Here is an 85,641-nt window from a genome sequence, read left to right as displayed (position 1 = left end):
GCTGCGGCGCGGCGCGCACGCTCCGCCGCTCTCCGCGGCCGCCGCTGCGACGGCCGGCCGCGCCGCGGCCGCCGCGCCGCGGCGGACTGTCCGGCTTGCGTCAAATTAAAAATGTATAACTAAGAATTCGCGTATTGCCGCGCGAATGTCGAGGTTTTGCGCAACAGCGCAGCGCGCATGTGGCGCCGCCGCGCGCTGCGCGGAGATGGACTTTCAGACGTGCAGACGTCCATCGGCGACCTCCGCGCGCGTGCTCCGCACGGCTGTCGCGAGCACGCTTTCGCGCGACGAAATCATCGCGGCTTCGTGCATGTGTTTGTCGCGCATCGAAAACTTGTTGACAGTGCTTGACGACAGGAATAATTTTCGCGCCGTTGAAACGCATGCGTCATGGAGATATGTCGGAAGGTACGTACATCGACCCGTATGTCGAACACGGGAGCAAGTCGGAAGCGGTACGCAAGATCACCGTCTCCATCCCGATGCACATACTCAGACTGCTCTCCGACGAACGCACGCGGCGGCAGGTCGCCAACCTCCGCCATGCCACCAACAGCGATCTGCTGTGCGAGGCGTTTCTGCACGCTTTTACTGGGCAACCACTGCCAACTGACGAGGAGCTAAAACGTATGGCCATGAAGAAAGCAACCGCGAAGAAACCCGCCGCGAAGAAGGCGACCAAGAAAGTAGCCGCCAAGAAGGCCCCGGCGAAGAAGGTCGCCAAGGCCAAGGCAGCGCCGGCCAAGAAGGTCGCCGCCAAGAAGCCGGCCACCAAGAAGGTCGCTGCGAAGAAGGTCGCCAAGAAGGCTGCCGCCAAGAAGGCTCCGGCCAAGAAGGCTGCTGCGAAGAAGGCGGCTCCTGCCAAGGCCGCCCGCGCTACCAAGGCTGCCAAGCCGGCTGCCGACAAGTAATACCGCTTCAGGCTTTACCGCAACAACAACAGCAGTACGCAACACACGTTACCGGCTTGCCCTCCCTGCGGTGCCCAGCGCAGGGGGCGGATTTCCGGCAACGGCGAAAGCGCCGCGCAAGCGGCGTTTTTCGTTTGCGCGCCGCACACGCCGCCCCAGGCGACACCGGCCGTCCGTGGGGCTAGCATCGGCGTCCTCGACAAGAATTCCGCCGGAGTCCTCCCATGCGCATGCTGCTGCGCCTGATCGGTCTGTTCGTGCTGCTGGCCGTGCTGCTCGTCGGCCTGGCCTTCGCGCTGCCGGACCGCGCCCATGTCGAACGCTCGATCACCATTGCGCGGCCGCAGGCGCAGGTCTGGCTGCTGCTGTCCAACCTGCGCCGCTTCAACGAATGGTCGCCGTGGCACGCGCGCGATCCGGCGGCGCGCTACACCTACAGTGGTCCCGAGGCGGCGGTGGGCTCGAAGCTGGCCTGGGACAGCGAGCGCAGCGACGTGGGTTCCGGCAGCCAGACCATCGTCGCGCTCAAGCCGTACGAATCGGTCGCGCTGGAACTGGATTTCGGCAACCTCGGCAAATCGCAGGTGCGCTACGAGCTGCGCACCGAGAGCAACGAAACCCGCGTCACCTGGCGCATGGACAGCGAACTGCCGCTGCACCTCGACCAGCGTTTCGGCTGGAACGTGCTCGGCCGCTATATCGGCCTGTTCATGGACCGCCTCACCGGGCCGGATTTCGAGCGCGGCCTGCTCAACCTGCGCGCACTGGCCGATACCTTTCCGAATGTCGACATCGCCGACATCGCGCCGCAGCAACTCGATATGCCGGCGCGCAAGCTGATCTATGTGGAAGTCGACAGCACCGGCGACGATGCCGCGCTCAAGCGCGCCTGGGATGCCGGCCTGCTGCAGCTGCATCGCTTCGTGGTGCAGCACGGCCTCAAGGCCGGCAGCGCGCCGCTGGCGCTGACGCAGCAGCGCGATGTGGGCCGCTGGCGTTTCGAGCTCGCCCTGCCGGCCGAATACGATCTCATGCCCGAGGACACCGCCGTGCGCGGCCGCGTCCTGCCCGCCGGCAGCGTGGTGCAGATCAGCCACAGCGGCAGCCTGATGGAGCGCCAGCGCGAGATCGACAAGCTGCAGGCCTGGATCGCGGTGAAAGGGCTGCGCGCCGGCACACCGCTGATCGAGGAATTCGCCGACGAAGCCGCCGTGCTGCAGGGGCAGGTGCGCATCGCGTTGCCATTACAGCCCGTTGCGCAGAACTGAGCACGGGTACGCGCCGCCGCTGTGACGGCGGCCACGTCCGCGGTACAGGCAGCCGCTAAGCTGGCATTCCTTACCCAGAGGTACGCTCATGCGCCGGTACTCGCGTTGCTTGTGCGGATGGATGGCGGCGCTGCTGGCGCCGGCCGCGGGCGCACAGGCGCTGGAACTGTATGACGATGTGCTGCATGCATCCTTCCAGGACTGGAGCTGGGCCGCGGCCGCCGACTATTCGCTGGCCAATACCACGCCGGTGCAGGCCGGCCAGCGCTCTATCCGCTTCCTGCCGCGCGCCTGGGGCGGCCTGCTCTTCGCCGACCCCAACGGCAGCCACGATCTTGCCGACTACACCGCGCTGACGTTCTGGATCCACGGCGGCAGCAGCGGCGGACAGAACCTGCGCCTGAGCCTGCTCGACGGCACTGCCGCGCTGGCCGAGCTCAATGTCGCCAGCTACACCGCCGGCGGCATCGTCGCGGCGACCTGGCATCAGGCGACGATTCCGCTGGATGCCTCCACCGGCCTGGCCAGCGGCAGCTTCAGCCGCGTGCAGCTGATGGACAACACCGGCGGTGTGCAAGGCCAGGTGTATCTGGATGCGCTGCGCTTCACTCCGCGCACGCAGAGCGGCAGTCAGGTCGTCAGCGTCGATCTGGGCCAGGACCGCCGCCCGGTAAGTCCGCTGATCTTCGGCGTGAGCTATGGCGAAAACGCCGGCCTCGCCGCCGTGCACTACCCGCTGCGGCGCTGGGGCGGCAATTCGACCACGCGCTACAACTGGCAGGCCGACGTGCACAGCACCGCCGGCGACTGGTACTGGCAGAACATCCCGGACAGCCCCGGCGGCACGGGCACGCCGCCGGCCGGCAACTCCGCCGACACCTTCATCGATGCGGCGCGCACTCACGGCGGCGAGGCACTGATCTCGATTCCCAGCATCGGCCTGGCGCCTATCGCCGACCGCACCAACAAGCGCTGGGGTTTCTCCCAGGCCAAGTACGGCCCGCAGCTGCGCGACGAATGCGACGAACCCGGTTCGGCCGGCTGGTGCACCGCCGACGCGGGCAACGGCGAATGCGATCCGGCGCAGAACACGGCGACCGATCCGCAAGGCGGCCGCTACTGCCGCTACGCCTATACCGACGGCAACGGCCAGCAACACTTTCGCATCGTGAACAATGCGCGCAGTGATACGTCCATCGACGTCACGCCGGATTTCTGGGCGCCCTGGATCGCCCATCTGCAATCGCGCTACGGCACGGCCGCGGCTGGCGGCGTGCGCCTGTACGCGCTGGACAACGAACCCATGCTGTGGAACTCCACCCACCGCGACGTGCATCCGCAGGCGCCGGACTATGCCGAGGTATGGACGCGCGGCCGCGATCTGGCCGTGCGCATCAAGCAGCAGGAACCCGGCGCGCTGGTGTTCGGGCCGGTGACCTGGGGCTATCCGGACCTGTTCACCTCGGCCGCCGACGCGGAGGACTGCAACTGCCTGTCCGGTCCCGACCGCCAGGCCCACGGCGGCAAACCCTTCGTGAAGTGGTATCTGGAACAGGTCTGCGCCTACCAGCAGCAGACCGGCGTGCGCCTGGTCGATTATCTGGACCTGCACTACTACCCGCAGGGCGAGGGCATCGTCGATTTCAACAGCGACAACCTGGGCTATTCCGAAAGCGCCGGCGTGTCCGCCAAGCGCCTGCGTTCGCTCAAGGAACTGTACGATCCCAATTACGTGTCGGAATCGTGGATCGCCGATCTCGGCGACGACGCGACCTATCACTACAGCAAGCCCGGCCTGATCCCGCGCGTGAAGGCGTGGATCGCGGAAGCCTGTCCCGGCACGCGCCTGGCCATCAGCGAATACAACTGGGGGCCGGACCGCGGCGTCAGCGGCGCGCTGGCCCAGGCCGAGGCCCTGGCCATCTTCGCCCGCGAAGGCGTGGACGCTGCCATGCGCTGGGTCGCGCCCGAGCCCGGCAGCTTCGCCGAGGACGCATTCAAGCTGTACCTCAACTACGACGGCGCCTTCAGCCGCGTCGGCGGCGATTCGGTGCGCACCACGGCGAGCAATCCGGATACGGTCTCGGCCTATGCCATCCACCGCAGCGGCGACAAGCTCTACCTGCTGCTGTTCAACAAGAGCACCAGCGCGCGCGACGTCAGCGTGAACATATCCGCGCCGCTGAGCGGCAGCTGGACGGCCTGGCGCTTCGGCGACAACCAGCATCTGGCCGCCGCCGGCAGCGGCCCGGCCGGCGCGAGCATGCAGTTCGCCGCGCTGCCGCCGCGTTCGGCCACCCTGGTCGTGCTGCCCGCGCCAGGCCCGGTCGACATGATCTTCGCCGACGGCTTCGGCGGCTGAGCCCGGTGCCGGCGGGGCTGCGCCCGCCGTCGAGTGCCGCCATCGCAGGCGAGGCCGCCGGAACTCCGCGGCGCAGCGAAAAGGCCGCCGCGCGCGGGCCGGACTGCGAATTGCGCCCGGCCGCGACGTAATATGACTGCCATGGTCACATTGCGCGGCTAGCAGTCCCACGCCGTGGCAACTGCGACACCGTTGGCACGAGGCTTGCGACACTCGTCGCAAAATGCGCTACATTCGGTGTCGTCCGCGTTGCGGCCATGGGGGATAGCACGGCGAAAGCCGCATGGCTGCGCAGGGGAGATGCGTAGGAGGGAGCGCGGATTCCCGGTAAACCTCTGTTGCGAAGAGAAGCCATGGCTGCCCGACTCGATTTCCGTTCCTTGCGTCCCGCCCGCGGCAGTGCCGCTCCCAAGATCATCATTGCCGTAGTAGTACTGGCCGCGCTTGCCGGCGGCGGCTGGTACTTCTTCCTGCGCCAGCCCCCGACCGTGATTCCCGAAGTGGCGCCCGCGCCGACGCCGGCCGATCCGGCCGCCGGCACCGAAGCCGCCGCAGTCACGCCGGATCCGGCCGCGCTGAACAAGCTCAACCAGCTCACCGTCGATCAGCTGTTCAAGGAAGCGCGCACCGCGCTCAACGAGCAGCGCCTGGTATCGCCGCCCGGCAACAACGCACTGGAGTTCTACCTCAAGATCCTGGAGAAGGAACCCGGCAACAGCGGCGCCCAGGATGCGCTGCGCGAGCTGTTCACCTTCGCTGCCAGCGCTGCCGAGCAGGACATCAACGCGCGCAACATCGACAACGCCAACCGCGTGATCGAACTGCTGACCAAGGCGGACCCGAACAACTACACGCTGACCATCCTGCGTTCCAAGCTGGATGCCCAGCGCAAGATCGCCGAACGCGAGGCCGCCCAGGCCCTGGCCGCCGAGGAAGCCGCCAAACGCCGCGCCGCGGAACCGGCCGCGCCTGCCGCTTCCGCTCCGGCCGCCGCCTCCAGCGCCGCCGCCGACACCGCCAGCGCCGCGCCGGCCGCATCCAGCGGTGCCGCTGCGCCGCGCACTGCGGCGCCGGCACCGGAACCCGCCGCCGCACCGCCGCCGGTCGCCGCCGCGCCGGCCGCTCCCTCCGGCGACACCCGCGATGCCGTGCTGGTGAAGTCGGTGCCGCCGCAGTATCCGAACGCGGCCCTGCGCCGGCGCCAGGAAGGCTGGGTGCAGGTCGAATTCACCGTCGCCGCCGACGGCAGCGTGGCCAACGCCCGCGTGCTCGACGCCGACCCGCCGCGCACCTTCGATCGCGCCGCCCTGGACGCAGTACAGCGCTGGACCTTCAACCCCGCCCTGCGCAACGGCGCCGCGGTCGAGGCCACGGTGCGGCGCCGCATCGAGTTCAAGATGTAAGAGTTGCCCGCGTGGTTGCTTGAGAAAAAGCCGGCTTTCGCCGGCTTTTTCTTTGGGCGCTCGTCGTGGAATCGCAACTGGGCGCGTGTTCGCCAGACTCTGTCTTATGCACCTCATAGCCCGCGATTGCGCGGTTGGTGAATTACCGAATTGGGTCTGACGAAGCCTGAAGTCCGAATCCGAATCCCGCCCCTCAGTCCAACAACGCCCGCCGCAACAAAGCCAGCGCCGCCCGCCCTTCATCCGCTTCGTCCGCCTGGTTCAGTCCCAGCAGGATCCGGGTGGCCTGTTCATGCTGGTCCGCTCCCAGGTGCGCGGCCAGCACGCCGCTCACATCGGCCAGCAGCAGCAATCCCAGCCCGGCCAGATCCTGCGGCGCGCGGCTGGCCTGCTGCAGCGTGGCCACGGCGTCGTTGCGTGCCTGCAGCGAGCGCAGCGGATAGCGCAGGCTGTCGCGGCGCCAGAAGCGCCAATCGCGCTGGCGGTGCAGGAAATCGCGGTCGTACAGGCTTTCCAGCACGCGCCGGGTCAGTCCGCCCAGGCGGCTGCGCACCTGGCGCAGCGCTTCCGCGGCGCTGGCGCCGGGCAGGTCGGCCAGGGACTGGGCTGCGGCGTTGAGCAGGGCGTTGCTGACCGGCAGGCTGGCGTCCACATGCAGCCGCCCGCCGGCGTCTAGGCCCAGGCGGTGTTGCACGATCAGGTCGAACAGCAGGCCGGCGGCGCACAGCATGTCGGCATCGGTATCCGGCCGGGACAGGCTCACGCGGCCGCTGTCCGGTTCCAGTACCAGCAATACGAAGCGTTCGGCGATCAGCACCGTCGCCATCCCCTGGAATGCATGCTGCGCCAAGCATAGCCAGCGCGGAGCGGCGCCGGCGCCTGTCGCTTATGACTTTGGCGCCGCCGTGCCCGTGGCCGGCCGCCGCTGTGGTTTGGCGGCGTTGCCGCCGTCGTGGTCAGCGGCCGCCGCTGTGGCTTGCGACGTTGCCGCTGCCGTGCTCAGCGGCTGGCCGCCATGATGGCCTGCGGCTTTTGCCGCCCGCCGCTCAGCGGCTACCGCCGCTCAGCGGCTACCGCCGCCAGCGGCGATGTTGGCCCGCTCCAGCGATTCCACCCCGGCCCAGTCCACCGAGGGCAGGCCCAGATAGCGGTCCAGCGCCATCGGCAGCATGCCGGTGGGCAGGGCGGTCTCGCAGTTCCACAGCATGACCAGGCCGAAGCGCCGCTGCGGCAGGAAGGCGATCACGCCGCGGTAGCCCTGCACTGCGCCGGCATGGAATACCAGCGGCTCGCCGGCGTAGTCGAACACGCGCCAACCCAGGGCGTAGTGCGCATCGCGCAGGCGGCCGCGGCGCCAGGGCGCCGAGGTCATCTCGGTCGGCGTGGCCACCACCGGGCGGTGCAGGGTGTCCAGCAGGTCCTGCGGCAGCACGTCCGGCCGGCCGCCCATGTGGGCGATCAGGTACTGGCTCATGTCCTTGATGCTGGCGTTGACGCCGGCGGCCGGAGCGACGTGGTAGTAGTTTTCGCGCGGCTGGAACGGGATCCAGCGCCGGCCATTGCGCGAATGCGGCCGGGCCCATTCGCGGCTGGCTTCCAGCGCGTCGCGGCCGTAGGTGGCCGTGGTCATGCCCAGTGGATGGAAGATGCGCTTCTCGACCTGGTGGTAGAAGAAATCCCCGGTGACGGCGTAGGTCACGTCGCCCATCAGGCTGAACGCGACGTTCTGATAGCTGTAGCAGTCGCCGACGCCGCAGATCGGGTCGATCTCGCGCAGGCGGTCCACCAGCAGCGGATAGGGTTCGTCCTGTTCCAGCAGATGGTCGTAGGAATTGTGCGGCAGGCCGACGCGGTGGCTGAGGATGTCGCGCACGCTGAGCTTTTCCGCCGCGCTGGCGTCCTTGAGCGCGAAGGTGGGCAGGATGCCGCCGATGCGGCTGTCCCAGGAAATGAAGCCGTCGTCAACCAGCTGCGCCGCCAGCGTGGTGGCGAAGGACTTGGACAGGGAAGCCAGGCGGAACACCGTATCCGGCGTCACTGGCGTGCCGGCGGCCGCATCGGCATAGCCGACGCCGCGCTGCAGCAGCACCTGATCGCCCTGGACCACGGCCACGGCCAGGCCGGCGACCTGGCCCGAGGCCTCGATCGAGTCCAGCCAGAAATTCATCTCCGTCGCCACGGCCAGGCCGGCCTTGGGCGCGACCGTGCCGCCGAACACCGGGATCAGTGCCGCGGCGGCCGGGGCGCGCCGCGCCGGCGCGGGCTTGGCTTTCGGCTTGGGCCGGGCCTTGGCCGCGCTCTGCGCGCGGGCGGCGCTGCCGCGCTTGGCGGCAGGGCGGGCTTGTGCGGTGCCGGCCAGCAGCAGCGCGAGCAGGGCGACGGTGACCAGCTGCAGGAAACGCCGCGCCTTCATCGACGGACGCCGGGGCCGGGAACGGTGGAAAGGGACACAGCGCGGCGCGCGGTCGACACGAAGGAACGTACAGAAAGCATGGGCATGGTCTGGTGCTGGTCGTGCGGGCTGGATTGTGGTGCAGATGCGGACGGCTAACAACGTCTGACGACAGGGCCGGCCGCCGCTGCTGTGCGCCTGGAAGGCCGCAGCCGGCCGAAGGCCGGCATGCAGCATGCCGCAGTGTGGCTGTCCCGGCGTTAGCGGGAAGTAAGCGCGGCGCTGCGGACCGGCAGCAATGGCGAACCCAGCCCGCAGCGGCGGCAACCTTGTGCGCCGCATCATTGCGCAGACTGTGGCCGTCGCGCACTCCAACGTCGCGGCGATCGGGTTGTTCATGCGCCGCTGCACGGGACTGCAGCGGCGCATTTTTGTGTGCGCCTGACGGCCGGCGGGCATGCCTGGCGCAGGCGTTCTGTTGCTGCGCTTGCGCGCCGCTTGTGCGAAAGCCACGCAGTTGTGGCATGCTCGCCGCCAATCTACGAAAACTTTCGTGGTTGGATCCGATGCTACCGGGACTGATGGCCGAGCTGAGTTTGCGCCGCACGTTGCTGATCGCCGGCCGCCGCGTCGACGTAGGCGCGCTGCGGGTGCATGGCGCCGGCGAAACTCAGCGTATCACGCCCAAGGCATTGGGCGTCCTGCTGGAACTGGCGCGCGAACCCGGCCTCACCCGTACCCGCGAAGAATTGCTGCTGAAGGTCTGGGCCGGCCGCGCCGGCGACGGCGACGTGCTGACCCAGGCCGTGAAAGAACTGCGCCGCCTGTTCGGCGACGATCCCGCCGCCCCGCATTTCATAGAGACCGTGCCGCGTCTGGGCTACCGCCTGCTGGTGCGCGTGGACTGGGACGATCCGGCGCCGGCCGCGGCAGAAACAGCACCTGCCGAACTCAGCCTCGACGCCGCCACGCCTACTACCGCCGCCGTCCTGCCCGCCGTCGCCGCCAACGAGGCATCGCCCGCGCCGCGCCTGCCGCGCTGGGTCCTGCTGCTGTCGCTGGCCGCGTTCGTACTGGCCGGCTTCAGCCTGCTGCTGAGCTGGCGCAGCAGCAACCGCAGCGCGCCGCCGGCCTATACGCCGCTGATGCTCACCGCCGATCCCGGCCCCGAGGCGCTGCCGCGCATCTCGCCCGACGGCGCGCGCGTGGCCTATACCGCGCCGGACGCGGACAGCGGCCGCATGCGCGTGCAGGTGCGCGGCGTCAACGCTTCCGACGTATTGCAGCCAAGCACGGGGCAGGGCGCGGAATCCTGGCCGGTCTGGTCGCCTGACGGCGCCCTGCTTGCCTTCAAGCGCGATCAGGCGGGACGCTGCGATCTGGTCACGGTAGATGCCCTGGGCGGCGCCGAGCGCGTGCGCTCGCCCTGCGTCCCGGGCATGTTCGACGGTTTCGACTGGTCGCCCGACGGCAAGGCCTTCGCCATCGCCCGCTTCGGCCACGACGGCAGCGCGCGCCTGATCCGCCGCGCCGCCGACGGCAGCGGCGACCTGCCGTTCGACTACGCCCACAGCGCCGGCGAGCATGACCTGTCGCCGCACTATTCGCCCGATGGCCGCAGCATCGCCTTCCGCCGCGGCCTGTCGCCGTATTCCGATCTCTATCTGGTCGGCGCCGAAGGCGGCGCGGTGCGCCGGCTCACCCACATCGCGGCGCGCATCCGCGGCTTCGACTGGCTTGCCGACGGCAGCGGGCTGGTATTCGCCTCCGATCACGAAGGCGCCGAAGCCCTGTACAAGGTGGTCCTGGACGGCGGCGGCATCAGCGCGCTGGGCGTGGCGCCGGCGCGCATGCCCGACATCGCCACCCGCGCCGACGCGCTGGTGTTCGAGGTGCCGCGCACGCGCACGGTGATGACGGCTTATGCGCTCAACGAAACCACCGCCGGCAGCGACGTGGTGCCGTCTACCGGAAGCGACGCCTATGCCGTGCTGTCGCCGGAGGGACGCCGCGTGGCCTTCGTCTCCGACCGCAGCGGCAGCCAGCAGCTGTGGCTGTTCGACGCCGACTCGCGCCAGAGTTTCGCCCTGACCCGGGAAGGCGGGGCGGTTTTTCTTTATCCACAATGGAGCAAGGACGGTTCGCGCCTCTTGGTCACGCGGCGCCAGGGCGGCCGCGGCCAGCTGCTGGAAATCGATCTCGGCAGCCAGATGCAGCAGCTGGTTTCGGCGGACTCCAGCGACGTGCGCTTCGGCACCTTTGCGCCGGGCGAGGGCTACCTCCTGCTGGAGAACGCAGAAGGCGGCGCAAAACTGTCACGCCTCGGCGCAGCGCGCGCGAACGCGCAGGTATTGCGCCATCAGGTCGCAGCGGTGGAAACCGATCTGACCTACGGCCGCATCTACTATTCGCGCATCGGCGGCGGCGTGCGCGAGCTGCGCGCCAGCGAAGCGGAGGAACAGGATATCGCCGTGGTGCCCGACCGCTTCGCCTGGCATGTGCGCGCCGGCGCGCTGTGGCACTTCGACAATGGCGATGACGATGAAATCGTGCTGCGCCGGCGCGACTCTGCCCAGAGCGGCGACAGCATCGTATGGCGCAGCCGCGGCATGGTCGATCACCGCCATTTCGACCTTTCCGCCGACGCGCAGCGGCTGCTGCTGATCCGCATGGAGCGCAACGACACCGACATCGGCCTGTTGCGGAACTTGCGCGCCGCGCACTGAAAACCGCGTCTCGCGCGCAGTACGGCAAAATCCCGTCGATTTTTCACCGCGAATTAAGCGCAATCTCGGCGCCTTTTCACCCCGCCTCGGGACGCGCCCTAGCCGAATCCGTATTGATGGCATCCATATCAGGCAGTGGAGGCATCATGAAGATCATCGGCGAAACCCTGCGCTACGGCGCCCGTCTGGAACTGGCTGCCGACGCCCTGCGTCAGCGCTGCGGCGACAACATAATGGTCGTGATCGGCGGCGGCCGCGGCGCAACGTTGGCAACACAGGGCGATGGCGGCGGCATCTGGCTGCCGCTGCGCGGCAAGCTGCGGCTGAGCTGCGGCGAGAGCAGCTTCAACCTGGAACCGGGCCAGCTGTTCGTGGCCGAACCGGAACAGCGCATCCAGGCCGGCGGCCGCGGCGCCGCGCTGTGGCTGGCGCTGATCGCCCAGCGCAGCGGCTGGCGCCGCGCGCTGCTGCGCGTCGGCGGCGTGGGCACGCCCGAGCCCGGCCTGGTGCCGGCCTGGCACGCGGCTGCGCCGGGGCTGCGCCGCCTCGCCATGCGCCTGGTGCGCGCGACCGTGGAACATGCGAACGAATTCACCCTGCAGAGCGCGGCCGAGGACGTGCTGGGCGCGGTGATGGAGCTGCAGTCCGATTTTGGCCAGATGATAGAGCGCTGCCCCGGCCGCACCCTGGCCCAGCGCCAGAACGTGTTCCTGCGCATGCAGCGCGTGCGCAATCACATGGCCACGCGCTGCGAGCAGGAGCTGGACATACCCGAACTCGCGCGCATGGCCAGCTACTCGCCCTGGCACTTCATCCGCGCCTTCCACGCGGTCTACGGCGAAACGCCGCACGCCTACCTGGTAAACCGGCGCCTGGAGCGCGCGCGCCGGCTGGTGCGCTCCAGCCCGCTGGCGATCAGCGAGATCGCCACCGCCAGCGGCTTTGAAAACCGCTGCGCGTTTTCGCGCCTGTTCAAGCAGCGCTTCGGGATCAGCGCCGCGGCGCTGCGCCGCGAGCACGGCGTAGGCCAGCGTTCCGCGCGCAATCGACGTTGCGAGGCCGACGATTTGCAACGCCGCGCAGTTTCCGCAACGCGGCCTGCCAACTTGGGCCAACTCAGCGCGGCCACAGATTTTTAACGTTGCCCCTGCCGGGCCAGACCCGGCGAGTCGGCCAGATCTGCGCTCTCCACGATCGCGCTGGCGCCGTTCAGCGCTTCGACCACCGGCCTGCGGCGGTGCGGTCGATTTGTGAATAATTACAGGAGAAATACATGTTCAACCCTTCGCTCCCCCGAGCCGTGCGCCTGGCATTGTCTGGTCAGACCGTCGGCGTCGGCGCCGTGCTGCTGAGCAGCATCGCTGCTCCGGCGCTGGCGCAACAGCCCGCTCCCGCTGAAACCGACAAGCTGGAAACCATCGTCGTCACCGGCTCGCGCATCCGCCGCGTCGACCTGGAGACCGCCAGCCCGGTGTTCGTCATCGACAAGGGCCAGATCGAGAAGACCGGCAAGCTCACCGTCGGCGACTTGCTGCAGAGCACGCCGGCCATCGCCGGCGGCGCGACCGCGACCAACGGCGCGGTGAACAACGGCGGCGGCACCGGCGCGGCCACCATCGACCTGCGCGGCCTGGGCACGGCGCGCACCCTGATCCTGGTCAACGGCCGCCGTCTCGCCGGCCCGGCGCCGGACGTCAACGCCATTCCGATCAACCTGATCGAGCGCGTGGAAGTGCTCAAGGACGGCGCCTCGGCCATCTACGGTTCCGACGCCATCGGCGGCGTGGTGAACTTCATCCTGCGCAAGGATTACCAGGGCATCGAATTCGCCGTCGATTACGGCATCGCCGACAAGGATGACGGCCAGCGCACCGGTGTGACCATGACCATGGGCCACACCAGCGACAAGGGCAGCATCATGATCGGCCTGAACTATCACGATCAGGAGCTGGTCGCTGCCCGCAACCGCGATTTCTCCAAGGATGCGCTGTACCTGTCCGGCGGCGAGATCGCCGCCAGCGGTTCCAGCCGCACGCCGCGCGGACGCATCTACCTGCCCGACGACCTGCTCGCCCAGGTGGGCTGCGCACCGGGCACCTCGGTCACGCGCAAGCCCGGCGCCGGCGGCGGCGCGCTGTCGGACTACAAGTGCTATGACGGCACGGTCGACTCGTACAATTTCCAGGCCGTGGGCAACCTGGAACTCACGCCGCAGGAGCGCGGCAGCATGTTCGTCGTGGGCAACTACCGCCTCAGCGACAGCGTGGAAGCCTATGTGGAAGCGTTCCACAACAAGACCCGCGCCGCCTATGCGATCGCGCCGCTGCCGTTCGATGCGCGCTCGGACAATGTGCTGATTTCGCGCGACAGCGTGTACAACCCGTTCGGCATCGACTTCGGCCGCAGCGGCGATAATGATTCCGGCAATTCGTTCTTCCTGCGCCTGGAAGCGGTCGGCAACCGCCGCGCCAGCACGGCCGTCAGCACCGACCAGATCAATGTCGGCCTGCGCGGCGGCTTCGGCGCCACCAGCTGGCAGTGGGACGCGAACTTCACCTACGGCCATTTCTCGCAGAACCGCCTGTTCAACGGCTACATCTTCCAGCCCACGCTGACCAACGCGGTAGGTCCGTCCTTCATCGACGCCAACGGCGTGGCCCGCTGCGGCACGCCCGATGCGCCGATCACCGGCTGCATCCCGGTCAACGTGTTCAATCCGTCGGAAACGCCGGAAGGATTCCGCGCGCTGGAAGCGCCGTACCGCACCAGCCTGTCGTACATCCAGCGCGAGGGCGAGGTAAACGCCAACGGCGAACTGTTTGAACTGCCGGCCGGCGCCGTCAGCCTCGCGGTGGGCGCGTCCTACCGCAAGGAATACCAGAACTTCTCGCCGGACTTCCTCGCCACCGCGCTGCCGCCGGACTACACCAACTGCCTGCTGGCGCAGGATGCGTGTACCTCGGCCGTGGTCGGCAGCTTCGACGTCAAGGAGTTCTACGGCGAAGCCTTCATCCCCATCCTGCGCGATGTCGCTTTCGCCAAGACGCTGAACGTCACCATCGGCTCGCGCTATTCGGACTACTCCACCTTCGGCGACGCGACCAATTCCAAGTTCGGCCTGGAATGGCGCCCGATCGACGACGTGCTGGTCCGCGGCACCATCGCCGAAGTGTTCCGCGCGCCGACCATCTCCAACCTGTTCTCGGCGCCGGCCTCCAATTCGCCGACCTTCCGCGATCCCTGCGAAGGACTCACCACGCCGGTCGGCGTGAATGCGAACATCGACCGCGCCTGCCAGTTCGTGCCGCGCGACGGCAGCTTCGGCGGTCCGCCGAACGGCCAGACCACCGGCCTGGTGCAGGGCAATCCCAACCTCAAGCCGGAAGAGGGCAAGGCCTTCACCTGGGGCGTGGTGTATGACCCGAGCTGGCTGGAAGGTTTGTCCACCAGCGTCGACGTGTGGCGTTTCGCGCTGAACGACAACATCAGCGCGCTGGACGTCAACACCGTCGCGCTGCAGTGCTACACCTCGGGCAACCTGTGCGAGTACATCCACCGCTTCGAGTCCGACGGCCAGGTCTTCTACATCGACCAGCCGACGCTGAACCTGGGCCGCCTCGACGCCAAGGGCATGGACTTCAGCATCAAGTACCGCACGCCGGAAACGGCGATCGGTACCTTCCGCATCGGCCTGGACGCGACCTATACCGCGCAGTTCAACCAGCTCATCTACGACAACGAGGGCAACCCCAGCGGCACCATCTACGCTGCCGGCCAGTTCAACCGTCAGCTCGGCAACTACGCCCGCTGGCGCGCCCTGGGTACCTTGAACTGGGAACTGGGCAATATCGACGCGAGCTGGACCACGCGCTATATCCACGGCTTCGACCTGGGTTCGCTGCGTCCGGATGGCGACTCCGCCGACGGCGAGCTGCCCAATGTCGTAGTGCCCTACGGTGCGACCACGTACCACAACCTGCAGGTCGGCTACACCGTCGAACCGATCAACGCCCGCGTGGAACTGGGCGTGGACAACGTGTTCGACAAGCAGCCCGCCATCCTGTTCCAGAACAACGTGACCAACGGCAACACCGATCCGGTCACCTTCGACACCGTCGGCCGCTACTACTGGGCGCGCTTCAGTGTGAAGTTCTGATCGGGCAGGGAGTGCTGTGAGGACGGGGCCGCGCGAGCAATCGCGCGGCCTTTTGTTTGGGATCCGGGGCGGGGCGGGGATTCGGGGTTCGGTGCCTGAAGCCCGTGGATCACGGTTTCGGGGGCTGGTGCTCGCAGGCGGATTCGTGCCGAGCTACAAACGCGACGCGGCAGCCGCTAGTGTTGCGTACTCCCGCCGCACGCTTTCCCGTCCATGCCGCTCAACTTCGACAAACTCCTGGCCGCTATCGCCCGCCATGCCCAGACGCTGACCGACGCCGGCGCCGTGGCCGACTACATACCGGCGCTGGCGCGGGTAGACCCGTCCCAGTTCGGCATCGCCGTGGCCGGGCTGGACGGCAGCCTGTACTGCGCCGGCGTGGCGCAGCGGGCCTTCTCCATCCAGAGCATCTCCAAACTGTTCGCCCTCACCCTGGCGCTGCAGCGTGAAGGCGATGCGCTGTGGCAGCGCGTAGGTCGCGAGCCCTCGGGCACGCCGTTCAATTCCCTGGTGCTGCTGGAACGCGAACGCGGCATCCCGCGCAACCCCTTCGTCAACGCTGGCGCGCTGGTAATCACGGATGTGCTGTGCCAGCGCTACCTGCAGCCCGAGCGCGCGGTGCTGGAATTCATCCACCGCCTGCTGGGCCGCAGCACTGTCGCCGTCGATGCCGAAGTGGCGCGTTCCGAACGCGCCCACAGCGACCGCAATTCCGCCATCGCCCACTTCATGCGCAGCTTCGGCAATCTGCGCGGCCAGGTCGGCGCGGTACTGGATGCCTACTGCGCCCAATGCGCCATCGCCATGTCCTGCGCCGAACTGGCCCAGGCCAGCCTGTTCCTGGCCGGCGACGGCTGCCAGCCCCGCGGCGCGCGCGTGCTCGACCCGCAAGCCACACGCCGCATCAACGCGCTGATGCTCACTTGCGGCGCCTACGATGCCGCGGGCGATTTCGCCTTCCGCATGGGCCTGCCCACCAAGACCGGTGTCGGCGGCGGCATCCTCGCCGTGGTGCCGGGGCGCATGACCATCTGCGCCTGGTCGCCGCGGCTCGACGCGACCGGGAATTCCATCGCCGCGGCGGCTGCGATCGAGCGGTTTGCCGCGGAAACCGGGGTTTCCATTTTTGGCGGGGAAGCTCGCATGCCGGACGGCGGCCGGACGGGGTAGCGAAGGAAATCAGAGGGCTTCGCGGACCGGTGTTCGGTAGTGCAGGAAGGATTCGTTTGATACGGGTCGAACGGCCGGCTGACCTGCGTATCGCCCCCGGTGTCGCGGCCGCGCGGTCTTTTGGGCGGTGGGTATTCCGCTGGCGCGGCTGGAGCGAATCACGACGGTGGTCCGTCTGATCGATGCGATTCGATATGGCTGATCGGGAGGGAAATTGAACTATTCCGATGTAGTGGAAGTAATCAGGAAACTTACCGCAACGGCCTCGGTTCTGGTCATTCCGACAGCGGTCCTGTTGCTTGGCGAATTCGGCATCTTCAGAGGACGGGCGGCGCAAAGCCTGCTGACGCCTTGCCTGTGTGCCGGAATTTTCCTGTCGACGGTGGGCGGTCTGTACCTGCTCATTGCGACAAAGAGACTTGTCTGGATCCTGGCAATGCTGCCAGGGATTGCCTCGGCAGCGCTGTGGATTCTGATGGTCATGGGAACGAGCGCGTACAGGCGTTGAAGAAAATGCGCAAGCAGCGCGTCCTGCCTGAGGCGCAGTGGACGCCGCTTTTGTCTGCTGTCCGGCGGATGCGCAGTGTCTGCCGATCCGGGGAGGCATGAGGAAGAAGCTCCAGACGCCGAGAATCGTGAGGATTTCCCTGTTCCCGGGGCGTGACCGGTTTTCTCTTGGTACTGGCGTCCGCTGCAACGGCCCTGCTGTGCACTTCACTTTCGCGTGCGGCTGATCCGCGCCGCTGCGGTTTCGCGTAAGTTGGAGCGGCGGCGTGTTGCGCTTTCGGCGCAGCGGGCGCTTTGGCGCGCGTGAATCAAGCTTCGCCCGGCCGCCGCTGTGCGCCGCTCGGCATCAGACCATGCAGGAAGTCATGCCGGAACTTCCGGCGGGGCCGGAATAGCGTGGCACGTGTTCGGAGCGCCATCGCCGCCGCGTTCCTTCCCCCACGCCCGGAACCCGATTCGTGATGCACATGTCCCCGCCCAAACCGCTCGATACCACCCAGCGCCAGCAGGTGCTGCGCCAGCTGCCAGCGCCGACGGAAGGCGCGGTACTGATGGTGGTGCACGGCGAGCGATTCAGCCAGCGCATTGCGCTGGATCAGCGGCCGCTGTCCATAGGCCGCGGCGACGATTGCGGTTTCCGCATCGACGATCCGGCGGCTTCGCGCCGGCACTGCGTGGTCTGGCTGGAAGACGGGCGCTTCTGGGTGCGTGATCTAGGCTCGACCAACCAGACCTGCGTCAACGACCGCGGCGTAACCCTGGCGGAGCTCTCCGCCGGCGACTATCTCACCGTCGGCGACACCGTATTCCGCCTGATCCGCAACGGCACCCTGGAAGCGCGCTACCACTCCGGCCTGCACCGCCTGAGCACCCTGGACATGCTCACCCAGGTCTACAACCGCCGCCATTTCCGCGACCTGCTCGACGCCGCCTGCGCCGAAGCCCGCGCCGCACACATGCCGTTGTCGCTGATCTTCCTCGATCTCGACCACTTCAAGCGCATCAACGACAGCCACGGCCACTGCGCCGGCGATGCCGTGCTGCAGGACGTGGGCCGCCTGCTCAAGGCCGAACTGCAGGTGCCGGAACTCGCCGGCCGCCTCGGCGGCGAGGAATTCGCCGTACTGCTGCCGCATACCCGCCTGCCCACCGCGCGCAACCGTGCGCAAACCCTGCGTCGCATCATCGCAGCACATACCACCGACGCGAACGGCGAAGCGCTGAAAGTCACCGCCAGTCTGGGACTGGTCGAATGGAATGAGCAGATGAGCAGCGTGGCTGAACTGATGCACGAGGCGGACCGGCAGCTCTATCGCGCCAAGGCGCTGGGGCGGAACCGGGTGTGTACGCCGGTGGAGCAGGTTGAATGTGGGGCGGGTTGAGCCTGACTGACAGCGTGGTCTGCCGCCGGCTGAAATGTGGCAGCGTCAGTGTTGGCCGCTCCTATGAGAACTGCTTTGTCATGCCGCCGCCGAGCGGAGTCGACAGCTGGTGTGTCGATCCGGTCCTGCGTCGGCGCGGGCAGCGGTTTGGCGAGTTCGCTCAGCCATCTACGGGAGTCTCGGCACTGCCGACGGGCCTGATCTGGACTCAGTGCCACTGTCGGCCGTGGGTTCGCCACTCATTCGGGACGGTGGCGAGATTCGTTTCAACGACGCCGGCGCGTTGCAGAACTCTCCGACGCAACTGTCGTTGAGCCCTGCGGAAATCGAGGCAATTGATGCGCGGGAAGCGCTGGAGTATCGGGTGAAGAAATTGGGCGCTGCGGGACCAGACGGCCTGTTGTGAACCAGATTGACTGGCCAGACGGCCTGGTCGAGTGACTATTGAGTTCGCCGCCGGGAATCACCGGTATCCGGCCTGTCTCGGCAGACCGGTCGTGACGCCGCAATACCGACAGTTCAAACCGCCCCGCACATCACAAAATCATGCTTGCGATCCTCGCCCACCATGAAGATCGCCGTGCCGACTTTTTCGAAACCCTGCTTCTCGTAGAACCGTATCGCCTGCGGCTGTTCCTGCCATACCAGCAGCCATAGCCAGCGCCGTCCGCGGGCGCGTGCCTCGGCGCGTATCGACTGCATCATCTGTCCCGCACCGCCGCGGCCGTGCTGGGCCGGGGCGAAGTAGAAGCGGCCGAGTTCGGCGGCGTCGGGCCCGGTGACGCAGGCGGGTGGAGGTGTGGCCAGGCGCAGCTGGGCGTAGCCGGCCCAGTCGGCGCCGTCCTGGGCGATCAGGGTGACGATCTGCGGATCGGCCAGCTCGCGCGCCTGTTTTTGCGGATCGAAATTGCTGCGCACGAAGGCGGCGGTATTGGCCGCGTCGCTGGCGTGGGCATAGGCGGCGAGGAACCAGTCGGCCATGCAGCGCGACAGCGTTTCGGCATCGGCGACGCTGCCGCGGCGGATCTGCAGGGAAGTTGCCGGGTTCATGGTGCGGCCTCTGTTCAATGGGCGGGGCTGGCGGTGGCCTTGTCCAGCACGCTGCCGGTCATGGCGTCTGCCAGGGTTTCCTCGCCCAGGAAGACCTGGCCGACCTGTTCCTGCTGCAGCAGCTGGGCTTCTTCCTCGCTGTGGCTGCGTACGACGACCTGCACGGACGGATTCAGCGCACGCGCGATTTCCACCATGCGGCGTACGTGGAACGTATCCGGAATCGCGATCACCAGCACCTTGGCGCGGGCGATATGCGCCTGGATCAGCACGGCCGCTTCGGAGGCGTCGCCGGCGACCGCGGCGAAGCCGGCTTCGCGCAGGGCTTCCACACGTTCGCGGTTCTGGTCGGCCACGACCAGGCGCAGGCCGCGCTCGCGTACCGCCGTGGCGATGCGCCGGCCGACGCGGCCGTAGCCGACCAGCAGCACGTGGCCGGTGACGCTTTCGGAACTCACGCTGGTCGGCAGTTCGGCCAGAGGATCGGCCGGGCGTTCCAGCTTGCGCGCGAAGCGCGAGCGCTTGCGTATCCAGGCCACGGCCGGTTCTATCGCCTGGAACACCAGCGGGTTCAGCGCGATGGAGATGATGGCGCCGGCCAGGATCAGGCTCTGGCCTTCCACCGGCAGTATCTTCAGCGATACGCCCAGCGCGGCGATGATGAAGGAGAATTCGCCGATCTGGGCCAGGCCGGCGGAGACGGTGAGCGCGGTGTTGAGCGGATAGCGCAGCAGCAGTACCAGGACCGAGGCGGCGACGCCCTTGCCGACGACGATGATGCCGACCACGGCCAGCACCGCCAGCGGCTGCTCGACCAGGATGCGCGGGTCGAACAGCATGCCGACCGAGACGAAGAACAGCACCGAGAATGCGTCGCGCAGCGGCAGCGATTCCTCGGCCGCGCGGTAGCTCAGTTCGGATTCGCGCAGCACCATGCCGGCGAGGAAGGCGCCCAGGGCGAAGGACACGTCGAACAGGATGCCGGCGAGATACGCGATGCCCACCGCGGCGGCGATCACGCACAGGGTGAACAGCTCGCGCGAGCCGGTGCGGGCGACCTGCCACAGCAGCCAGGGGAACAGCTTGCGGCCGCCGACCAGCATCAGCACGACGAAGGCGGCGACCTTGCCCAGGGTCAGCGTGATGGCCAGCCACAGCGGCTGCGCGGCGGCGCCGTGGGCGGCGTCGGCGGCACCGGACACTTCCGGTCCGGCCAGGGCCGGCAGCAGCACCAGGGCCAGCACCATGACCAGGTCTTCCACCACCAGCCAGCCCACGGCGATGCGGCCGTTGACCGATTCCACCAGACCGCGGCTTTCCAGGGCGCGCAGCAGCACCACGGTGCTGGCGACCGACAGCGCCAGGCCGAACACCAGGCCGGCAGCGAGCGACCAGCCCCACCACCAGGCCACGGCCGCACCCATGGTGGTGGCCGCGGCGATCTGCACCAGCGCGCCGGGCAGGGCGATGCGTTTGACCGAGAGCAGGTCATCCAGTGAGAAGTGCAGGCCCACGCCGAACATCAGCAGCATCACGCCGATCTCGGCCAGTTGGCCGGCCAGGTGTACGTCGGCGACGATGCCCGGCGTGGCCGGGCCGATCAGAATGCCGGCAATCAGGTAGCCGACCAGCGCAGGCAGCTTGAGCCGTACCGCGATGAAACCGACGATCAGGGCCAGGCCCAGGGCGGCGGCGATGGTGGTAATCAGCTCTACGCTATGCGGCATCGGTCGGTCACCGTTTCGTTGTCAGCTAGGGATGGGACGGACCTTGCGGCCCGCTATCACCAGTTCCATCCGGAGCCCCTCCGCTGGAGGAAAGCCTCGTTACCGAGTCCCGACGCGAATCGCCACGTGCTGACTGTCTGCGTATGCCTCGACACGCCCTGCGGCCCGCTGCACTGTCATGCCGAGCGGAGGGTCTGGGGTGGAGATGGTGATGCGCGGCGCCACAGAAGGACGCCGCAGGAGACGGAACATACACCGAAATGCGTTACGGCGTCGCCACGCCGTAACGCTTTATTGCCGGAAAATCGCCAAATGTTAGAACGTCGTTAGGGCGCCGCGACGCCGCGCACGTGGGTCTCGAACAGTTTCAGGATGCGCGCGTACTCGTCGCGCCAGGCCGCGGCGTGCACGAAGCCGTGGCGTTCCAGCGGATAGGGCGCAAGTTCCACATTGTCCTTCTTCAGCTCGATCAGGCGCTGGAACAGGCGCACCGAATCCTGGAAGAACACGTTGTCGTCGATCATGCCGTGGGCGATCAGCAGCGCCCCCTTGAGGCCGTCGGCGAACTCGATGGGCGAGCTGCGCCGGTAGGCGATGTCGTCGATCTGCGGCGTGTTGAGGATGTTGGACGTGTATTCGTGGTTGTACTGGGTCCAGTCGGTGACCGGGCGCAGGGCAGCGCCGGCCTTGAATACCTCGGGCGCCTGGAACATTGCGATCAGGGTCATGAAGCCGCCGTAGGAGCCGCCGTAAACGCCGACGCGGGAAGCGTCGCCGTTATGTTCCTTGACCAGCCAGTTGACGCCGTCGATCAGGTCTTCCAGCTCGGGCTTGCCCATGTGGCGGTAGATGGCCGTGCGCCAGTCGCGGCCGTAGCCCTCGGAGGCGCGGTAGTCCAGGTCCAGCACCAGATAACCGCGTTCGGTGAGCAGGTTGTGGAACATCTGCTCGCGGAAGTAGTACGGATAGCTCAGGTGCGTGTTCTGGGTATAGCCGGCGCCGTGCACGAACAGCACGATGGGACGCTTGCCCGCGGCCGCGCCGGCCGGCGTGTACAGCTTGCCCCAGATCGGATCCTTGGTATGGCTGGAGGGCACGCCGACGATTTGCGGCGCCTGCCAGCTCATGGCCTTGAACGCGGCGCTGCGCGTGTCGGTGAGCTGGCGCGGGCTGCCGCCATCGGCGGGCAGCACGCTGATCTGCTGCGGCACGTAGCTGGCGGAGTGCGCGGCCAGCAGCTGCTTGCCATCGGGCGACAGGGCGAAGCTTTCCAGGCCCTTGAACTGGGTCAGGCGCTGGAATTCGCCGCCGGCGGTGGGCACGCGGTAGGCATCGTAGGCATACGGCGCCTCGGCGTTGCTGCGCAGGTAGAACCAGTTGCCGTCGGGCGAGACCACCGGCGAGGACACCTCGAAGCGGCCCTGCACCACGGCCTTGGGCTTGTCGCCGTCGCGGCGGGTATACAAGGCTGCATAGCCGCTTTCCTCGGACACGTACCACAGCGTGCGGTTGTCCGGCAGCCAGCCGAATTCGTTGAAGTTCCAGTTGATCCAGGCCGGGTCGGTGAGGCGGTGGCGGGTGGTCAGCGCCGGCTTTTCGCTGTTGCTGACGCTGACGATCCAGCGGTCCTTGTTGTCGATGGCGCGCAGCACCACGGCGCCCTGGCTGCCGTCGCGGGTGAACTGCATGGCAGCGACGGTGAGCGGGCGCTGCACCTTTTCGGGCTTGTCGGATTTCCTGGCGTCCTTCTTGTCCTTGCCGCTCTTGCCCTTGTCGTCGGCCTTGGCGTCCTTGGCGGAGTCCTTGGCCTTTTCGTTCTCGGCGCGCACGGCGGCGAGCGGATCGTCCTCGATGCCGGGCAGGCCGGAATAATCCAGCCTGGTCACGGCCTGGCTGGCCAGGTCCACGCGCCAGAGCGTGTCGGGGGCGGGATCGCCGCGACCGACGCGGGTGCGCACGTCCTCGATTTCCTCGTAGCCGGATTCGGTCACGTACATCGGCATCTTGCCGGCGCGGCCGCCGTCATGGCCCTTGGGCGTGGTCGCGACCAGCAGCCAGCGGCCATCCGGCGAGAGCAGGCTGGCGCTGACCTGCACATCGTCGCCGAGGTAGACCGGCTCGGCGGCGCGGCTGGGATCGGCCTTGCGCAGTTCGTCGGCGCGGTCCTTGAGGGCCTGCTTGTTGTCGTAGTCCTGCTTGAGCGTGCCGATCAGGCGCAGCTGCAGCTGCTCGAAATCGCCCGGCTTCTTGTCCCTGGGATTCTTTTCCGTCTTGAGCACGGCCACCGGCGCGTTCACGCCGCTGGCGAAGTCGTAGCTGTACCAGTCGTTGCCCAGGCGGTACTGCAGGCTGGACTGGTCGGCGGAGAACTGCGGATTGCGCTCGTCAGCCGTGCTGCGCGTGACCTGGATCAGGCGGTTGCCGGCCAGGTCGCGCACGAAGATGTCGCCGTTGCGCACGAAGGCGGCGCGGCGGCGGGCCTGGTCGTAGACGGCGTCGCTGCCGTCGGCGCCGGCCAGTTCGGCCGGGCTCAGCACGCTGTCGCGGTTGTCGCTCAGGGCGATGCGGTGGATGTCGCGCACGCCGTTGCCCGGGCGCTTGAGGGCGTAGTAGACCGCGCTGCCGTCGGCCGACCAGTAGGGCGATTCCACCGGCGCGCCTATCCAGTCCGGCTCGGCCATGATCTGGTCCAGCGTGAGCGCGGCTTGCGCCGGCAGGGCGATGACGGTGACTAGGGCGGCGGCGAGGGCGCTTGACCTCAATGACATGGCGGACTCCTGAGCAGGACCGGCCGAGCATAGCGGAGGCTTTTGCGGATTAGCCGTGGCAATGGTCATTGCCGGCGGCCGTACGGGGCGCGGCTGCGGCCGGCGCCCGGGGCCGCCTGCGCCGCGGCAATGGCCATCGCCCCGGGCCTCAGGCACCATCGCGTTCTTTGCCGGAGCACCCCATGGTACTGCCTGCCGTCGAGATCGAAACCAAGCCCCGCCCCAGCCACAGCGTGATCTGGCTGCACGGTCTGGGCGCCGACGGGCACGATTTCGCCCCCATCATTCCCGACCTGGTCGCGCGCGACTGGCCGGGGCTGCGCTTCGTTTTTCCGCATGCGCCGGTGCGCCCGGTCACCCTCAACGGCGGCGCGCCCATGCGCGCCTGGTACGACGTCCACTCGCTGGACGCGGATATCGCGCGGCGCCAGGACGAGGCCGGCGTGCGCGAATCCATAGGCCACCTGGGGCCCTTGATCGCGCGTGAAAGCGACCGCGGCGTGCCGGCCTCGCGGGTGTTCCTGGCCGGTTTCTCCCAGGGCGGCGCCATCGTGCTGGCCGGCGGCGTGCGCTATCCCAAGCGCCTGGCCGGCGTGATCGCCCTGTCCACCTACCTGCCCATAGGCGAGACCACCGCCGCCGAACGCAGCGAGGCCAATGCCGGCCTGCCCATCTTCATGGCCCACGGCACCTACGATCCGGTGATCCAGTTCAAGCTCGCCAGCCAGTCGCGCGACGCGCTCAAGGGCCTGGGCTATGCGGTGGAATGGCACAGCTATCCCATACAGCATCATGTCGGTGCGGAGGAAATCGCCGACCTGCGGCAGTGGCTGGGCCAGCGCCTCGCGGCATAATCGCCCGATCATCGCGGCGCCGGGGAGGGCGCAGCTTGGCGATACCCGAACGCGCCCCGGCACCGGCGGCCGAGCCGGCCCACTGGCTGCCGAATTTCTGCAGCTGGCCGGTGCTGTTCGCCCTGATCGTGATTGGCGAACTGGTTGCCCTGATCGTGGTACTGGCCGCCAGCGACGTCAGCGTGCCCAGCTGGCAGAGCCTGGGCGTGGCCAGCCTGTTCGTGCAGTGGCTGGCGGCGCTGTGGGCGGTGTCGCTGTGCAAGCTGCGCCCGCTGCTGCTGCGGCTGCAGCCGTGGATGGGCGAATTCGTCGCCGTCACCCTGGCGCTGGTCGCCACCACCGGCCTGAGCTGGCTGGTGTTCGTACTGGATCAGAACCTGCGCTTCGGCCTGGTCGACGCTTCCGCCGACGTGGTGCGCTTCGTGTTGCGCAACGGGGTGATCTGCGCGCTGGTGGTGGGCGCGGTGCTGCGCTACTTCTATGTGCAGGAGCAGTGGCGGGCCAATGTCCAGGCCGAGGAGCGCGCGCGCTTCGATGCGTTGCAGGCGCGCATACGCCCGCACTTCCTGTTCAACAGCATGAACGTCATCGCCAGCCTGATCCGCGCCCGCCCGGCCCAGGCCGAAGCTGCAGTGGAGGATCTGGCCGACCTGTTCCGCGCCGCGCTCGGCCGTGCCGATGCGCAGACCACACTGGGCGAGGAGCTGGACTTGGCCCGCGGCTACCTGCGCATCGAGGAACTGCGCCTGGGATCGCGCCTGGGGCTGGAGTGGGATGTGGCCGCGCTGCCGCGCGACGTGGAACTGCCGCCGCTGCTGCTGCAGCCGCTGGTAGAGAACGCGGTCTACCACGGCATACAGCCGCTGCCCCAGGGCGGCACGGTCAGCGTGCTCGGCCGGGTCGAGCCCGCGGCGCTGGTGATCGAGGTGCGCAATCCCTGTCCGCCGCCGGCGGCACGCCGCGGCGGCGGCAACGGCATCGCCCTGGCCAATATCCGCAGCCGCCTGGCCCTGCACTACGCCGGCCGCGCCGCGCTGCTGGTGGAGGACCAGGCCGAATCCTTCGTCTGTACCCTGCGCCTGCCGCTGCCCGGCTGATGCGCGGGAAACTGCAAATTGCCTTTTGTGGAGTCTGCCATGCGTGTACTGATTGCCGATGACGAACCGCTGGCGCGCGAGCGCCTGGCCGTGCTGGTCGCCGACGTGGGCAGCGAAGTCATCGCCAGCGTGGAGAACGGCGAGCAGGCCGTGCAGCAGGCCGACCAGCTGCGGCCGGATGTCTGCCTGCTCGACATCCGCATGCCTGGCCTTGACGGCCTGGACGCCGCGCGCCTGATCGGTGCGATGGCCGATCCGCCGGCCGTGGTGTTCTGCACCGCCTACGACGAATACGCGCTCAAGGCCTTCGAGGCGCACGCGGTGGATTACCTGCTCAAGCCGGTGCGGCGCGAGCGCCTGGAACAGGCCCTGGCCCGCGCCGGCCGCCTGGGCGCCGGCAAGGTCGACAAGCTCGCCGGCAGCCTGGGCGCGCAGCGCCAGCGCAGCCACATCTGCGCCCGCGTGCGCGGCAATCTGGTGCTGGTGCCGGTACAGGACATCCTTTACCTGCAGGCCGAGGACAAATACGTCGTCGTCCACCACACCAAGGGCCAGGTGCTGATCGAGGATGCGCTGAAGGGCCTGGAGGACGAATTCGGCGACCTGTTCGTGCGCATCCACCGCAACTGCCTGGTCGCGCGCGAGCGCATGTCCGGCCTGACCCGCAGCGCCGACGGCCGTGCTTTCGTGCGCATCGAAGGCGCGGCTGACGCGCTGGAAGTGAGCCGCCGCAACCTGCCGGCGTTGCGCAAGCTGGTGAGGAGTTTGTGATTCCGGATTAGGGACCAGGGGCGCCGGCAAGGCACCGGCCTCTGCCCACCAATCCCGAATCCCGGCCCTTCTGCCAGACCGCCGCAGCCGTTACGATGCGGCGTCTTTTGCCCGCCGAACGTCCAAACCCATGAAACTGCTGCGAATCGCCACCCGCCAGAGCGCGCTGGCCCTGTGGCAGGCCGAGCATGTCGCCGCGCGCCTGCGCGCCGTGCATGCCGACCTGCAGGTGGAACTGGTGCCCATGACCACGCGCGGCGACCAGATCCTGGACCGGCCGCTGGCCGAGATCGGCGGCAAGGGGCTGTTCCTCAAGGAACTGGAAGTGGCCATGCTGGAAGGCCGCGCCGATATCGCCGTGCATTCGCTCAAGGACGTACCCATGGAGCTGGAGCCCGGCTTTGCCCTGGGCGCCGTGCTGGAGCGCGCCGACGCCGCCGACGCCTTCATCAGCAACCGTTACCGCGGCATCGCCGACCTGCCGCCGGGCGCGCGGGTTGGTACGTCCTCGCTGCGCCGCCAGGCCCAGCTGCGCGCGCTGCGGCCGGATCTGGAACTGCTGGACCTGCGCGGCAACGTGGGCACGCGCCTGGCGCGGCTGGATGCCGGCAACTACGACGCCATCATCCTGGCCTGCGCCGGCCTGGAGCGCCTGGGCCTGGCCGGGCGCATCGCCGGCCGCCTGCAGCCGCCGGACTGGATCCCGGCCGTGGCCCAGGGGGCGATCGCGATTGAATACCGCGCCGGCGACCGCGCCACCCAGCAGCGCCTGGCGCCGCTCAACGACGCCGACAGCGCCCGCTGCACCGGCGCGGAGCGCGCCATGAACCTGCGCCTGCACGGCAGCTGCAGCGTGCCTATCGCCGGCTATTGCCGCGAGATCGAGGGCGGCCTGGAACTCACCGGCCTGGTCGGCGACGTGAGCGGCGGCCGCCTGTTGCGCGCCGAGGCGGTGGGCAGCCTGGACCAGCCCGAGGCGCTGGGCAACGTCGTCGCCGAAATGCTGCTGCAGCAGGGCGCGGGGCAGTTCCTGCGCGGGCCGGGCGGAGGCAGTCCGGCGCCGTAGCACGGCGGCCGGCGTTTGCCGCATATGCATCAATAGACCTAAGTGTACTTTTTGTTGACGCGGTGGCCGTTTCGCGCGAGAGTCGCCCGGCCCCGCGGCCGCCTGCCGCTGCGGGCCTCACACAGGCAGCGGAGGGGCTCATGAGCAGCAATGCAGCGGACGAGCGCATCGTCTACGCCAAGATCCATCCATCCATAGGCATCGCCCGCGTCGGCAATTCGCAAAAGGACGACGGCTACTACATCGGTCCCCAGGTGACCGATCCGGCGCCGCAGCCGCCGGGCTTCTACCGCGACGGCAGCGGGGCGCTCAAGCGCGAAGTCGCCCAGTTCCGCATCTACGGCTACAACGCCGCCGGCCGCGCGGTGCGGGAGCTGCGCATGGACGAAGGCGCCGAGATCGAATGGTCGGTGCAGCTGGCCAACCACAAGGCCGCCTGGTACAACTTTGAACTCGCGCTGGACATCCCCGAAGCCGCCGCCGCCACGCCGTCCACGCGCCGCAACGCCAGCGTCAAGGACCGGCGCAAACTCTCCATCACCCCGTCGCCGCGCAACATCAGCACGCCGTCCACCCAGGGCGCGCAATACCATTTCGACGACGGCAATTTCATGGGCATCAGCGTGGCGCTGGGCGAACTGCGCACCGATGCGCAAGGCCGCCTGCTGGTGTTCGGCGGCCACGGCAAGTCCGCTTCCATCGACGGCAAGCCGCCGGTCACCTTCGCCAACAACGACGGCTGGTACGACGACACCAGCGACGGCCCGGTCACCGCGCGCGTGCGGGTGGACGGGCGCCCGCTGGACGTCGCGCCGGCCTGGGTGGTCGTGGCGCCGCCGAACTACGGTCCGCAGCAGAAATCCGTGCGCACGCTGTACGCGCTGATGACCGACCTGGCGATACAGGCCGGCCAGCTGCCGGCGCCGACGCGCCCCTCGTTCCGCCACGATCTGCTGCCCATCTTCCAGGCCCTGTGCGATCTGCAATGGATGAATGCCGGCTTCGCCGCGGGCTTCGGCTACGGCATGCCGCAACACCTGCTGGCGCCGGATTATCTGCGCAAGCTGGCCCAGCCCGGCGACACCTACAAGGAACTGCGCCGCACCGTCGCCAACGCCTTCCGCAATCCGCTGGACAACGACATTTCGCAGAAACCCTGGCCGTGGGTCTACGGCGATGCGATGGACGTGCCCATGCCGCCGATCCCGCGCGCCATGACCGCACTGACAACGACCCAGCTCGCCCTGCTGGACCGCTGGGCCGAAGGCGATTTCATCGCCGACCTCGAACCGGCCCCGCCTGTACCCCGGTCCATCGACGAAGTGCCGCTGGCGCTGCAGCCGGCCATGCTGGACCGCGCCGCGCTGGAATTCTGCCTGGCCGATGCCTTCCATCCGGGCTGCGAGATGACCTGGCCGGTGCGCCACGCCACTATGTATCTGGAGCCGTACCGCTGGCGTCATCGCGCCGCGGACAATCCCGAGCCGGACTACGGCAGCACGCTGACGCCAGGCGAGGCGACCTCGTACAACGGGCCGCTCTACGCCCAGTTCCCCGGTTCCATCACGCGCTGGATGGCGATTCCCTGGCAGACCGACACGGCCAGCTGCCGCTCCGGCTACCAGCCCAACTACGACCCCTACCTGCCCACGTTCTGGCCGGCGCGCGTGCCCAACCAGGTGCTGGATGTGGAGAACTACAAAAAGGTGATGGATGCCGCGCTGCCGCGCGAGCAACGCCTGGCCGCGTTCAACACGCGCTCGGACTGGGACCGCACGCTGGGCGTCGGCTACGACAACCAGCTGCTCAACATGGTCAATCACTTCGACCGGCAGGGCATCGTCGAAGTCCGCCCCGGCATCGCCGACGATCCGGACTTCCCGCCGCTGATGCAGGTGGAAGACCGCGGCGGCAAGGACATGAGCGAGGCCGAGCGCGAGGCGACCGATGCGCGCATGCGCCAGCTCGCGCGGCTGGGAACGCCGACCACGACGCCCTGACCGCCCGTGGCGGCGACCGCCTGGGACGCGATCATCGTCGGTGCCGGGCCTGCGGGCTCGGCGCTGGCCTGCCGCCTGCGGCCGTGGCGCAGGGTGCTGCTGCTGGAGCGGACGGCGCTGCCCGCGGCGGGTGCGGTTTCCTTCGCGCAACGGCTGGCGGCTGCGGAGGCGGCAGCCTTGCCCGCGGCAGCGGCCGTGCCTGGGGCGCCAGCGGCGGCGCCCGTTGCGCACGCCGTGCCGGGCACGGCGGCCGCGCCGCGCATCGGTGAATCCCTCCCCGGCGCCGCGCGCGTGCTGTTGCAGCGCTGCGGCGCGTTCGAGCGTTTTCTTGCCGCCGGCCATGCGGAACGCGGCGCCACCGTGGCGCAGTGGGATGGCGAGACGCCGGTCTGGTTCGACCAGCTACGCGATCCCAACGGCGCCGGCTGGCACCTGGATCGCGTGCGCTTCGATGCCGACCTGCGCGCCAGCGCGGCCGAAGCCGGCGCCGTACTGGTGGACGACTGCGGACCGCTGCGCGTGCGCCGCGACGGCGGGCGCTGGCTGGTCGCCGACGAAGCCTCCGGGGAAATCCATCAGGCGCCGGTGCTGGCCGACGCCACCGGCCGCACGGCCGCCATCGCGCGCCAGCTCGGCCTGAAGCGCCGGGTCGAGGACGCGCTGATCTGCCTGCATGTACACCTTGCGGCGCTGCCGGGCGACGAGGATCACTGCACCCGCGTCTGCGCCGACAGCAACGGCTGGTGGTACAGCGTGCGTGTGCCCGGCAGCCGGCGCGTGCTGGCCTTTCATCTGGATGCGGCGGATCCCGAACTGCGCCGGCTGAAATCGCTGCCCGCGCTGTTGGCGAAAGCGCGCCGCCATGGATTGCTCGCCGAAGTGCTGCCCGCCGCGGCCGACGCTTCCGTGCACGCGCGTCCCGCCGGCAGCGCCGTGCTCGACGATGCCGGGCTGGCGGCGGCAGCAGGGTTCTTCGCCATCGGCGATGCGGGACTGTCCTTCGATCCCATCGCCTCGCAGGGCCTGTTCCATGCGCTGGCCTCGGCCGAGAGCGCGGCGAATGCGATCGAACACGGCGCGGAAGGCGCCATTGCCGCGCGCGCTGCCTTCCTGGCCGAAATGGATGCCGTACACGCGCACTACCGCCGCCGCTTCCACGACACCTATGCCGCGCCGCTGCGCTTTGGCCAGTCGCCGTTCTGGGCCCGGCGCCGCCGGCCGCCGGCCGCGGCAGATCACGCCGGCTGAGCGCGCAAAAAACAACGGGCCCCAGCGGGGCCCGTTGAAGAAACGGCGGAAACTTAAACGATCAGAAGTTGTAGACCAGGTTGGTCGTCATCAGCTGGTCGGTCTTCTTGATGCCCGGGGCCACGTCGGTGTTGTGACGCACCTGGTAGCCGAGCTTCAGCGCCAGCGTCTTGTTCATGTTGACGACCAGGCCGGCGTCGTTCTGATAGAAGGTGTTGTCGGAACCGGCTTCCACCAGGAAGGTGTTCTCGAACGCGGTGTTTTCGTTGAAGCGGTGCTTGAAGCCGATCAGGCCGCGGCCGACGACGTCGGATTCGGCCTCGCCGGTGAGGATGGGTTCGAAGCGCTTGTAGCCGGGGCCGACTTCGAACGACAGCTCGGTGCGTTCGTTCTTGATCGCGGTATAGCCGTAGCCCAGCGACAGTACGGCCTGGTATTCGAACGGCGAGAAGTCATCGTTCTCGTAGCGCAGCGCGCCGACCAGGTAACTGCGTTCGTCGAACTTGTAGCCGACCGAGGCGCCGGCCTCATAGCGGTTGGCGGTGTAGTCGTAGCGGGTCACCGCGGTGGGCACGCCGTCGATGGTCTCGATCGAGGTGCTGTTGCCCTTGGAACGCAGGGCGCTGAGGTAGAAATTGTCCTTCCAGGTATCGTCTTCCATGCTGAAATTCAGCTTGGCGTTGAGGTTTTCGGACTTGGCATTGCCGCGCGAAGCGGCGAAGCCGAGTTCACCCGAACCCTTCCAGCCGTCTTCGGCGAAAGCGGACAACGGCAGTGCGAAAAGAACGCTGGCGATCAGGAGTTTCTTCATGGGGTTCACCCTTCTTCGATGAAATCGGGAGCGCATGTCCGTGTCGTGGGGCACGGACACAAGGAGCGCCGGATACTACGGCGAAGGATTGAATCTGATCTGAACCGGGACCAGGCCGGAACCGACGCGGTTGCAGTTTATCCCGCATTTGCGCGGAAAACTGCTTATACGCGGCGTGCGCCGTAATAAAGGTTTACAACATGGCGTGCTTCGGCGAAGAACAGCCAGCGCTCGACGAAGATGCCCAGGCTGCCGCTGAGCAGGGCCAGCGCGGCGAAGGAGGGCGAATAATCCGGCAGACGGATCGCGGCGAGTACGCCCAGCAGCGGCAGTCCCAGGCCGCAGACCAGGGCGAAGGCGCGCAGCCGCGCCGCGTGCTTGCGTGCCAGCACAAATCCCATTTCGCGATTGATGTAATTGTATTCGGTGTGGGGTTTTTCAAAGGCGCTGACCGTGCCGTAGCGGCCCAGCCCCGTCGCGCTGCCTATGTCGGCGACGGCGGCGGGACCGTCAATGCGGCGCCAGTAGGCCAGTTTCAGCGCGGTCACCAGCAGCGCCGCGCCGACCAGGCCCATGAGCGGGCCGGGCGCCAGGCCCAGGCGGTCCCACGGCAGCGGCGCGCCGACCTGGTGCAGCGCGGCCAGCAGCCATAGCCACAGGCCGCCGGAATAGGCGGCGAACAGCAGGTAGCCCGGCGCGACCCAGGCGTTGTGCCAGGCGGGAATGGTGCGCAGGCTGGAATAGATGCGCGCGGTGCAGAACACGGTGAGCAGGGCCGCGGCTAGCAGTGCGGCGCCGGCCAGGCGCGCTGCGGCCGGCCAGGGCAGCTGCGCATCCTGGCGCAGCGCCAGCAACGCGATCGCGGCCATGGGCAGGTAGCTGGTGACGGCGCAGACGCCTTCGCGCGACAGCCAGGAACTGCGCCATTGGCTGAAGGCGCGCCAGGCGCGCAGCGGCTGGCCCAGATGGGCCATGGAAGCGAGCAGGCCGGTGCTGGTCAGCAGCGCGCCCAGGCCCAGCGGCCAGAGTAGCGACGCGGTTTCGCGCGGCCACAGGTCCAGGGCCAGGCCGGCGCCGAGCAGGGCGAGCAGGCCGTAGCCCGCGCCGGAGAGCGTAGTGAAGAAGATGACCGACAGCGCCGGATGCATGGTGCGCGCGTGCTCCGGCCTAGCCGGTGACTACGGCGGTGCCGGTGACGGTGACCATCAGCATGTCGCCGCCTTCCTTGATCTGCACGGTCTCGTAGTCGAAGTCGATGCCGACGACGGCGTTGGCGCCGAGGTCCTTGGCCGCTTCGACCATGTCCTCGATCGCGGCTTCCTTGGCCTTGCGCAGCACCTTCTCGTAGCTGCCGGAGCGGCCGCCGAGGATGTCGCGGATGCCGGCGAAGAAATCGCGGAACACATTGGCGCCGAGTATGGCTTCGCCGCTGACCAGGCCGAGGTATTGCCGTACCGGATGGCCTTCGAGCTGGTGCGTGGTGCTGAGCAGCATGGGTATACCTGTTGGCAGAAGTGAAAGATCAGCGCGACAGCAGCTTGTCCACCCAGCGCAGCAGCGGCGGCAGCTGGTCGCGGTCGAGGGTTTCGGTGTGGTCGGCGGCGGCGGCCTTGTCGCCGCAGCCGTTGCGGCGCGGCCGCGGCGGCAGGTAGCGGTTGACCGGCGCATAGCCCAGTTCCGGCATCAGCGCATAGCCTTCGCGTTCGGCCACCAGTTTCGACACGGCGGAGTCCGCATCGCCCAGGTCGCCGAAATGCCGCGCGCGGGTCGGGCAGGCCATGACGCAGGCGGGCTGGCGCTCGGCCGGGGCGAAGCTTTCGTTGTAGATGCGGTCAACGCACAAGGTGCATTTCTGCATTACGCCGCGTTTTTCGCTGTATTCGCGCGCGCCGTAGGGGCAGGCCCAGGAGCACAGCTTGCAGCCTATGCATTTTTCCTCGTCCACCAGCACGATGCCGTCCTCGGCGCGCTTGTAGCTGGCGCCGGTCGGGCAGACGGTGACGCAGTCGGGCTTCTCGCAGTGCAGGCAGGAGCGCGGGAAATGTACCGTCATGGCCGGCGCGTTCTCGACGAAGCCGGTCTTGTACAGTTGCTGCAGCGGTCCGTTGCCCTGGCTGTCGGGCGTGACTTCCGGCTGCACCTCGTAGCTGTGGATGCGGTTGAACCAAACGCCCAGCGGCTCGGCGCCGTAGGCGTCCTCGTCGGGCAGCGGACCGAACTGGCCGCCGTCGTTCCATTCCTTGCAGGCCACCGCGCAGGCATGGCAGCCCACGCAGGTGTCCAGATCGATGACCAGGCCCAGCTTTCTGCGGGCCGGCGCGGGCAGCATCGTCATGCGCGGGCGACCTCGACGCGGTGCGGCTGGGTTTCCGGTTCGTCGGCGGCTTTCTCTATGCGCACGCGCAGATCGAACCAGGCCGCCTGGCCGGTGACGGGATCGGCATTGGCGTAGCGGTAGCCGCCGGCGCGCGGCGGCAGCAGCTCGGTGATGACATGGTTGAGCAGGAAGCCCTGCTGCGATTCGGGTGCATCCGGCGCCAGCTTCCAGGCGCCGCGCTTCTTGCCGATGGCATTCCAGCTCCATACCGTGCCCGGCTCGGTGCCGTTGTGGCAGCGCACCGGCACGCGGATGCGGCCGTGCGGCGATTCCACCCAGACCCAGTCGTCGTCGCGCAGGTCCAGCGCCTGTGCTGTCTGCGGGTGGATGTAGAGGAAATTGCGCGCGGTGATCTGGCGCAGCCAGGCGTTCTGCGATCCCCAGGCGTGGTACATGAACATGGGGCGCTGGGTGATCGCGGCGATGGGATAGCGCGCCAGGTCGACATGGCTCCATTCAAACGGCGCGTACCAGAACGGCAGCGGATCGAAATAGCGCGCCACGCGCTCGCGCTCGCGCGCCGGCGGCTGCACTGCGCCATGGCCCTGAGCGGCCAGGCGGAAGCGCTGCAAACGTTCCGAATACAGCTCCATCACCTGCGCATGGGTGGAGCCGACGAAGCCCAGGCCGCGCGCCCAGTCCAGGTAATCGCGGTTGGCCATCTTGTAGTAGCGGCCGGCGGCGGGCACTTCCGCATGCCAGAACGCGCCGTGTTCCTTGTAGCGCTCCAGCTGCTGCGGATTCGGTTCGCCGGTGCCTTCGCGGCTGCCGTCGCGGCCGCGCCAGCCGGCCAGCAGGCCCACGCTGGGCGCGCGTTCGTGTTCCACCATGTACTGCGGGAAGCCGCCGGGATAACGCGGCGAGCCGTCCTCGCGCAGGCAGCCGGGCAGGCCCAGGCGCGTGCCCAGGTCCAGCAGCACGTCCTGGAATGGGCGCACGTCGCGGTCGGGCTGCACCACCGGATGGCGTATCGCATCGCTGGCGCCGTCGGCATCGGAGATGGGCCGGTCCAGCAGCGAAATGCAGTCGTGGCGCTCCAGGTACGTGGTATCGGGCAGCACCAGGTCGGCGAATTCCACCATCTCCGAAGCGTAGGCGTCGACGTAGATGATGCGCGGGATCTTGTATTCGCCGCCGTCATCTTTCTCCACCAGCATGCGCCGCGTGCCGGTGGTGTTCATGGCCGAATTCCAGCTCATGTTGGCCATGAACAGGAACAAGGTGTCTATGCGGCAGGGATCGCCGGCGACGGCGTTGGCGATCACGCTCTGCAGCATGCCGTGCACGGCCAGGGGATGCTGCCAGGAGAACGCCTTGTCCAGGCGTCGCGGATTGCCCTCGGCATCGACCAGCAGGTCTTCTGGCGCGTGCACGTAGCCCAGCGGGCCCGCGTCCAGCGTGCCGTCGGGCTTGCGCGACTTGCCCGGCCGGTTCGCCGGCGGCACGCCCTTGGGATAGGGCGGCTGGTAGCGGAAGCCGCCCGGAGTGTCGATCGCGCCCAGCAGCATCTGCAGCGTATGCAGCAGACGGCAGGTGTGGAAACCGTTGCTGTGCGCGGATATGCCGCGCATCGCATGCAGCGACACCGGCCGGCCGATCATTTCGCTGTGCTGGCGGCCCCAGACATCGGTCCAGGCCACGGGCAGGCGGATTTCCTGGCGGAAGGCCGCATCGGCGATCTCCGCGGCGATGCGGCGAATGGCGGCCGCGTCGATGCCGCACTGCGGCGCGACGGCGTCGGCGGAATATTCCGCGGCGAGGAAGCGTTCGGCCAGCAGCTGGAAGGCCGGCACCGCGCGGCGGCCATCGTCCAGGGTGTATTCGCCGACCACGACGGGTGCGATGCCAACGGCATCGGCGCGTGCCGCACCCGCGTCGCGCGTCCAGCACAGCGGCGTGCCGGCGGCATCGCGCGCGATCAGGCCGTCGTCGGCGCCGCCGGGGTCGCGCACGACCAGATGGTGCGCGTTGGTATAGCGCACCAGATAGTCGAAATCGACCCAGTCGTGGTTGAGCAGTTCCTGGATCAGCGCGCCGACGAACAGGCCGTCGGTGCCCGGGCGTATACCCAGCCATTCGTCGGCAATGGCGGCATAGCCGGTGCGCACGGGATTGATCGCGAGCAGCTTGGCGCCGCGCTGCTTGAGCTTGCCCAGGCCCAGCTTGATCGGGTTGGAGTCATGATCCTCGGCCACGCCGAACATCATGAGATAGCGCGTGTGCTCCCAGTCCGGCTCGCCGAATTCCCAGAACGAGCCGCCGAAGGTGTACATGCCGGCGGCGGCCATGTTGACCGAGCAGAAGCCGCCGTGGGCGGCGTAATTGATGGTGCCGAACTGCTGCGCCCACCAGCCGGTCAGCGCCTGGGACTGGTCGCGGCCGGTGAAGAACGCCAGTTCGTCCGGATTGCGCCGGCGTATGTCGCCCAGCCATTGCGTGGCCAGGGCCAGGGCCTCGTCCCATTCGATTTCACGGAACTCGCCCTTGCCGCGCTCGCCCACGCGCAGCAGCGGCTTGCGCAGCCGCGCCGGCGAGTAGTGCTGCATGATGCCGGCCGAGCCTTTGGCGCAGATCACGCCGCGGTTCACCGGATGATCCGGATTGCCCTGGATATAGCGGACCTTGCCGTCCTTGAGATGGACTTTGATGCCGCACCGGCAGGCGCACATGTAGCAGGTGGTCGTTTTCACCTCGTCGCCGACCGGCTCGTGCAGCTTCAGATTGGCATGGGTCATTCGCGGCGGTGCTCGGGACGGAACGTGCGGGCTGGCGCGCCGCCGGGCGGGCGCTTGGCCCGCGCATGGTACCGGAGCTGATGCCAGATTTGGCATAAGCGGCCGGCCGAGGCCGGTTGGGTGCTGCTGTCCGGATGGTTGCGCGGGTGTCCCGGTTTGTGGCCGCGCGTCCAGCGTCGCGCCGGCGCGGGGCCGGCCATTGCCGTGTGCTGCGCCGGATCCGGCGCACCACACGGCAGGATTTACTCGAAGCCGCCCTGGAAGATGCAGGTCGGCGACTGGTTCAGCACCACGTTGTCGATCCAGGCCGCATCCAGGCCGGCGCTGCCCGAAGCGTTCTTGCTGTAGAGCCAGCGCAGCTCGTGCACGCCGGAAGTCACGGCGAAGCTGTGCGTGGCCCAGGGCTGTTCGCCGTCCAGGGTCAGCTTGACCACGCCGTCGATCAGGAACTGGAACTGGTCCCCGGGAGCGCTGCTGACGCGGGCGTCGAAGGAAAGTTCGTCGGTGATGCAGGTACGCGCCTTCACGCCGCTGGTCTCGTTGTGGCCGAGCTGGCGGCTGGTCAGCGCGTAGCCTTTGAGCGGGCCATCCGCGGTGCTGTCGCTGGCGGCGGTCCAGGTGTGGTCCCAGTCGTAGATGGCGTCGAAGCCGTGCGGCAGGGGCTTGCGGAAGGTGGTCGTATCGCCGACATGGAAGCCGGTGAAAGTGGCCTTGGGCTCGTCCGGATTGCCTGGCAGTGGATCGCTGGCGTTGGCCAGGCCGTCGTTGTCGCGATCCGGGTCGGCATTGTCGCCGATGCCGTCGTTGTCGCTGTCGACGCTTTCACTGGCATCCAGCGGAAAGCGATCGTCGTACACGTAGTTGATCCCGTCGTAGAGCACACCGTCGTTGTCGGCGTCCGTGTCGGCGTTGTCGCCGGTGCCGTCGTTGTCGAAGTCGTATTTGTCCAGGGCGATGCTGGGAAAGCGGTCGCCGTTGTCGCCCTTGCCATCGTTGTCGCTGTCCAGGTGTTCCGCCGGGTCGAACGGGAAGCGGTCGTTCGCGTCGGCGAAGGTGTCGTTGTCGTCGTCGGTGTCGGCGTTGTCACCGATTGCGTCGCCGTCGTGGTTCTCCCACTCGGCCGCATTGGCCGGGGCGAAATCGCTGGCGTCGGGCACGCCGTCGCCGTCGCTGTCGGTCAGGCCGCTGAAGCTGATGCGCGCCAGGGCCACGTCATAGTCGCCGGCCGCGGCTGGCTGCAAGGCATCGCCGGTGACCGGGAAGCCGGCCTGGGCGTTCGTGGCCAGCCATACACCGCCGCCCGGGGCGGGCGTTATCGCACCGGAGGCGTTGGCTGCGGTGTCCGCATTGGGGCCGCCAATATAAGTGGAAAAGTTCAGGCGGCCCTGCGGCGAAAAGCGCGCCAGCAGCACATCCGACGTGCCGCCGAAACTGGCCTGCAGCGGCTGGCGCAGCGGCAGGTCGCTGGAAAGGGTGCCGCCCAGCAGGTGGATATAGCCGGCGCTGTCCACCGCGAGCGCCGCCAGATTGGGTTCGCTGGCATGGCCGCCGAAATAGGTGGAGAAGACGACGCTGGAGGTGTTCGGATCTATGCTGGCGAGGTAGTAGTCGAAGTCGGCGCAGGCATAGTTGTAGTCGGCGCAACTGCCGTAGCCGTCGTTGAGATAGCTGTCTGGCGGCATGGCCAGGTTGGGCTGGAATGCGTTCACGGCCTGCAGCCGCGACGACCAAGTGGTGCCGGCGATGACGACGCGCCCACCGGGCGCCAACACCATGTCGGACGCATATGAACTGCCGTCGTTGTTGCCGAAGCGGCTGCTGAATTCGATGGCCCGGGTAGTGCCGTCGATGCGTACCAGCGCCAGCGAATAGCCGCCGCCGGTCGGCGCGCCGGGCAATGGATTGACCGCCGGGAAGTTGCTGGAAGCGGTGCGGCCGAACAGGTAGATGTCATTGCTGGCATCCACGGCGACGGCGCGGACGTTGTCGCTGCTGGTGCCGCCCAGGCAGCCGGCGAAGTCCACCGCGCCCGCGGCACCCAGGCGCACCACGCCCATGTTCTGACCGCTGGGACAGGTCTGGCCGGGTATCTGATTGACGGTCGGGAACGTGCTGTTGATGGTAGAGGCACCGACCACCAGCCGGTCGCTGCCGTCCACGGCGACACTGCGCTCGAAGTTGTAGGGATAGTAGCTGGCGTAGACGAAGCCGTTGCCGGCGGCATTGAGGCGCGCGGCCCAGCCCGGCCCCGTGGTCGCCTGGGGATTGACCAGCGGCAGTGTCGGCGTGGGGTTGTACAGGGAGAACGCGAGGAACAGTTCGCCGCTGGGGGATACGGCGGCTTCCTTGCCGGCGAGAATCAGCTGCTCCGCGCCGTTGATGTAAGTCGCGTAGATAATCGAGCGGCCGTCGGGCGCGAACTTGGTCACCAGCAGGGTCTGGCTGCGCGTGTACTCCGTGCGCGCGACCTGCGACCAGCCCGGCGGACCGTCGGCACAGCCGAAGCAGCCATTCCATGAGACGTAGGCGTAGCGTTCGCTGCGATAGTCCGGTGTGTGGCCGTTAGCGCTGCCCAGGCCTGACGAATAGGTGGACGCGAGCAGGTACAGGTTGCCGGCGGGATCGGTCCGCAGCGCATAAGCGGTATCGGTGAACGCGCCGCCGAAGTAGCTCGCATAAGTGATCACCGGATCGATCGCCAGTTCACGACGGCGGTCATATTCGCCTAGTGCCAGCCGCACCTGTTTTTCACCGTCGAGTACGTAGCGCGCCTCGCGCCGCTCGCGGCTGCCGTCGCGGCCCAACTGATAGGCAACCGGCGCATGCTGGATCACCTCCTGGCCGGCCAGGCTCAGGCGCAGGTCGCCGTTGTCGTCCAGGCGCACTGAATCGGCGCCTTCGATGGCCAGGCGGATATGGCCGGGATCAGCCTTCGGAGCGACGCGGAAATCGAATTCCAGGCGGCCTTCGCTGCCGTAGTAGACCAGGTCTATGCCGGGATAGACGCGGGAATAACTGACCTCGGCGTAGTTGGTCACATCGCGATGCCAGGCGGATTTCCCGCCGGACAGGTAATTCGTGCGGCTGGCGTAAGGCCGCGCGGCTTTGGCCCTGGCCGTGGCGCGGGCTCCCTCGGCGCGGATCACCAGCGGCCGCGTCGCGCGGGCCGGCCCGGGCGCGGCCAGCAGCAGGGTGGCCGCGGCACCGTCCAGGGCCACTTCGTAGTGCGGGCCGCGTGCGAGGAAATCGACGCTGCCGGCGAACTGGCCCTGATTGGCTTCAAAGCGCAGGTCGGCGCCGGTGGCATAGGCGGGCGGTGCGGGCGCGCCCTGGGCGCTGGTGCAGGCGGCCAGACAGGCAGCCAGGAACAGGCGGATCAGGCAAGAGTCGGACATCGCGAATCCCCTGGAAGGTTTGAGCGGACGTTTGGCGGGTCGTTCCTGCTAGTGCCACGAGTATCCTCAGTCTCTCACGGCCAGTGGCGGCATGAGGAAAAAGCATGAGCACGGCAGCGCGCTCCTGCGCGTCCTGGCGGGTGCTTTACGCGGCGTTGTTCCGGCCGGGGATGCTGTGGCGCGATGTACCCGGTCTGCCTGCGCCGCGGCAACGGCCGGCGGTGCGGTCCGCGGCAACAGGCCGGCGCCGGCGGCCGGCCGGATCAGTCGCGTCCGGAGCTGCTGCCGCGCGATCCGCGGCAGCGCACGGTTTCAGTCTGCCTCGCGCCCCGGCGGCGGTGTGCGGTCGGACTTGATGCTGACGAAGTAGGGGTCCTCCGCATCCAGCCGCAGCGCAGTCAGCGCGCCGCCCCAGACGCAGCCGGTGTCGATGGCGTAGATGCCAAGCCCGCTGAACCGGCCCAGGGTGGACCAGTGGCCGCAGACCACGCGCGTGTCGCGCTTGAGCACGCCGGGCACTTCGTACCAGGGGTACAGGCCGGCCTGCTGCGTGCCCGGCGCGCCTTTCTCGCCGAAGGCGATGCGGCCGCGCACGTCGCAGTAGCGCAGGCGGGTCAGCACGTTGATGCTGGCGCGCATGCGCTCCACGCCCTTGAGCCGGCCCGACCACACCGCCGGCTTGTTGCCGAACATGGAGCGCAGCAGGCGCGCATGGTGCGGGCCGCGCAGCTCGCGCTCCACCTCGCGCGCGGCGCGCTGGGCCTGGGCCAGGGTCCAGCGCGGCGCCAGGCCGGCGTGGACCATGGTGAAGCGCAGGTTCTCGTCGTGGTGCAGCAGGCTGCGGTGGCGCAGCCAGTGCAGCAATTCCTCGCGGTCCGGCGCGAACAGCACCGCGGCCAGCTCCGGATTGACCTTGGCCTGCTCGGCCTCGTTGCGCTGGGCGATGGCGAGCAGGCTGAGATCGTGGTTGCCCAGCGTGACCACGGTCTGCGCGCCCAGCGTGCGCAGCAGGCGCAGTACTTCCAGCGACTGGCCGCCGCGGTTGACCAGGTCTCCACAAAACCACAAGGTGTCGCTGGCGGAGTCGTACTTGATCTTGTCGAGCAGGCGTTGGAGTTCGTCTAGGCAGCCCTGCAGGTCGCCGATGGCCCAGGTCGCCATCAATGCAGCGTCCGCGGGATGGACAGGGTGAACTGCGGGATGCTGGCCTCGAAGATGGTGCCGTCCTCGGCCACCAGGCGGTAGCTGCCGCGCATGATGCCGACGCTGGTTTCCAGCACCGCGCCGGAGGTGTACTGGAATTCCTCGCCCGGGCGCATGTGCGGCTGCTCGCCGACGACGCCGTCGCCGGTCACTTCCTGCACCTTGCCGTTGCCGTCGGTGATGATCCAGTGGCGCGACAGCAGCTGCGCGGCGACTTCGCCGGTGTTCTGGATGGTGATGGTGTAGGCGAAGACGTAGCGGTTGTCCGACGGGCGCGATTGCTCGTCGACGAACCGGGTGGCGACCGAGATCGCGATGTCGTAAGGGTTCTGGTCGCTCATGGCGCGATTTTCGGCCAGCGGGCTTGCTGCGCGCAACCGCAGGGACTAGCGCGGCGCGGCGGCGATCAGCGCCGGCAGCGCCGCGCCGAGGTGGCGCACCAGCTCGGACTGACGATTCACGCCCAGACGCTCCATCGCCAGTTTGATATGTGAACGCACCGTGTTGACCGCCACGCCCAGGTCCGCGGCGATGGTCTCGGCCGCTTCGCCGCGCACCAGCGCGGCGCAGACGCGCGCCTGTGCCTGGGTCAGCTGGAACAGCTCGCACAATGCGCTGTCGGGCAGGTGCTGCGGCCAGCGCGGATCGCGCAGGAACAGCAGCAGGCAGCCGGCGCCCGCGTCCGCCGCCGGCACGATCACCACGCACAGCGGCGGCAGCGGCTTGGCGCGCAGCAGGCGCAGCGAATCGCCGCCGCCGGCCGCGCGCACGCGCGCCAGCGCCTCGTGCAGGCGCTGCTGCTCCGCGGCGCCGGCCAGGCGCAGGCTGCGCACGCTGAAGCGCGCATCGCCGGCATGGCCGTCCAGCAAGGCCGCGGCGCGCGCATTGCGCTGCACGATGCGGTCGGCGGCATCCAGCGCGAGCACGGCGTCGAGCAGGTTGTCCTGCACCGCGGCCTGGTAGCGCGCCTCCAGCTGCAGGTCGTCCAGGCGCCGGGCCAGGCCGGCGGCACGCTGCGCATGGCGCACGATCTCGTCCATGCTGCTGCGGTCGGCTTCGTCGAACTGGCCCAGGGCCTTGTCGCGCAGCACGCCGATCTGCAGGCGCAGGCCGGCGCCGAGCACGTAGTTGCCGCCGCAGCCCCAGAACAGGTTGCCGCGCGGGCGCAGGAATTCGTTGTAGAACACGCTGCCGCGCAGCTCGCGTTCGTCAATGAGCTGCTGCGACAGCCAGGCCCGCGGCTGGCGGCTCATCTGCTCCACCAGAGCCGGTTCCAGGAACGGGTCCAGCGCCTGGTAATGCGCCAGATAACTGCCGTCCTGCGGCCGCGCCCAGGCGGCGACATCGGCGGCCGGATTGCCCTGCCGGCGCAGCAGTACCACGGCCTGGCCGGCGTCGTAGCGCCGCGCCAGCGCGGCGGCCAGCAGCTGCCAGCAGCGCGTGTCCTCGATTGCCGCATAGGCCAGTTCGATCAGTTCGGAGCCGCCTTTCCCCTGCATGGCGTCCATCCCTTGCTCCGCGGCCGGGCCTGTCCCCGCAGGCCTGTTCGCGCACGTGGGTAGCGATAAACAAGCGCTACGTCAATGCCCAAATAGGTGATGCGTTCCACATTCCGGGTTGGTTAGCCTCGTTCCCAGCTGTACTGCGGCTCTGGGAGAGCCGCAGCGCAGTCAGCTTGCGGCGCATCACCCAGCGCCGTACAGGGGGGCGAGATGAACCGGATCGATCGGGGAATTCCCGTGCGCAGGGACGCGCGCTCGTCCGCGGCTGACGCCGCGGACGCCTGGGCCCGGCCACGCCGGGCCGCAGCGGCCTCGCCCTGCCTGCCTTCCCGCGCCGCACCGCGGCAAGTCCGTCATCTCGCAGTCCGCATCGGGAGTTCTCGATGATTTCCTTTCTGCACCATCGCGGGCGCCTGGCGGCGCTCGCCGCGTTTGCCTGCCTGAGCGCCGGCACGGCGCAGGCCGAACTGTTCAATGCCACGCCGGCGCGCACGGTCGGTCCGTTCACGGCGGGGCAGAGCAATCCCCAGCCCGGCGGCGGCTGGACCGCGGCGGACGACCGCCCGCTGGGTGCCTCGCTGCACGGCCAGGGCGGCTGGAGCATCAACTGCGGCGCGGCCAATTACGATCAGGAAATCACGCCGGCGCTGGCGCATACGGGACGCCAGTCCTGGCGCGTGTCGAACTGGTTCCACGAGGGCTGCGTCAACAGCGTGCTGAGCCCGGCCTTCGCCTCGGTGCAGGAAGGAGCGGGGCCCAGCAGCCAGGTCCAGGCCGGATTCTGGTTCCGCGTACCGGCCGGCAACGACGGCCTGGTGGTCTCCAGCTCGCTCAGCGACGCGCCCGGCGCGCGCCTGACCTACGCGGCGATCCGCGACAGCGGCGGCGTGCTCGCGGTGCAGGTAGTCGGCATCAGCCAGGGCAGCGGCTGGACCAATACCGACCCGCCGCCGTTCGACGATGCCGGCGTGCGCTACGACATCCGCCAGTCCGGCGCCCTGGCCCACGACACCTGGTACCGCCTGCAGGTCTCCGCCCAGCTGGTGCCCGGCGCACGCAACGATCTGATCACCTACACCGTGTTCGACGGCGCCGGCGCCACGGTGTGGACTTCCGGCAGCATGGACAGCTGGGAAGACGCCTACCTGGCCGGTCCGTTCGCGGCGCCGGGCACCAAGGTCACCCTGACCCGGCTGGGCTTCCGCCTGGTCGAGAATCCGGATCATCTGAACGACCGCAATCCTGGCAGCACCTTCGCGCTGAACCGGCCGGCAGGCGTGTTCATCGACGATCTCAGCGTGACGCCGGGCAGCGGCAGCGCCATAGGCGCAGGCTTCGAGGGCGAACGCTTCGCTGCCAACGGCGGCAGCGACAGCGGCGACTGCAGCAATCCGTCCGCGCCCTGCGCGACGATCAATTACGCCGTGGCCCAGGCCACGCCGTGGAACACCATCCGCATCGCCGACGGCACGTACAACGAGAACGTGGTCGTCGCCAAGCGCGGCCTGCGCCTGCTCGGCGAAGGCGCTAACCGGCCGGTGCTCACGCGCCAGAGCGGCGGCACCAACCAGGCCCTGCTCTACGTCAACGACGTGCGCGACGTGGCCGTGGAAAACCTGCACTTCGCCGCCGACAAGACCTACGTCGCCGAAGGCGTGGTCGCCGCCGGCGACATCGAGGGCCTGCTGGTGCGCGGCAACCGCTTCGTCTCCAGCCAGTCCGGCGCGGCGGCGTCGACTTTCCGCTTCACCAATGCGATCTCGATCAACCACGTCAACAACACCGTCGGCGCCACCATCCGCGACGGCCGCAGCGTGCGCATCGAGGACAACCTGGTCGAAGCCAGCGGCGGCGCCGCCTTCCGCGCCGGCATACAGATGGACCGCGGCCTGGGCGTACTGCGCGGCAATACCATCGTCTCGGGCACGCAGGATCTGATCGTGCGCTTCCCCACCGTGGTGCCCGGCGTTTCCACCGCCACCAGCGTGACCATCGCCGACAACCACCTGCGCGGCCGCGGCGCGCAGATTTCCTCGCCCAATGCCGGCGTCAGCGCCATCCTGTTCGACAACAACGAAGTGCGCGCGGTCCCCAATGCCGATGCCTACGCCGCCGCGGCGCCCTCGCCGAACCCGGCGGATTTCTCGCTGCTGCGCCTGGTGCACAACGACGCCGGCGTGCCGCTGACCGTCAGCAACAACCAGTTCCTGGACCATGCCGGCGGCTACCGCGGCGTGCTGATCCAGAACTGGCCCGGCGTGCAGCTGCGCGACAACGTGTTCCTGCCGCTGGCTGCGGCGGCCGACTTCGTCAGCCTGGTGGTCAGCAACAAGGAAATCACCACCGATGCGCCGCCCAGCCCGCCGCAGCCGTTCGCGCTGACTGCGCAGGGCAATGATTTCTACGCCGCCACTGCGGCCAATGCCGGCCGCGCCGTCGAATTCATCAACGACAACGAGGCGGGCGGCGCCGCCGTCTACGCCAGCCTGATCTTCGGCGGCAATACGCCAGGCCAGGAAAACACCTTCGACGGCAAGCACCAGCGCTATTTCCGCCTGGACGATCACAGTTGCGACACTGCCGGCAGCACGAGCTGCGGCCTGCTGAACTATCCCGGCGTGGGCGCGATTCCGGATACGCGCGTGCGGCCCTTCGCGGGCAATGTCAGCGCTGCCGGCAATCTGTACGACGGCGCCTTCCCCGCCGGTATGAGCGCGGCCCAGCGCCTGGCGCTGCAGGCGCACACCTACGACGACGCGGCGAACGCGGCCCTGGGCCTGGTCGACTACGGCTTCAGCGGCAGCGAAAGCGCGACTTATGTCGACGACGCCTACACCGGCCAGCCCCACGGCGCCGCGCTGAGCTTCAGCCACGGCGCGGTCGCGCCGGGAACGGTGTACTACGGCATCAACGCCTTCGCCACGATCAACGACGCCGTCGCGCATACCGCGGCCGGCGGCGTGGTCTATATCGCCAAGGGTAGTTACGGCGCCGGTCTGGTCGATCGCGAGGTCAGCCTGATCGGCGACGGTGCCGGCGCGGCCGACACCGTCATCGGCGCGACGCTGACGCTGGCCGCCGGCGGCAGCTCCGCCAGCCAGCGCCTGACCGTGCGCGACCTGCGCGTATCCAATCCGGCCGGCGACGGCATCGTGCTCACGGGCAGCCAGAGCTACCTCACGCTGGAGCGCGTGTCGGCTTCGGACAACGCGCGCAGCGGCATGATCGCCTACGCCGCGCCGGGTTCCACCGTGACCCGCGACCTGCGCATCGTCGACAGCCATTTCGACGGCAATGGCAACACGCCGCCGGTGAACGACCCGGGCGGCTATGTCCAGGCCGGCCTGCTGTTCGCCGAGAATGCCAGCCTGGACGGCCTTGTCATCAGCGGCTCCAGCTTCGACGGCAATTCCGGCGCCGGCTTCTCGGTCAACCATATCGGCGCGCCGGCCAGCAACAGCGCGATCCGCAACGTGCTGATCCAGACCAGCAGCTTCAGCGGCAATGCGCCCATAGGCGCGGCGCCCGGCGGCGATGAACTCAATTACACGGGCGGCGGCGGCATCTGGCTCAAGACTTCCGCCGCGGGCAGCCTGATCGACAATGTGGAAATCCGCCAGTCGGTGTTCGCCGACAACGGCAGCGGCCGGGTCAATCCGGCGCCGGTCAATCGCCGCATCAATGCCAACGGCATCACCCTGCGTGCGCGGACCGGCACCACGCTGAGCAACGTGCGCATCTGCGACAACACCTTCAGCGAAACTCCGGCCGCGGGCGTGCAGGAATACGGCGTCTACGCCTTCGACCAGACCGGCGGCTGGGCCGTGGACGCGGTGGAACTCTGCGGCACCAATACCTTCAACGGCCTGCTCGAAGGCGTCAGCGGCTTCGAGCAGTTCGCCGCCACCGGCACCCAGCCCGTGATCGAAGTCAGCGGCACGCTGGTCGCCAACGGCGGCGTGGCGCGCGCCTTCGTCAACGATGCGATACGGCGCTACGCCGACGCCAGCGAAAGCGGTACGCCGGCGCTGCATTCCAGCATTGCCGCCGCGATCGCCGCGGCCGGGCCGGGCAACGCCATCGTGCTGGGCCAGGGCCGCTTCCGCGAATCGGTGGTGATTCCGGCCACCTTGCCCGGCCTGGTGCTGCGCGGCAGCCTGCAGGGCGGCGCCATCGTGTCGGAGATCGACGGCGCCGACGTCAACGGCGTGCGCCTGGCCGGCAACGGCATCAGCGTGGTCGGCGCGCAGGACGTCACCATCAAGCAACTGCGCGTGACCCGCTTCGACGGCAGCTGCATCTTCGCCACGCCCGGCTCCGGCAGCGAGCCCGACGGCCTGCGCATCGGCGACGCCAGCCTGGCCGACGTCGATCCCGACGCGCCGTTCCAGGCGGCCAACTACACCACGGAGCTGAGTTGGTGCGGCACCGCCGGCGGCATCGGCGGCGGCGTGCTGCTGGACGTGGGCAGCCTGCTCGACGATGTGCGCATCTCGCATGTGAGCACGCACGACAACCAGCGCCGCGGCATCGCGGTGTGGGATGCGCGCAAGACCAATTTCGTGCTGGACAACAACCATGTGGCCAACAACAGCCTGGCCGGCATGGAACTGCTCGACGGCGCCGCCAGCGGCGTGGTCATGCGCAACAACCTGGTGATCGACAACGGCGACGCCGGCATGGGCGTGCTCGGCGCCGAAGGCCCGGGCGTGACGCATATCCACCACAACCGCGTACAGGACAACGGCCGCTTCGGCATCACCCTGAACAATCCTTCCGGCAGCGGCCTGGCCACGCCGGCGGCGGCGGGTTCGGGCGCCATCGTGGTCGAGGACAACCATGTGTTGCGCACGGTGGCGCCGGTAGACAGCCGCGATCTTTCCGGCATCGCCGTGATCCGCCGCGCGCGCGATGCGGCGCTCAACGGGGATGTGCCCCAAGGCGTGGTCGTGCGCAACAACACGGTCAGCGGCATCAGCCAGCCGGCGGCGGATTTCGACGGCTACGGCATCGTGATCGAAGGCCTGCAGTCGCGCGTCGAAGGCAATACGGTGTCCGCCAGCGACATCGCCATCCAGCGCCAGGCCGGCAATACGCCGCTGCCGCCGGCCGACGGCGACCAGGCCGCGGCCAATGCCTATTTCGGCCGCGGCAACAGCCAGTTCACCTGCGCCATCATCGGCAGCAACACGATCGACGGCAGCAGCGTCAGCGGTACCAACGGCAGCAGCGTGCGCGACATCGACCTGCGTCCGAACGCGGCGCCGATGAACGTCGTCGTCACCAATGCCGACACCGGCCGCACCTTCTGCTCGCTGCAGGCGGCCATCGACGATGCCACCACGCTCAACGGCCATGTGCTGCGCATCAGCGACGGCGTGGTGCTGGCGGCGCAGACCGACGTGACCAAGCGCGTGCGCATCACCCGCAGCGGCGCGGCCGGCGCGCCGGATGCGCCGGTGCTGAGCGCGCCGGCCAGCGTCAGCGGCGCACCCGCCGTGCTGCGCGTGCTGGCGCGCGACGTGACCGTGGACAATCTCGAATTCCGCATCGACCTGGACAGGCTGGGCACGGCCATCGCCGCGCTGCCCGGCGGCGAGACGCCCAGCGGCCTGGTGATCGAAGGCAATACGATCCGCGCGGTCGATTCCAACCTGGCCGATCCGCCGCTGGCGCCGTTCGCCCAGCGTCATGCGCTCAGCCTCAACGGCCGCGGCTACGCCCAGGGCAGTGCCGCCCTGTCCGGTCTGGTCGTGCGCAACAACACCATCGAAGGCTCCGGCAGCGGAGCGGACCTGCGCCTGTTCGGCTCCGGCGTCGAATTCGACGATGCGCCGGCCACGCCGCCGGTGCAGGGGCCGCCCAGTCTCGCCACCGACGGCATCGCGCCGGTGCTGTGGCTGGACAACAACCGCATCACCGCCGGCTCCCAGGACGCCAACCTGCGCTACAACAACGGCCGCGTGCTGGTCAGCGGCAACACCTTCTCCGGCGCCGGCCTGGAGGCGGGCGAGGCCCAGGGCCTGTTCGAGGTCGACGGCAACGATTTCGCGCCGGCCATTCCCGCGCTGCGTTCGCTCGGCATCAAGAGCGTGCAGCACAGCAATGCCTATGTGCACATCGGCAATAACCATTTCAGCGGCCATGCCATCGGCGTGGCAGTGCAGAACAGCCAGAGCTGGCATCTGCAGGACAATCAGTTCGATGCGCCGGCGGCAGGCGACTTTGTCCACCTGTGGATCAATACCAAGGTGTTCGGCGGCCTGCCGCTGGCCTTCGCCCGCATCGAAGCCGACGTGCGCGGCAACCAATTCAACGGCGCGGCCGGCCCGGCCGCGCGCGGCGTGGCGGTCTATTTCGCCGATCACGATTACCGCGCCAGCCGCCCGGCGCCCGGCGTGGTCCGCCTGGGCGGGGCCACGGCCGGCTCGGCGGATGCCAACCGCTTCGCCGGCGCCTTCGCCCATTACCTCTACCTCGATCCCAGCGACTGCCCCAGTTCGGCCACCAGCGCCGGCTGCGTCAGCGGCGCGGCGCCGGCGGTGTTCGCCGGCTATGCCGCCAGTGCGCTCAAGCCGTTCCCCGCCGATGTGATCGCGCTGGACAACGGCTTCGTCGCCACGCCGGCCGGCACGCCGGTACTGCCGCGCGACATGAGCGCGGCGCAGATCGCCGATCTGCAGGTGCGCACCTACCACGACGATCCGCTGGCGCCGGAAGCGCCGCCGGGCGCACCGGCGGCGCTGGGCCGGGTCGAGTTCGGCTTCGCCGCGGCCAGCGTCGCGCTCAGCGTCACGCCGCAGCCGGGCAACGACGGCCTCACCTACAACCTGCAGGGCTATGCCGTGCGCGTGCAGAACAGCGGCGGCGCGGTGCCCGAGCCGGTCAAACTGCGCTACGCGATCACCCGTGCCACCTCCAGCCTGCCCAGCGCCGGCCAGCCCATGGGCGGCAACGTGCTGCAGGACGAACCCGCCGCCGACAGCGTGCGCAACGAATTCGCCGATCCGGGCTGTCTGGCCGCCAACGGTCACGTGCAGGACGGCTGGTGTCTGTCGCGGCTGAACCCGGCCGGCGGCGGCCTTGTGCTCAGCGGCGAGTTCCCGCAGATCAGCAACGGCTTCCCGGTCGATGCCGGCGCCGATTTCAGCGGCGCCAGCCGCAGCCTGTTCCGCCTGCCCGGCACCTATGCCACCACGCTGCAGGCGGTGGGCCAGTACAGCGGCACCGTGTACGCGAGCACGAATTTCTCCGTCGTGCTCAAGCAGCCGCTGGCCGTGAGCTATGCGGGCGCTGGCGCCGTCTATGCCGACGGCGCCAGCCTGCCGCTGGCCTTCAGCGTGATGCCGGCAAACGACCTGACCGGCCTTGCGCTGGCCGGCAAGGTGGAGCTGAGCTACAGCGCCGGCGACGGTCCCAACGACGGCAGCAGCTTCGCCGCCGGTGCCGCGGCGCCGACCCTGGCCGGCGGCTACAACGCCAGCGCCGCGGTCAACGACAGCGACTACACCATCGCCAGCGGCGCGGGCACGCCCTACAGCGTGGAACGCAAGCCGATCACACTGGCCGTGTCCGGCGCGCTCAGCGCGGTCTACAGCGGCCAGCCGCAGGGACTGAGCGTGACGCCCAGCCAGGCGCTGTCCGGTGCACCGCAGCCCGGTTCCATCGCCATCGACTACAGCCCCGCGCCGAGTCCGCCGGCAAACGCCGGCAGCTACCCCTGGAACGCCAGCCTGAGCGATCCCAACCTCAGTGCCGTGCTGAGTTCGGCCAGCGCCGGCCAGTGGCAGATCACGCGCGCGGCGCCGGCCATCGTCTTCGCCAATCTTGAGCAGACCTACAACGGCACGCCGCGGCCGGCCGCGGCCAGCAGCAGCTGCGCAGCGGCGATCAGCGCCACCGCGCCGGCCTGCGACGGTGCGCCCGCGGTCGCGCTGCGCTACGGCGCGGCCGGGGGCAGCGGCGACGCCTGCGCCGGCAGCACGCTGGCGCCGGTCAATGCCGGCGACTACGAAGTCTGCGGTACGGTCGACAGTGCGAATTACTCCGCCCAGGCTACCGCCCGGCTGCGCATCACCGGTTCCACCCTGGTCACGGATCTGGACGGCCCCGCCGCGGGTGTCGAAGTCGGCCGCGCCGCGCATTACCTCGCGCGGCTGGACAACACTGCCGCGCAGGCGCTGCCGGCGAATGCGCGCTTCCTGCTGGAAATCACCCGCAGCGGCGGCGCCATCAGTGCGGCCGACCTGTTCGCGGTGCAGGCCGACGAAGGCAGCGGCGGCAGCTTCGTCGCGGCGGAGAACTTCGGCACCGGCCCCAACGGCGGCCTGCTGTTCAAGCTCGACGGACCGCTGCCCGACGGCGGCTACGCCGTGGCCGGCAACAGCGCGCTGCTGCGCAACCTGCGTGTGCATTTCGCCACCGCCGACAGCTATACGCTGCGCCTGCGCGCCGAAAGCAACACCGGCGCCGACCTGTACGGCAGCGACAGCGTGGTCACCGGCGTGGCCGCGGTGGTGCCGGGCACGGATACGCAGCTCAGCCTCAACGGGCCCGGCAGCGGCGTCGAAGTCGGTGTCGATACGGCCTATACCGCACGCCTGCGCAACCAGGGCACGGCACTGGGCGAGAACGTCAGCGTGGCGTACTGCGTCACCCGCAACGGCGTGCCGGCGACGGCGGCCGACCTGAGCCTGGGCTACGGCGCCGGCAGCAGCGGGCCGTTCGCGCCGCTGTCGCTGGACGGCAACGGCTGTGCCGTGTTCGGTCCGGGCGGCGGCTTCGCCCTGCCGGCCGGCTATGACGCGACCACTTACTTCAACGCCAACTTCAGCGCCGCCGGCAGCTACGCGGTGACCGCCGAAGTGAAGGGCAGCACCAGCGGACTGCTGTATGCCGCGGCGAACCTGCTCAGCCAGGTCGCGTCCAGCACGGCCGGCCGCTCGGTCGACCTCGCCGCCGCCGCCGGCGGCCTGCGCGTGGGCGAGCCCGCGGCCTTCTTCGCCAGCCTGCACAACAACGCCGGCGCCATCGCCGGCCTGGAACAGCAGCGCCTGTGCGTGAGCACCGGCCCGGCCCAGCCGGCCACGGCGGCGGACCTGAGCATCGAATACAACTTCGACGGCTCATCCACCTATCCGTATGCGCTGAGCCTGGATGCGGCCGGCTGCGACCTGGTCGATGGCGACAACGGCGGCGATGCGGGCTTCGATTTCAGCCCGGGCTATGCCGGCGAAGTGAGCTTCCGTGTGGTATTCCACAAAGCTGCAACGTATACCGCCGCCCTGGGCGTGCGCGGCGCGGCTGCGCCCAACACGCTCTACGCCAGCGATACGCTGACCCGCGTGGTCGGCCGCGGCCAGGCCCAGGTCACTCTCGGCAATCTGCAGCAGCCGTATACCGGCCTGCATGTCGATGCCAGCGTCAGCACGGTGCCGGCGCTGCCGTACAGCCTGGACTACACCCCGGCCAACAGCGGCCCGACCGCCGCCGGCAGCTACGGCGTGACCGCGACCGTGGACACACCGGACTGGCAGGGCTCGGCCAGCGGCACGCTGGTGGTCAGCGACGCCTCGGGCCTGAGCCTGGGCCTGAGCGGGCCGGCGCGCACCTTGTTCGGCGATTACGTCACCGGCTTCGCCGCGACCCTGGCCAATAGCGGCCAGCCCACCGCCCAGCCCGTGCATACGCGCTTCGCCATCGTGCGCATCGACGACGGCAATGCCGATCCGATCAGCGCCGGCGATGTCGACGCCTGTGTGCAGTTCGGCGACGGCAACGCGGCGGATTGCCCGTCCGGCTACTTCAGCCTGGCTTTTGCCAAGACCACCGGCACCGCCGGCGGCCGCGCGGCGGTATTCCTGCGCTATCCCAACCTGCCGGCCAACGATCAGCCCGCGCCCAGCCTGGGCACGCCGCTGAACGTGCCGCTGGCGCTGCGCCTGGAACCGGGCGAATACCGCATCCAGGCCGAAGTGCGCGGCAGCGTGGACGATCACCTGTTCGCCCGCAGCGAACTGGTCACCACGGTGCCGGCGCTGAGCATCGGCCACGCCGGCCCCGACGTGGCCGCGGCGGAAACGCCGCTGTTCGGCGCGGTGGTGCTAAGCAACAGCGGCGGCCGCCTGCCCCCGCCGGCCAAGGTGCGCCTGCGCCTGCACGACAACGGCGGCGCCGTGCTGGCGCCGGCCGATGTCGACTTCGCGCGCCAGGACGGCAGCGGCTACGTGCCGCTGGTGTGGAGCCAGAGCGGCAGCGACCTCGTCGCCAGCTACCTGCCGGCCAACGGCGGCCAGATCGGCGACGGCTACGCGGCGACCATGGCCGACCGCAGCGTCTACCACCGCCTGGGCCAGTACACCCTGAGCACCGCGCTGGTCGACGCGGCGACCGAGACCACGCTGTTCTCGCTGGGCAACCAGATCATCGAGATCAGCGCCCGCGGCGTCGCCATCACTCTGAGCGACCTGACCCAGACCTACAACGGCAGCCCGCGCGCGGCCGCGCTCAACACCGATCCGCCCGGCGTTGCGGTGGCATTGAGCTACAGCGGCATCGCGCCGACCGTCTACGGCCCCAGCGCCACGGCGCCGACCGACGCGGGCAGCTACAGCGTCAGCGCGCAGGCCTTCAGCGCGCTGTACTCCGGTTCGGCCAGCGGCACGCTGGTCGTGAACGCCGCCAATGCCACGCTGAGCCTGGGCAATCTGAGCCAGGGCTACGACGGCACGCCGCGCTGCGCCAGCGTGGTCACCCATCCGGCCGGGCTTGCGACGACGCTGAGCTACGACGGCGCCGCCGCCTGTCCGACCGCGGCCGGCAGCTATGTCGTCGTCGCCGGCATCAGCGATCCGAACTACCAGGGCAGCGGCAGCGCGGTGCTGACCATCGCGCCGGCCGCCGGCACGGCCATCGCACTCACCGACGACGACGGTACGGCCGACGGCAGCATCCACCGCAGCTACAGCGGCGCCAGCGTGGCCGCGGTCAGCGCGACCACCACGCCGGCCGGGCTGAGCTACGCCGTCACCTACGAAGGCGTCGCGCCCACGGTGTATGCGCAGAGCACCACGCCGCCGGCTGCAGTGGGTAATTACCTGGTGCGTGCGGCGACGACCAGCACCGACCATGTTGTTGCCCAGGCCACGGCCAGCCTTGTCGTCGATGCGGCCGCGAGCGCGGCCATCAGCATCGACGGCGCCGTCGGCGGCGCGCTGATCCGCGGCTATAACGGCGCGCCGCAGGCGGTGACCGCGACCACGGCCGCCCCGGCAGGGCTGAGCTACACGGTCAGCTATGCCGGCATCGCGCCCACGGTCTATCCGGCCAGCGCGACGCCGCCGGTGGATGCCGGCCAGTACAGCGTCACGGCGACGATCAGCGATCCCAACTACGCCGGCAGCGCGCCGGCCACGGCGACGCTGACCATCAGCCGCGCGCCGTCCGGCGTCACCTTCGGCCCGCTGGACTTCGTCTACGACGGCACCGCCCACGGCAGCAGCGCAAGCCTGGCGATGGATACGGCCGCGGTGTGCAGCCTCGACTACAACGGCGCCGGCAGCGGCAACGGCACGCCGCCGGTGGACGCGGGCCAGTACCTGGTCAGCGCGAGCTGCGAAGGCAGCAACTTCAGCGGCTCCAGCAGCGCCACGCTGCGCATCGCGCCCAAGCCCGTCAGCCTGGGCCTGAGCCTGCCGCCGACTGCGCCCTACGATGGTCTGGACCGCGCGGGCACGGCGTCGGTGGACGGCGATGTGCCGGCCGATCCGGCCAGTCTGGTCGTGCTGTACAACGGCGCCGCCACGCCGCTGCCGCGCAATGCGGGCAGCTATCTGGTGCAGGTGTCGCTGGATCCGGCCGAAGGCAACTACACCGCGCCGCCGGTGAGCGCGACCCTGGTCATCACCAAGGCCGGCACGGTGGTCACCCTGGGCAACCTGAGCCAGACCTTCGGCGCAGTGACCGCGGTCACCGCCGCCAGCACGGCCACGCTCAGCGGCAGCATCGCCGTCAGCTACAACGGCAGCGCCGTGCTGCCGCAGGCCGTGGGCAGCTATGCGGTCGCCGCTACGGTGAACGATCCCAACTACGAAGGCTCGGCCAGCGGCACGCTGGTGATCGCGCCGGCGTCGGCCAACAGCATCGCCGCCAACGGCAGCATCGCCGCCAGCGCGGTGGCCGGCGCGGCCCTGCCCGGTACGCAGCCCTCGGTGCGCATCACCGACGGCACCAACCCGGTTGCCGGCGTCGCGGTCAGCTTCAGCCTGCTCGGCGGCGGCGGCAGTCTCAGCGGCGCCAGCGTGAACACCGATGCCAACGGCGTCGCCACGCTGGGCGGCTGGACGCTGGGCGCCAACCCAGGCACGCAAAGCGTGCGCGCGGCGGCGGCGGGAATCAGCGGCACCGTGGACTTCAGCGTGAATGCCACGGCCGAGGTCGGCCTCAGCCTGAGCATCAGCGACGGCCGCAGTTACGCCGCCGCCGGCCAGGTGCTGAACTACCTGATCGTGGCCGCCAACGCCGGTCCGTCCAACGCCACCGCGGCCAGCCTGGGCAGCAGCCTGCCGCCGCAGTTCGCCGGCGCCAGCGTGACCTGGCTGTGCGCCGCCAGCAGCGGCAGTTCCTGCGGCGCGGCCAGCAGCGGCAGCGGCAATCTGCCGGCGAGCATCACCATCGCCGCGGGCGGCTCGGTCAGCTTCCTGCTCTCGGCCACTTTGCAGCAGACCGCGGACGAGGCCGTGATCTACGCGGTGACCCTGACGCCGCCGGCCGGCGCCGCGGGCAGCCCGGCCGGCGCCAGCGACCAGACCGACATGGTCCTGTTCCGCGACGGCTTCGAGGAAGGCGGCGACGGCGTCAACGCCGCCGGCCCCGGCCTGGCCATGCACAGCCGTGACGGCCAGCACGTCGCCGGCCTGCGCGTGGCCGCGGTGCGCGGCCTGCGTCCGCAGCTGTGGCTGAGCGGCCTGGCCGAGCAGGGCTGCCGCTTCGCCATTGAGTTCGCCCGCGCCGGCGACGCGCTCTATGTGCGCCAGCGCGTGGCCGGACGCGACGGCTACGACATCGCCGGCGCGTGGTCGTCCTGGCCGCAGGACAGCGACGTGCTCGCGCTGAGCACTTCCGGCGGCCGCCTGCAGCTCAGCGGCGACGCCGCCGCTGCGGTCGGCGCCGACTGGCAGTGCGCGGCGGGCAGCCTGCTGCTGTGGGCGGGGGATCTACTGGAATAAGCCTGTGCGGCGGCCGCGCCTGCGGCTGTCGCAACGCGTGCGGAGGGCGCAAGGATGCGCCATCAAGGGAGCCTCGTCAGAGGATGCCAGGATGGCTCTGGCCCGGCCTTGTGCCGGGCTTTTTTTTGGTTCTTCACCCAACACCGGCGACCGCGCAGCGGTGTGGCGCGGCACGTGTGCGGAAAGGCCGCCGGTATCCGCGGCACTGCGCGCGCAGCTGTCACTCCATGGCGGCGCTGGACAGGAGGACGGGCGCGGGCCGCCATCGCTGCACCGGCGTCGGGCGCTGCACTTCCCGTCGCGTACGCGACGTTCCGGACTTTCCACGATTCCGCGCCACTGATCCTGGTTCCGCATCGCGCACGCGGGGCTCCAGGCGCGGGCGATCCGCGCGGCGGACTCAATCCACCAGCCGCCCCTCCATTGCCAGCCGCAGCACCAGCGCCGCCTGGCTGCGCGTGGCGGTCTTGGCGAACATGTTCTTGAGGTGGGCGCGCACGGTGTTTTCGGCCATGCCCAGGGCGGCAGCGACCGAGACCGCATCGCCGTGTTCGAGCAGGGCGGTGCCGACGCGGCATTCCGAGCCGGTCAGGCCGAAGCGTGTGCGCCAGTCCAGGGCGAGCTGGCGCCGGGAAAAGGTGCCCTCGCACAGGCGCAGCAGCCACAGGCGGCCGCCGGCCGCGGTCGCGCCGCTCACGCCGATGCGGGTCGCTTCCAGCCGCAGCGGAACCGGATCGCCGCTGCCGCGGATGCGGAAGCGGCCTTCGGCGGCCAGCGCGTCCTGCACCAGCTGGTTCCAGCCCTGCTCGAAGCTGTCGCGCTCGGCGCCGCTGGCGCTGAGGCGGCCGCGGCTTTCCACGATACCGTCGCCTTGCTGCAGCCGCGCTGCGGCGCGCTGGTTGGCGTAGACGACGCGGCGCTGGTCGTCCAGCAGCAGCACAGGGAACGGCAGCTGGTCCATGGCCTGGCGGAACAGGTCCAGGCTGAGCGTGGCGCCCTCGAAGAACTCCAGCATGTGCAGGGCGCGGCCCAGATGGCTGCGCACTGCCGCGATCAGCGCGCGGTGGCGCGCCTGGTAAGGGCCGGCGCGTTCGCCGCGCGCGGTGACCAGGGAGGCGTAGCGGCGGCCGTCGCCGGCGACCAGGACGCCCAGGCTGTAGCGGCAGCCCAGCGGGGCATAGAACTCGCGGTAGTAGTCGGTTTCGACCAGCTCGTCCCAGGGCATGATGTCCTCGGAGCTGACGATGCGCCCGGCCATCAGTTCGCCCAGGCCGCGCTGCAGCAGCGGGGTGCGGCTGCTCCAGCGCCGGTTGTATTCGCCCGGCCAGTGGCGGTCCAGGCCGGCGGCGCTCTCCATCACTGCGCCGCCGGGCACGGGGTCGTGCACGAACAGGGCGGCGACGAAGTCGCCCATCAGTTCGGCGAAGGCCTGGAAGGCTTCATCCAGCGGCACCTCGCGCGCCGCCGCCGCATAGATGCGGTCGATCACGGGCAGCAGGGCGGCGGGGTCGGAAACAGCGGTCATGCAGGGACTGGCCTGCGGCGGTGGAGACGCCGCACGCAGGTAGGCTGTCGCCGCAGCGGCGGTTCTCCCAGCCGCTGCGGTACGCGATCGGCGAATCGCGGACTGCATCACGAAAACCAGGCCGCCGCGGGACGCTTCCCTGCGCCGCCGCCGCGGGTGACGGCGGCCCTTGCAGGGGAATGGGTGCCGGCCGCCGTCGGGCCCAGCATCGGCCGCTGCCGCCGCCGCGGCAATCGGGGAAAACCTTCTGGCCCGGGGCGTGCGCGGCCTCACATGCGCTGAAGCCGGCAGCCCGCGCCGCCTGTTCCCGCTTGCGGCATGCGCCGCTCGCACGCGAGGAACGGGCGGCGCGGGGGCTTATTGTCTACGCAGCTGCACCGACTCTGCGTAGAATCGGGCCATGCGCGAACGCCCCAAGATCCACGCCACCCGCACCGCCGACACCAGTGGTTTCCTGCACGTAGAGGAAGTCGACCTGGAATTCTCCAATGGCCAGCGCCGCACCTACGAGCGTCTCAAGGGCTCGGGTCTGGGCGCCGTCATCATCGTACCCATGCAGGACGACGACACCGTGCTGCTGGTGCGCGAATACGGCGTCGGCGTGGACCGCTACGAACTGGGCCTGCCCAAGGGCCGCCTGGATCGCGACGAGACCGTGGAGCAGGGCGCCAACCGCGAACTCAAGGAAGAAGTCGGCTTTGGCGCGCGCCATCTGCGCATACTCACCACCTTGTCGCTGTCGCCGGCCTACATGACCAGCATGACCCACGTGGTGCTGGCGCAGGAGCTGTATCCGGAGCGGCTGCAGGGCGACGAGCCGGAGGAACTGGAAGTGATTCCGTGGAAATTGTCCGAATTGCACAAATTGCTCGGGCATGAGGAAGTCAGCGAAGGCCGTTCCATCGCCGCCCTGTTCATCGCGCGCGAATACCTCGCCGGCCGCTTCAGGCCCGGCGCATGAGCCTGCCCGATCTGGAAACCCTGTGCCTGGACGTATGCGCGCTGGCGCAGCAGGCCGGGACGGCGATACTTGAGGTCTACGACAGCGATTTCGCCGTCGAGCACAAGGAAGACCGCTCGCCGCTGACCGCGGCCGACATCGCCTCGCACCGGGTGATCCTGGCCGGCCTGTCGCGGCTGACGCCGCAGCTGCCGATACTTTCCGAGGAATCGGCCGAGATCCCGTATCTGGAACGCGCGCGCTGGACCCGCTACTGGCTGGTCGATCCGCTGGACGGCACGCGCGAGTTCGTCAAGCGCAACGGCGAATTCACCGTCAACATCGCCCTGATCGAACAGCAGCGCCCGGTGCTGGGCGTGGTGCAGGCACCGGTCACAGGCGAATTGTGGTTCGGCTGGCAGGGCGGCGGCGCCTTCGGCCAGACCGGCGCCGCGGCCGAGCCGCGCCGCCTGCGCACGCGGCCGCGCGCGACGCCGCTGCGGGTGCCCGGCAGCCGCTCCCACGGCAGCGAGCGCGAGGCCGAATTGCTGGCGCGCACCGGCGACTACGAAAAGCTGCCGCTGGGCTCGTCGCTGAAATTCTGCCGCATCGCCGAAGGTCAGGCCGACCTCTACCTGCGCCTGGGGCCGACCTCGGAATGGGACACGGCCGCCGCCCAGTGCGTGCTCGAACAGGCCGGCGGCGGCGTGATCGATTTCGCCGGCAACCCGCTGCGCTGCAATGCGCGCGAATCCCTTCTCAACGGCGATTTCATCGCCTACGGCGATCCGTCCACCGACTGGGCGCGACTGTTCGCCTGAACCTCCGCCGGAATCCGCATGGCCGACATAGCCGAGCTGCTGCGCATCATGGCCGCCCTGCGCAATCCGCAGGGCGGTTGTCCCTGGGATCTGGAACAGGATTTCGCCTCGATCGCGCCGTATACGATCGAGGAATCCTACGAAGTCGCCGACGCCATCGACCGCAACGACATGCCGGCGCTGTGCGACGAACTGGGCGACCTGCTGTTCCAGGTCGTATTCCATGCGCAGATGGCGCAGGAAGCCGGGCATTTCGGCTTCGCCGACGTGGTGGAGGCGATCTGCGGCAAGATGCTGCGGCGTCACCCGCACGTCTTCGGCGGCAGCGCGGTGGCCGATGCCCAAGCGCAGACCGTCGCCTGGGAAGAGCACAAGCGCGCCGAACGCAGCGCCCGCGGCGAGGCCGATCGCAGCGCCCTGGCTGGCATCTCGCGCGGCCTGCCGGAATGGCAGCGCGCGCTGAAACTGCAGAAGCGCGCGGCGGCGGTCGGCTTCGACTGGCCCGACGCGGCGCCGGTGTTCGACAAGCTGCACGAGGAACTCGATGAGGTGCGTGCCGAATTCGCCGGCGGCGATCCCGCACGCCTCAGCGACGAGATCGGCGACCTGCTGTTCGTCTGCGTGAACCTGGCGCGGCATGCCAAGGTCGACGTGTCCGCCGCGCTGCGCGGCGCCAATGCCAAGTTCGAGCGCCGCTTCCGCCGCATGGAGCAGCTGGCCGGCGAGGGCGGCCTGGCCGCGCTGGATCTCGCCGCGCAGGACAGGCTCTGGGATGCAGCCAAGGCCGAGGAACGCGCTGCTCCGCCGATGGCGGAGTGAGATCTTCCGCAGCGCGCTCTGCAAGCGCGCTACGCCTGGTGCCATTCACAGCCGCCGGACGCGGCGCTGTGCCACGGCCTCATCGGCACCGGCAATTTGCGACAGCGCGAACGTAGTGGCTGGATTCGCCCTGCTGCCGCGCCGTATTCCGCGCAGGACAGGATGCGGTTTGCGGCCGGGAAAAGCGCGACTGCGACGGCACAGCGGATCGCTCGCCGCAACGCGCCGCGCTGGCGGTATCAAAGTGGATCAATCCACAAGAAAAAAGAGCGGGCGCCGCAGCGCCCGCCCTGGCTGCGCCACGCCGATGGGGGCGGCGTGGCGCGGGGGTGGAAGGTATGAGGAGACGCGCCTTCCGGTTACTAAGATGCGGCAGGCGCCGCCGGGGTTGCAGTGCCGGACTATGCAAGGGCGCGCAATTCGGCGGCGCGCTGCGCCGGCGCTGTTGCAGCTGTTGCCGCCGCGCCGGCGTGCCTGCGGCTGCGCAGTCGCGTGCGCTTACTGCTGCGGCAGACGCTGCAGGTTCTCCTCCAGGCTTTGCCGCAGCGTGGCGATGGCCTTGTCCGCGTCGCCCGGCTTGAGTTCGTTGCGCGCGATGCGGCGGAAGGCGAATTCGCGCACCGCCGGATTCTGCGTGCGTGCGAGCACGTCGCGGTACAGCGCGGGGATTTCCTGGGCGCGGCCGTCGAGCAGGTAGAGACGTTCCAGTTCGCGCAGATTGCGCAGGGTCGCGCCCACCGGCGTGTTCATCCAGGCGCCGCGCTGGCCGCGCGGACCGCGGTGCGGCCGGGCCGGCGTGTCGTCGGTGCCGGTATTTGTCTGGATTGCCGCGGGTGCGGCGCTGTTCGGCGCGGCCGCCCGGGCGGCGGGAACGGCGACGAAGGCGGCGCCGGCGAGGGTGAGCAGGGCAGTGGCGGCGGTGGCGAGGATCAGGCGTGACATGGAAGGCTCCGGGCTGGGGTTGCCCCTGTCACAACGGCCGCGGCGGCCGGGCGTTGACGTCTGGCGACGGCGCGGCGTTGGCGCTATCGTTCCGTTGCCGCGGCGTTCAGCCGTCTCCGCCGCCGCCGGCTCTACTGGAGCGCCGCCGCATGTCCCAGCCTTTCACCAGCTTCCGCGAGTTCTACCCGTATTACCTCGGCGAGCACAGCAATGTGGTGTGCCGGCGCCTGCACTATCTGGGCAGCACGCTGGCCCTGGCCTGCCTGGCGCTGGCCGTGGTGCAGACCAATGCCTGGTGGCTGCTGGGCGCGCTGCTGAGCGGCTACGCCTGCGCCTGGATCGGGCATTTCTTCTTCGAGAAGAACCGCCCGGCCACCTTCCGCCATCCGTTCTACAGTTTCGCCGGCGACTGGGTGATGTTCCGCGACATGCTCACCGGCCGCATCCGTTTCTGAACCGGCCGGCGGCATAATCGGGCCCGACCTTTTCCGGCCCTACCGCCATGCATCCCATACTGAGCAGTGTCGCCCTGCTGGTCCTGAGCAATGTGTTCATGACCTTCGCCTGGTACGCCCACCTCAAGGAACTCAACAGCAAGCCCTGGATCGTCGCCGCGCTGGCGAGCTGGGGCATCGCCCTGTTCGAATACCTGCTGCAGGTGCCGGCCAACCGCATCGGCTATACCGCGCTCAGCGTGGGCCAGCTCAAGATCATGCAGGAGATCATCACCCTGGCGGTGTTCGTGCCCTTCGCGATCTTCTATTTGAAGGAACCGCTGAAGACCGACTACGTCTGGGCCGGCCTGTGCATGCTGGGCGCGGCGTATTTCATGTTCCGCGACAAGCTCTAGCGCGGACGAGGTTCCGCGCGGTTGCCCCGCGGCATGGCGGACGCCGCGCCGAGCGGCGTTGAAGCCGGCGGCCTGATTTCAAGATCCATGTGCTGCAAAATGTGACGCAGCTCACGCTTCGGCGCGCTCCGCGCTATTCGTGCTCGATGAAACGCGATTCGTACAGCACCGCTGCGATGCGTTCGTCCTGGCCGGGGCTGAACTCCAGTCCCAGGTCGTCCACGCCCACGCGCACTACGCGCACGCGGATGCCGAGCACGGTTTCCTGGTCGAAGATCAGCAGCAGCAAGCATTCCGTGGCGACCGGCAGGTTCCAGTTGCGCGGCAGCGCCACGCGGGCGCCGCCCTGGGAGAGATCTTTCACTTCGCTGAGATAGCCCTGGTCGTCCAGCACCAGCATCGCGGCGGAAAATACCGACAGACGCGGGTGGCGACGTTTCTCGGCGTAGCTCATGCAGCCTCCTTGGCCGTAGTTTCAGGGGACCTGCAGCGGCGGCGCGACGGTCACGGGCTGTTTCGACGATAGAAGCCCGCCACGCGATTGGCAAGCCGAGCGCCTACAATCGGCAGCCACCTCCCAGCGCAGGCACGCCCATGCATCCTTCATTCCCGCACCGGATCCGCGCCGCCGCAGCAGCGGCTGTTCTTCTCTTCGGCGGCTCCGCCCTGGCCGGCGGCTACGTGCTGGAGCTGGACGGGCGCCGCGTGGAGCTGGACCTGGACCAGCCGGCCGAGGCCGTGCTCGCCGACGGCAAGCGCGTCACCGTGCGGCTGGAGCGCAAGGCCGAGCAGGTCTACCGCGAAAAAGGCCTGAGCTTCGCCCATCCCGCTACCATCCAGCCCTCGGCCACCGACATCAATGCGCAGGTGCGCCAGCTCATGCTGGTCTCGGCCAACGGCAACGGCGTGATCCTGCAGCGCTACAGCGGACTGGATCCGACCGCGCTGATCGACCTCATGGTCAAGGAAATGACCGATGAGGAAGTCGCCGCCGGCTATGAACGCAAAATCACCCCGGATACCCAGAAGCTGGCCGACGGCCGCCAGCTGCGCGGCAAGCTGGCCCGCACCGAGTCGGCCGACGAGGCGTGGGACCGGCACATCCTCGCCATCGGCGACGAGCGCGGCGGCTTCCTCGTGGTGACCATGATGGAGCGCGACCGCGAGCCGGCCGATGTCGCCATGCTGCAGCGCTTCTGGGCCAGCCTGGTCCTGGAATGAACCGCGATGCCGGGCCGGCGCGACGCATCAGCCGGCCGGCGCCGCGCGCCACTGCGGATGCGTACACAGGCGACCAGTACACCGGCCGCGGCGAGTGTGCGCGGCTTCACAATTCCCGGCGCTACCCGCAGCAATCCCGGCACAGCGTAATAACGCAGTAGGTCGCTCCGCCACGGCGGACGCGGGCCAGACCAGTGATCGGTAGCAGCAACGGGCGCCGCACATCGCGCCGGCCGCGGCCGGATCGGCACCGGCGTGCGGCATCCGCAGGGCAAAGCCGGCGCCGGACAGCAGCGGGAACAGGCGGGCCGCCTTCACGTTGCCGTGAAAATGTGACTTCGAGCACGCTTTCGCCGGACAGGCCACGGCGCGGCTGCATCCGCCGGCAACCGGCGGCAAAGCGGAAAGTCGCGCAAGTTCACCAGCTAATACGCCGAACAGCGCGATACCGCGCAGCGCATCCAGCACATCCTGCCGCTGCGCGCCGGCGCAATCGGACCTGCGTTTGCGGCAGAGGGCATTCCTGCCCCCTGTGTTCGAGTGGCTGACGCCGGAGAAAAATTCGAAGATAGTGTCAGCTGCGGCACCGCCACCCAGCCGCGCGATTCGGCGACTGCCGGCAGCGCGCCGGCCGCTGGATGTATTTGTCTGTCAAAAGCATCGCGGCCGCGGGAACTGCATTGCGCGTGTTGCAGCCGGCCCGGCGCACCCAATGGTCTATCTTGCCGATCGCGTCGCGCGTGCTTCGCCTGCGCTGTGCCTCAGTGAATCAACCGCTTGCGCAAAGGCGTGCAGGCGAGCTGCGACTGGATCGCATTTGGCCGCGTTTTTTCAACACGTCCGCTCTGGCGTCCGCCGCTACAAGAGCTATGATGCAGGCAACGAATGCGGTTCCCGCCGTTCGTCGAATGCGACAGAAACGCCACATTCCTGGCACGCCTGATGCTTGGGGCCGGGGCTGTTGTTTTGATGCCGCATTCCGCAAACCTGTACAAAGTATTTTTTGCGGTCTAGACTGGCTGCGCTCCACGCGGGAAGAAAAAACCGGAAAAAACCGTGCTGCGCCGCGAACGGAAGGCGGTGCAGAGACTGGTTTCGGTGCTCGTCCCGTGGGCTTGCGAGTTCCGGCCTCAGGCAAGAGATTCAGGGGATTCAAATGAGGACGCGCAAAATCGCCGCCGTCGGACTTGCGGACGACGCCGGCCACGCTTTCAGCTCGATGCTGAAAGTCCTGAACGGCCATGCCAGCGCGAACTGGACAGTGTCCGCGCCGGAAGAGGCTGATGTGCTGATGGCCGGCCCGCACGGCGGCGACAGCGAGGCCCAGCGCTGGGCGCGCACCGAGAAGCCGCTGATCGCCGTGTACGAAGGCTCGGCCTTACGCCCGCTGACGCCTTACACCCTGCACCATCCCTTCCGCGTCATGCAGCTGCTGGCCGTGCTCGACGAGATCGAGCTGGTGCTGGCGAAGGGGCCGGCCGAGGCCGCGCGCGGCGCGGCGGTCGATCCGGACTGGAGCTTCGCCGAATCCCTGCGCCTGCTGTCGCGCTGCACCGCCCGCGGCGAACTGCATGCGGCCGGCAGCGGCCCCGCGCGCATCTATGTGCGCGACGACATTTCCGTCTACTACGCCAGCCGCGAGATGTGCAGCCGCCTGCGCAGCCACGCGCCGCTGCTGCCGGCGCTGCGGCTGACGGCCGAACAGCCGCCGGCCGCGTTTGAAACCCGCCCCGCGTTCGAGCTGGCCTGGTTCGCCGGCCTGCACGGGCCGGCTACGCTGGCGCCCTGGCTGGATGCCCACGCGGCCTACCGCCTGCGCCGCTGGCCGGATTTCGGCATGGTGCGCGCAACCCGCGCCCAGCTCGCCCTGGCCGCGCTGCTCACCCACGCGGCGCATACGCGCACACGCCTGGTGCAGCTGTCGCAGCAATCTGCCGATGCGGTCGATCGTTTCCTGAACGCCTGCGCCATGGCCGGCGTGCTGGTCGGCACCAGCGAAAACACGCCGGCGGCCGAGGCCTCGACGTTCATCGCCTCTTCCGCGGCGCGCCTGGGCGGACTGATCCGCGGCCTGCGCAACCGCCTCGGACTGGCCGGTTGAAGCATGAGCGAAGAATTCAAGATCATCTTCAGCGGCCCGATGGGCGCCGGCAAGACCACCGCCATCGCCGCGATCAGCGATGAAGCGCCGGTGTCCACCGATGTGGTCAACACCGACCGCGCCGCCTTCGACAAGGAACTGACCACCGCCGGTCTGGACTACGGCCGCATCGAGATCGATGCGGAGACCAGCGTGCGCCTGTACGGCACGCCGGGCCAGCTGCGCTTCCGCTTCATGTGGGACATCCTCGGCCACAACGCCGCGGGCGTGGTGATCCTGCTCGACGCCAGCCAGGCCGATGCCCTGGTCCAGCTCGATGCCTTTGTCGAAGCCTTCGGCGCCGGCAAGCGCGCACCGCTGGTGATCGGCGTGGGCCGCTGCGCCGAGCCCGGCGCACTGGCGCTGGACGCCTTCGCCCAGCGCCTGGAAAACCACGGCCTCAACCTGCCGCTGTTCGGCGTCGACGTGCGCCGGCGCGAGGACGTGCTGCTGCTGGTCGATACCTTGCTTTGCCTGCTTGAAGTCAGCGACCCGGCGAGGTTGCACGCATGAGTGCCGGACCGCGTTTCGGCCGCGTCGCCACCGGCATGGCGCAGAAGCACCTGGATACCTTCGCCCAGACTACGCCCGGCGTGGTCTCCGCGGTGCTGATGAGCGCAGACGGCTTCGAGATCGTATCGCTGCAGGTCGGCAAGGGTGGCGCTGCACGCCTGGCCGCGATGGGCAGCTCGCTCTCGGCCATAGGCTCGGCCATCGCCAAGGAGGCCGGCATCGTCGAATGCAACCGCATGGTGATCGAGTCCGACAGCGGCACCGTGGTGATCATGAACGTGCCCGAGTCGCGGCCGCCCATGTCGCTGGCGGTGATTGCCAACGACAACTCCATGCTGGGTCAGCTGCTGTGGTCGGCGAAGACCTGCTGCGCCGCCATCGCGCGGGCCTTTCGCGAGTGATCGGCGGCGGCCCGGGCACCGGGGCCGGTTCCGTCCTGTCGTCCAACCCGGTGCCTCGTCAGAAAGGAGGAGAGTGCTGTGGCGAATATCAACGATAGTCTCGCGACACTGCTGCAATCCGATGGCGCGATGTGCGCCGCCCTGGTCGACGCGAACAGCGGCATGTCGCTGGGAAAGATCGGCAGCGGCCTTGACCTGGATCTGGCCGCTGCCGGCAACACCGAAGTCGTGCGCGCCAAGATGAAGACCATGAAGAGCCTGGGCCTGAGCGACGCGATCGAGGACATCCTGATCACGCTGGGCAAGCAATACCACATCATCCGTCCGGTGGCGTCCAAGCCCGGCCTGTTCTTCTACCTGGTGCTGGACAAGGGCAAGTCCAATCTCGCCCTGGCGCGGCGCAACTGCCAGGATGTGGAGCAGGCACTGACGATGTGAAACGGCGCCGCCGCACGCCGGCTCGGCGTGCGGCGGCGCGGCATCAGTGCACCGGCTTGCGCAGGCTCAGATAGCCGATGTTGCGGCCGGCATCGAAATCCAGGTCTATCCGCGCCAGTTCGTCCTGGGCCACGCCGGCGGCGAGGTCGAGCATCTCGGCGTGGTTGCGGTAGATCAGGTGCCAGTCCATGAAGCTTTCCATGTAGCCGACGTCTTCGATGCCGGTGAGGAAGTTCGCGACCATGGCTTCGCCGTCCGGGCGCAGCAGGGCGAACATGTGCCGGACCAGGGCGCGTGCAACGGGCTGGTCCAGATAATCGAACAGGCCGGCGGCATAGACCAGGTCGAAGCGGCCCAGGTCCAGCTGGCCGGTGATGACCTTGCGGATCGGCGCGTGCACGGTGCGCACGCCGCGGGCGGCGTAGTCGCGTTCGATCACGGCCAGGCTTTCCGCATCCTGGTCCAGCGCGACGATCTCGCCGGTGAACCCTTGGTCCAGGCTGCGCGCCAGTTCCACTTCGCGCAGATGGCCGGCGGCCAGCACCAGGATGCGCGCCTGTGGACGGCGCTGCACGGTCTTGTCGATGAGCCGGGCCAGGCGTTCGCGGCGTGCCTTGACCGCCTGCGGCGCGGGACGGTTGCGGGCGAATTCGAGGATCTGCAGGCCGACCGGATCGTCGGTGGCCAGTTCCGGCCGGTCGGAATAGATCAGGTCCAGCATCACTGCGTCGCCGGCGTAGCCGCGCGGCTTCTCGAACGAGCGGCGCGTGAACGGGTCGCGGTGCAGCAGCTTGCACAGCGGATGGGCGAAGACGTTGTCGGCGACCCAGGTCTTCCATTGCTGCGGGCCCAGTTCGCTGCGGCGCCGGTTCATCTCGGCGATCAGCGCGGTCATGCCCTCGGCGATGCGGCCGTGGTGGAAATTCTGCAGGTGCTGGTCCATCGAAGTGTCCTCGGCTAGGTTGCGCGGCGGTCGCCGCTGCTTGCCAGGACATACGCAGCGGCTGCGGCACAGGGATCAGCGCGCGCGCGAGGGACGCGGGAACCCGCGCGGCGACGCGGTCTGCCGCAGCGGGCCGTTGCGCCGGCGCCGCATGTCGTGGAGGCGGTAAGGTCTGCGAATAGCCCTGCGGAACGAGGCGAAAGCCGCCGCGCACGCGGTGCGGCAGCGCCGCGGCGCAACGCTCACCTCACAGGAAGCCGCCGCACACGCGGTGCGGCGGCAGACGCATTTCCCGTCGAACGACCGTTGCCGCGCCGCTGCGCGCACGGCCTGAGCCGCAGGCCGGCTCAGCGTTCCGGCTTGCCCGGCAGACTCAGGTCGCCGGAAGCAACCTTGAACACATCGACCACGCACAGCAACGGTGCGTGCACGCTGGCGTTCACGCGCAGGCCGGCGGTGACGCCGTCGAAACCTGCGGCGCCGACCACGCCGATATCGTCGAAGGGCACGCGCACTTCCACTGTGCCTGCCTGCAGCGAGGGCTGCCAGCCCGGGCTGTCGATGAGTATGGGCAGTCCCGGCCAGGTCTTGGGCAGGCGCGGCCTGGCGCCGGCGGGAATGTCGACCACGGCGAGCGCGTCGGCGCCGCAGGCCGGATTCTTCTGCAGCACCACCCAGTGGCTGTGCCAGAGATTGCCGTCGTTGTCAGGCTTGCCGTCGCCGTTTTCGTCGAACAGCGGCGTGTCGTCGAAATCCGGATGCGCGGTGACGGCCATGGCAAGTATGCCGCTGGCGCGTTCAAAGCCGACTTCGTATGGATCTATCGTGGTCGGCCAGACGTAGGAGAACACGTCGCTGCCGGCCAGCTTGCCTACCGGCGCCGGACGCGATCGGCCGGCCTTGCCCGATACTGTCATCTGGAAGATCGCGATGTTCTTTTCGGTGCGGATGCCTGCCTGCACCAGGTCGAAATCCGCGCCCACGGCCTGGTTGGCTTCGGCGTGGATTGCGCCGCTGGCGGCGGTGCTTTCATGGGCCCACGCCGCGGTCGCAGCGACGCTCAGCGCGAAGGCGAGCCCTGCGCGCAGCAGCGTGCGGCGTAATGCCGCCGGCGCTGACGCAAGCGGTGCCGGTAAGCCGGCACATGCGCCGCGGGATGGTGTACGCAGGCGCGTGCGGGCCGCCGCGGGAAGCGGCTGTTGCGGTGAATTCTGCATGGCGGCGTCCTCAGCGCAGATCGGCGAGCGCGGCGCCGAAATTGATGTGCAGCGGCGCGGCGCCGATCAGCAGGGCCGGTACCGAGCGCACGCCGGCGGCTTCGGCTTCGGCGATGCGGCCGGGCTGTTCGCCGAGATGCACGATCTCCACGGCGTAGCGCGCCGGGTCCAGGGCCTGGGCGAGCTGCTGTTCGGCGTCCAGGCACACGGGACAGCCGGCATGATAGAAAACGGCGTTCTGACGCATAATTTGCTTCCTCCTGCTTGCTCTTGCTGGGTGGGTATGAGGAACGGGCGGCGGCCGATGCCAGTCGGACGCCGCCCAACCTTGCTGCCGGCCGGCGACTGCAACGGCGCCGGCCGTGGCGCTCCGCCGGGCGGACCGCCGCAGCGCCTGCCGTGCCAGCGGCCGGCGCCGTAGGAGCGGCGCAGGCAGCGCCTGCGCCGTTCGTGCGGATTACGGTCGGAAGGCCGCAATCCGGTTTTCTGTCTGCCGGCGTCCACTGTCTCCGCGGCTCGCATCGTGCGGTTGGCGGCGATCTTTCGTGGGGCAGTGTCGGCAGGCATTGCGTACCAATCCGCCGTTCAGGGCGGCTGCGCAAAGCGCTGCGCATTCGCCTCGGCCAGCAGCGCATCGGCCGCTTCATGTTCGGCGCAGTCGGCGCGCAACTCGGCATCGCCGAAGGGCTGCTCCACATAGGCGCAGAAATGCGGTTTTTCTGCACTGCCGCCGGCGTAGGGCCGGAAGAAGCGGCAGCCCAGGCAGGTGCGATGGCCGCTGGCCAGGCCCTGGCGCTGCGCCTGCAGGATCAGCAGCTGTACCACGCGCTGCAGCGCGCCGATATCGCGGCTGTCCAGGTGCTGCAGCAGGCGGCCCAGGCCGCGCAGCGGATCGCGCAGCGCCGCGGCCGCGCGCCGGCCGGCGCGGGCCAGCAGCACGCGCGTGGCCCGCGCATCGTCGGGATCGGGCTGGCGCTGTATCCATTGCCGCGCCTGCAGCGCCTTGAGCGAGTCGCTGAGGCTGGCCGCCGACACACCCAGCCGCTGCGCCATCTGGCCAGCGCGCAGGCCCTGCGGCGCATCGGCCAGCATGCGCAGTACCGCGGCCTGGGTCGGCGGCAGCGCCGGCGTGTCGTCGTCGCGCCAGGATTGCGCACGCAGCAGGGCGAGCAGCTGTTCCAGGCCGGCGGCGGCTTGCTGGCGTTGGCGGTCGTCGTCGTTCATGACTAAATGCTAGGAGTCCTAACCATTTCTGTCAACGCCGGTGCGTAGGTGCCGGGACGCGGCTCCGTGCTCTGTGCCGGCGCTGCCGCGGGACTGGCGACGCGGGGTGAGAAAGCGTGAGCGTGCGGCGCCGCCGCGTCCGCACGGCCGCGCGCCGCGACAGCGGTGTCGCGCCGCACCGGCGATTCCCCGCGCAGGCAGGGACAACGACGCCCGTGCGTGAGGGTTTTACGCATTCCCGCGTTTGTATCCCTTTGCTAGTTTCCCAAACGCAGCAGAATGGCTTTGCGGATTGCGCGGAAGCAGTCCGTGTCAGGTCCGGGACGGACACGCCGGCCTGCGCTCGCGCAGGTCCGCGGCAGCGGATGCGACGGCAGCGGCTGGAGCCGCGCGGCCTCCGCGTCCAGGGGGAAAGACTGTGCTGCATCGCTTGCTGTCGCTGGCGGTCCGGCGCGTGCGCACAGCATGTGCCGGCCTGCCGGGTCCTCCCCGGGTCTGCACAGGAGTTGGCTATGCGTCCGACCGTACTGCGTTCGCTTTGCGTATCTGTCGTTTCCCTGGCCGCGCTGCTGGCCGCCGGCTGCGCAACGCCGCCGGCGCAGCGCGCGGAGAAGGCCGCGGCGGATGCATCGCCTGCGGCATCGCCGCCGCCGGACACCATCATCATCAATGCCAACATCGTCACCCTGGCCGCGCCGCCCGCGCCGGCGACTGCCCAGGCCATGGCCATCACCAATGGCATCATCACCGCGCTGGGCACCACCGCGCAGATCAAGAGCCTGGCCGGTCCGTCCACTACGACGCATACGCCGCCGCCCGGCACCGTGCTGTTTCCGGGCTTCATCGACCCGCATTCGCACATGTCGGCGATCGGCTTCTACGGCGACACCACGCACTGGGTCGATGTGGCCAGCACCAACGTGCTGTTCAAGCCTTCGCCGGGCAAGCCCGGCTGCACCGGAACGCCGGATCCGCAGACCTGCTTCATCCCCGTCACCAGCCAGGACGACGTGATCGCGCGGCTGCAGGCCGCGGTAAAGAACGTCGATCCCAACAGCAAGACACCGTACGTGCTTGCCTTCAACTACGACCCGGCGCGGCTGGGCGCAAGCAAGGGCTGCAGCGGTGTGGGCTTCCAATGCATCAATTTTGAAAATGGCCACGCCCGCGCGCAGCTGGATGCGATCTCCGACCAGGTGCCGATCATGGTCGCCAGCGAATCCGGCCATATCGTCTATGTCAACACGCCGGCGCTGAACCTGCTGAACATCTGCGGCGTGATAGCCGCCGGCGGGACGTCCGGCAGCACCGGCCAATGCCATCAGCCGATCATGAACACGCCGCAGGAAACCGCGCTGGCGCGGCTGGGCCAGCTGGACGAGGATCTGGCGCTCTACGCCATCGGCTATTTCCAGGGCAAGATCATCGAGGCCGATCCGCTGGCCGCGGAAAAGATGCTGACCAATGCCGCGACCGTCTACGCCCAGCACGGCTTCACCTATGCGCAGGAAGGCGCGGCCTCGTTCGGCGACATGGCGCTTTACGCCACGCGCCTGGACACGGCGGCCGAACGCGCCACCTTCCCGCTGACCATGGCCATGATCGCCTACGATCCGGGCAGCGCCGACATGAGCAGCACCCTGTCCGCTGCGACCAGGGCGCAGAAACTGTTCGGCGACAATCCGCTGATCAGCGTGGCCGCGGTCAAGACGTTCGCCGACGGCTCCACGCAGGGGTATACCGCCTGGCTGGACGGGAACTACTTCATGCTGTTCAACCCGTTCACCGACGCCAGCATCTTCCCGCAGCAGCCCTACCAGGGCCTGCCCGATGTGGACCAGGCCGGCATCACGGCGCGCGTGACCCAGGCGCACCAGGCGAATTTCCCCATGATCATTCACCAGAACGGCGATGCGGCGATCACCGCCTCGCTCGCCGCGCTGGCCGCCGCGCCGCCGCCGCCTGCGGGCAAGCGCGACGTGGTGCTGCACGCGCCCATGATCAGCGACGTCCAGCTGCAGTCGCTGCAGGGCAAGCCGGTGACGGTGAGTTTCCTGGTGCCGGATATCTTTTACTGGGGACTGATGGAGTGCCAGCAGATCCTGGGCCAGAGCGACACGCTGGGCATGTATCCGACCGCTTCCGCCTTCAACGCCGGGCTGAACGTGACCCTGCATACCGACAGCCCGGTCACGCCGCCGGCGCCGCTGTTCGCGATCTGGGCCGCGGCGAGCCGCTCGGCGCAGCAGCCGTCCTGGTATCCGAACAAGAGCAACTGCCCGGCCACGCTGCTGCCGCCCGGCGGCAGCCAGGCCATCAGCATCGAACAGGGTATGCGCGCCTACACCGTCAATGCGGCCTGGCAATACGGCCTGGAGGATTCGCGCGGCACGCTGGAGGTGAACAAGATCGCCGATATCGTGATGCTGTCGAACAACCCGCTGAACATGCAGAACAACATCAACTTCCTGCGTACGGTGATGATCGTCGGCACCTACAGCCAGGGCCGCCTGTTCCTCAACAAGGCGCCGACCACGAACTGGCCGGAGCCTACGGCCGGTTTGCCGTGAAGAGCCGGGATTCGTGATTCGGGATCGGGATTGAATCGGTGGTTGGATTGGAGATTCGGGTTCGCGAGAAACTCTGTTCTTGCGAATCCCGAATCTCGTCATTCCAAATCCCCGCTCCTCACAATCGCTTGAAGAAGCCGATGATGACCAGCAGGATGATCGCGCCTATCGCCGCGTAGACGATGCTGCCGACGATGCCGCTGAGGCCCAGTCCCAGCCCCGGCAGCAGCCAGCCGGCGAGGAATGCGCCGACGATGCCCACGACGATGTTGCCGATCAGGCCGAAGCCGTGGCCCTTCACGATCTGCCCGGCAAGCCAGCCGGCAACCGCGCCGACCAGCAGCCAGATAAGCAATGCTTTCGGATCCATATGCGCCTCCCTAGGTCGCCCCATGCGACCTCGGCATTCTGCGCCATGTGGGAGCGCGTGTTACCAGAATTTTTCTTGTATACGAATGGTTACGCAGCCGGAGGCAGGTTTGCCGGACTCGGCCGTTGCGCGAATTGATCCCGCCGTGCCGCCGGCCGGACTTTCGTCATGCCTGCCGCGCTGCCTCAGGGCCATAGCGGCTCATCCAGCAGACCTTGCCCGGCGATCCGCGTTTCTCCGTACTCGCGCATCAGCGTGCAGGCGACGATGCCGGCCTGGTCCTCGATCGCCGCGATCAGCGCCGGCGCATGGCTGATGACCCAGACCTGTCCGTTGCCGGCGGCGCGCACGATCTGGCGCGCGAGCGGGCGCAGCAGGTCCGGATGCAGGCTTTGCTCGGGCTCGTTGAGCACCAGCAGTTCCGGCGGACGTGGACTCTGCAGCGCAGCCAGCAGGCAGAGGTAGCGCAAGGTGCCGTCGGAAAGCTCGGTCGCGCGCAGTTCGCGCAGCAGGCCGTCCACGTTCAGGCCGACTTCCAGCCGCGCATCGTCGCCGAGTATGGCGATGCGCGAACCCGGGAAGGCATCGTCCACCGCGGCGTGCAGCGCGTCGGCATCGCCGATCTCGATGATGGTCTGCAGCGCGGCGGCCAGATCATGGCCGTCGTGGGCCAGGGCGCCGGTCTGCACGCTGACGCGCGGCTGGCGCAGCGGGCTGTCGGCGTCGGTGCGGAAGCCGTCGTAGAAGCGCCAGCTGCGCAGGCGTTCGCGCAGAGCGAACACTTCGGGGAAGCGCTGCGGTTCTGACAGCTCCGACAACACCGAGCGGCTGGCGGCCAGCGGCGTGCCGAGGCGCTGCCATTCGCCGTCGGCATTGCGCAGGTTGACCAGCGGGCCTTCGCGCTCCAGCCAGGTATTGGCGCGGCGCTGCGGCGGCGCCTGCCAGATGCATTCGGATTTCACTTCCGGATCCAGCCGGAAGCGCGACCGCGCCACCGGATTGCCGCCGGCCGGCAGGCCCAGCTTGATCGCGTATGCCACATCGTCAGCGGCGAAACCGAAGCTGATGCGCAGCACGTCCTTGCCGCGCGTGCCCTGGATGGGCAGGCCGCGCTTCTGCTGGCTGCGCGTATCGGCCGGCCCGGCCCATTGCACCGAGGGAATGCCGCCCTCGGCCGCCAGCGCCTCGGCCAGACGCCCCGCCGCGGCCTGTTGCAACAGACGCAGCGCGCGGTAGAGATTGGACTTGCCGCTGCCATTCGCGCCGGTGACCAGGGTCAGCGGCTCCAGCTTGAGCTTGAGGTCGCGCAGCGAGCGGTAGTTGGCGACGGCGAAGGTATGCAGCATGGGCGGCAGGCGGGCAGGGCGGTGCAATTAACATGACTCAAGCTGATGCGCCTGTCGATGCGGCAGGGTTGTGCGCCGCGGCTGGAACTGCCGACGAGCTGGCGCAGGGAATGTGCGCCGGGTTCCGGCCAGCTTGAGGCTATGTCCGAAGAGGCGTTGCGAACTTTCAGGAGGAACCGCATAAAACTCCCTCTTCCCCAAGCTTGCTGGGGGAGAGGCTGCGCAGCGATGCATGCGCGGGCATTGCGGCATTCATTGTCGTGCAGTCTTCCGCACACAGCGTTGCATTCGTGGGCGTTGCTGCACTCATCTGCGCAATATCAGCTCAACGTTGCGCCCGGCCGCGCAGGCGGTCGTCAATCCATCCCTGAAATTCTCTCAGGAATTTCAATTTCCACCGCGCGATAGCCGTTGTCGGCAAAATGCTCTTCCAGCTTCCAGCCCAGGTGATCGGCGAAGCGGCCGATCAGGGTGAGGCCTATGCCGCGGTCGCTGCGTGCGGGGGCGGCGGCGGGAGCTGTGGCCGCGGTGCCGGCGCGGTAGTCGAAGCGGATGCGGCCCGCGCCGGCTTGCAGCTGCAGCTCGCCCTGGGCGGCGGGCGGCAGCAGGCGGCGCAGGATGCTGCGCAGTGCCAGTAGGGCTTCGGCGCGGGGCAGGAACAGGCTGCCTGCGGCCTCGATATGCAGCGCCAGCGCGGTGCTTTCCGTGCCGGCGCGCAGCTGCGCGGCGCACTCCTGCAGCAGCTCGGCCGCATCGACCGGCTGCGCGGTGTAGTTGCTGCGCCGGGCCAGGCCCAGCAGCAGGTTGATAAGGTCGGTCAGCTCGTTCAGGCCGCGCTCCAGCCGGGCCAGACGGCGGCGCTGGGCCGGTGCGGCGTCCGGGTCGTCCAGCAGTACTTCGGCGGCGCCCTGGACGACAGCAATGGGCGTGCGCAGCTCATGGCTGGCATCGGCGAAGAAGGCGCGTTCGGCGGCATCGGCGTCGAGCAGGCGGGCCTGATAGGCGTCGATGGCGCGGGCCAGGCGGCCGAGTTCGTCGCGCCCGGCCAGGCCGGCAAGGTTGGTGGCCTGGGGCCGCGCCGGCAGCGCGTCCACCGCGGCGGCGAGCTGCTTCACGGGAGCGATGGTGCGACCGGCCAGCAGCCAGCCGGCCCAGCCGCTGAGTCCCGTTCCCAGCAGCACCACCAGCAGGCAGAACCAGGCCAGGTGCTTTTCCAGTTCCTCGATGGAATCCAGGTCGATGAGGAACACCAGCCGGCCCGCCGGCGTGTCGAACACGCCCGCATGCCGGCCGGGCGCGGCGGCGCTTTCCATTTCGTGTATGCCCGGCCCCAGGCCGGCCAGGGCCGGCGGCAGGCCGCCGCCGTCGGCGCGGCGCAGGTAGCCGCGCAGGCGCGGCGTATGCGGCAGCTCGGGCATGGCGCCGGCACCGGCCTCGTCGGCGTATTCCTGCGCCTGGGCGCTGAGGATCTCGCTGACGACGATGTGTTCGTAGTCCTCGGTCAGGTACAGCGTGGCCGCGGCGAAGGCCAGGCTCAGCAGCAGCCCCAGCGTGGCATAGGCCAGGGCGACGCGCCGGCGCAGCGGCAGCGGCGCGCGCATCAGCCGGCCTCCAGCCGGTAGCCCACGCCGTGCACGCTGCGGATCAGCGCCTGCGCATAGGGTTTGTCGACCAGCTTGCGCAGCTCGTAGACGTGAGTGTGCAGCGCGGCCACATCGCCGCCTTCCTCGCCCCAGATCGCCTCGATCAGGGCGCGGTGGCTGAGCACCTGCGGCGAATGCTGCAGCAGCAGGCGCAGGATGATGGACTGCACCCGGGTCAGGCCGATCTCGTCGCCCTCGCGGCGGGCGCGCAAGGTGTTGGGGTCGTAGCTCAGGCCGCCGACCTGCAGTACCGCTTCGGGCGGCGGCCGGCCGCGCCGGTGCACGGCGCGGATGCGTGCTTCCAGTTCCTTCATCGCAAACGGCTTGACCAGGTAGTCGTCGGCGCCTTCGGCGAAACCGCGCAGCTTGTCCTGCAGGGTGTCGCGGGCGGTCAGCATCAGGATCGGCGTGGAGCGGCCGGCTTCGCGCAGGCGCCGGCACAGTTCCAGGCCGTCCAGCCGCGGCAGGCCCAGGTCGAGCACGATCACGTCGAAGCCGCCGCGCAGGGCCGCGGCCAGGCCGGTTGCGCCGTCGGCGGCGTGGTCCAGGCGGTAGCCGCGGCGTTCGAGGAAATCCCAGATATTCGCGGCGATATCGTGCTGGTCTTCGATCAGGAGCACGCGGCTGGGCTGGTTCATGCGGCAGCGGGGCGGGAAGAAAGCGCTAGCTTGCCCGAAATCCGCACGTTTAACGCCCGCCTGAGAATCGCCTGAGCCGGCTTTACATATCGCCCCGCAAGCTGGGCGAATGCGAGCGCCCTGTGGCGTTCGACCAGCCCCGAGGTCGCCCGTGTCCCTGTTCCCTTCGCTCTGGCCGCGCCTGCGGCCGCTGGCCTGGCTGGCCGGCCTGTTCCTGGGCATCTCCACCGCGACCCGTTTTGCCCTGTTGCTGGCCGCGGGCGACGGCGTGGCGCCGGGCCTAGGCAACTGGGGCCGGGTGTTCGGCCTGGGCCTGGTCTACGACCTGGCGACCTTTGTGTACTTTGCCTGGCCGCTGTTGCTGCTGCTCTGGCTGCTGCCGCGGCGCTGGTACAACGCGCGCGGCGGGCGCTGGCTGCTGGGCGGGCTGTGCTTCCTGCTGGTGCTGCTGCTGGTCTTCGTCGCCGGCGCGGAATGGACCTTCTGGGACGAATTCCAGACCCGCTTCAATTTCATCGCAGTGGACTATCTCGTCTACACCAACGAGGTGCTGGGCAATATCCGCGAATCCTATCCGATAGGGCCGATACTGGCCGGCGTGCTGTTGCTCAGCGGCCTGCTGTTCCTGAGCGGCCGGCGCTGGCGCCGCGGCAGCGACGAGACTTCGACCTTCGCCGGGCGCAGCGCCTTCGCCGCGCTGTGGCTGGCGGCGAGCGTGCTGGTCAGCTTCGGCCTGCGCAGCGACGACAAGGAACGCGGAGCGAACGAATACGTCAACCAGCTCGCCGGCAACGGCATCTACGAATTCTTCGCCGCGTTCCGCGCCAGCGAGCTGTCCTACGCGCGTTTCTACCGCAGCCTGCCCGAGGCGCAGGCCTTCGCCGAACTGCGCCAGCTGCTGCAGACGCCGGACGCGCAGTTCGTCAGCGCCGATCCGGCCGACATCACCCGCGACATCCACGCGGACAAGCCGGAGCAGCATCTGAACGTGGTGCTGATCAGCGTGGAAAGCCTGTCGGCCGCATTCTCCGGCGCCTATGGCGCCAATCCCAGCCTGACGCCGGAACTGGACCGGCTCAGCGGCGAAAGCCTGCAGTTCACGCGCCTGTTCGCCTCGGGCACACGCACCGTGCGCGGACTGGAGGCGCTGGCGCTGTCGGTGCCGCCGACGCCGGGCGAATCCATCGTCAAGCGGCCGCGCAACGAGAACCTGTTCAGCCTGGCGACGGTGTTCAACGCCAAGGGCTACGAATCGCTGTTCCTTTACGGCGGCTATGGCGCCTTCGACAACATGAACCATTTCTTCGGCAGCAACGGCTACCAGGTGCGCGACCGCGCCGCGATTGCGCCGGAGAAGATCCATCAGGCGAATATCTGGGGCGTGGCCGACGAGGATCTGTACACCCTGGCGCTGGCGGAGTTCGACCGCGCCCATGCCGCGGGCAAGCCGTTCTTCGCCCACGTCATGACGACCTCCAATCACCGGCCGTATACCTTTCCCGAAGGCCGCATCGACGCGCCCCAGGGCAAGCGCGAAAGCGCCGTGCGCTATTCGGACTGGGCCCTGGGCAACCTGCTGCGCCGCGCGCGGGACAAGCCCTGGTTCGACGACACGATCTTCGTCATCACCGCCGATCACTGCGCCTCGTCCGGCGGCATCGCCAGTCTGCCGGTGTTCCGCTACCACATTCCGCTGTGGATCTATTCGCCGCGCCATGTGGCGCCGGGGCGCTTCGAGCGCCTGCTCAGCCAGATCGACATTGCGCCCACCGTGCTGGGCCTGCTCGGCATGAATTACCGCAGCCGCTTCTACGGTGCCGACATGTTCCGCCTGGAGCCCGGCCGCGAGCGCGTGTTCATCGGCAACTACCAGCGCCTGGGCTATCTGCGCGACGACCAGTTGGTGGAGCTGTCGCCGGGCCGCCGCCTGGCCAGCGTGCGGCCGGACTACGAATACAACCGCCCGCAGCCGCCGCTGGCCGCCGACCCGCGCCTGAGCACCGAAGCCATGGCCTACTACCAGACTGCGAGCTGGCTGTTCAGCCGCGGTCTGCTCGCCGCGGCGCTGGCCGCGCCGGCGCCGGTGGCGGCGCGCTGAGGCGCATCACGCCGCCCTCTGCCTCGCCGCGCGGCAAGCCGTGGACGGTGCGGTCATGAGCGGCCGTGGCGTCCGCGCGCTCAACGCCGGTTCAAATCCAGCTTCTGGTTGCTGAAGGTGATGGTCTGCAGGCCGAAGCGCAGGCCGTCGCGCTGGCGCTCGTCCTCATTGAAGCGCGCGTTGCGGAACAGGCCGTCCAGCTGGCCGGCCATGGCGATGCCGGGCACGGCGTCGAGCACCCAGAATTTCGCCACGCGCCCCCGGGCGTCGACGGCGATGTAGAACTCGGCCATGCCCGAGTCGTCGGTAATCAGCGCCGCGCGGCGCAGGCGCTGCGCCGGCTTGCGCGGGGCCGCCGGGCGCAGGCCCGGACGCGGGCCGGTTTCGCTGTGCTGGCGCGCCAGCGCGGCTTCTATGGTTGCGCCGTGGCGGTCGAGCAGGGCGATGGTGCGCTGGCGCACGACTTCGTCGCCGCTGGGGCCGAGCTTGTCGCCGATCTGCTTGAGCAGGTTCTTCAGGTAATGGGCGCGGTCCTCGTCGAAGTCGCCGGATTCGCGCCAGTAGTGCGAGAACACCTGGGTCCAGTCCATGGCCTCGGCGTAGTTGCCGGCGTCGTATTCGACCTGGGCCAGCTTGGCCATGGCCGGCAGGCTGCCCTTGAGCGCGGCGGCGAGCAGCAGTTCGCGCGCCTTGTCCAGGTCGCGCGGCAGCACCTGGGCCGGGTGCGACTCGCCCTGGCGATAGAGCGAGCCGGCGATGTACTGGGCGGAAGCGTCGCCGGCGGCGGCGCGGGCCAGCAGCTCGCGGCCCAGCGCTTCGCGGGCGCTGGCCGGGGTGGCGGGATCCAGCAGTCCCTGCAGCAGCCAGGCGTCGATCTGGCTCTTTCCCGCCTCGGCGGCGGGCGCTGCCGGCGGCGCCGTGCCGGCGAGGGCGGCGGGAAGGCTCAGGGCGGTTGCGAGGACAAAGGCATAAATGCGCATGTGGGAAAAATCCAGGATCGGGCGGCCGATGCTAGGGCGTGCCGCCGGGGACGAGGTTCAAAATGTGTTTGCGGCACCGGCGGCAGCCGTACGCCGGCGTGCTGTGCGGCGCAGACGCTGCGGCCTGTCTGCCTTGGTTCAATCGGATTTGCGCGGACAGCCGGATCAGCGCACGGCGGCGCGCGGTCGCGGGGCGTGATGGCAGGCAGCGTTGCACTGTCCTGCGGCGGTGCGGCCGCCGTGCGCGGCGCAGAAAGCAGAACGCCCGGCAATGGCCGGGCGTTCGGGTGTGGCGATGACGCCGCCGGACTTACTTGGCGGCCATCAGCGCCAGGGTCATGTCCAGCATGCGGTTGGAGAAGCCCCACTCGTTGTCGTACCAGGAGCAGACTTTCACCAGCGTGCCGCCCATGACCTTGGTCAGGGTGGCGTCATAGACCGAAGAGCGCGCGTCGTGGTTGAAATCCACCGACACCAGCGGCGCCTTGTTGAAGCCGAGGATGCCCTTGAGCGCGCCTTCGGAGGCTTCCTTGACGATCTGGTCGATCTCGGCGTTGCTGGTCGCACGCTTGGCGACGAAGGACAGGTCCACCACCGAGACGTTGATGGTCGGCACGCGCATGGCGAAGCCGTCCAGCTTGCCGTTGAGTTCCGGCAGCACCAGGCCGACCGCGGCGGCGGCGCCGGTCTTGGTCGGGATCTGCGACTGCGTGGCCGAGCGGGCGCGGCGCAGGTCGGAGTGGTAGACGTCGGTCAGCACCTGGTCGTTGGTATAGGCGTGGATCGTCGTCATCAGGCCGTGCTCGATGCCGATTTTCTCGTGCAGCACCTTGGCCAGCGGGGCGAGACAGTTGGTGGTGCAGGAAGCGTTGGAGATGACCTGGTGCGCGGCCTTGAGCTGGTCATGGTTCACGCCGTAGACGAAGGTGCCGTCCACGTCGCTGCCGCCCGGGGCGGATATGATGACTTTCTTGGCGCCGCCGGCGATGTGGGCGCCGGCCTTGGCCTTGCTGGTGAACAGGCCGGTGCATTCCAGCACCACGTCGACGCCGAGATCGCCCCAGGGCAGCTTGGCCGGATCGCGCTCGGCGAAGACCTTGATGCGGTCGCCCTTGACGACCAGTTCGCCGCCGTCGACGGCCACGTCGAAGGGGAACTTGCCGTGGGCGGTGTCGTAGCGGGTCAGGTGCGCATTGGTCTCGGCATCGCCCAGGTCGTTGATGGCGACGATCTGGATTTCGTGGTTGCGGCCGGCTTCATACAGGGCGCGCAGGACATTGCGGCCGATACGGCCGTAGCCGTTGATGGCAACTTTCACCGCCATGGGGGAGGCTCCTACAGGATGGAAGGGACTGGGGGAATGACAAAGCCGCGGGATTGTAGCAATCGGCGCGCGGCCTTGCCGGGAATATCGGTCCCTGGGCGGGGCCGGGCCGCGGCGGGGCGCCGGTCCGCGGCAGTCCGGGCCGGGGGCGGGCGGACCGCCGGACGGGAATCTGCGGCCGGCTTGCTAACCGGATCCGCCCTGGCCGCATCCAGGCAGCCATGACAGTCCAAGACGAACGGGTCGCCCGGGCCCGCAATGGAGATCGCGATGCGTTCCGGCGCCTGGTCGAGGGCGAGACACGCCCGCTGTACGCCGTGGCCGCACGCATCACGCGCGATGCCGCCCTGGCCGAGGACGCGGTGCAGGAGGCCCTGTTCAACGCCTGGCGCCACCTGGGCGATTTCGACGGCCGGGCAAACTTCAAGACCTGGCTGCACCGCATCACGGTGAACGCCGCGCTGGAGCAGCTGCGCAAGCGCGGCGGCCGCGAGCAATGGACAGCGCCGGCCGGCAATGCCGGCGAGGACGAGGAAGACTTCCTCGCCGGCCAGGCCGACGAGCTGCCCGGGCCGGAGCAACTGGCCGGCGGCAGCCAGATCGGCCGCCAGGTCCAGCTGCAGCTGGAACGCATGACGCACCTGGAGCGCAGCGCCTTCGTGCTGCGCCACCACGAAGGCCAGTCGCTGGAGGAGATCTGCGGCGTGCTGGCGATCAATGTTTCGGCCTGCAAGCAGGCCATATTCCGCGCGGTGCGCAAGTTGCGCGGCGCGCTGGAACCGCTGAGGTAAGCGATGGACACGATTCGTGATTCCGACCTGATCCTGTACCACTACCGCGACGGCCTGGATGCCGCGGAACTGGCCGCGATCGCCCGGGCGCTGGAACAGTCGCCGGCCCTGCGCGCGCGCTACGCCGCCCTGGCCGCGACCCTGCAGGCCGCCGACGCCCAGCCGCTGCCGCAGCCCGACGCGGGCTTCGAGCAGCGCCTGTGGCAGCGTTTCGACGCCGAGGTCGAGGCCGCCGCCCCGCGCCAGGCGGTGCCGCACGCGCGCGAGGCCGCCGCGGGGCGCGAGCGCCACGGCATGGGCGCTCGCCGGCCGCTGCGCCTGGCCGCCGGCGCTCTGGCCCTGGTCGGCGCGCTGGGGCTGGGTTTCCTGCTCGGCCGCCAGCCGGCAGACGGGCCCACGGCGCCGGTCGCGGGCACGGGCATGACCAACCCAGCGGGCATGAACGCCGGCGATACGCTGTCCAGCCGCGTGCTCGACGCCTACGTCGCCGCGCACCTGCGCGAGACCGAAGGCGTGGTGCTGACCGCGGTCAACAGCGACAGCGCGGAACTGCTCGCCGGCAACCGCGAGCTGGCTGCGGGCCTGATCGATTCCAACCGCCTCTACGCCCAGGCCGCGGCGCGCGCGGGCAATGCGCGCCTGGCGAACTTCCTGCAGCAGCTCGAACCTTTGTTGATCGAGCTGGCTAACCCGCCGGGCGCTGGGCCCATCCAAGATTCCGACGGTCTGCGTGACTACGTCGACAAGACCGATCTGCTGTTCCAGCTGCGCGCGACCCAGGCGCGCATGGAACCGCAACGCCAGACCTCGACCTGATCCGGAGCAACAGATGAAAAAGTCAATTTATTCCATTGTGTTCGGTGCGCTGCTGGCCAGCCTGGCGCCGGTGCTGCCGGCCGCGCCGGCGGAACAGGACATCGCCGGCGCCGACCGCGAACTGAACCAGCTCTACCGCCAGGGCCAGGAAGCCCTGGCCAAGTCCGACTGGCCGGCGGCGCTGGAACGCTTCCGCCGCCTGGAAGAACGCATGAGTGCGCAGAATCAGGGCAATGCCGATGCGGCGGTCTACTGGCAGGCCTATGCGCTGACCCGCGCCAAGCGCGTGCCCGAGGCACGCCGCACGGTGGAGCGCCTGCGCGAGAAATACCCGCAGAGCCGCTGGATAGGCGAGGCCGAGACCCTGCTGCGTCAGGCCGAGCCGGTGGACGCGAACGCCGCGGCAGCCGGCGGCGATACCGAACTGGCCGAGATCGCCGTCGAGGGCCTGATGCACGCGCCGCCGGAGCGCGCCGTACCGCTGCTGAAGAAAGTGCTGGCCGGCAAGCAGCCGGACAAGGTCAAGCGCCGCGCCCTGTTCGTGCTCAGCCAGATCGACTCGGACGAGGCCCTGGCCGAACTCGGCGGCATCGCGCGCAGCGGCGGGCCGGAGCTGCGTTCCGAGGCGATACGCATGCTCGGCATCAGCGGCGAGCCCAAGGCGCTGGATCAGCTTTCCGCCCTGTACAAAACGGCGAACACCGAAGAAAAGCGCGAAGTCCTGCACGCCTGGATGCGGGCCGACCGCAAGGACCTGGTGCTGGCCGCGGCGCGGGACGAAGCCGATCCCAAGCTGCGCAACGATGCGATCAGTCTGCTGGGGGCGATGGACGGCATCGAGGAACTCAAGCAGCTGCTGCCCAGCACCAAGGAAATCGGCCTGCGCCGGCAGATCGTGCAGGCGCTGGGCGTGGCCGGCGATGTGGATGCGCTGGTGCAGATCGCCGGCACCGATGCGGACGAGGCGCTGCGCCTGGACGCCTACCGGGCCATCGGCGTCAGCGGCGGCAGCAGGGCCAGCGCGGCACTGGTCGGGCTCTATCCCCGCGCCAGCTCCACTGCGCAGCGCGAGGCGATCCTGCAGGGCATCCTCATCAGCGACGACGCCAAGGCCCTGGCCGGCCTCTACCGTGTCGCCAAGACCAAGGAAGAAAAGCAGCAGATCCTGCGCATGCTCACCGCCATGGACGACGAGGCGGCGCTCGAAATCATCGAGCACGAACTGAAGTAAATCCGCCGCGGCGCCGGTTTTCCCGGCTCCGCTGTGCGCCGGCCGGGCGAACGCGCCGGCGCGATCCCGAAACCTTTCCTGCCGCCGCGCGACCCGGTCGCCGCGTCGCGCCCGGCTTTTGCCTAGGAGAATCCCATGCGTCTGTTTTTCAGTCTGATCCTGGGCCTGGCGGCCCCGCTTTCCCTGTCCGCGGCCGGCCTGGAGCAGCGTCTGGCCGGCGCCGACGGCTGGGTGACCTGGCAGGTGCCCATGATCGCCGGCGCCGGCGAGCCCTGCTGCCATGAGATCCGCCGCGGCCAGGTCATCAACAAGGGCTGCGACCTGGACGAGCGCGGCTGGAACATCAGCAGCGGCGATACGGCCGCGGCGGGCGGCGCAGGCCTGCTGGCGTTGTATGCGCATGTGAAAGGCGGCAGCGTGGACAGGATCCGCGCCTATGCGGCCAGTTGCCCGGTGCGCAGCCGCGAAGCCCTGCGCACGCTGGACGCGGTCGATCCCGCCGCCAGCGTGGCCTGGCTGGACGGCCAGGCCCGGCGCAGCGACCGCAAGGGCAAGGACAGTGACGACGAAGCCGTGGCAGCGCTGGCCTACCATGCCACGCCCGCAGCCCTGAGTGCCCTGCAGGGACTGGCCGAACCGGCGCGGCCGCGCGAGCAGCGCGAGAAGGCGCTGTTCTGGATGGGCCAGGCGCGCGGCGCCGAAGGCGTGAACGCGGTCGATGCCTACGCCCGCGGCGATGCCGACGCGGAAATCCGCAGCCATGCCGTCTTCGTGCTGTCGCAGTCGCCCGAGCACGACACCTATCCGCGCGTGCTAGCCGTGGCCGGTTCCGACCGCTCCGCCGCGGTGCGCGGCAAGGCCTTGTTCTGGCTGGCCCAGATGGAAGATCCCCGCGCCGGCGACGACATCCTGGCCGCGCTGCGGCGCGACCCCGACGCGGAAGCGCGCGAACAAGCCGTGTTCGCCCTGTCCCAGCTGGAGGACGGCGCCGGCGACGCCGCCCTGATCCGCGTGGTGCGCGGCGACTACCCGCGCGAGGTCAAGCAGAAGGCGCTGTTCTGGCTGGGACAGTCGGGCTCGGAGACGGCGCTGGGGTTTCTGGACGAGGTGTTGAAATAAGGCCGGGATTGGTGATCCGGGATTCGTGAAAGCGGATTTGCTGCGCGATCCCGGCGCCGCTCTTGCCGATCCCGGATCCCGGCTCTTGCCGAATCCTGAATGACCAGGCCGTGACGGGATCGGTGTTCGGGATTCGTGAAAGCGGGTTTCGCTCCGCGGTCCCGCTGCCGCTCTTGCCAATCCGGATAACCAATCCCGAACCCAGCCCTGCCGCCGGTCCGGTTCGTGCGCCAGCGCGCAGTTGCCCGTCAATTCGAACAGGTATCGTTCGCCTGCCGTGCCCCGGGCAGCAGTGCTAAGCTCGCGGGGCGGTTGGACGAGCAAGGTCTGGCGGGGGCTGACCGCGATCGGTTCTATGGTCGGTTCAGCACGCCGCAGGTGCGGAGCCGGTTTCTGCAGCCCTGTTTGGAGGCGATATGTCGACCCAGCGATCGACGTGGATCCCGTCCTGGCCTTCGACGCTTCCCGAAACTCCGCCGGCCGCGCCGGCTGCCCCTGCCGCCGCCCAGCGCCCGCCGGCCGCACCGCCGCCGCAGCGCCCGGCGGCGCCGTCCGCTCCTTCCGTTCCGCCGGCCGCGGCTGCGCGCCCGGCCATGCCCACGCCGCCGCCCGCC

The 85,641-nt window shown here is 69.1% G+C and carries 61 protein-coding genes; 33 read left to right on the top strand and 28 right to left on the bottom strand.

The features are described 5' to 3' along the window. Positions 1 to 383: 383 nt before the first annotated feature. From metJ to NM961_RS21190, 4 genes are all read left to right on the top strand, one after another. Entirely contained in the window at positions 384 to 911 is a 528-nt protein-coding gene (gene metJ, locus NM961_RS24225) for a met regulon transcriptional regulator MetJ (RefSeq protein ID WP_343231933.1), read from the top strand. A 224-nt stretch (positions 912 to 1,135) separates the two neighbouring features. Next, positions 1,136 to 2,179 (top strand): SRPBCC family protein, encoded by a 1,044-nt coding sequence (locus NM961_RS21200; RefSeq protein WP_255916427.1) that lies wholly within the window; start codon positions 1,136 to 1,138, stop codon positions 2,177 to 2,179. Positions 2,180 to 2,300: 121 nt separating this feature from the next. After that, positions 2,301 to 4,541 (top strand): glycoside hydrolase family 44 protein, encoded by a 2,241-nt coding sequence (locus tag NM961_RS21195; RefSeq protein WP_255916426.1) that lies wholly within the window; start codon positions 2,301 to 2,303, stop codon positions 4,539 to 4,541. Between the two features lie 353 nt (positions 4,542 to 4,894). Further along, the gene (locus NM961_RS21190) at positions 4,895 to 5,944 is read left to right on the top strand and encodes an energy transducer TonB (protein WP_255916425.1); all 1,050 of its coding nucleotides are present in this window, start codon (positions 4,895 to 4,897) and stop codon (positions 5,942 to 5,944) included. A gap of 193 nt (positions 5,945 to 6,137) precedes the next feature. Here the strand turns inward: NM961_RS21190 and NM961_RS21185 are convergent, their stop codons facing one another. Both NM961_RS21185 and NM961_RS21180 read right to left on the bottom strand, forming a co-directional pair. Beyond that, positions 6,138 to 6,770: a GPP34 family phosphoprotein gene (locus tag NM961_RS21185; protein WP_255916424.1), complete on the bottom strand. Its 633-nt coding sequence runs from the start codon at positions 6,768 to 6,770 to the stop codon at positions 6,138 to 6,140. A 237-nt stretch (positions 6,771 to 7,007) separates the two neighbouring features. Further along, complete coding sequence (locus NM961_RS21180; protein WP_255916423.1) at positions 7,008 to 8,357, bottom strand: serine hydrolase domain-containing protein; 1,350 nt, start codon at positions 8,355 to 8,357, stop codon at positions 7,008 to 7,010. A gap of 545 nt (positions 8,358 to 8,902) precedes the next feature. On the opposite strand from NM961_RS21180, the gene NM961_RS21175 reads away from it, so the two are divergent. The 6 genes from NM961_RS21175 (at position 8,903) to NM961_RS21150 (ending at position 18,277) form a co-directional block, all read left to right on the top strand. Then, positions 8,903 to 11,062, top strand: a complete 2,160-nt coding sequence (locus tag NM961_RS21175; protein WP_255916422.1) for a winged helix-turn-helix domain-containing protein — start codon at positions 8,903 to 8,905, stop codon at positions 11,060 to 11,062. A 146-nt stretch (positions 11,063 to 11,208) separates the two neighbouring features. Beyond that, the gene (locus NM961_RS21170; protein WP_255916421.1) at positions 11,209 to 12,201 is read left to right on the top strand and encodes an AraC family transcriptional regulator; all 993 of its coding nucleotides are present in this window, start codon (positions 11,209 to 11,211) and stop codon (positions 12,199 to 12,201) included. 134 nt (positions 12,202 to 12,335) lie between these two features. Next, complete coding sequence (locus NM961_RS21165; RefSeq protein WP_255916420.1) at positions 12,336 to 15,218, top strand: TonB-dependent receptor domain-containing protein; 2,883 nt, start codon at positions 12,336 to 12,338, stop codon at positions 15,216 to 15,218. A gap of 213 nt (positions 15,219 to 15,431) precedes the next feature. Further along, positions 15,432 to 16,388 carry a glutaminase gene (locus NM961_RS21160; protein ID WP_255916419.1) on the top strand — a complete coding sequence of 319 codons (957 nt, stop codon included), beginning with the start codon at positions 15,432 to 15,434 and terminating at the stop codon, positions 16,386 to 16,388. Positions 16,389 to 16,602: 214 nt separating this feature from the next. After that, complete coding sequence (locus NM961_RS21155) at positions 16,603 to 16,896, top strand: hypothetical protein (RefSeq protein ID WP_255916418.1); 294 nt, start codon at positions 16,603 to 16,605, stop codon at positions 16,894 to 16,896. Between the two features lie 466 nt (positions 16,897 to 17,362). Continuing rightward, positions 17,363 to 18,277 carry a GGDEF domain-containing protein gene (locus NM961_RS21150; protein WP_255916417.1) on the top strand — a complete coding sequence of 305 codons (915 nt, stop codon included), beginning with the start codon at positions 17,363 to 17,365 and terminating at the stop codon, positions 18,275 to 18,277. 519 nt (positions 18,278 to 18,796) lie between these two features. Here the strand turns inward: NM961_RS21150 and NM961_RS21145 are convergent. From NM961_RS21145 to NM961_RS21135, 3 genes are all read right to left on the bottom strand, one after another. Further along, positions 18,797 to 19,327, bottom strand: a complete 531-nt coding sequence (locus tag NM961_RS21145; protein ID WP_255916416.1) for a GNAT family N-acetyltransferase — start codon at positions 19,325 to 19,327, stop codon at positions 18,797 to 18,799. A gap of 14 nt (positions 19,328 to 19,341) precedes the next feature. After that, the gene (locus NM961_RS21140) at positions 19,342 to 21,054 is read right to left on the bottom strand and encodes a cation:proton antiporter domain-containing protein (protein ID WP_255916415.1); all 1,713 of its coding nucleotides are present in this window, start codon (positions 21,052 to 21,054) and stop codon (positions 19,342 to 19,344) included. A gap of 326 nt (positions 21,055 to 21,380) precedes the next feature. Then, positions 21,381 to 23,822 carry a S9 family peptidase gene (locus NM961_RS21135; RefSeq protein WP_255916414.1) on the bottom strand — a complete coding sequence of 814 codons (2,442 nt, stop codon included), beginning with the start codon at positions 23,820 to 23,822 and terminating at the stop codon, positions 21,381 to 21,383. A 182-nt stretch (positions 23,823 to 24,004) separates the two neighbouring features. Here NM961_RS21135 and NM961_RS21130 point away from each other — a divergent pair, with 182 nt between their 5' ends. The 6 genes from NM961_RS21130 (at position 24,005) to NM961_RS21105 (ending at position 30,858) form a co-directional block, all read left to right on the top strand. Then, complete coding sequence (locus tag NM961_RS21130) at positions 24,005 to 24,676, top strand: alpha/beta hydrolase (RefSeq protein ID WP_255916413.1); 672 nt, start codon at positions 24,005 to 24,007, stop codon at positions 24,674 to 24,676. Positions 24,677 to 24,711: 35 nt separating this feature from the next. After that, positions 24,712 to 25,773: a sensor histidine kinase gene (locus NM961_RS21125; RefSeq protein ID WP_255916412.1), complete on the top strand. Its 1,062-nt coding sequence runs from the start codon at positions 24,712 to 24,714 to the stop codon at positions 25,771 to 25,773. Between the two features lie 39 nt (positions 25,774 to 25,812). Beyond that, complete coding sequence (locus tag NM961_RS21120; RefSeq protein WP_255916411.1) at positions 25,813 to 26,544, top strand: LytR/AlgR family response regulator transcription factor; 732 nt, start codon at positions 25,813 to 25,815, stop codon at positions 26,542 to 26,544. A gap of 130 nt (positions 26,545 to 26,674) precedes the next feature. Continuing rightward, complete coding sequence (gene hemC, locus NM961_RS21115; RefSeq protein ID WP_255916410.1) at positions 26,675 to 27,610, top strand: hydroxymethylbilane synthase; 936 nt, start codon at positions 26,675 to 26,677, stop codon at positions 27,608 to 27,610. 140 nt (positions 27,611 to 27,750) lie between these two features. Then, positions 27,751 to 29,610 (top strand): LodA/GoxA family CTQ-dependent oxidase, encoded by a 1,860-nt coding sequence (locus NM961_RS21110; protein ID WP_255916409.1) that lies wholly within the window; start codon positions 27,751 to 27,753, stop codon positions 29,608 to 29,610. 6 nt (positions 29,611 to 29,616) lie between these two features. Beyond that, the gene (locus NM961_RS21105; protein WP_255916408.1) at positions 29,617 to 30,858 is read left to right on the top strand and encodes an NAD(P)/FAD-dependent oxidoreductase; all 1,242 of its coding nucleotides are present in this window, start codon (positions 29,617 to 29,619) and stop codon (positions 30,856 to 30,858) included. 61 nt (positions 30,859 to 30,919) lie between these two features. On the opposite strand, the gene NM961_RS21100 is transcribed toward NM961_RS21105, so the two are convergent. The 9 genes from NM961_RS21100 to NM961_RS21060 form a co-directional block, all read right to left on the bottom strand. Next, the gene (locus tag NM961_RS21100) at positions 30,920 to 31,669 is read right to left on the bottom strand and encodes a DUF481 domain-containing protein (RefSeq protein ID WP_255916407.1); all 750 of its coding nucleotides are present in this window, start codon (positions 31,667 to 31,669) and stop codon (positions 30,920 to 30,922) included. A gap of 164 nt (positions 31,670 to 31,833) precedes the next feature. Beyond that, positions 31,834 to 32,817 (bottom strand): dimethyl sulfoxide reductase anchor subunit family protein, encoded by a 984-nt coding sequence (locus NM961_RS21095; RefSeq protein WP_255916406.1) that lies wholly within the window; start codon positions 32,815 to 32,817, stop codon positions 31,834 to 31,836. A gap of 19 nt (positions 32,818 to 32,836) precedes the next feature. Then, entirely contained in the window at positions 32,837 to 33,163 is a 327-nt protein-coding gene (locus tag NM961_RS21090; protein ID WP_255916405.1) for a heavy metal-binding domain-containing protein, read from the bottom strand. 28 nt (positions 33,164 to 33,191) lie between these two features. Next, on the bottom strand, positions 33,192 to 34,004 hold the full coding sequence (locus tag NM961_RS21085) for a 4Fe-4S dicluster domain-containing protein (protein ID WP_305119296.1): 813 nt from the start codon (positions 34,002 to 34,004) through the stop codon (positions 33,192 to 33,194). Then, entirely contained in the window at positions 34,001 to 36,781 is a 2,781-nt protein-coding gene (locus tag NM961_RS21080) for a molybdopterin oxidoreductase family protein (RefSeq protein WP_255916404.1), read from the bottom strand. Before NM961_RS21080 ends, NM961_RS21085 begins: the two co-directional genes overlap by 4 nt. Positions 36,782 to 37,023: 242 nt before the next feature. Next, positions 37,024 to 40,176, bottom strand: a complete 3,153-nt coding sequence (locus NM961_RS21075) for a thrombospondin type 3 repeat-containing protein (protein WP_255916403.1) — start codon at positions 40,174 to 40,176, stop codon at positions 37,024 to 37,026. A gap of 312 nt (positions 40,177 to 40,488) precedes the next feature. Next, positions 40,489 to 41,337, bottom strand: coding sequence for a symmetrical bis(5'-nucleosyl)-tetraphosphatase (locus NM961_RS21070; RefSeq protein ID WP_255916402.1), 849 nt, complete (start codon positions 41,335 to 41,337; stop codon positions 40,489 to 40,491). Further along, positions 41,337 to 41,720 (bottom strand): Co2+/Mg2+ efflux facilitator ApaG/CorD, encoded by a 384-nt coding sequence (gene apaG / locus NM961_RS21065; protein ID WP_255916401.1) that lies wholly within the window; start codon positions 41,718 to 41,720, stop codon positions 41,337 to 41,339. The genes NM961_RS21070 and apaG overlap by 1 nt, the downstream gene beginning before the upstream one ends. A 45-nt stretch (positions 41,721 to 41,765) precedes the next feature. Then, positions 41,766 to 42,887, bottom strand: coding sequence for a helix-turn-helix transcriptional regulator (locus NM961_RS21060; protein ID WP_255916400.1), 1,122 nt, complete (start codon positions 42,885 to 42,887; stop codon positions 41,766 to 41,768). Positions 42,888 to 43,264: 377 nt separating this feature from the next. On the opposite strand from NM961_RS21060, the gene NM961_RS21055 reads away from it, so the two are divergent. After that, a complete protein-coding gene (locus tag NM961_RS21055) occupies positions 43,265 to 56,107 on the top strand; it encodes an MBG domain-containing protein (RefSeq protein ID WP_255916399.1) in 12,843 nt (4,280 codons plus the stop codon). A 400-nt stretch (positions 56,108 to 56,507) separates the two neighbouring features. Here NM961_RS21055 and NM961_RS21050 read toward each other — a convergent pair whose 3' ends face one another. Next, positions 56,508 to 57,632, bottom strand: a complete 1,125-nt coding sequence (locus tag NM961_RS21050) for a helix-turn-helix transcriptional regulator (protein ID WP_255916398.1) — start codon at positions 57,630 to 57,632, stop codon at positions 56,508 to 56,510. A gap of 400 nt (positions 57,633 to 58,032) precedes the next feature. On the opposite strand from NM961_RS21050, the gene nudE reads away from it, so the two are divergent. The 3 genes from nudE to mazG are packed head-to-tail and all read left to right on the top strand — an operon-like array spanning position 58,033 to position 60,212. After that, positions 58,033 to 58,593 carry an ADP compounds hydrolase NudE gene (gene nudE, locus NM961_RS21045; protein ID WP_255916397.1) on the top strand — a complete coding sequence of 187 codons (561 nt, stop codon included), beginning with the start codon at positions 58,033 to 58,035 and terminating at the stop codon, positions 58,591 to 58,593. Next, entirely contained in the window at positions 58,590 to 59,393 is an 804-nt protein-coding gene (cysQ, locus tag NM961_RS21040) for a 3'(2'),5'-bisphosphate nucleotidase CysQ (protein WP_255916396.1), read from the top strand. Before nudE ends, cysQ begins: the two co-directional genes overlap by 4 nt. Before the next feature lie 18 nt (positions 59,394 to 59,411). After that, positions 59,412 to 60,212: a nucleoside triphosphate pyrophosphohydrolase gene (mazG, locus tag NM961_RS21035; RefSeq protein ID WP_255916395.1), complete on the top strand. Its 801-nt coding sequence runs from the start codon at positions 59,412 to 59,414 to the stop codon at positions 60,210 to 60,212. Positions 60,213 to 60,710: 498 nt separating this feature from the next. Here mazG and NM961_RS21030 read toward each other — a convergent pair whose 3' ends face one another. Further along, positions 60,711 to 61,154, bottom strand: coding sequence for a hypothetical protein (locus NM961_RS21030; RefSeq protein WP_255916394.1), 444 nt, complete (start codon positions 61,152 to 61,154; stop codon positions 60,711 to 60,713). Between the two features lie 149 nt (positions 61,155 to 61,303). On the opposite strand from NM961_RS21030, the gene NM961_RS21025 reads away from it, so the two are divergent. Together NM961_RS21025 and NM961_RS21020 are read left to right on the top strand one after the other, a co-directional pair. Beyond that, entirely contained in the window at positions 61,304 to 61,609 is a 306-nt protein-coding gene (locus tag NM961_RS21025) for an Mpo1-like protein (protein ID WP_255916393.1), read from the top strand. A 47-nt stretch (positions 61,610 to 61,656) separates the two neighbouring features. Then, positions 61,657 to 62,004, top strand: coding sequence for a DMT family protein (locus tag NM961_RS21020; protein WP_255916392.1), 348 nt, complete (start codon positions 61,657 to 61,659; stop codon positions 62,002 to 62,004). A 133-nt stretch (positions 62,005 to 62,137) separates the two neighbouring features. On the opposite strand, the gene NM961_RS21015 is transcribed toward NM961_RS21020, so the two are convergent. Next, the gene (locus tag NM961_RS21015; protein ID WP_255916391.1) at positions 62,138 to 62,458 is read right to left on the bottom strand and encodes a PilZ domain-containing protein; all 321 of its coding nucleotides are present in this window, start codon (positions 62,456 to 62,458) and stop codon (positions 62,138 to 62,140) included. Between the two features lie 140 nt (positions 62,459 to 62,598). Between NM961_RS21015 and NM961_RS21010 the strand changes: the two genes are divergently transcribed. The 5 genes from NM961_RS21010 to NM961_RS20990 all read left to right on the top strand — a co-directional run bounded on the left by NM961_RS21010 (position 62,599) and on the right by NM961_RS20990 (position 66,717). Continuing rightward, positions 62,599 to 63,225 (top strand): hypothetical protein, encoded by a 627-nt coding sequence (locus NM961_RS21010; protein WP_255916390.1) that lies wholly within the window; start codon positions 62,599 to 62,601, stop codon positions 63,223 to 63,225. 1,156 nt (positions 63,226 to 64,381) lie between these two features. Further along, positions 64,382 to 65,326, top strand: coding sequence for a hypothetical protein (locus NM961_RS21005; RefSeq protein WP_255916389.1), 945 nt, complete (start codon positions 64,382 to 64,384; stop codon positions 65,324 to 65,326). 3 nt (positions 65,327 to 65,329) lie between these two features. Beyond that, a complete protein-coding gene (locus tag NM961_RS21000; protein WP_255916388.1) occupies positions 65,330 to 65,878 on the top strand; it encodes a GTP-binding protein in 549 nt (182 codons plus the stop codon). After that, a complete protein-coding gene (locus tag NM961_RS20995) occupies positions 65,875 to 66,279 on the top strand; it encodes a roadblock/LC7 domain-containing protein (protein ID WP_255916387.1) in 405 nt (134 codons plus the stop codon). The genes NM961_RS21000 and NM961_RS20995 overlap by 4 nt, the downstream gene beginning before the upstream one ends. A gap of 129 nt (positions 66,280 to 66,408) precedes the next feature. Continuing rightward, positions 66,409 to 66,717, top strand: a complete 309-nt coding sequence (locus NM961_RS20990) for a hypothetical protein (protein WP_255916428.1) — start codon at positions 66,409 to 66,411, stop codon at positions 66,715 to 66,717. Positions 66,718 to 66,760: 43 nt separating this feature from the next. Here the strand turns inward: NM961_RS20990 and NM961_RS20985 are convergent, their stop codons facing one another. From NM961_RS20985 to NM961_RS20970, 4 genes are all read right to left on the bottom strand, one after another. Further along, positions 66,761 to 67,660 (bottom strand): class I SAM-dependent methyltransferase, encoded by a 900-nt coding sequence (locus NM961_RS20985; protein ID WP_255916386.1) that lies wholly within the window; start codon positions 67,658 to 67,660, stop codon positions 66,761 to 66,763. A gap of 347 nt (positions 67,661 to 68,007) precedes the next feature. Continuing rightward, positions 68,008 to 68,643 (bottom strand): hypothetical protein, encoded by a 636-nt coding sequence (locus tag NM961_RS20980; protein ID WP_255916385.1) that lies wholly within the window; start codon positions 68,641 to 68,643, stop codon positions 68,008 to 68,010. Between the two features lie 244 nt (positions 68,644 to 68,887). After that, a complete protein-coding gene (locus NM961_RS20975; protein WP_255916384.1) occupies positions 68,888 to 69,124 on the bottom strand; it encodes a thioredoxin domain-containing protein in 237 nt (78 codons plus the stop codon). Between the two features lie 338 nt (positions 69,125 to 69,462). Next, positions 69,463 to 70,101: a MarR family winged helix-turn-helix transcriptional regulator gene (locus NM961_RS20970; protein ID WP_255916383.1), complete on the bottom strand. Its 639-nt coding sequence runs from the start codon at positions 70,099 to 70,101 to the stop codon at positions 69,463 to 69,465. A 512-nt stretch (positions 70,102 to 70,613) separates the two neighbouring features. On the opposite strand from NM961_RS20970, the gene NM961_RS20965 reads away from it, so the two are divergent. Continuing rightward, positions 70,614 to 72,671, top strand: a complete 2,058-nt coding sequence (locus NM961_RS20965) for an amidohydrolase (protein WP_255916382.1) — start codon at positions 70,614 to 70,616, stop codon at positions 72,669 to 72,671. 118 nt (positions 72,672 to 72,789) lie between these two features. Here the strand turns inward: NM961_RS20965 and NM961_RS20960 are convergent, their stop codons facing one another. The 4 genes from NM961_RS20960 to NM961_RS20945 all read right to left on the bottom strand — a co-directional run bounded on the left by NM961_RS20960 (position 72,790) and on the right by NM961_RS20945 (position 76,668). Beyond that, positions 72,790 to 73,041: a GlsB/YeaQ/YmgE family stress response membrane protein gene (locus NM961_RS20960; protein WP_255916381.1), complete on the bottom strand. Its 252-nt coding sequence runs from the start codon at positions 73,039 to 73,041 to the stop codon at positions 72,790 to 72,792. A gap of 185 nt (positions 73,042 to 73,226) precedes the next feature. Further along, positions 73,227 to 74,414: an AAA family ATPase gene (locus NM961_RS20955; protein ID WP_255916380.1), complete on the bottom strand. Its 1,188-nt coding sequence runs from the start codon at positions 74,412 to 74,414 to the stop codon at positions 73,227 to 73,229. A gap of 329 nt (positions 74,415 to 74,743) precedes the next feature. Further along, positions 74,744 to 75,988: a sensor histidine kinase gene (locus tag NM961_RS20950; protein ID WP_255916379.1), complete on the bottom strand. Its 1,245-nt coding sequence runs from the start codon at positions 75,986 to 75,988 to the stop codon at positions 74,744 to 74,746. After that, the gene (locus NM961_RS20945) at positions 75,988 to 76,668 is read right to left on the bottom strand and encodes a response regulator transcription factor (RefSeq protein ID WP_255916378.1); all 681 of its coding nucleotides are present in this window, start codon (positions 76,666 to 76,668) and stop codon (positions 75,988 to 75,990) included. Before NM961_RS20945 ends, NM961_RS20950 begins: the two co-directional genes overlap by 1 nt. Positions 76,669 to 76,819: 151 nt before the next feature. Between NM961_RS20945 and NM961_RS20940 the strand changes: the two genes are divergently transcribed. After that, positions 76,820 to 78,766: an LTA synthase family protein gene (locus NM961_RS20940; protein ID WP_255916377.1), complete on the top strand. Its 1,947-nt coding sequence runs from the start codon at positions 76,820 to 76,822 to the stop codon at positions 78,764 to 78,766. Positions 78,767 to 78,846: 80 nt separating this feature from the next. Here the strand turns inward: NM961_RS20940 and NM961_RS20935 are convergent, their stop codons facing one another. Then, positions 78,847 to 79,746: a hypothetical protein gene (locus tag NM961_RS20935; RefSeq protein WP_255916376.1), complete on the bottom strand. Its 900-nt coding sequence runs from the start codon at positions 79,744 to 79,746 to the stop codon at positions 78,847 to 78,849. A 310-nt stretch (positions 79,747 to 80,056) separates the two neighbouring features. Continuing rightward, positions 80,057 to 81,070 (bottom strand): type I glyceraldehyde-3-phosphate dehydrogenase, encoded by a 1,014-nt coding sequence (gap, locus tag NM961_RS20930; RefSeq protein WP_255916375.1) that lies wholly within the window; start codon positions 81,068 to 81,070, stop codon positions 80,057 to 80,059. A gap of 221 nt (positions 81,071 to 81,291) precedes the next feature. On the opposite strand from gap, the gene NM961_RS20925 reads away from it, so the two are divergent. The 4 genes from NM961_RS20925 (at position 81,292) to NM961_RS20910 (ending at position 85,027) form a co-directional block, all read left to right on the top strand. Continuing rightward, on the top strand, positions 81,292 to 81,861 hold the full coding sequence (locus tag NM961_RS20925) for an RNA polymerase sigma factor (RefSeq protein ID WP_255916374.1): 570 nt from the start codon (positions 81,292 to 81,294) through the stop codon (positions 81,859 to 81,861). A gap of 3 nt (positions 81,862 to 81,864) precedes the next feature. Then, complete coding sequence (locus tag NM961_RS20920) at positions 81,865 to 82,677, top strand: hypothetical protein (RefSeq protein ID WP_255916373.1); 813 nt, start codon at positions 81,865 to 81,867, stop codon at positions 82,675 to 82,677. A 13-nt stretch (positions 82,678 to 82,690) separates the two neighbouring features. Further along, positions 82,691 to 83,908 carry a HEAT repeat domain-containing protein gene (locus tag NM961_RS20915; RefSeq protein WP_255916372.1) on the top strand — a complete coding sequence of 406 codons (1,218 nt, stop codon included), beginning with the start codon at positions 82,691 to 82,693 and terminating at the stop codon, positions 83,906 to 83,908. A 135-nt stretch (positions 83,909 to 84,043) separates the two neighbouring features. Next, positions 84,044 to 85,027, top strand: coding sequence for a HEAT repeat domain-containing protein (locus NM961_RS20910; protein ID WP_255916371.1), 984 nt, complete (start codon positions 84,044 to 84,046; stop codon positions 85,025 to 85,027). Positions 85,028 to 85,391: 364 nt separating this feature from the next. Here NM961_RS20910 and NM961_RS20905 read toward each other — a convergent pair. Beyond that, on the bottom strand, positions 85,392 to 85,641 hold a 250-nt coding region (locus NM961_RS20905), incomplete at its 5' end, for a hypothetical protein (RefSeq protein ID WP_255916370.1).

Source organism: Tahibacter harae, from assembly GCF_024437735.1.
GTDB lineage: Bacteria > Pseudomonadota > Gammaproteobacteria > Xanthomonadales > Rhodanobacteraceae > Tahibacter > Tahibacter harae.
Note: the sequence above shows the minus strand (reverse complement) of the source record. Positions and strands in the feature narration are given on the sequence as shown.

Coding starts and splice junctions, on each gene's coding strand:
- NM961_RS20920 (WP_255916373.1), top strand. CDS start 81,865: ATGGACACGATTCGTGATTCCGACCTGATCCTGTACCACTACCGCGAC.
- NM961_RS21015 (WP_255916391.1), bottom strand. CDS start 62,458: ATGAGCTACGCCGAGAAACGTCGCCACCCGCGTCTGTCGGTATTTTCC.
- NM961_RS21185 (WP_255916424.1), bottom strand. CDS start 6,770: ATGGCGACGGTGCTGATCGCCGAACGCTTCGTATTGCTGGTACTGGAA.
- NM961_RS20970 (WP_255916383.1), bottom strand. CDS start 70,101: ATGAACGACGACGACCGCCAACGCCAGCAAGCCGCCGCCGGCCTGGAA.
- NM961_RS20950 (WP_255916379.1), bottom strand. CDS start 75,988: ATGCGCGCGCCGCTGCCGCTGCGCCGGCGCGTCGCCCTGGCCTATGCC.
- NM961_RS21075 (WP_255916403.1), bottom strand. CDS start 40,176: ATGTCCGACTCTTGCCTGATCCGCCTGTTCCTGGCTGCCTGTCTGGCC.
- NM961_RS20965 (WP_255916382.1), top strand. CDS start 70,614: ATGCGTCCGACCGTACTGCGTTCGCTTTGCGTATCTGTCGTTTCCCTG.
- hemC (WP_255916410.1), top strand. CDS start 26,675: ATGAAACTGCTGCGAATCGCCACCCGCCAGAGCGCGCTGGCCCTGTGG.
- gap (WP_255916375.1), bottom strand. CDS start 81,070: ATGGCGGTGAAAGTTGCCATCAACGGCTACGGCCGTATCGGCCGCAAT.
- NM961_RS21050 (WP_255916398.1), bottom strand. CDS start 57,632: ATGACCGCTGTTTCCGACCCCGCCGCCCTGCTGCCCGTGATCGACCGC.
- NM961_RS20990 (WP_255916428.1), top strand. CDS start 66,409: ATGTGCGCCGCCCTGGTCGACGCGAACAGCGGCATGTCGCTGGGAAAG.
- NM961_RS21175 (WP_255916422.1), top strand. CDS start 8,903: ATGCTACCGGGACTGATGGCCGAGCTGAGTTTGCGCCGCACGTTGCTG.
- NM961_RS20985 (WP_255916386.1), bottom strand. CDS start 67,660: ATGGACCAGCACCTGCAGAATTTCCACCACGGCCGCATCGCCGAGGGC.
- mazG (WP_255916395.1), top strand. CDS start 59,412: ATGGCCGACATAGCCGAGCTGCTGCGCATCATGGCCGCCCTGCGCAAT.
- NM961_RS21030 (WP_255916394.1), bottom strand. CDS start 61,154: ATGTCACGCCTGATCCTCGCCACCGCCGCCACTGCCCTGCTCACCCTC.
- apaG (WP_255916401.1), bottom strand. CDS start 41,720: ATGAGCGACCAGAACCCTTACGACATCGCGATCTCGGTCGCCACCCGG.
- NM961_RS21025 (WP_255916393.1), top strand. CDS start 61,304: ATGTCCCAGCCTTTCACCAGCTTCCGCGAGTTCTACCCGTATTACCTC.
- nudE (WP_255916397.1), top strand. CDS start 58,033: ATGCGCGAACGCCCCAAGATCCACGCCACCCGCACCGCCGACACCAGT.
- NM961_RS20915 (WP_255916372.1), top strand. CDS start 82,691: ATGAAAAAGTCAATTTATTCCATTGTGTTCGGTGCGCTGCTGGCCAGC.
- NM961_RS21010 (WP_255916390.1), top strand. CDS start 62,599: ATGCATCCTTCATTCCCGCACCGGATCCGCGCCGCCGCAGCAGCGGCT.
- NM961_RS21190 (WP_255916425.1), top strand. CDS start 4,895: ATGGCTGCCCGACTCGATTTCCGTTCCTTGCGTCCCGCCCGCGGCAGT.
- NM961_RS21150 (WP_255916417.1), top strand. CDS start 17,363: ATGTCCCCGCCCAAACCGCTCGATACCACCCAGCGCCAGCAGGTGCTG.
- NM961_RS21195 (WP_255916426.1), top strand. CDS start 2,301: ATGGCGGCGCTGCTGGCGCCGGCCGCGGGCGCACAGGCGCTGGAACTG.
- metJ (WP_343231933.1), top strand. CDS start 384: ATGCGTCATGGAGATATGTCGGAAGGTACGTACATCGACCCGTATGTC.
- NM961_RS21095 (WP_255916406.1), bottom strand. CDS start 32,817: ATGCATCCGGCGCTGTCGGTCATCTTCTTCACTACGCTCTCCGGCGCG.
- NM961_RS20995 (WP_255916387.1), top strand. CDS start 65,875: ATGAGTGCCGGACCGCGTTTCGGCCGCGTCGCCACCGGCATGGCGCAG.
- NM961_RS20975 (WP_255916384.1), bottom strand. CDS start 69,124: ATGCGTCAGAACGCCGTTTTCTATCATGCCGGCTGTCCCGTGTGCCTG.
- NM961_RS20935 (WP_255916376.1), bottom strand. CDS start 79,746: ATGCGCATTTATGCCTTTGTCCTCGCAACCGCCCTGAGCCTTCCCGCC.
- NM961_RS21090 (WP_255916405.1), bottom strand. CDS start 33,163: ATGCTGCTCAGCACCACGCACCAGCTCGAAGGCCATCCGGTACGGCAA.
- NM961_RS21130 (WP_255916413.1), top strand. CDS start 24,005: ATGGTACTGCCTGCCGTCGAGATCGAAACCAAGCCCCGCCCCAGCCAC.
- NM961_RS21020 (WP_255916392.1), top strand. CDS start 61,657: ATGCATCCCATACTGAGCAGTGTCGCCCTGCTGGTCCTGAGCAATGTG.
- NM961_RS21120 (WP_255916411.1), top strand. CDS start 25,813: ATGCGTGTACTGATTGCCGATGACGAACCGCTGGCGCGCGAGCGCCTG.
- NM961_RS21160 (WP_255916419.1), top strand. CDS start 15,432: ATGCCGCTCAACTTCGACAAACTCCTGGCCGCTATCGCCCGCCATGCC.
- NM961_RS21140 (WP_255916415.1), bottom strand. CDS start 21,054: ATGCCGCATAGCGTAGAGCTGATTACCACCATCGCCGCCGCCCTGGGC.
- NM961_RS21080 (WP_255916404.1), bottom strand. CDS start 36,781: ATGACCCATGCCAATCTGAAGCTGCACGAGCCGGTCGGCGACGAGGTG.
- NM961_RS21085 (WP_305119296.1), bottom strand. CDS start 34,004: ATGACGATGCTGCCCGCGCCGGCCCGCAGAAAGCTGGGCCTGGTCATC.
- cysQ (WP_255916396.1), top strand. CDS start 58,590: ATGAGCCTGCCCGATCTGGAAACCCTGTGCCTGGACGTATGCGCGCTG.
- NM961_RS21070 (WP_255916402.1), bottom strand. CDS start 41,337: ATGGCGACCTGGGCCATCGGCGACCTGCAGGGCTGCCTAGACGAACTC.
- NM961_RS21170 (WP_255916421.1), top strand. CDS start 11,209: ATGAAGATCATCGGCGAAACCCTGCGCTACGGCGCCCGTCTGGAACTG.
- NM961_RS21165 (WP_255916420.1), top strand. CDS start 12,336: ATGTTCAACCCTTCGCTCCCCCGAGCCGTGCGCCTGGCATTGTCTGGT.
- NM961_RS21180 (WP_255916423.1), bottom strand. CDS start 8,357: ATGAAGGCGCGGCGTTTCCTGCAGCTGGTCACCGTCGCCCTGCTCGCG.
- NM961_RS21005 (WP_255916389.1), top strand. CDS start 64,382: ATGAGGACGCGCAAAATCGCCGCCGTCGGACTTGCGGACGACGCCGGC.
- NM961_RS21000 (WP_255916388.1), top strand. CDS start 65,330: ATGAGCGAAGAATTCAAGATCATCTTCAGCGGCCCGATGGGCGCCGGC.
- NM961_RS21200 (WP_255916427.1), top strand. CDS start 1,136: ATGCGCATGCTGCTGCGCCTGATCGGTCTGTTCGTGCTGCTGGCCGTG.
- NM961_RS21110 (WP_255916409.1), top strand. CDS start 27,751: ATGAGCAGCAATGCAGCGGACGAGCGCATCGTCTACGCCAAGATCCAT.
- NM961_RS21055 (WP_255916399.1), top strand. CDS start 43,265: ATGATTTCCTTTCTGCACCATCGCGGGCGCCTGGCGGCGCTCGCCGCG.
- NM961_RS21100 (WP_255916407.1), bottom strand. CDS start 31,669: ATGAAGAAACTCCTGATCGCCAGCGTTCTTTTCGCACTGCCGTTGTCC.
- NM961_RS20910 (WP_255916371.1), top strand. CDS start 84,044: ATGCGTCTGTTTTTCAGTCTGATCCTGGGCCTGGCGGCCCCGCTTTCC.
- NM961_RS20945 (WP_255916378.1), bottom strand. CDS start 76,668: ATGAACCAGCCCAGCCGCGTGCTCCTGATCGAAGACCAGCACGATATC.
- NM961_RS21060 (WP_255916400.1), bottom strand. CDS start 42,887: ATGGACGCCATGCAGGGGAAAGGCGGCTCCGAACTGATCGAACTGGCC.
- NM961_RS20925 (WP_255916374.1), top strand. CDS start 81,292: ATGACAGTCCAAGACGAACGGGTCGCCCGGGCCCGCAATGGAGATCGC.
- NM961_RS20960 (WP_255916381.1), bottom strand. CDS start 73,041: ATGGATCCGAAAGCATTGCTTATCTGGCTGCTGGTCGGCGCGGTTGCC.
- NM961_RS21135 (WP_255916414.1), bottom strand. CDS start 23,822: ATGTCATTGAGGTCAAGCGCCCTCGCCGCCGCCCTAGTCACCGTCATC.
- NM961_RS21145 (WP_255916416.1), bottom strand. CDS start 19,327: ATGAACCCGGCAACTTCCCTGCAGATCCGCCGCGGCAGCGTCGCCGAT.